The following is a 111,709-nucleotide window of genomic DNA, read 5'->3' on the forward strand; positions in this document are numbered from 1 at the left end:
TCTGGCCCCGCTGGCCCGCCTGCACGCGGTGGCCCGTCGTCACGGCGCGCTCCTGCTGGTCGACGACGCGCACGCGCTCGGCGTGACCGGTCCGGGCGGCGTGGGCGCGGTGGCCGCCGCCGGGCTGGCCGGTGAACCGGACGTCGTGATTACCGCCACCCTGTCCAAGGCGCTGGGTGGCGCGGGTGGAGTGGTCGCCGGCCCGGCCGAGTTCATCCGGCACCTGGTCGAGACCGGGCGCACGTTCATCTTCGACACGGCACTGCCACCGGCGGTCGCCGCTGGTGTGCACGCCGCGCTGCGGTTGGCGCGGCTCGGCGACGACCTGCGCGTGGAGCTGTCCGACCGGGTGGGGTTGGCGGTCGGCCGACTGCGTGCGGCCGGGCTGACCGTCTCCGCGCCGGACGCCGCGGTGATCTCGGTGACCGCCTCGGGGCCGGACGCGGCGAGCGCCTGGGCCGCCGACTGCCGGGACCGGGGCGTCGCGGTTGGCTGTTTCCGGCCGCCGTCGACCCCGGACAGCCGCTCCCGTCTGCGCCTCACGGTCAGCGCTGGAGTGCCCCGGGCGGATTTCGAGCGGGCCCTGGAGGTCATCGTGGACACAGCGCCGTGAGCGGGTGGGAGGGGCCGGTTCTGGTTACCGGGACCGACACCGAGGTCGGCAAGACCGTGGCGACCGCGGCGATCGCGGCCGCCGCGCAGGCCGCCGGGCTGCGGGTGGCCGTGGTCAAACCGGGCCAGACCGGTACGGCCGGCGGTGAGCCCGGTGATGTGGACGCGGTCAACCGGCTGGCTGCCCCGCTGACCGGGCGGACCCTGGCCAGCTACCCCGACCCGCTCGCCCCGCTGGCCGCTGCCCGGGTCGCCGACCTGCCGCCGTTGGAGTTGTACGCGGCGGTGGACGCGGTCCGTGAGGAGGCCGACAAGCACGACCTGGTGTTGATCGAGGGCGCGGGCGGGTTGCTGGTTCCGATGGGGGTGCGTCCGTCGGGTGAGCCGTGGACGATGGCCGATCTGGCGGTGTCGCTCGGCGCGCCGGCGGTGGTGGTCGCCCGGGCCGGGTTGGGCACGCTCAACCACACCGCGCTGACCCTGGAGGCGCTCGACCGGCGTGCGGTGCCGGCCGGCGTGGTGATCGGGGCCTGGCCGACCCGGCCGGAGTTGGTGCACTGGACCAACCTCACCGACCTGGTGCCGAACCTGCTCGGCGCGCTGCCCGACGGTGCGGGCGCGATGGACCCGGGCGTGTTCCGGCGCTCCGCGCCGGGTTGGCTCACTCCGGCCCTGCACGGCGTGCTCGACGACTGGCGGGTCTGGGCCGAGGAGAGCGGCTGAACACCTGACTTTCGTCGGTGTCCGCGCAGGTCGGGCATGGGTAGCCTGACGGCCGTGCGGATCCTCGACCTCTCGCCGCCAGGTTCGCCGGACCGGCGGCGTCGCCTGTTGCTGGACGCGCTGCTCTGGGCGGTGGTCGCGGCCCCGGTCGGCTACGCCGGGCTCAGTCCGCCCTACCCGCGGTACGCGTTGCCGCTGCTCGTCGGGAAGCTGCTGCTCCTGGGGGCGGCCGTGGTGGCGAGTCGACGCGGACCGTTGGTCGCCCTCGTGCTGGTGGTGCTCGGGTCGGTCGTCGATGGCAACTTCGTGTTCGCCATCCCGGTCTTCAGCTACCTCGCCGGGCGGCGCAGCGCGACAGCGGCCCCGGCGGCCGTGGTCTTCGTGCTGATCGCGGGCGGCGGCACGGCGCTCAACCTGGGTTTGCTCGGCACCGGCGCGGCCACCTGGTTCTTGCTCGCCTCGGTGCTGCTTTTCGCCGCGGTGTTCCCCTGGTTGGTGGGTCGGTACCGGCGCCAGCAGCAGGAGTTGGCCGATGCGGGTCGTCGCCACGTCGAGGCGTTGACCCGAGAGGAGCGCGGTGCCGCCGAGCGGATCCGGCTGCGGGAACGGGCCCGGATCGCCGGGGAGATGCACGACTCGCTCGGTCACGATCTCAGCCTGATCGCGTTGCGCGCCGCCGCCCTTGAGGTAGCTGCCGACCTGGACGACCGGCACCGGGCCGCGGCGGGGGAGTTGCGGGCCAGCGTCTCCGCCGCGACCGAGCGGCTGCACGAGATCATCGGGGTGCTCCGCGAGGAGGGCGGTGCGTCGGTGCGTCCGAGCGGGGAGACCGTCGCCGACCTGGTCGAAGGTGCCCGGGAGGCCGGCATGGCGGTACGGATGGACGCCGCCCCGGCGGTCGCGGACCTACCGGCGATGACCGGCCACGCGGCCCACCGGGTCGTCCGTGAGGCGCTGACAAACGCCGCGCGGTACGCACCGGGTGCCCCGGTCGACGTGCGCCTCACCCACGACGGTGACCGGGTCGAGGTGACCGTCGTCAACAGCGCCCCGCCGGCTGGGCCGCTGCCCGCTCCGACGTCGCAGGGCAGCGGGTTGCTCGCCCTCGCCGAGCGGGTCCGCCTCGCCGGTGGGACGCTCGACGCCGGCCCACGCGGTGACGGGGGGTTCGCCGTACGGGCGGCGTTGCCGGTGAGTGCGCCGCCGCTGGAGGCGATCGAGTCGGCGCCCTCTGTGATGGGCCTGGCAGCACGGTCCGGCGACGGCGAGCCCGGTCCGGTGGAGCGGCCGGCGGATGCGGAACGGCGGCTGCACGACGCCCGCCGACGCGTCCGGCGCAGTCTGCTCGTGGCGCTCCTGGCACCGGCCGGCTTCGCCCTGGTGCTCTCCCTCGTCCACTACTCGGTGGCGACCGCCGGGACGGTGCTGAATCGGGACACCTTCGACCAGATGCGCGTCGGCACCGCCCGGTCGGAGCTGAACGGCCTGCCCCGGCGGCAGTTGGAACGCCCCGCGGGGGTCGACCGGGCCGGATGCGAGTACTACACCGACGGCAACTTCCCCCTCGCGGAGCCGACCTGGCGGCTCTGTTTCACCGATGGCCGGCTGGTCAGCAAGGAGTGGATCGCCTAGTGGACACCGACACGACGGGGGCACCGCCGATCCGGGTGGTGCTGGCCGACGACGAGGCGATGATCCGCGCCGGCGTCCGGGCCATCCTCGCCAGCGACCCCGGCATCGAGGTGGTCGCCGAGGCCGGTGACGGGCACGCGGCGGTGGAGCTTGTCCGTGCCCACCGACCTCGGGTCGCGCTGCTGGACATCCGGATGCCGCGGCTGGACGGGTTGGCCGCCGCCGCCGAGATCCGCCGGGTCGTGCCGGAAACGGCGACGATCATGCTGACCACGTTCGGCGAGGACGACCACGTGGCCCGGGCGCTCGGGCACGGCGCAAACGGGTTCCTGCTCAAGGCCGGCGATCCGCGTGAGCTGATCGCCGGTGTGCACGCCGTCGCCGACGGTGGGGCGTACCTGTCGCCGAAGGTGGCCCGCCGGGTGATCGAGCTGGGTGCCGGGAGGCTGGCGCGCCGGCCCGTCGCGCGGGACCGTACGGCCGGGCTGACCGAGCGGGAACGGGAGGTGCTGGCTCTGGTCGGGGCGGGGCTGTCAAATGCCGAGATCGCCCGCCGGCTGCATCTGGTGGAGGGCACCGTGAAGAGCTACCTGACCAGCATCTTCACCCGGCTGGACGTGCGCAACCGGGTGCAGGCGGCGATCCTCGCGTACGAAGCGGGGCTGGTCGACGGCTGAGCGGGGGCCTGCGCGGCCCCCGCTCAGCCCGTCAGCCTCTACGCGTCGCGACGGCGCAGCGCGGCCCGGCCCAGCAGCAGCGCGGCACCGGCCCATCCGGCGAGCAGGAGTAGGCCGACCAGGCTCGGGTACGGCTCGGTGTCGCCGGCCAGGAAGTGCCCGCCGGCCACGCCGGGGAACACGTCGGCGATCCGGTTCAGCACGTCGATGTCCGGCTCCTGAAGGGACAGCGGCACGATCATCAGGGTGGCGAGGAGCACGGTGAGTGTGAGCACCGCACTCCGTAGGGCAGCGCCGAGGCCCAGGGCGAGCACGCCGACCAGCGCCAGGTAGGCGGCCACCGCCACGATGTCGCCGATCGTCTCGGCGGCCGGTGCGCTGCCCCACTCGCCGAGCACCGGCCGGGCGACCAGGGTGCCGACGCCGCCGAGCAGCAGACCGAGGGCGAAGGTGACCGCGCCGGCGACGGCGGCCTTGGCCAGCAGTACGCGGCCACGGGACGGGGTGCACTGGAGCGTGGTCCGGATGGTGCCACTGGTGAACTCGGCGGTGATGGCCAGCAGGCCGAGCGCCAGCATCACGTACTGGGTCAACTCGACCGAGTCGATCAGCACGCTGCCGACGGTGACGATTCCCCGGTCGTCGGTCGGGTCGTCGTTGGTGTTGCCGTTGGCGGCGTAGATGGCCAGTTGACCGGCGCTCGCGGCCATCACCAGCAGCCCGGCCAGCGCCGTCCACCAGGTGCTGCGGACCGAGGACAGCTTGGTCCACTCGGCGGCCACCGCCCCTCGGAAGGCGCCCGGAGCACCGGCGGCCGGTGCGGTGGCGGGACGACTGCCCGCGTCGGTCTGCGTGCTCATCGTTGCCCACCTTCGGTCGGGCCGCCGGCGTACTCGACGCTGTCGGCGGTCAGCTCCATGAACGCCTGCTCCAGCGACGCGGCGTGCGCGCTCAGCTCGTGCAGTCGTACCCTCAGTTCGTACGCCAGGTCCCCGACCTGGTCCGCGGTGGCGCCGGTGACGGTCAGCTCGTTCCGGTCGGCCGCCTCGACGCTCGCGCCGGCGGCGGTGAGGCTCGTGGCGAGGGCGGCCAGGCCGTCCGGGTGCGGGCTGCGGACCCGGACCGCGACCGTGCTGCCGGCGATCACCTCGCCGATCGGCGCGTCGGCGAGCAGTCGTCCTCGGCCGATCACCACGAGCTGGTCGGCGGTGAGCTGCATCTCGCTCATCAGGTGACTGGAGACGAAGACCGTCCGTCCCTCGTCGGCCAGCGAGCGCATCAGCTGCCGCACCCAGCGCACCCCGTCCGGGTCGAGGCCGTTCACCGGCTCGTCGAACATCAGCACCGGCGGGTCGCCGAGCAGCGCGCCGGCGATGCCGAGCCGCTGACCCATACCGAGGGAGAGAGTCCGGCCCGGCTTGGCGGCGGCCTTCTCGTCCAGCCCGACGATGCCCAGCACCTCGTCGACCCGGCGGATCGGGATGCCGTTGCTGTGGGCCATGGCGCGCAGGTGCGCCCGGCCGGACCGGGCCGGATGGATGGCCCGCGCGTCGAGCAACGCGCCCACCTCGTGCAGCGGTCGACGCAACTCCCGGTACGCGCGCCCGCCGATCAGCGCCTGCCCGGCGGTGGGGCGGTCCAGCCCGAGGATCATGCGCATGGTGGTGGACTTGCCGGCACCGTTGGGGCCGAGGAAGCCGGTGACCCGGCCGGGCGCGATGTCGACGGTCAACGCGTCGACCGCGACGGTCGCCCCGAACCGTTTCGTCAACCCACGTAATGTGATCATGCGACGACGCTAGGCGAGCAAGCTGCTGCTCCACTGCGCCCGAACGGCACCACCCGACCCTGACTTTCGTCATGCCGGCGACGGTATGACTACCGTACGTAGTCCTCCAGGAGTGCCGGCGTGAGCCCGGCCCGGTGGATCGCCTTCAACGCCGCGAGGAGGTCGTCCATCAGGGCCGGCCGGAAGTGCATCAGCAGCACGTCGCCGGGGCGTACCACCTTCTCCGGGGTCTGATAGCGGACCTTTCCCTCGTGGACGGTCTCGGACCAGTGGAAGACCGCCTTCGCGCCGCAGTCGTGTGCGGCCTGCAACGTGGTGCTGTCATGTTCGCCGAACGGGGGGCGGAACAGCGTGGGGCGTTTGCCGAACAACGCCTCCAGCTTGTCCGCCGCGCCGCAGATCTCCTGCTTCTGGTGGCCGTACGACCGGCCAGCCAGCGAGGTGTGCCTGATCGTGTGGTTCTCGATGACCCCGCCCGCCACCTCGATCTGCCGGAAGTAGACGTCGTGCTCCTCGGCCGCCGGTGAGTTCAGGAACATCGTGACGGGGATGTGCGCCTGCCAGATGAAGTCGGCCACCGCAGGCGGACGGGCCAGGCCACCGTCGTCGATGGTGATGAAGGCGACCTTCTGTTCGGTCGGCAGGCGGTGCCAGATCGGGGCTGGCCCGGTCGCCGGCAACTGCACCGGTTGCGGTGGTGGCGCCTCGGGAAAGGTCGGCGCCTGGGACACGTACCACTCCAGGGTCCCGGGTGCGGGCTTCGCCGTCGCGGACGGTGCGGTCGACGGCGTCGGGGACGCTGCGGTCGACGGCGTCGGGGACGGCGAGGTCGACGGCGTCGGGGGTGGGGTGGACGGGCTCGGCGGGCCCGCAGCGACCTGGCGGGCGTGGGCCGCCTGGCCTGGGTCGGCTGTGCAGCTACTCAGCGCCAGGATGGTCGGAAGCGTTACCGCCGCGACGATGCGGCGCACGGGGGCTGACAACACGCCCGGAAACATATCGGGTCAAGGTCAGGATCGCGCCCCCTCGGTGCTGCCCGCACGGGCGGCGGCGATCACGAAGGCGTCGGGCATCCGGAAGGTGAGATTGTCCGGGCACCAGGGCGGGCGGACCACTGTCACCCCGTCGAGCAGCGGCGCGGCCTCGGCGACCACCACGGCAGCCTCCATGCGGGCCAGCACGTCACCGACGCAGCGGTGCGCGCCCGCCCCGAACGCCAGGTGTCGGCGCGAGCCGCGCTGGCCCGGGCGGAACTCGTCGGGGGCCTCGACGACCGCTGGGTCCCGGCCGGCGCGGCCCAGCCAGAGCACGAGGCTGCTGCCCGCCGGCACCGCCGTCCCGCCCAGCGTGGTGTCCGTCGCGGCCACCCGCCGCCAGGTGACGATCGGTGGTTCCAGCCGCAGCCCCTCCTCCACGACGTCGGCCACCGCGACCTCGCCGGTGCGCAGGCCGGCGCGCACGGTGGGCTCGCCGGCCAACCGGTGCAGCAGCAGGGTGAGGAACTGCGAGGTGGTCTCCTGCCCGGCGACCAGCAGGAAGAACAGCGCGCCGACCACCACGTCCGGCGGGTGCCCGGCCGCGCGCAGCTCGGCGGCCAACCCGCCGCCGGTGGCGGCGAAGTCGCGCAGTACGCGGTGGAACCGGCCCACCTCCGCGGCGAGGGCCACCTGGCGGTCGTTGTCCAGCGGTGCCCAGAACAACTCCAGCGCGGCGCGGGCGAACTCCTTGACCGCGCCGACCGGGGCGTCCGGCAGCTCGACCAGCCGGGCCAGCACCAGCAGCGGCAGGTCGGCGGCGAGGTCCGCGTACAAATCGACAGGCGTGCCGGCGTCTAGGGTGGCGCGGATCTGGGCGACCCGGTCTCGGACCAGCGTGGTGAGCCAGGGCCGCTGCGCGGCGACCCGGGCGGGATGCAGGACGTCCGCGACGATCGTCCGGATCTGGGGATGGCTGGCACCTGAGTTGTTCGCCAGGGTCGGCGGCAGCCGGAACCGGTGCCCGGCGAGCATCCGCAGCGCGGTCGCCGGCATCGGTGTCACCGCGTCCAGCGCGTTGTCCGGCCGGTAGGTGACCGGGTCGGCGAGGACCTGACGGACCAGCGCGTGTCGGGTGACGAGCAGGTGGGTGCCGCCGACGTGGTCCGGCACCCGGGTCACGTCCGGCCACGCGGGGTCGGTTACCTGCGCCCAGCTGCGGAACAGCACCCGGACACGCTAGCTGGCGGCTCCCGGCAGCCCGGCCCGCAGCCGCCAGACGGTGGTGCGCTTCACCCGGACGCTCTCCAGCGCCTCCGGCACCGGCACGTCGTACGCCGCCAGCTCGTCGAAGCGGTCCCGGGGCAGGAACGCCCGGCCGGGGTCGCCAACCAGCGCCGGCGCGCCGGCCCGCGTGGCGCGGAGCAGGAACCGCAGCACCCGGCGGGCCATCGCGTCGCTGTAGAAGACGTCGCCGGCGAGCACCACCTCGGCGTCGCCGGCGTCGGAGTCGAGGATGTCGCCGAACTCGGCGTCGACACGTACCCCGTTGGCCTCGGCGTTGAGCGTGACCGCCGCCACCGCCAGCTCGTCCACCTCGACGGCTCGCACCGACGCCGCGCCGGCACGGGCGGCGGCGATCGCCACCAGGCCGGAGCCGGAGGCGAGGTCGAGCACCCGGCGGCCGGCGACCAGTTCCGGGTGGTCGGTCACGTATCGGGCGAGCGCCTGCCCACCGGCCCAGGCGAACGCCCAGAACGGCGGCGGCCGGTCGGTGGAGAACTCGCCCTCGGTCAGCTCCCACAGCCCGATCGGCTCGTCGGCCTGGTGCAGCCGCACCTCGGGGACGAAGGGGACCGGGGCCAGCCGGGCGTGCAGCCGGACGAACGTGCTGGAGAGCTCGGACACGTCGCCGATTGTCCCAGCGGCCCGACTACCGGCGTGTCGCGGGGGAGCGGTGACCGGTTCACCACCGTCGGTGAAAACCCACCCTATCCTTGCCGTTCGGTGCGAACACACCCGTCTGGTCGGGTCGGTGCCCCGCTTTTAGCGTTGCGGGGTGGGGAAGACCGGAGGCGAGGCGGCGGTGGTGACGGTGTGGCGGTATGCGCTGAGAGCAGGGGTGGTGCTGGCCTGCCTGAGCGGGGTGGGGCTGACCCTGGCCGCTCCGGCACAGGCGGCGTTCACCACCGAGCTGAGTGGGCTGCCGGCCCGGTTCACCGCCGGCGAGCAGGTGCGCACGGTGTCCGCCGTGGTCTCCCGGACCGACCGGCGTGGCGGCTGTGTGAAGGTGCGGTGGTCGATGGTGCTCAGCGTCCAGGGCGTCCGACTCGACCAGGTGAAGATGGATCGGGTGGAGGAGGACGGGGACTTTCCGCTGGATGTCCGGACCGAGGGTGACGTGGCCCGGCTGACCGACCGGCAGCTCGACCCGGGCACGCTCTGCCCGGGCCGGACGGTCACGGCACGCTACCGGGTGGCCTTCGACGAGGACGTCACCCAGGGCCGGGTCACCCTCGCCGCCGAGGCGTACGACGCCAACGCGCGCCTGCTGGCCCGGCAGACGGCCACCCGCTCGGTGGTGGGGGCGGGCGGCATCCCGACCCGTACGCCGAAGCCGACCGCCACGCCGCCGCAGCCCAGCGACCCGGCGAGTACGCCGGCCGAGGAGGAGAACACGCCCGAGGAGGAGAGCACGTCCGAGGATGAGCCGATCGGGGACCAACCCGTCGACGCCGCGCCACCGGCGCCCGGCCGCCCGGTCTCGCAGTCCGGAGGGTTCGGCGCGGTGCAGGCAGCGTTCCTGCTCGGCGGGCTGCTGCTCTCGCTCGGGGTGGGGTTGCTGCTGCGGCTGCGTCACCTGACCCGCACGAGCGACGAGGTCGAAGACCTGCCGGTCGACCGGCGCTGGGAGCGACCGGCCCCGGCCGACAGTTGGCGACCGGCCCGCCGCTGATCGAGGGCCGTGGGGGCCAGCGAGCGATCCGCCGGCCCCCACGGTGTCACTTCGAGAACGCCTGGAACTCGGCGATCCTGACCTGGCTCCGGGCCGGGCTGGCGGTCGCGCAGTCCGTCGTCGTGGCCGGGTCGTCGTCCTGCTCGCCCGCGTACTGCGGGCCGCCGGTGCACTGGCTCGCCAGCACCTCAAGCCGCAGGTGGGTGGCGAGGGTGGTGGGCACCGCGAACGTCCGGAGGTTGATGTCCCGGCTGTATGCCCGGTACGCCCCACCGGGGAACGCGTCGCCCGCGCTGGTGTAGATCCGCTGCCAGCGTGCCGGATCCGCGCAGTCGGTGGTCGTCGCGTTGCAGGCGGACACCGCGAACGAGCGCAGCGCACTGAGCGCGTTCTGACTGCCGGTGTCGGCGTCACCGGTGATCGCCGGGCGCAGCATCGCGCTGACGTTCACGCGTGTGACCACCTGTGCGGCGCCACCGGGCAACGCCACGGTGAGCTGCCGGCCGGCGACCCCGTCCAGGGACGCCCAGTTCGTCGCCTCGGTGTCGTCGACGATCCGGTCCAGGTTGACCCCGTCGCCGGTGACCGTGGCGCCGGACGCGGCGGATGCGAGGTTGCGGCTCATCCGCAGGTCCACGTATCCGGTCTGACCGGCCTTGGCGACCACGCTGAGCCGCTGGTGCCCGAAGCCGGGGGCCACGGCGAGCAGGTCGTACGTGCCGCCCACCAGCTCCACGGTGTCCGGGATCGGGGTCGCCGGGTCGGTGTCGGCCACCGGCACGGCCCGCGCCTCGTACGCCCCGACGTACACCCGGATGGGCGCGTCGGCGCTGTCCCCGCGCGGGCGCAGGGTGAGCGTCGCGTTGCCGCCGCCCGGCGCGGCGAAACTCGGCGTCGGGTCGGTGTCGCCGGCACCGTTGGTTGCGGCGTCCCGGCCCATCCCGGAGCGGGCGAACTCGGCCCAGATCAGGTCCTGGTTGGCACCGCCGAAGCGGAGCAGGTCGGCGGTGAGCATGTTGTCCCGCATGTCGAGCATGCTGACCTGGCTGGCGGCCTGGAGCAGGAACGAGTCGAAGACCAGTTGCGACCAGCGCCGGTTGCCCGGGCACTTGTCGGCGGCGACCTTGCCCTGCGCGCATTCGAGCTGCCGCTGCGGGGTGCCGAGGCCGTACCGCTTGACCAGCGCGGAACGGACCCGGAAGTTGGTGGCGCCCCAGATCTCCCCGTCGGCGTGCACGGCGGGGCCACCGGTGTTGTAGCCGATGTCGGAATAGTTGAGCGGGCTGCGGCTCAGGTCGTAGTTGCGGATGCCGCTGACCAGGTTGCCGGTGACGTAGCCCCCGGTGACGAAGGGCGTCTCGCCGGGCGCGCGCAACCCGTGCTGGAAGAGGTATTCGGCGGCGAGCAGGTCACCCCACGACTCACCCATCGACCCGCCCTGGTGGCCGCCGATCCCGCTGTCCGGGCCGGCGATCATCCGGTTGGTGATCGCGTGGGTGTATTCGTGGCCGATCACCGTCATGTCGTAGTCGCCGTCCACGCACGGCGGGTACGGCCCGCCGGCCAGCGGCTGCCACAGGTACATGTTGGTGGTCGGCGGCAGCCCGTCGCGCATGGTGCCCTGGTTGGCGTTGTTTCGGTTGCCGGTCAGCGCGCCCTGCTGGGCGCGGCCCTGCTCGGCGTCACCGCCCAGCCCGTCGGGTGTGAGGTTGACCGCCTGGAGGTTCCACGCCGACTCGGTGAAGCCCAGCTGGTACGACCAGTCGTGCAGCCGGTTGTGCATGGCGAAGAGGTTGGCGATCGACGCGTCCGCGTCGTTGCGCTGGGCGGAGGTGAACGCTGCCGGGTTGCAGCGGGCCTGGTGCCACTGGTCGGTGAAGGGGTATTCGTAGCGGCGTTCCGGGCTGGTGGTGGCCGGGACGATCGGGGTGCCCGCACCCCAGGAGAGCACCGTGTTCGCCGAGTTGCCGCGCGAGGTGAAGGTTGGCGTGCCGGTGGCCGCGTCAACATCCCACGGTTGGCCGGTGGCCGGGTCGCGGGAGGCAGCCTGGCAGCCGGGCGACGGGTCGCCGCACCAGCGCACCCTGGGGTCCTGCCCGGGGTCGAGGTCGCGGGGCGGTGTGGCCGGGAAGACCGCCCAGCTCGGGTTGTCGGAGTCGAAGTCGACGAGGTCCTCCCGGACCAGCACGTGCCCCGTGATGCCGTCCACGTAGCTGGTGAACGCGGCCGGCTGGTCGGTGTCCGCGCCGATCATGGTCACCTCGTAGGCGGCCCGAGGCCCGTCCAGCGGGGTGGGGACCGCCACGGCTCGCACGGTGTGGCTGGCCACCGCGCTGGCGCTCAGCTTCGCCTCGGCGAGCGCGGCGGCGTACGCCTGCTCGGCGGTGCGGGTGGCCGGTGCCGGGGCGCCGGTGTTCCGGGCCAGTGAGGAGCTGACCGAGAGCACCGTGCCGTTGGCGACCGCGATGGTGACGAGGCCGTCCGGTCCGGCGGGCAGATCGCCGAAGCGTTGCCGGAGGGTGACCACCGCGCCGCTGCCGATCGGCCGGACCAGCACCCGTTCCATGCTGGCCACCGCAGCGGCGTCCATCCCGAACAGGTCGCGGTTGGCGGTCAGGTAGGCGCGGGCGGCGGCCTCCGGGTCGGACGGGAGCCCGCTGGCGAGGGGGGTGCGGCCGGGGCCGAGCGCCTGCGGGGTGCCGAGCCGGTTCCACCGGACGTCGGGATCGGCGGCCCGGGCCAGGCCGCGTTGGCGGGCGTCGGGTGCCGCCGTGCCGGTGCGGTTGTCGACGTCGGCGGGTGCGTGCCCCTCGGCGAACGGTCCGGACCGGCGCTCGGTGGACGGTGCGCCACCCGCGGGGGCGGCGGTGCTCGCGCTGGTGGGGAGCAGCGCGGCGAGGGTCGCCGTCGTCGCCAGGACGGCGATGAGCCGGCGTCGACGCCGGCTCATCGGGGGTGACCACTCCGGTTGTGGCACGGGACCTCCTCGTGGGAGCGAGATGGCCGGCGATCGCCCGGCCGTCACTGCGCTGTGACGCATGTGCATCTGTGAATATCAGTGGATCGTGGTGGCGGCAAGGTCTGGGGCCCGTGTCAAAGCCATCGGTCGAGCCGAAGGCCAGCTCCCGGCCGCCACTCAACTCGACCCCGCGTGCCTGGCCAGGGGCTTTGACACAGGCCCAAAGGGCCGCCGACGCGCTGATCAATCGAGATAAGTCGACTGTGCAGAGGACGGCCTCTTGTAAAGGCTGCGACGGCTGAAGCAGTCGGCGCAGGGCGGGAGCGGGCGGAGCGCTGGTTGACCAGGGTGGCTCCGGGCACTGACCGGCCACGGGTCCTTCGGCGTCGAGCGCAGACAGGGGCACCCCGTGCGGGTCGCCACGGCGGAGATCCGGCCAGCTCCCGGTTGGGGGAGAGCTTCTGGCCGCGTACCGTCTTCGGTGGCCTGCGCTCGGCCTGGCCGGCTGGAGACCAGCCGGTCACCGCCTGCTCAGCTGGCCGGCGGTCACCGCCTGCTCAGCTGGCCGGCGGGCTGCGCCTGCTCAGCTGGCCGGCGGGCTGCGCCTGCTCAGCTGGCCGGCGGGCTGCGCCTGCTCAGCTGGCCGGCGGGCTGCGCCTGCTCAGCCGCCCGGCAGGCTGCGCCTGCTCAGCTGGCCGGCGGGCTGCGCCTGCTCAGCCGCCCGGCAGGCTGCGCCTGCTCAGTCGGTCGGCGCCCAGTCTGGGTCGCGGCCGAATGCGGCCAGCAGGCGGTCCTGCTCGTCTGCGTCGTCGGGCACCCGCACGCCGCTCTGGACGAGGTTGTTGCGCCGATAGTCGTCGATCTCGCCGGCGAACCATTCGGCGGCGGCGCGGACCACGTCCGGATCGAAACGCGGCTGCGCCCCGATCGCCACCGCCACGTCCCAGCCGTGGATGAGATGCTCGGCGAGGAGTTGCTGGAGGTATTCCGCCGCCGGTGTCTCGCCACCGGAGAGGTGCACGGCGCGGTCGATCGTGTCGGGATGAGTGGCCGCGATCTCTGCCTGCGCGGCAGCCTCCCGCGCCATCGAGATCGGGTCGGCGCCGAGCTGGTCGCCGTCGAGCCGGTCGCCGACCTCGTCGATGGTCCGGCCGGCGAGCAGCGGGACGCTCCACCGGTCCTCACTCACCACGTGGTTGACCAGCGCGCGTACGTCCCACTCCGGGCAGGGCGTCGGGTCGGACCACTGGCCAGGCTCGATCTGATCCACCCGGTCGACGAATTCGGCCAGGCTCCGGCGGTACGCCTCGATCAGATCCATGCTGTCGATTGTTCCGGTCGGCGGGGCTGGCCGAGCCGTTTTGCCCGGCCTGGTGCCCAGTTCGGCGAGTGGGTCCGGCTGCTCAGTCCAGGTCCGCCAGGTTTAGCCCGAGCTCCCGGGCGGTGACCAGCCGGACCCACTCGCCGAACTGGCGGCGGGAGATCACCCGGTCGTGCACGGCGAGCTGGACGGCGAGGCCGTCCATCACCGCGCTGATCCGCCAGGCGGCCCCGTCCGGGTCTGCGCACTGGAAGGTGCCGTCGGCCACTCCGGCGCGGATCACCGCGGCCAGATCCTGCCGCCAGCGCAGATCGAGCCGGCGGGAGACCTTTTCCAACTCTGGGGTACGCAGCGATTCGGACCAGCCGTCGATCCACATGGACCAGGAGGTTGCCCGCCCGGCCGGAGTGTAGAGCTTGAGGATCCGGCGGAGCTTGGTCAGCGGTAGGGCCGAGGAGCGCGTCACCGCGTCCAGTCGGGCCAGATCCTGCTCAACCGCGTACGCGAAAGCCTGCGCAAGCAACCGCTCCTTAGTGGCGAAATGGTAGAAGACCAACGCCTGACTCACGCCGGCGGCCTGCGCCACGTCCGCCGTCCGGGTGTTGGCCAGACCGCGCTCCACGATCACGTCACAGGCGGTGCGCAGCAGGGCATCCAGGCGGATCTCGGCCGCACGTCTCGTCACGACCGTTACCGTAGCCCATTCGGGTGAACACGAACAGTTACCGCCCCCGCCCGATCCTTGATGCGAGAGTCGGAAGCCGGACACTTCCTGGGGTAGGTGTCGGTCGTTCTTTCAGGAGCGTTCGCCGAGGTCCGCCGCGAGTGGTCGGCGCGCGGAGAGGTCCGCCGGCCGGCATCCGAGGCGGCGCTGGTGTTCCTGGCCCGACGGCGTCGGAGGGTGACGGTCGGTGACCCGTTGAGGCACCTGGCCAGCCCCCTAGGAAGCGTGCCGGCAGTGGTCTCGGGCCCGCCGGTGGCGACAGGACGCGCCGAGGCGACCCCGATTTGGCAGTCGTTCACCGGCTCGGCTAAAGTTCTCATCCGTCACCCGGGAACGTCCGGGGGCGTGCGGACGTAGCGCAGCTGGTAGCGCATCACCTTGCCAAGGTGAGGGTCGCGGGTTCGAATCCCGTCGTCCGCTCGGAGATGCCGCCACGCATGACGGGGGCAACCTCGGTGGGGTGGCCGAGAGGCGAGGCAACGGCCTGCAAAGCCGTCTACGCGGGTTCAAATCCCGTCCCCACCTCGGCAACAAGGCACGGGCGATTGGCGCAGTGGGAGCGCGCTTCCTTGACACGGAAGAGGTCACTGGTTCAAACCCAGTATCGCCCACCAGTTGGATGAGCAGGTCAAACGGCTCGTTACCGGACGCTTCCGGTAACGAGCCGTTCTGGTTGGTCGTACGGATCAAGCCGGCCAGGCTCGGTCACCTGTGCGGCGTGTCAGGACACCGCGGTCGAGCGGCTCAACTCTTCCCAGGCAGCCAGATCGGCCAGGCGCGATTCGAGTTCGGCGCGGAGCCCGTCGACCGCGTCACCACCCAGCGCGAGTCGGAGGGGCGGGTTGTCGCTCTCAACCGCGGTGACGATGGCAGCGGCGGCCTTGGCGGGGTCGCCTTCCTCGGAGCCCTGCATCGCGTTGACGTAGGTGCGGAAAGCCCCGGCGGTTCCACTGTAGGCGTCGATGACCGTCGCCTCGCTCTTGTTGCTGTTGATCTGGGTGCGGAACGCTCCCGGTTCCACCATCACGACGCGCACACCGAATGGGGCAACTTCTCCCGCCAGTGTCTGCGACAGACCTTCGAGGGCGAACTTCCCGGCGTGGTAGGCCCCGAAGGCGTGGAAGCTCGTTTGCCCACCCATCGAGCTCATCTGCACGATGGTTCCGCTACCTTGCTCGCGCATGCTAGGCAGCACAGCCTTCGTTGTCTGGGCGGCACCGAAGAACAGGACCTCCATCTGCTCACGCAGTTGCTCCGTGGTGAGTTCCTCGACGGCGCCCAACATGAGGAATCCGGCGTTGTTGACGAGGACGTCGATCCGGCCGAATAGTGCCAACGTCGCCTCTACCGCAGCCTGGACGGAGTCGGGATCGGTGACGTCCAGAGCGTAAGTGCTGACCCGCCCCTTGCCGAGTTCGGCGAGGTCTTGAAGGACTTCGGGACGGCGAGCTGTCGCCATCACCTGGTCACCCGCGGCCACTGCCGCGAGCACAATTTCACGGCCGAAACCGCTTGAGCACCCCGTGATAAGCCACACGCGGCCCTGGGTTTGACCTGACATGTCTTGCTCCTGATTGGTGTCGGTTCCCGATAACTGCTTGCGAGAACCATTCTTGTTGCGGGGCGCACGACACGGCCAACACGTGTTTCCTGGGGCAGTGACAATCTGCCCCTGTGGCGTCCCGGGGCTTCCCGAGGCCCGCGCGGTACCCGTTTCCCGGCGAGAGTGGGAGGGGCCCTGCGGCCCGAACCGGACTCGGACATGATCGACTCCATGTCGCCGATGTGGCGGCATCCCGCCTCGCGGATACCGCAATGTCGGCGACATGGAGTGGATCACGCCCGGACGTCTACCGCGCGGGGCTAGGTCGGCCAACCCGCAACCCCCAGGGCGATCTGCGCGCTAACCTCACCCTGACGCCGCCTTGTGTGAGACGGGTGAGATGGGTGAGACGCCAATTTTGTGGCAGTCGGCGGCGGGTACAGGATCAGACTGTGGCCGGCACAGGAAAAAGGTGTTGGACGCGGCAGGCCCCCTCTGCGGATGATTTGTCTCGTCAACCACTGGACGGTTCGGCTCGCCGGGCCGATCGTGAACCCTCGGATATCACCAAAGGAACAATCATGCCTTCGGAAGTTTCTCTCCAGCAGTTCGCCGACCGTTATGCCCTGCGCGATCTGGTCGATGCCTATGCCCATCGCGCAGACGTAAAGGATTTCGAGGGGCAGGCGGCGCTGTACGCAGAGAATGGTCGGGTCGCCGTCTACACCGCCGACCCCAGCGCAAATGAACCCGTCCAGGTGCTGACCGGACGGGACGAAATCGAATCCGGTATCACGGCGACGTTGAAGGATTTCGAGCAGACCTTCCACTTCAACGGCCAGAGCACGGTGCTGACGCTGAGCGGTGACCAGGCGACGGGCGAGAGCTACTGCATTGCCCACATGGTGACCAACGCAGCCGGTGACCGAACTCTGACGGCAATGACCATTCGCTACCGCGACACGTTCACCCGTGTCGACGGAAAGTGGCTGTTCGCCGAACGGCTGCTCCTGATCGGTTTCACCGAGCAGCGCCCGCTGGCGGCCTGAACCCTGCGCGAGAGCCTGGGGCGAGGCTTCACGTCAGACTGAGCCGGTAACCGATCCCGCGTACGGTCTGCACACGCAGGGTGTCATCGGCGGCGCGCAGTTTGCGGCGCAACCGCTTCACCGCCGAGTGCAGGGTCGACGTGTCGCCGAGGTACGCACAGCCCCAGACCGACTCGAAGAGCCTCTCGTACGTCCAGACTCCGACCGGTGGTGTGGCGAGCTGGGTGAGCAGGCTGCGCTCGAGTCGGGTCAGGGCCAGAGGTTGTCCCCGCCACGTCACCAGGTGATGAAGCGGATCGATCTCGAGGTCACCCAGGCTGATTCGACCGGAGGCGGGAGCGGCGGAGGGAGCGGCGGCGGCGGGAGCGGAGGCTGCGGGAGCGGAGGCCGGAGTGGCCGCAGGGCCGAGCAGTGGGGCCGGTCCGCCAGTCAGGGGCGGGCCGATCATCGCCTGCAGCTCCGCCAGGTCGGTGCAGATCACCAGGGTGCCGAGCCCGTCGAGGCGCCGGACCATCCGCTCGCGCACCGACACGTCAGCGGTTACGCAGAACACGAGGGACATGTCCTCGGCCACTGTTCTCCCTCCCCAGGCACACCACCACGGGAAAGACAACGCTGTCTGACCCTCATAGTCAAGGTTTCTTCAGACAGCCATCGCCCTGCGGACGGGCTCAGAAGGTCAGCAGCCGGAACTCACCGACGGGCCGGAAGCCGAGGCGGTGGTAGACCGACTCACCGATGGGCGACGAGGTGAGGGCGGCTGTGCCGGCGCCGCGCTCGGCGGCGAGCTTGAGCGCGGCGCTGGTCATGGCCGCCCCGATGCCCCTCCGGCGGTGCTCGGGCTGCGTACCCACGAAATAGAGCGTGACCAGGCCGTGGCTGAGCCAGGCGACGGCCGTCCCGACGATGCGGCCGTCGTCGAGGCGGCCGGCAAGCCGGATCACGGTGCCGTCGCCGGCGAACGCCTTCTCCCGTTCGATGGTCGCCGCCACGCCGTCCGCCGGGATTCCGGACACCCGGGCGTAGGCCGGAACGAACGTGTCCAGATCGGTGGTTTCGGCGACGTGCAGACCGGTCGGCGTCGGGGCGAGGGCCGCCTCCCCGATCGCCACGGTCATGATCGGCAGACGGGCGACCTCGGCGGCGCCGAGGGAGACCAGTCCGTCCGCGGTGCCGGCGTCGCTGTCCGGGCCAACCCACCAGACCCGGGGTATGCCGTGGAGGCGCTGCCGGGCTTCGGCGAGCGCGTCCTGCGGTGTGCGCCCGGCCACGCGCAGTACCCCGTTGAGGGTCGCGTGCGGCACGTCACTGCGGTAGGTCGGGAGGTCCGGGCCGCCGACAAGGCCGATGTTCCACCCGAGCAGGTACGCCCGGTGCGCGGCCAGCACCGTGTCGAGTAAGTCCATGGTCCTGGATCGTAACGCGGGGCTCTCGAACCCGATTGACCAGCGGAAAGGCGATCTGCGGTCGCCGATACCCGGCCACCTGCGGCCTGCGCTGATCGACGGTGCGCCGACGGCCTAATCGGTCGCGGAGAGCAGTGCCTCGGCGAGGTCGGTGCGGGCGCTGAGCAGCGTCCGGCCCCGCCGGTGGGTCACCACCAGACCGGCCGCGCGCAACGCGGCGAGGTGTTGCGAGACCCCGGCGGGCGACATCTCGCTACGTCGGGCCAGCTCTGTGGTGCTGACCGGTGAGGTCAGCTCGCTGAGCAGCCGGGCCCGCCCGCGACCGATCACGGCGGCCAGCGCTTCCGGGACGCCGGCCGTGCGTTCCCAGAGGGTGCCGAGCCCTCGCGCGGGATAAGCGAGCTGCGGTGCGTCGCCGCCAAGCACGCTCAGCACCGACGGCCAGACGAAGACCGACGGGACCAGCACCAGGCCCGGACCGTCCGGGACGTCCGGAGCCAGGCAGTGCCGCTGCGCGACGAGCAGGGTGTCGGCCTCCCACCGGACCTGCCGGTGCAGGTCGTTGAGGAGGACCGCCGCGCCTTCCTCGGCCAGCAGTCGGGTGCGAGAGGTGACATCCGCGTCGAGCAGCAGCCGCAGCCGTGGCCAGTCCGGGGCCAGGGCGATCCGCCAGTACGCCTCGATCTCCTCGGTCAGCCGGTGCAGCCCGGCCGCCGGGTCGGCGTAGAGGGCGGCAACCGCCGGTGTGCGCTCGCCCGGGTACAGGTCCAGATGTGCGCGGACGATGTCGACCGGGGTGGCCCGCAGGGCGGCAAGCTCGGCGGCGAGGTCCGGAGTGAGGCCGGTGGGCGGCGGAGTGAGGAAGTCGGCCAGATAGCCGGGCGGGGCCGGCACCAACTGCCAGAGCAGCCCGCCGTCCGGGCCGGCCAACCCCGCCTCGACAAGCGGTGGGCGGACCCGGCGCACCCAGGGCAGGTGGATGGCGTGGTCCCCGGGGTCACGCAGCACCCGGATGCTCGCAACGGCCTCCCACAGGCAGGAGACGGCGAACCGGATGCGGGCTACGGCACCCGCCGACATGCTGATGGCGGCCACGGCACCCCCGGTGGATTCAGCTGGGACTTAAACATTACCGCCGGGGTCGGGGCCGGCCGAGACTTGCCGGGTGAGCGAACAACACACCCGAGCTGAATTGTTCCGATCCCTGCACACTCCGGGGTCGCCGCTGGTCCTGGTCAACGCCTGGGACGCCGCGAGCGCCCGCATCGTGGCTGCTGCCGGCGGCCGCGCGGTGGCCACCACCAGCGCCGGTGTCGCCTGGAGCCTGGGTGTACCCGACGGCGACGTCCTCGGCCGTGACGCGGCCGTCGACCTGGTCGGCCGGGTCGCCGCATCGGTGTCGCTGCCGGTCACCGCGGACATCGAGTCCGGGTACGGTGCGACAGCGGCTGAGGTCGGCGCGACCATTCGCGCGGTGCTCGACGCCGGTGCCGTCGGCGTCAACATCGAGGACGCCCGACGTGACGCTGGCCCCCCGTTGCGTGACGTGGCCGACCAGTGCGCCCGGATCGGCGCCGTACGGGCCGCGGCCGACGCCGCCGGGCTGCCGCTCTTCGTCAACGCCCGGATCGACACGTTCCTCAGTGGCGCAGCGGACGTCGACGAGACCGTGGCGCGGGCAGCCGCTTATCTCGCGGCCGGCGCGGACGGCATCTTCGTGCCCGGGGTGGTCGACCCGGCAACCATTCGCGCGCTGGTGCAGGCGGTGCCGGCTCCGCTGAACGTGCTCGCCGGGCCGGGCGCGCCTGCGGTGCAGGAGTTGGCCCGACTAGGGGTGGCCCGGGTGAGCCTCGGCTCGTCGGTCGCGGAGGCCGCGTACGCGGTTGCCCGCCGGGCGGCGGATGAGGCGCTCGGCGCGGGCACGTACGGCGCGCTGACCGATGCACTCGACTACGGCACGTTCAACGCGCTGATGCGGTGAGGGCTGCGCTCCGTTAGGAAACGGTGCCTCCCGTTGCCGCGCGGCGGGTACGGGTGCGATGCGACGGGCCGGCCGCCTGTGTCGAGACGGCCGGCCTCAGCTGACGTGCTCCGCTGGCTCTGACGTGCTCCGCTGGCGATGGACGGTGGTCGGGTCACAGCGGCGGGGCGATGTCCCGCCGCTCCTCGACCTGGCGGTATTCCACTGGCTGCTCGGTGGTGGTGACCACCTCGCGGCGGCGACCCCAGATCAGCGTGGTCATGATCAGGCCGAGCACGCCAGCTCCCATCAGGATCCAGCCGACCACGTCGAGGTTGATGCCGCCGACGCTCGCGTCCAGGGCGAAGGTGAGGATCGCGCCGAGCGCGATCAGGAAGATGCTGGTGCCGATACCCACGACAGCCTCCTTAGGGGGATGCGGTGTGCTGTCGAGCCCTTCAGTACCCCGGTGCCGACCAGCGCAACCGCAGCCGCCCAGGGTGCCGCGCCAAGCGATCTTGGCATCGGGTAGAGTTCACTTGTCGCCGGCGCTAGTCGGGGACGTGCGGACGTAGCGCAGCTGGTAGCGCATCACCTTGCCAAGGTGAGGGTCGCGGGTTCGAATCCCGTCGTCCGCTCGCGATCCGCCCCTAACGGGGCCTGACTGCCGTTTCGGGTGGTCACCACGGGCGATTGGCGCAGTGGGAGCGCGCTTCCTTGACACGGAAGAGGTCACTGGTTCAAACCCAGTATCGCCCACCAGCTAGATCAGCAGGTCAACGGCTCGTTATCGGAAATCCGGTAACGAGCCGCTTTGGTTGCAACGCCGTCCCCTTGCTCGGCCCTCGGGTCCCGCGCTCTTGCGGTTTCGGTCGCCGTTTCGCGTGGGATGCCCTTCAGGCCGGGGCAGAAAGTGCAAGATCCGCAGCCGGTACGCCAGCCTGGTCGATCATGGAGTTGTGGTGCCCGTTAGGGGCACGGCAGCACAACCTGTCGAGATGACGCGGAACATCTGAGGTGGGGCGAAACCCGTTCACAAACCGATGGCGGTCCTGGTCGGACCTTGCGAGACTCTGACCTGTGCGAGAGCCGGACCGCTTCCGAGCTGCGGTGCACGCCTGGGCGGCCGGCGGTGCGGACGCCGCCACAGTGGCCCGTGAGCTGGCAGGCGACCTGAGCACCGTCGTGCTCGTCGAAGGGCTCAGCGACCAGTGCGCGGTGGAGACGCTCGCCGAGCGGCGCGACCGCGACCTGGCTGGCGAGGGCGTGTGCGTCGTGCCGATCGGCGGAGCGATGAGTGTTGCCCGCTACCTGCGGCTCTTCGGCGCGCAGGGGTTGGCGCTGACCGTACGAGGGCTCTGCGACGAGGCCGAGGAGAGCTTCTTCCGGCGAGGGCTGGAACAGGCCGGCTTCGGCACCGACCTGAGCCGTTCGGCGATGGAGGCGCTCGGATTCCACGTGTGCGTGACCGACCTGGAGGACGAGCTGATCCGTGCTCTCGGCAGCGCCGGTGTCGAGCGGGTCATCGACGCCGAGCGCGATCTGGCCAAGTTCCGGGTCTTCCAGAACCAGCCCGCGCAGCGCGGGCGGACGATCGAGCGCCAACTGCGCCGCTTCATGGGCACGATGAGCGGCCGTAAGGCGCGTTACGCTCGCGCGCTCGTCCGCGCCCTCGACCCGGGGGCCATCCCACGACCACTGGATCGGCTGCTCACCTGACGGTTCTGCCACGGGCAGATCCGCCGGACCGACCCGGCGTCGATCCTCGCCGCCGGGCACCGCCCGGCCCTGCCAGTAGCCGGCTACTCGCCGGCGCGGAGAACCTCGCTCAGCCGGTCGCGTCGCCGCAGCGCCGACTCGACGGGTACGACCGTGGCGGCCGCCGCCAGCAGCGCCACGCTCCCCAGGCCCAGCAGCCACCACGGCAGGACCACCGTCGGGTCGGCGGCTTGGCCGGTGAGCAGCCGCAGGTCGAGCGGGCCGAGCATCAGGCGTGCGAGCAGGGCCCCGAGTAGCGGGCCGCACACCGCGGCGACCACGACCGGCGGCAGCAGCTCTCCGGCGGCGACCCAGCGGGCGTCGCGTGGCCGCAGGCCGAGGGTCCGCAGCCGGGTCAGGGTCTGCCACCGCTTCGACGCGCCGGAGGCGGCGGCGAGCGTGAGGCCGAGCAGCCCCAGCGCCAGCAGCACCGCGGCGGCCGTCCACGCCAGCCGTAGTAGCCCTGCGGTCAGCGGAGCCACTCGCTGCGCCCGCAGGACGTCCGAGCGCAGCACGACGTCGGCGGTGACGCCGGTGTTCGACACGGCCCGCGCCGCGCCCGGGCCGGTCACCCAGACGGTATTCGGAACGGCGGGCAGCCCGGCGTCGGCGAGAGCCCCCCCGTCCACGATGACGACGTCGGTGGCGCCGTCGACGGGGGGAGCGGTGCCGACCGCGGCGAGACGGATCGCTGGGGCGTCGTCCCGGGGTAGCTGCATCTGCGTTCCGGCCCGCAGACCGCCGTCGCTCGATCTGACCAGCGCTGGGACATCCCCGGGGCCAGGACCGGGTGCCGTGAGCCGGGCCAGCGCCGGCGCGTCGGGCAGCGGAGTGGTGGCCAGCAGGCGCTGGAACGCGGCGGCGTCCACGATGACCAGGCGTGGGGTGAGCAGTGTCGATTCGGTGAAGACGCGTGCCGAGTCGGTTACCTGCGCGACGACGACCTGCCCTACCCCGGGTGCGGCGGCGATGCGCTCGGCCAGTGCGGGCGTGGCGGCCTCGGCGTCGGCGCCGACGTCGAGGCGGGCGTCGGCGCCGACGGCGCTCCACGCGCCGTCGGCCAGACCCCGGGTGACGGTGGTGCCGAGGATGAGCGCGAACGACGCGAGCGCCGTGGTGCTGACCAGAACCAGCAGCGGCAGCGCGCGCCCAACCGTTGTGGCCGCCTGGGCGGCACTGAACACGGCCAGCGGGCGGCGCGAGCGCAGGGCCTGTCGGAGCGCGAACCGCGCCCCGAGGGGCAGTAGCCGGAGTAGGACGAGCGCGCCGACGAGCGCGCCCAGAGTGAGGGCGCTGATCGGCAGGATCAGGTCGCCGGTCAGCTCACCCGTGTCGCCGTCGGAGGCCACGGGCAGGAGCCCGCGCTGGTGCAGCGTGACGAAGGCGGCGACCGCGGCGATCAGGACAGCGGCCTCCACGGCGGCGCGGCGCAGCTGGCCGGTGGCGCGAATCCAGCGCCGAGCGGCCGGGTGGGCGGGTTGGCGCCGGTCGCGGCTGGCGCGGGCGGCGGCGAGGGTGCCGAGCGCCGGCCCGGCGATGGCACCGGCCAGGACCACGGGAACGGCCCAGATCCAGGAGACGCCCGGAGCGACTGCGCGGGCGAGCGCGAGCCCGACGGCGGCGGCCGACAGGGACACCACGGTGGACTCGATGATCAGTTCCGCACCGAGGTCGGGTAGCGCCGCCCCACGCTGCCGGGCGGCGCTCAGCACCGGGGTACGGCGGCCGACCAACAGGTCGGCGGCGAGCAGCAGGACCAGTATCGTGGCGGTCAGCACCCCGGCAAGCAGGGCGGCGGCCTGTGCGAGAGCGGCGCTGTTCCGTGTACGGGCGTCGCGCAGGGCGGTGTCGAGCTGCGATTCCCATTTCAGGGTTTGGCCGCGGTCGCTTGATGAGCCGGAGGCTGCCTTGAGCTTGACCACCTGGCTGGCGAGCGCCGCGGTGGCGTCCCAGGTGAGCGCGTCGGGAACGGGTGCGAAGTAAACGGCGCGCCGCAGTTGGTCCTCGTCGATGGCGAGCCGGGCGTCCGGTAACGACTCGCGCGTCAGCAGGCCGCCGAACCGGGTGGTCCCCACGCCGTCGGCGCCGGGCACGGGGCGCAGTAGCGCCGGGGCGAGTCGCCAGGCCGGGTCGGCGCTGTCGGTGGGTCGGTAGATCCCGCTGATCCGGACGTCTTTGTCTTGACCCTGGCCGTCGTTGACCGGGATTCGATCGCCGGGGCCGAGGTTGAGTGCGGCGGCATCCGCCTCGGAGAGGCCGACCTGCACCGGCCAGGGCGGTCCGTCGTAGGGGATCTCGACGTACTCGTCGGAGACGGCGGGGCCGGGCGGGCTGCCGGCGATCCAGGTCACGTCCGGGCCGCCGAGGTCACCGGCCAGGTAGGTGAACTGGAAGGTACGCGGCACGCTGCCGTCGGTGATGTTGAGGATCGGGCCGTTGACAGCGGCGATGGGCGGGAGCAGCGCGGCGTCCAGGTCGGGCCCGAGCGCGTCTGTCGCCCGGGCGCGGAAGTCGTCGAGGGCCTCGGCGAGGCGGGGCATCCGGACCCGCCCGCCGGTCGGCCCGTCGTCGCGTTCCCAGTTGGCGCGTACGAGGACGTTCGAGTCGGGGCCGGCGCGGCGGACCGTGTCCTGGACGGCGTTGTCGGCGGCGGCGCGGAGCAGCGCCGGCACGGCTCCGGCGAGCAGCGCGACGGCGGCGATGACGGCGGCGGTGAGCAGCAGAGGTCCGGCGTCGGTACGGCCACGGCCGCGGATGCTGGGCCAGTGCAGCGCCGGCCACCGGCGGGTCAGCCACCGGTTCACGGCGCTACCCGCAGGTGCGCGGCGTCGGCCCGGCGGACCTGGACGGTGACCACGACGGCGACCGCCAGCATGCATCCGGCCAGCAGTACGGCGAGGAGTGCGCCCTCGGCTGGCCACGGCCAGTGTGGCTGGGTGGCCGGGACGGGCGTGGCGCCGGTGTCGGAGCGCACGAGCAGGGGAGCGACGACGCGGGTGGCGAGCGCGCCGACGGCCGCGCCCGCCGCGAGCAGGGGCAGCAGAACGCCGGCGTGCTGGCCGAGCAGCACGGCCCGGATGCTGCGCCGGGACATCCCCAGGCCGCGCAGCCGCGCCACCTCGACGGCGCGGACCTGTAGATCGCAGGTGACGTGCAGGACGACGCCGGCGAGCAGCAGCAGCGCCGCGGCCGGGACGAGGAGCCGGAGCGCGGCCGGCAGCCCGGCGCGCAGCGGGCCGCCGGTGAGACGGGCGGACTCGTCCTCGCGGGTCGCGACGGCGCCCGCGTGCAGGGCGGTGGCCCGCTCGGCGGCGCCGGCGGTCGGGTGCCCGACCCACCAGGCGTCGACCGGGAACGTCAGGTCGCCGGTGACGGCGCGTGCGCGGGACAGCGTGTCCAGGTCGGCCAGGACGGCGGCGGCGCCGGGGGCGGACGGTACGGTCGGCACGACCTCGGTGACGACGACCGGGACGGGCGTGATGCCGACCGTGACGCTGAGCTGGCTGCCGCTCCCGGCACCGACCTCGCTGGCAAAGCGGGCGGAGACGGCGACGGGCACCGGGCCGGGATCCGGGAAGGCGGTGGCGACGAGGGTCCGGGCGGCGTCCTCGGCGGCGCCGCCAAGGTCGACGGTCGCGGCCATCCGCAGCGCGGTTCCCGTCGGCGTGGCGGACAACCCGACGGTCAGGTCGCTCAACTTGCTCGGGACCGGCGGCGCGGACGTGGCGGTCCAATCCGATCCGTCAGTGGACATCTCCGCCGACCCGGTTGGCGGCACGGTGAGGGTGACGGCTACGGCGACGCGTCCGCCGACCGTGTCGGTGGTGACCGGCAGGGCGACCGCGACGAGGCGCAACCCGTCGGCCGTCGCGCAGGCGGGCAGCCGAAACTCCTGGCCGTCGAGGGGTACGGCGGGACCGCTGCAGGACGTGCGTAGGCCGCTGGCGTCCTGCAGCAGCAGCCGGGGCGTCACGGCGAGCGGGGTGTCGCCGGCGGCGGTCCCACTCAGGACGAGCGGGGCGCCAGTCGGAATGGCGAGGCCGGTGACCCGGGTGCGTGGTGCCAGCGTGGCGCCCACGTCCGCCCATTCGCGGTCGCTGTCCAGCCGCCCGCGCAGCAGCGCGTCGGCGCGGGTGGTGTCGACGGCGACCAGGCGCGGCGCATCGCCGGCGCCGCCGAGCCACTGACCGACGGCGGTACCACGGTCGAGGACCGGACTCACGTCCCCCGCGGTGGCCGCGCTGACGACCGCGCCCTCTCCGGCCACCGGCGCCGTGCTGAGGGTGAGTGCCAGGTCGGTGCCGACGGAGAGCGCGGCCTGGTCGCGCTGCGACTGGTGCCACGTGTTGTCGAAGGCGAGGCCGAAGGTTCCGGCCGCGCAGGCCAGTCCGACGAGCAGCCCGGCGGCGACCGCCTGTGGCCGGCGGGCGGCCTCCGAGACCGCCAGCGGAAGCGCCAGCCCACGGGCGCGGTACGCCAGCCGGTCGGCGCCGCGAAGGGCGGGCAGTACCACCCGGAGAGCCAGGGCGGCGCCTGCGGTGAGCAGCAGCGCCGGCGCGAGCACCCGGACCGTGTCGGCGCGTGGGCTGGCGGCGGTGGGTTGCGCGTACAGCTGCCACCATCCGGCGGCGGCGAACACCGCGAGCAGCAGGTCGGTGCCGGATCGGGCCAGCAGCTCGCGGCGGGTGCGTTGGTCGCCGGCTGCCGGGACAGGCCGGATCGCCAGGACGGTGAGGACAGCGGCGAGCAGCAGCGCGCCGCCGGCGACCGCGACGACCTGGGCACCGGCGATGGTCGGCCGGGCGGTCAGGCCGGCGCCGTCCAGCGGCGGCAGGTGGGTCAGGCCGGCGTGCAGCGCCGATGAGGCCGGTATCGCGATCGCGGCGGCGACGGTGGCGATGAGCCCGGCCTCGAGTGTCGCGGTGGCGGCGAGTTGGCGACGGCTGGTGCCCAGGGCGGAGCGCAGGGCGGTCTCGTCGGCGCGTATGCCCGCGGTCAGCCGGCCGGCGAGGACGAGTGCCGTGGCGGCCAGGACACCGCCGAGGACGGCGATGGCGAGCACGACGGCGGCGGTGACGTGCAGTTGGTCGTCGGCGGCCCGCAAGGTCAGCGGCAGCTCGGAGGAGACACGTGCGAGCGTGACGCGGTCGCCGAGGGTGCCGGCCAGCCGGCGGTCGGCGGTGCCGACGGCCCCGGCCACGGTCTCCAGGTCGTGGCGGTTGGGGTGGGACAGGTCCGGATGGGCGGTGACCTCCATCCGGTCGACGGTGGCACCGGTGGTGACCAGGTCGGCGAGGTCGACGAGGAACGGGCCGTAGGCGTTGACCGGCTGCATGAAGCGGCCGTCCCGGTAGCCGGTGGCGGAGCCGGCCGCGGCCAGCGGGTCGCGGTCCCAGCCGCGCCCCGGCAGCGGGCGTACCACACCGACGACGGTCACGTCGATGGCCGGGACGGGCGCGTGGGCCAGCTCGGCGCCGAGGCGCACCCGGCGACCGGGGGTGAGGTCGAGCAGTTGTGCGGTGGACTCCAGCAGCACCGCGTCGCCGGGCTGCTGTGGCCAGCGCCCGGTGACCAGCTCGGCGCGGGCCGGCAGGTCGTCGAGCCCCGACAGGTACGCCTGGGCTCCGACGGTGGTGCCTGTGGCGAGCGTGGGCGGCAGCGCCCGCAGCACTGTCGACGCCCGCACGGTTGTCGTCACCGGGAACGGTGCGAGCGCGGAGGCCACCACGGTGCGGGTGTCGGCGGCGACGGACGGCGTGTCCCGGCCCTCGACGGCGCCGGTGTAGACGGTCACGTCGATGGCGGCGGGGGCGGCGCGGGCGATGGCGACCTCCAGCGCACGCTCGGCGGTGCGGGTGGTCAACAGGGTGCAGGTGCCCAGTAGTGTCGCGCCGATCGTGACGACCCCGAGGAGGGCTGCCAGCAACGGCCACTGCGCGCGGGCGCGCCGGCTGACCAGCCTCATCGTCGCGTCACCTGGCGTCCGGCACGGGCGCGTACGGCTGCCCGGCCGCCTGTTCGTCGAGGTGCCCGTCGTGGATGCGGATCACCCGGTCGGCCAAGGCCATCATCACCGCGTCGTGCGTCGACACCACTACGGTGACGCCTTCGGATTCCACTATCCCGCGCAGCAGGGCCATCACCGACAGGCCTGTCTCGGCGTCCAGTTGCCCGGTGGGCTCGTCGGCGAGCAGAAGCTGGGGCGAGGCGGCCAGCGCGCGGGCGATCGCCACCCGCTGCTGCTGGCCGCCGGACAGCTCGGCCGGCCGCTGCTGGGCGTGGTCGGCCAGGCCGATCAGCTCCAACAGCAACTCGACCCGCCGCTCGCGCTCGGTGGGGGCGACGCGGGCCATCCGCAGCGGGGCGGCGACGTTTTCCGCGGCCGACAGCACCGGGATCAACCCGAAGCTCTGGAAGACGTACGACACCTTCTCGCGCCGCAGCCGGGACAGGCCATCCTCGTCGAGCGCGGTCACGTCGGTGCCGTCGACGTGCACGGTGCCGGCGTCCGGGCGGTCCAGGCCGCCGATGACGTTGAGCAGGGTGGTCTTGCCCGAGCCGGACCGGCCGACGAGCGCCACCATCGAACCGGCGGCCACGTCGAACGACACGCCGCGCAGGGCGTGGACGACGGTCGGCCCGGTGCGGAAGCGCCGGTGTACGCCGCGCACGCGCAGCAGCGGCTCGCTGCTCATTCGCCGCTTCCCGAGTCGGGGCGGATCGTGATGTGGTCGGGTTCCAGGGCCAGCCGGACCCGTCGGGTCAGCGCCAGCGCCTGGCGGAACTCGCGGGGCACCTGGACCCGCCCGGCCCGGTCCATCACGGCGTACTCCTCGGCGATCATGTGCGTGTCGCCCTCCGCGTTGGTGGTGGTACGGCGCAGCACCTCGCTGCTGGTGCGCCCATCCCGGATCGCGACGGTCCGTTCGACCTGGCCGCTGACCTCCGGATCGTGGGTCACCACGACAACTGTCACGCCGTAGCGCCGGTTGACGTCCCGCAGAACGCCGAAGACCTCCGCGGAGGTGGCGGCATCCAGCTCGCCGGTCGGCTCGTCGGCGAGTAGGACCCGCGGCTGGTTGGCCAGTGCCACCGCGATGGCGACCCGCATCTGCTGCCCTCCGGAGAGTTGCCCGGGGCGCCGATCGGCGCAGTCGGCGACACCGAGGCTGTCCAGCAGCTCGGCCGCGCGCTCCCGGCGCTCGTCCTTCGCGGTACGGGCCGTCGTCATCGGCAGATCCACCATCTCCCGTGCGGTCAGGTAGGGGATCAGGTTGCTCGCCGTCTGCTGCCGTATGAACCCGACGGTGTGCCGCCGGTAGTTCACCCGGTCCGCACGGGACATCGCCAGCAGATTCCACTCCTCGACCCGGACCCGCCCGGCGGTGGGCGCGTCGATGCCGGCCAGGATGGACAGCAGCGTCGACTTGCCCGACCCGGAGGCACCGACGACGGCGACCAGCTCACCGCTCTCCACGGCCAGGTCCAGTCCCTGCAGTGCCTGCACCTCGATCGAACCGGTCTGGTAGATCCGCACCAGGTTCTCGCAGACGATGAGCGCGTCCCGGCCGAACTCGGGCGCCCGCGCGGATGGCTGCGGCAGGGACAGCGGTGTGCTGGTCATTCCCTTCTCCGTCCAGGTTGTGTCGACGTCGAGCCAGCCTCGGGTAGCGGTCGGGCCCACCGGTCGGGCACGTGATGTCACCTGGTCGGCACGCATGGTCATCAATTGCGTCAAGCGCCTCGATTGCCCAGGCTGACGCAGATTGAAGCAGTTTCGCAATCGGCGGCTCAGTTGACCATGCCCTGGGCGACATTCCTGCATTCTGGACGGGGGACGCAGGCTCACTCTGGCCGCGACGGCGACGGGCAACAAGTGAACGGCGGCAGCTCGGAATTCTGCCACGAGCAGATCCGCTGCCGGCGAACAGAGGCGCCGTTCGCCGACACGTGCAGGCAGGGTGAAGCGCATGAGATTGCTGGTGCTGGGCGGTACGGGTTTCGTGGGTGGGGCGACGGTCACCGAGGCGGTTCGCCGTGGCTGGTCGGTGACCGTGTTCAACCGAGGGCTGCACGGCACGGTGCCTGCCGGCGTACACCGGTTGCGGGGTGACCGCACCGAGCCGGACGGTCTGGCGGCTCTGGCGGGCGGCGAGTGGGATCTGGTCGTCGACACCTGGGATGGCGCCCCGCGGGGAGTGCGGGAAGCGGCCCGCGCACTGGTCGGGTCGGTCGGGCACTACGCCTACATCTCCAGCGGCTCGGTGTACGCCCCACCGGTGCCCGCGCACGTCGGCGAGGAGGCGCCCACAGTGGATGGATCTGCCGACGCCACCGAGGGGGACTACGCGCAGTGCAAGATGGGCGGTGAGCTGGCGGCGACGGAGGTCTTCGGCGAGCGGGCGTTGCTGGTCCGCGCCGGGCTGATCCTCGGCCCGGGTGAGGACATCGGCCGGCTGCCCTGGTGGCTACAGCGGGTGGCCCGCGGTGGCGACGTGCTCGCGCCCGGCCCGGAGGACCTGCCCGTGCAGTACGTCGACGTGCGCGACCTGGCCGCGTGGACCCTCGACCGGGCTGCCGTTGGGGTCGGCGGCGCGTTCAACGTCATCAGCCGATCGGGGCACACCACGATGGGTGAGCTGCTGGCGTCGGTCGTCGCGGTGACCGGCTCCGACGCGCGGCTGCGGTGGACCGACCCGGAGCCGATCCTGGCCGCCGGCGTGGTCCCCTGGAACGATCTGCCGATCTGGATTCCGCGCGACCACGAGTTCCGGTGGTTGCAGGAGCGCGGGGTGGAGAAGGCGTACGCGGCGGGGTTGACCTGCCGACCGGTGGCCGACACCGTCGCCGACACCTGGCAGTGGCTGCGCTCGGTCGGGTCGGTGCCGCCGCGCGCCGGCCGTCCGGCCCGGGTGACGGTGGGGCTGGACGCCGAGCGGGAAGCCGCGCTGCTCGTCTGACCGGGCGCGCCGGTGGTGCCGAGGTCAGGTCGGCGCCACCGGCAGCATCGGCGGCGGCCTCCGCCAGCGCCGTGGTCAGCGTTCCCGGACCACTGCGACCGGGCAGTTGGCGTGCTGGATGAGCTGCTGGCTGACCGAGCCGAGCAACATCCCGGCCAGCCCGCCCCGCCCCCGGCTGCCGACAACCACCAGCCGTGCGTCGCGGCTCACCTCGATCAGCATCGCCGCCGGGCTTGTCGGTGTCAGGTCGACGGTCATGTCCAGCTCGGGAAACGTCCGCCGCCACGGTTGCACCGACTGTTCCACCGCCGCCCGTTCGTCGGGCACCCCGGCCGCCCCGCCGGGGCCCGGTGTCCAGGCGTGCAGGACGCGTAACGGCACCCGCCGCTGCGCCGCCCGTTCGGCCGCGAAGCCGAGCGCCACCAGCGACGGTTCCGAGCCGTCCACGCCGACCGCCACCGGGCCGGTCGACGCGTCGACCGGAGCGGTGGCGGCCCCGTCTCGGACCACCACGACCGGACAGTGCGCGTGCGCGGCGACCGACACGGCGGTCGACCCGGCCAGCAGGCCTCCGAATCCGCCGTGGCCCCGACTGCCGAGCACCAGCATCCCGGCCTCGGCCGAGCGTTCCTGCAACACCAGGGCCGGTGGACCGTCGTACACCTCGCCGGTGACCGTCAGCCCGGGGTGCGTGGCGGTGGCCTCCGCCGCGGCCTTGCGGACCAGGTCCTCGACCTGCCGGCGGGCGGTCTCGTCCGGCCAGACCCCGGGGGCCACGCCCGGGCCGACCCAACCGGCCACGGTCAGCCATTCGAAGACGTACGCCAGCCGCACCGGTTGGCCGCTGTGCCGAGCCTCCTCCAACGCCCAGTCCACGGCCAGCGAGGCGTCGGTGGAGCCGTCGTAGCCGACCAGGATCTCCGCGTCACGCACGTCGTCCTCCTCAGGGGTTGATCGGGTCGGTCTCGCGGACCCAGCGCCACTCGGCGACCTGTGGGTCGTCCTCGCCGTACTGGCGGGTGTAGTCGCGGGCCGCCTGCCGGGCGTCGACCATCCGCTGGCGCAGGTGCGCGACGCGGGCGGCCAGCCCGGGCACCCGGTCGATGACGTCGATGACCAGGTGGAAGCGGTCCAGGTCGTTGAGCATCACCATGTCGAACGGGGTGGTGGTCGTGCCCTCCTCCTTGTAGCCGCGCACGTGCAGGTTCTCGTGGTTGCTACGGCGGTAGGTGAGTCGGTGGATCAGCCACGGGTAGCCGTGGTAGGCGAAGATGATCGGCCGGTCCTCGGTGAAGATGGTGTCGAACTCGCTGTCGGTCAGCCCGTGCGGGTGCTCGGTGTCCGGCTGGAGTCGCATCAGGTCGACCACGTTGACCAGTCGCACCTTCAGCTCCGGAAGGTGCTGGCGCAGCAGTTCGGCGGCGGCCAACGTCTCCAGGGTGGGCACGTCCCCGCAGCAGGCGAGCACCACGTCCGGCTCGCTGCCGCAGTCGTTGCTGGCCCACTCCCAGATCCCCAGGCCACGGCGGGTGTGCTGGATCGCCTCGGTCATCGTCAGCCAGTTCGGCGCGGGCTGCTTACCGGCCACCACCACGTTGATGTAGTGCCGGCTGCGCAGGCAGTGGTCCATCGTGGCGAGCAGGGTGTTGGCGTCCGGCGGCAGATAGACCCGCACCACCTCGGCCTTCTTGTTGACCACGTGGTCGATGAAGCCCGGGTCCTGGTGGGAGAAGCCGTTGTGGTCCTGGCGCCAGACGTGGCTGGACAGGAGGTAGTTCAGCGAGGCGATCGGCTGCCGCCAAGGGATGTCGCGGGTCACCTTCAGCCACTTGGCGTGCTGGTTGAGCATCGAGTCGACGATGTGGATGAACGCCTCGTAGCTGGTGAACACGCCGTGTCGGCCGGTCAGCAGGTAGCCCTCCAGCCAGCCCTGGCACAGGTGCTCGGAGAGCACCTCCATGACCCGGCCGTCGGGTGAGAGGTGGTCGTCGCCGGGCACGGTGGCGGCAACCCAGGCCCGGTCGGTCGCCTCGAACGCGGCACCCAGCCGGTTGGAGGCGACCTCGTCCGGGCCGAACAGTCGAAAGGTCTCCGGGTTGGCGCTGATGACATCGCGGATCCACGGCCCGAGCACCCCGGTCGCGCCGGCCATCGGCTTGCCCGGTTCGGGGACCTCCACGCCGTAGTCGCGGAAGTCTGGCAGGGCCAGGTCGCGCAGCACCACTCCACCGTTGGTGACCGGGTTGGCGCTCATCCGTCGATCACCGCGGGGCGGCAGCGTCCGCAACTCGTCCACCGGCGCGCCGGTCACGTCGAACAGTTCCTCCGGCCGGTAGCTGCGCAGCCATCGCTCCAACTCGGCCAGGTGCGCGGGGTTGACGCGGACCCCGGACAGCGGCACCTGGTGGGCGCGGTACGTGCCCTCCACCTGGACGCCGTCGACCTCGCTCGGGCCGGTCCAGCCCTTCGGCGTCCGCAAAATGATCATCGGCCAGCGGGGACGTTCGATGACACCACCGGAGCGGGCACGCCGCTGAATCTCGGCGATCTCGTCCAGCGTGCGGTCCATCGTCGCGGCGAGGATGCGGTGCACCTGGGCGGGGTCGTCACCGGCCACCACGTACGGCTGGTAGCCCGAACCCCGCATGAGGTCGATCAGATCGGCCTCGGGGATCCGGGACAACACCGTCGGGTTGGCGATCTTGTAGCCGTTGAGGTGCAGGATGGGCAGCACCGCACCGTCGCGTGCCGGGTTGAGGAAGACGTTGGAGAGCCAGCTTCCGGCCAGCGGGCCGGTCTCCGCCTCGCCGTCGCCGATCACGCAGGCCACCACGAGATCCGGGTGGTCGAACGCGGCGCCGTAGGCGTGGCTCAACGCGTACCCCAGCTCGCCGCCCTCGTGGATCGAACCCGGCACGTCCGAGGCGACGTGGCTGGGGATGCCGCCCGGGAAGGAGAACTGGCGGAAGAGCTTGGACATGCCGACCTCGTCGCGCGCCACGTCGTGGTAGCGCTCCGACCAGGTGCCCTCCAGCCAGGTGTTGGCCACGATGGCCGGGCCACCGTGGCCGGGGCCGGTGACCAGCATGGCGTTGAGGTCACGCGCCACGATCATGCGGTTGAGGTGGGCGTAGATCAGGTTGAGCCCGGGGCTGGTGCCCCAGTGCCCGAGCAGCCGAGGCTTGATGTCGTCAGGGGTCAGTGGCTCCCGCAGCAGCGGGTTGCCCAGCAGGTAGATCTGCCCGACGGTGAGGTAGTTCGCGGCCCGCCAGTACGCGTCCAGCCGGCGAAGTTCGTCGTCGGTGAGGGCGCGGTGCACGTCGAGAGCGGTGTTCATCATGCTGCCTCTCGCGGGTTGGGGTGGGATGGCCGACGTCCAGCTTCGCCGCTGGGAACGCCCCGGGTCAGGGCCGTTGGTCCCGCACCGGCCGGGCGTCGGGCCCGGTCAGCGGCACCTCGGCCAGGCCACGGACGACGACCACCGGGGCGGGGGAGTGATAGAGCAGGGATTGGGCGACCGCGCCCAGCATGGCGCGTGCCGGTTCGTCGCCGCGGGCGGCGACCAGCGTCATCTGCGCGGTGCGCGACGTGTCGATCAGCACCTGACCGGGGTCCCCGCGAACGACACGGCTTTCGGTGGGCACCGAGCTGTTGCGGCCGGTGTGCCGGGCCAGGGCCTCGCTGAGCTGCTCGGCGACCGCGTCGGTGTCCTCGTCGTACTCCACCACGCGCAGCGCCAGCAGTCGGGCGCCCCTTCGGCCCGCGCATTCCATGGCCCACTGCAGGGCGAGGTGCGAGCTGGGCGAGCCGTCCACCCCGACCAGCACCGGGCCCTGCGGCGGCGGCTCGCGCCGGACCACCAACAGCGGGCAACCGGCCCGCGCCGCCAACTGCACGGCAGGCGTGTCGGCCGGGACGCACTGGCCGCTGCCGGCCATCCCACTGTCGCCCACGGCCAGTAGGAAGGCCCCCTCCGACCGGCGGATGAGGGTGGCCAGCATGGCGCTCTCGACGATTTCACCGCCGACGGTCAGCTCCGGCTCGACCTGGTGGGCGAGTTGGGCGGCCCGGGTGATCAGATCCTCGGCCTCGTTGCGGGGCGCGGCGACGGTGTCCGCAGCGAAGGCCGCGTGCCAGTCGAAGGTGTGTAGCAGGTGCAGGGGTCGGCCATGCGCGGCGGCTTCCTGCGCGGCCTGTTCGACGACCGGAAGGTCGAGGTCCGAGCCGAGGCCGACCAGCACCGCAGCGTCGGCGGGTACGGCCATCGATATCACCTCCCGGGCGTCGCGCCCGGCACGACCAAGCTATCCCTGACCGAGGGTAGTCCGATGGTCACGTTTGTGGGCCGGTTGTGGGTTCTCGGCGGCGCGCCATCTGGCGAGGCCGCCTGCCCTACCCGCGTACGACCAGGCGAGGGGTCCTCGCCCCACTCTGTGCCGCCGCCGGGCTGTCACGACTGGACGCCCATGGTGGGCTCGCGTCCTCGTGTCCACCGTCCTGCACTGGGGCGTCAACATCGGGATACTCGTCGGCTTCTCCAACGCCGATGAATCCATGCTGTGGATGGCCAACACCGCGATCGCGATGGGTCTCATCGGAGCGGCGTGCGTCCCGTTCCTCAGCCGGTCGAAGCAGCGGGCGTCGAGTGGTTTGTCGGCACCACGAGCGGCCGTCGGCGTCTAACGGGGCGGCGTCAGGCGCGGGCCGCGGTAGGGCAGGGTGGCGCTGTAGACCACGTTGGTGGTGGTGCTGCCGAAACCGGCGAGTTCGTTGACGATCTCTTCGAGGTGCGCCATCGACGTCGCGGCCACCTTCAGCACGTAACAGTCGTCTCCCGTGGTGCGCAGGCACTCCAGAATCTCCGACCGTCGATCCAGTAGCCGGTGCAGCGGTTCGTGCCGGCTGCCGGGATACTTCAGCCTCACCACGGCGAGCACGGCGAAGCCGGCCTTCGGGAGGTCGACGTCGGCGCGGTAGCCGCTGATCACCCCGATCGCCTCCAGCCGCCGCACCCGTTCGCTGGTGGCCGACGCGCTCAGGTTCACCCGGCGGCTGAGTTCGGTGATCGGCAGGCGGCCGTCGCCCTGCAACTCGTTCAGGATGGACCAATCGACGGCGTCAAGATTCTCGGCCATCGGGCCAATCTACCGACGGATCCACGGCAAAGGTCAACGAAGGCAGGGATCACGGTGTTCACACACCCGGTCCACGCTGGATAGCGTAATGCCCGTGCAAATTGGCGTAAACGTACCGAACTTCGGGCCGGGTACCGACCCCGAGATGCTGCGACAGTGGGCGCAGATGGTCGAGGGTCTCGGCTTCGACCTGCTGATGGTCTCCGACCACATCGCGGTCACCCCGGACGTGGCCGAGCAGTATCCGGCGCCCTTCTACGAGCCGTTCACCACGCTGTCCTGGCTGGCCGGGGTGACCCGCCGGGTCCGGCTGGGCACGACCGTGCTCATCGTCGGGTACCGGCACCCGCTGCTCACCGCCCGGATGGCGGCGAACCTCAACCGGCTCAGCGGCGGCCGGCTCGTCCTCGGCGTCGGTGTCGGTTGGGCCCGGCAGGAGTTCGAGGCGCTCGGCGTGCCGTTCCGGCGGCGCGGCGCGCTGACCGACGAGTACCTGCGCGCCATGCGCGAGGCCTGGCAGGACACCGACGACTACGACACGGGCGCGATCCCGATCTGGGTCGGCGGCAACAGTGACGCCGGCATGCGCCGGGCGGTACTGCTCGGTGATGCCTGGCACCCGCTGCGGTTCACGCCCGGATGGCTGGCCGAGGCCGCCGGACGGCTGAAGGCCATCGCAGACGAACTGGATCGCCCGGTGCCCGCGTTGATGCCGCGCATCGCACTGCGGGAAACCCCTGAACCGGTGACTGACCCGGACCGGCTGGCGGGTGTCGGCACCATCGACCAGATCATCGGCGACATCGACCGGATCCGTCTGCTCGGGGCGGAGACGGTGGTGCTCGATCCGTTCAACGGCGACCTGACCGAGATCCGCCAGCCCGAACGCGCCTGGCGGACACTTGCGGCCGTGGCCGCGTACCACAAATCCCAGGGGGACCGATGACCCCCGACGACGAGAAGTTTCTCCGCCGCGCCGTGGTGCTCGCCGGCCAGGCCGGGGCGTCCGGCGAACGGCCGTTCGCCTCGTTGCTGGTCGGCGCGGACGGCACCGTCCTGATCGAGGACCACAACACCGTGGTCTCCGACTCGGACATCACCGCCCACCCGGAGTTGAAGCTGGCCCGCTGGGCCGCTCGGGAACTCGCCCCCGACGTGGCCGCCGGCACCACCATGTTCACCAGTTGCCAGCCCTGCCCGATGTGCGCGACCGCGATCGACCGGTCCGGTCTCGGCCGGGTGGTGTACGCCCTGTCCAGCGAGCAGTTCGAGGAGGTCAAACCGGCGACCCCGCCGCTGCCCCCGGTGCGCTACGAGGGACCGGCGCTGTTCGACGAGGCGCGCCAGCCGATCGACAACCACTACTAGTTCGAGCGCTCACTGATTACTCACACGGATCTGGGGCGGCCAGCCCCACAAGGACGCCGCGTCGCGGAGGCCGGGCGACGCTGCCGTCGGTGGCGCTCTTGTGGGGTTTGCCGGCGGCACCGGCGAACGCGCCGCCGGACCGATCGTGAGCCCGTCGGTCATCGGCTCGACGAACCCTGCCGGTCGTGGGCCGCCGCTGCCGTCTCGCGTACGGCCTCGGCGATGGCCGAGAAGTCCTTCTTGAGGATCGCGCCGTGGTTGCTGGGGACCTTCGCGCTGATTTTGATGTTTGGGTTGCGCTCAGTCACCGCATCGAGGCTGGCGCGGATCCGTTCCTGCTCATCACCTTTGCTTCCGAAGGACGTCCCCGAGGCGACCACGTAGCGCACCGGGACGGCGATGTTGTCCAGCACCGGGCCCAGTTCGCGCTCGCGGGCGAGTCTGCCGATCTCGATGTTGCTGTTCGCCATCTGTTCGGCACTCATCCGTGGGGTCAGGCCCGTGGGGCGCAGCAGCGGCATGAACAGGTTCAACCGCTTGAACGTCTTTCGGATCCGCTGCTCCATGGCCTCGTCGAGCCAGTCGAACGGCTGCGCGCCGTCGACCAGGACCGCACCCAGGGCACGTTCCGGATTCCGGCTGGCCCAGTGTGCCCCGAGGAACGCTCCGTAGGACCAGCCCACCAGCAGCGCCCGGTCCACGCCCCTGGCGGCGAGAACGGCATCGACATCCCGGACGGCGGCCTCGAAGGAATAGTCCGCCGAACGCTTCGACTTCTTGCCGCGGGCCCGCTCGTCGTAGGTGATGTGCCGGTAGTCGGGGCCGAGTTCGGCGATGACCCGCCGCCAGTACCCCTGAGTGGCGAACTGGCCGTTGAGGTAGACCACCGGGATGCCGGGGCCGCCGGTGTCGGCGACGGCCAGCGCGGTGTCGTCGACCGGAATCATGCCGGTCCAGGCCGAAGTGGCCACGTTGGCGCCGGAGATCAGGGTCTTCTTGCTCATCACTTGCTCCTGGGTGTCGTGCTCGGTTGCGATGCCCAGAACGCTACGATACTTGCCAGCGCGTTGGCAATAGTTTGCCAACAGGATTTGCCAATGAGGTTCCTTAAGTCAGGGTCTGTTGCCATGGTTGAGGCAAGCCGGCTAGGCTCGGGATGTGGTGGAGCAACCAGCCTTCGGCCGCCGGCTCAGGCAACTGCGGATCGAGCGGGGCCTGACCCAGGGCGCGCTCGCCGGCGACGGCATGTCGACTGGCTACCTGTCGCGGCTGGAGTCCGGGGCCCGGCAGCCCACCGAACGCGCGCTGGCGCACCTGGCCAGCCAGCTCGGCGTCAGCACCGACGAGCTGGAGGAGTCCACCGCCTCATCACTGGCGCGCAGCCTCACCATCGCCACCGGCCTCGGCGCTGACGAGACGGGCGAGCTGCTGTCCGGTGCGCTGGCCACCGCCGAGGGCGAGGACCCCCTGCTGCGCTGGCAGGCGTTGTGGCGGGTCGCCGACTGGCGCCGGCACCGCAAGGAGTACGCCGAGCAGCGGGCCTGCCTGGACGAGCTGACCACCCTCAGCGACCAACTCGGACTGCCCGAGTTGCAGGCCAGGGCGCTGGCCGAGCTGGCCCGCTGCCTGCGGTCCACCAGCGAGGTCCCGGCCGCCGTCGACACCGCGCTGGCGGCTCACCGGCTGGCCAAGGACAACGCGCTGGCCCCCTATGTCATGGCGAACGTCCTGCTGGCCGTGGTGTCCGCGCTGGCTGAGGCCGGCCGGCTGCCCGAGGCCAGCCGGCACACCGACGAACTGCTCAGCCTCGTCGAGGGCCGATCAGACACGCTGTGGGCCGAGGCGCTCTGGACCGCGGCCAGCATCCGGCTCCGCCAGGGTGAGCCCGCCGCCGCGGCCGAGCTGCTCGGCGAGGCCGTGCGAGGGTTCGACGGACGGAACAATCCCACCTTGTGGACGCGCCTGCGGATCAGCGCGGCCAAACTCAACCTGGAAACCACCCCGCCGGACACCGAGGCCGCCCACCGCCGCGTGGAGGAAGTCCAGGCCAGCCTCCCCTTGGCCGGAACACCCGCCATCGAACAAGAGCTGCTGTCCCTGCGTGCGCACCTCGCCATGCAGACCGGACGCACCGCCGAAGCCCGCGCGATGCTCGACCAGCTCGACCACCTCGACCCGCTCCTGCCCTACCAGCACCGCATCGAACTCGACGTGCTGCGCAACCGGCTCCTGCTACAGGACGGCGCACGCGACGAAGCAATCGCCGGCCTGCGCGGCCTCGCCGAACAGGCCCAGGGCAACGGCAACATGGCGCTGGCCGCTGAGATCTGGCGGCTCCTCGCCGAATCCCTCGCCCAGGACACCCCACGGCCGCCTCGCGCTTAGACCCAGGCACCATCCGCCCAGGCGGCAACGGGACGGGAACGCGGTTGTCGGTTCTCAGCGAAGGTGATCCAGGGCGCCCGATTGCTCCGCGTCCGGGTCGTCTCAGTGCCCCGTAGCGTAGGCGTTGATGGCGTCTGCATGCCAGGTGTACTCGATCTCGGGCAACTCGAACCCTGTGGGGAAGCGCGCCAGGCGGGCCGCTGTGGCGTGCCCGCCCGCCTTGGCGTAGAAGGCTGTCGCGCGGGTGTTGTCGCGTAGCACTTCCAGATACACAGATTGGCCAGGGCGAGTGGTAGCGGCCCAGGTCAAGGCGTGCCGTAGCAAGCAGCGCCCGATACCACCGCCGGTGTGTGCCGGATCGACGTGCAGGTTGTCGAGCAGGATCCGTCCGTCGTGGCCGGGGATGAGGTAGGCGAAGCCGAGTAGGTCCATGCCGTGCTCGGCGATCAGCAGGTGGCCGCCAGCCGTGTCGCCATCGCGCTGAGCCGCAGGCGTCAACCGGCTCTTCCACATGCATGCCTGCTGGTCCCGCAGCGGGCCGTCCAAGTAGCTGGCCGGCATCAGGCCGGCATACGCTGCCTGCCAACTGTCGGTGTGCAGGCTGGCGACACGTAAGGTGTCCTGTGCGGTTCCGGTCCTGACCTCCATGATCTTGATGCTCTCATGCAGTTGCACCCAAGGCGTCCATGCCACCCATGTGAACGTCCGCACATCGGCTATGTGCACGAGGACATCGGGCCGACGTACCCGACCACGAACCCGGACAGCGAGGCGGGCGTCGAACCTCGCAGCGCCACCAGGCTCTGACGATGTGCGGATGCCTATGAGCGTGTGTTCTCGGGTGTGGACGCCGTTGGGAGTAGCAGGATACGGCCGGTGTGAGAGCGGGTCTCGATGAGTTCGTGGGCGGTCGCGGCCTGGGTGAGTGGGAGGCTGGCGTGCACGGTGGTGCGCAGTTGGCCTACCGCGAAAAGGTCGGCGATCTCGTCCATCTCGTGGCGCGCCTGGTCTGGGTTCGCATGTCGCCAGGCGGTGAGGTTGAAGCCGGTAACGGATCGCAGCGCGAAGAGCTTGACGACGGGGATTTGTTCAAGTTCTCCGGTCGCGGCGCCATAGACCACGGCGCGGCCGAACGGCGCAAGTAGGTCGAGGCTGGATTGCAGGACCGGTCCACCGACCGCGTCGAGGACGACGTCGACACCATCCGGGGCGGCTGCGCGGACCTGGTCGGGCCAGTCAGGTTGTGCGTAGTCGATGGCGACGTCGGCACCGACGGTCCGTACGAAGTCGAGCTTGCGTGATGATCGGGCAGTGCCGATGACGGTGCCGGCGCCGAGGAGCTTGGCGAGTTGAACGGCGAGGTGCCCGATGCCGCCGGCGGCGGCATGGATCAGGACGGTGTCGCCGGAGTTCAGCGGCGCGGCGCGAAGGATCCGCAGGGCGACGGGGGCGCTCATGGCAAGCATGCTGGCGTCACCGGAATCGAGGTGGTCAGGGACGGCGGCGAGCCATTGTGCTTCGGCGATGATGAAGTCCGCGTACGCGTCCTCGGCGAGCGCGGCAACCCGTCGGCCCACCAGCTGCGGGTCGACGCCGGGGCCCACCCGGGTGACCGTGCCGACGACGTCACCGGTCGGCCGGCCAGGCAGCGGGCGCTGGAAGATGCTGCCGCTGCCGGGTCCACGGCGGAACCGGGTGTCGACGAAGTTGACGCCGATCGCCTCGACTTGCAGCAGTACCTGCCCCGCCTGCGGGACCGGCTGGTCGACGTCCTCGACGGTCAGTACCTCTGGCCCGCCGTACTCGTAGTACCGGACGCGTCGCATGGCCACCCCTCACTTAAAATGGACCGACAGTCAACTTCAGTTCAGAATGCTACTGGACCGCTGGTCCAGTTGTCGAGGAGCGTCATGACCGAGCCCGAACGCCTCCGCGCCGACGCGGTCCGCAACCGCACGGCCATCCTGCGCGCCACCGAGGAACTACTGACCCGGCATCACCCGCAGCAGATCTCGATGGAACAGGTGGCCGCGGCAGCCGGCGTTGGCAAGGGCACGGTGTTCCACCGCTTCGGCAGTCGGTACGGGCTCATGCGCGCACTCATGCTGGAACGCGCGCAAGACCTGGAGATCGCGATCAACGCCGGCCCGCCGCCGCTGGGTCAGGGCGCCCCGCCGCGCGTACGACTCCTGGCCTTCCTCACTGCTGTGGTTGAGTTGGTCGCCCGCAACAAGGGCCTGCTCGCCGCCCTCGGCCCCGCGGCGCCCGTCACCGCCGCGCCGGAACAGGAACCGCGCGAGGCGCATCCGGTCTACCGGTCCTGGCACGGCCACATCAGCCAACTGGTCCACCAGCAGCGGCCGGACCTCGACGCCGACATGCTCGCCCACGTCCTCCTCGCCACCCTGCACAGCGAACCGATCCTGAACGCACTAGAGCGTGGCGACGGGAACCGCCTCGACCGGACCTTGCGCGACATGGTGACCGGCCTGATGCCTGAGTAACCCCTCGCCATCCGCTCATGCCGCGGTGGGCGCGCACCCAGCCTGCGTGGCGTTCATTACTCAGTGTTACGTCTGCGGCGGCTCAACCCGGAACCTGACCTACCCATCAGTTCTGGAGATGGTGTACCGATCTCGGGACTTCAGCCTGTACCCCGGGCAAGCGACGACCCGGACGGCGACACGCAGTCGGGCGGATCAAGTTCCGTGAGAACGGATCAGGTGCGGATCAGATCCAGTGAGAACGGGTCAACTCCGCTGAAAACCCACACCAAGCCCGTCCCGCCTTCCTCGATGCTCGTCAACTGGGGTTGACACGAGTGGCGCTGTCAACGTATGTTGACGACATGAGTCAGGCGACAGAACTCGCGGCGGCAGCCGGCAGCACCGACCCTCGGGTCGGGCTACGTGCCGTCCGCGCACTGCGCCGGCTGCTTGAGCGGCTCGAGGTGGTCCAGGTGGACAACGCCCGTCGACAGGGCTGGTCCTGGCAGGAGATCGCCGACGCGCTCGAGGTCAGCCGGCAGGCGGTGCACAAGAAGCACGCCGGGCGACCGGCCGTCAATTCATCCTGGGAGGCGTGATGTTCGAACGGTTCACCGACCGGGCGCGCGGCGTGGTGCGACGGGCGCTGGAGGAGGCTCGGGCCGAAGGCCAACGGCCGGTCGGCACCGAGCACCTGCTGCTCGCCCTGCTCGACGACGACGCCGGCCTGGCCAGCCGGGTGCTCGCCGACGCCGGGGTGCGTGCCGACGACCTGCGCGAGCGCGTCCGCCGGCATACCGCCAGCGGTGGCGCAGGCCTCGGCGACGCGGACGCGGCGGCCCTGCGGGAGATCGGCATCGACCTGGCCGCGATCGTGGCCCGCATCGAGCAGTCCTTCGGCCCGGACGCGCTGCGCGAGGCCGTGCCGGCACCGCGCAGCCGCTGGGGTCGCCGGCGGCGGCGGTACCTCGGCGGCCCGTTCTCGCCCCGCTCCAAGAAGGCGCTGGAGTTGTCCCTGCGGGAGGCGCTGCGCCTGCACCACCGCCACATCGGCACCGAGCACATCCTGCTCGGGGTGCTCCGGGAAGGCCACGGGCTGGGCGCGCTGGTGCTCACCGAATCCGGCGTCGACCTCGACGATCTGCGCCGCCGGGTGGAGCTGGCACTGCGGGCGGCGGCCTGACGGGTGCCCTCGCGTTGAAACCTGTCTGTGGGACTTTCGACGCGGGCCCCCGGCTGGGTCGCTGAAGCCGCCCCGGTGCTGCACACTGGCGCCCGTGGATGCTGGACAGGACAGGCGGCCCTCGGGGGGCGACGGCGGACTGCGCTCCGCAGTGGTGGTCAACCCGTCGAAGGTCGACGATCTCGACGAGCTGCGCCGCATCGTGAACGACGCCCTCACCGCGGCCGGCTGGCCCGAGCCGCAGTGGCACGAGACCACCGTCGAGGACCCGGGCCGCGGCCAGACCGAGCAGGCCGTCAAGGACGGCGTCGACCTGGTCTTCGCCTGCGGCGGCGACGGCACCGTGATGTCCTGCGTCAGCGCGCTGGTCGGCACCGACGTGGCCCTCGCGGTGCTGCCGCAGGGCACTGGCAACCTGCTCGCCGCCAACCTCGGGCTCTCCACCGACCTGGCCGCCGGGCTGCAGGTAGCCATCGAGCGGGGGCGACGGCTGCTCGACGTCGGCGCCGTCGAGGACCAGTACTTCACCGTGATGGCCGGCATGGGCTTCGACGCCCAGATGCTCGCCGCCACCTCCGAAACCACCAAGGCCCGCATCGGCTGGCCGGCGTACGTCATGGGCGCCGCCCGTCACCTACGGGACCGGCCGATGCGGGTGAAGATCCGCGTCGACGACCGCCCGCCGGTGCGCCGCCGGGCCCGTTCGGTCCTGATCGCCAACGTCGGCCGGCTCCAAGGCGGGGTGACCCTGCTGACCGAGGCCGAGCCGGACGACGGCTGGCTCGACGTCGCCGTGCTCACTCCGCGCAACCTGCGGCACTGGCTCGCGCTCGGTTGGGCGGTGATCCGCCGCAGCGGGAAGGTGCCGCAGATGGAGGTGTTCCGGGGCCGGCGCGTGGTGGTCACCAGCAACCGGGCCCAGCCCCGCGAGCTGGACGGCGACCTCATCGCCCCGGGCCGGCAACTGCGGGCCGACATCCGGCCCCAGTCGCTCTGGCTCTGCGTCCCGCTACCCGACGACGCCCCCGACCTGGCCGTCGATGCGCAAGGCGCCGGAGAGCGGGGCGAGCAGCTGATCGAGGAGGCGCGCCGTGAGTAGCACCCGGATCGTGCCGGAAACCCGGCTGATGGCCGACGAGGAGCTGTCCGCCGACGACGCCTGGCACACACTGCGCCGCCAGGGCGGCTGGCACCTGCTGCGGGACGCCTTCATCCGGTTCCGCTACGGCGACGGGTTCAGCCACTCCCGGGCCTTCGCGCTGCAACTCTGCCTCGCCGTGGTGCCGTTCCTGATCGCCCTCACCGGCCTGATCAGCGAGCTGGGCGTCGAGGAGGGCGGCCAGGTGGTCGCCGACACCGTCCTGGCGCTCACCCCCGGCCAGAGCGCGCAGATGGTCGCCGAGCTGCTCGGCGAGGGCGAACGCGTCGAGGACGCCGGGGAGCTGGCACTCACCCTCGGTCTGCTCACCGGCCTGTTCGCGCTGACCACCACCATGGCGCAGATCGAGCGGGGCGCCAACCGCATCTACGGTGTCGAGCGGGACCGCCCCGCGCTGCGGAAATACCTCCGCGCCGCCGTGCTGGCCGTCACCGCCGGTCTGCCCGCCCTCGCCGGCTTCCTGATCCTGGTCGGCGGCGGCGCGATGGGTGACTCGGTGCGGAAGCACTACGAGTGGGGTGCGCTCGCCAACGGCATCTGGGACGTGGTCCGCTTCCCCCTGAGCCTCGGGTTGACCGTCCTCGCCGTCGCCGTGCTGTTCCGGCAGGCGCCGCGCCGCAACCAGCCCGGCCTGTCCTGGCTTCTGTTCGGCGCGGGCATCGCCACGGCCCTGTGGTGGATGGCCAGTCTGCTGCTCGCCGCGTACGTGCGGTTCAGTGACGGCTTCGGGCAGACCTACGGCGCGCTGACCGGCATGATGGCGCTGCTGCTCTGGGCCAACCTGACCGGGATGGCGCTCTTCGGAGGGCTGGCCTTCGCCGCCCAGTTGGAAGCCCTGCGGATCGGTGCGGAAGAGCCGGCTCAACCGGATCTGTGGGAGCCCGACAGCGACCGCGCCGAACTCGTCGACACCGGGGACATGACGGCGCTCTAGGAGCACCGGCGTGTACGACGGACGCGGATCGGGTAAAAGCGCCTCGCCATAGGCGACAAGGGAGGTGCGGGGTGACCGCGGTCAAAGAGGTGGCGCGACGTCCGATCGGTCATTTCGCCGAGCGGAGCATCGCCGGTCTGGTGGCCGTCACCGGTGCCGGGGTGGCTTTCGGGCTGCTGTTGCTGCTCGTCCGGGTGCGGTGGAGCCCGTTGCAGGACGCCGACCACGCGGGCGCCGAGTGGTTCAACGGGCTCGTCGCCCCGCACCACGCGCTGGTCACCGTCCTGCAGGCGCTTACCGACCTGGGTGGCCGGCCGATCCTGATCTGGTTGGTCAGCATCGCCGTGGTCGGGCTGCTGATTCGGAAACAGCCACGGCTGGCCGTCTACCTGATCATCACCGGGGTCGGTGGTCTGATCCTCGACCCTTCGCTGAAGACGCTTGTCGGCCGGCTCCGCCCGGTCGTGGACGTGCCGATCGCCAGCGCCCCGGGCAACAGCTTTCCGAGCGGGCACGCGCTGGGCTCGTTCGTCGCGTACGGGGCCCTGCTGCTGGTCTTCCTGCCGGCCATGGCGCCCCGCTGGCGTAAGCCGGCGATCGTCGGTGCCGGCGTGCTGGTGGCGCTGATCGGTCTGACCCGGATCGCGCTGGGCGTGCACTACATCTCGGATGTGCTGGCCGGCTGGCTGCTCGGCGCAGCCTGGCTGGGCGTCACCGCGTACGCCTTCCGGCTGTGGCGCCGCGAGCGCGGGCGCGAGGTGCCGCCGCTGACCGAGGGCCTTGAGCCGGAGGCCGGGCACGACATCGCCCCCGCCCCGGCCGAAGAGCACGTGCTGGCCCACCCTCGCTCGGCGGTGGCCGAGCTGCTGGTCGGCTGGGTGCTCGTGTTCGGGGCGCTCTACGCCTTCGGCACGTACGTCAGCTACCACGCCAAGGGCACCCTCTTCGACACCCTGGACACCGACGTGCCGCGGTGGTTCGCCGAGCGGCACACCGACGTGTTGACCGACCTGAGTTGGTGGTGGAGCAAGTTCGGCGACACCCACGCGATCCTGATCATCTCGCTGGTCTTCTGTCCGCTGATGCTGGCGGTCTGGCGGCGCTGGCGGCCGGTGCTCTTCGTGGTGCTGGCGATGGTGGGTGAGCTGACCCTCTTCCTCGCCTCGGCCCGCGCCGTCGACCGGCCGCGCCCGGCGGTGGAGAACCTCGACGGGCAGATGCCCACCTCGTCGTTCCCGTCGGGGCACATCGCGGCCACGATCTGCGTCTGGTTGGCCATCACCGTCATCGTGTTCCCGCGTACCGACAGGTGGTGGCGTTGGATCTTCGTGGCGCTGGCCGTGCTCATGCCGGCCGGGGTCGCCACCTCCCGGATGTACCGGGGCATGCACCACCCGACCGACTTCATGGGCGCGATCCTGCTGTCCGCGCTCTGGATCGGGCTGCTCTACCTCGTCATCCGACCAAACGCAGACCTGAAGGACGGCAACCAGCCGGCCATCGAGTCGGAAGACGTGGACACCCTCGACGACGAGCTGGCGCGGGCCGGCCGAGCCGACTGAGCGCCGCTGTGCTGCGGGTGATGACCTGGAACATCCGCACCGGCGGTCGGGATCGCGGCGGCTCCGACCGGCTGGATCAGGTCGTCCAGGTCGTCGACGAGCAGGCGCCGGACGTGCTGGCCCTGCAGGAGCTGCGTGGCTTCGACCGTGGCGGGCTCATGGCGGCGGTGGCGGGCCGGGTGGGGATGACACCCCACCTCGCCCGGTCCTGCTTCGGGCAGCCGGTGGCGGTGCTGGTCCGGCCGCCGTACCAGGTCGTCGACGCGACGACGCTGCGCCGGCCGTTCCACCACGCCGCCGCCCGCGTCGTGGTGGCGACCTCTGCCGGCCCGTTCACCGTGCTCGGCACCCACCTCTACCCGTACTCCGGGGGACGGCGGCGGATGGAGGTCGACTGGCTGGTCAGCGCGATGCGACGTGCCCCCGGGCCGCTGACGCTGGTCACCGGTGACCTCAACTCGCTCGACCCGACCGTCGACCACACCGAGCGGCTGGCCGGGATGCCGGCGCTCTACCGGCGGCGGCACCTGCGCCGCTCCGGCGGTGCCGTGGACACTCGCGCGATCGCCCGGTTGCTCGCCGCCGGCCTGGTCGACCTCTGGCCGTCGGTCAACGCCGCAGCAGCGGATGCCGACGGACTTACCGTGCCGACCCGGTTCGGCGGGGCCGAGTTCGCCGGTATGCGGCTGGACTACCTGCTCGGCACCCACGCGGTGGCGCAGCGGTTGCGGGAATGCCGGGTGCTCCGTGGCGGAGCGGCGGACACGGCCTCGGACCACTATCCGCTGCTGGCCACGCTCGAGGTGGACGCCGGCTGAAGCTGCCCGTCGGCATGGCACTGCCGACACCCCACGATTTGGCACGGACCGGTTACCGTGCCCACCGTGACCGACCGCCTGACTGTCCGCTCGCCGCTGCCCGGGCCGTCGATCGATCAACCGGCCGCGCCGACGGTTGTCCGTCCGGTCCGTGAACCGCGGGCCCCGGACACGGCGGAGCCGGCCGCCGTCGCGCTCCCGCTCGTCGCGGCCGTCGCGCGCGCGGTGGCGCTGGTCGTGGTGCTGCCGGTACGCCTGCTCTGGGAGCTGATCGCGGCTGCCGGCCGGCTGTCGCACCGACACCTGCTCAGGCCGACTGGCCGGTTCCTGCGCCGGTGGCTGCTGGCCCCGCTGGCCTGGGCCCTGCACCGGCTCGTCTGGCTCCCACTGGTCTGGCTGGCGTGTGGCCTCGCGTGGGTGGCCCGCACCTTGATCTGGCGTCCGCTGGTCTGGCTGGGGCGTGGCCTCGCGTGGGTGGCCCGCATCCTGATCTGGCGTCCGCTGGTGTGGCTGGCGTACGCCCTCGCCTGGGCGGGCCGCACGTTGGTCTGGGCCCCGCTGGTCTGGCTGTGCGCCGCGCTGGTCGCTCTGGGGGCGGCGGTGGGGCGCTCAGTCCGGCGGCTGTTCTGGGAGCCGCTGCTTTGGTTGGCCCGCAGAGTGCTGCTTCCGCCGCTCGTCGGTCTGGGGCGCGTGCTGGTCTGGCTCGCCGAACACCTGGTCCTGCGGCCGCTGCGTTGGGTGGGCGCGGTGCTCACGCCCGCCGGACGGCTGCTGTGGCGGGGCGTAGGCATGCTCGTTGGGGCGCTGAGCGCCGCGCTCGTCGGGCTGGTCCGGGGGATCTGGTGGGTCGTCGTGGGGTCCGGCCGGCTGGTCGTCGCCGCGGTGGTCGGTGCCTGGCGGACGGCCGGATGGGCGCTGCGGCTGCTCTGCCGACTGCTGTTGCGCCCGCTCGGGCGCGGGCTGCGCTGGTTGTGGCGGCACACCGTGCTCCCGCTGCTGCGGGGTGTCCGGTGGGCCTGGTCGGTAACGGTCGTGCCGGTGGCGCACGGCCTGCGGGCGGCCTGGCGGGCCACCGTCGCGCCCGCGGCGCGCTGGACCCGCCGCTCGGTGCTCGACCCGGCCCGGTTGGCCTCCCGGGAGGTGCTCGGCGTCCTGGGCCTGCGCCGCTGACCGTGGCGGCGCTGCGGCCCGGACGCCTCAGAGCACCAGGTTGAGCAGGACGGTGAGCACCACCGAGGCCACAATCGAGAAGAGGATCATCAGGAGGCAGCCGAGGCCACCGCCGAGCGGACGGATCTCCGTGTTGCCGAAGCGCATGAGAGCTACCTGTCCGTGAATGCCGTGTGCGGGGCGGCGGGCGTCAACCTCACAACGCCCGCAACCGGGGCAGCAACTGCTCCTGCGCCCAGTCCAGGAACATCGGCTGGGTCTCCCCACCGACCTGGACGATCGCCACGTGGGTGAAGCCGGCGTCGACGAACTTGCCGAACGCCTCGACGTGCGCGTCCACGTCGGGGCCGCAGGGGATGCCCTCGGCGACGTCCTCCTCCCGGACGAACTGGGTGGCGGCGGCGAAGGATTCCGGGCCGGGCAGGTCGGCGTTGACCTTCCAACCCATCCCGAACCAGCGGAACTGGTCGTGCACAATCTTGCGGCACTCGGCCTCGTCGGGGCCGTAGCAGATGGCCACCTGCCCGTAGCGGGGCTGGCCTGCGCCCCCGGCGTCGTCGTACATCTCGATGAGGTGCCGGTCGGGCTCGGTGGAGATGATGCCGTTGCCGTACTCGGCGGCCAGCGTCGCGGACTGTCGACCGGACGCGGCGACGGCCATCGGCACGGGCTGCTCGGGGCGATCCCAGATGTAGGCGTCGGGCACGTCGAAGTGATTGCCGGAGAAGGTGAGCGTCTCCCCGTTGAGCAGCGGCCGGATGATCTGCAATGCCTCCTCGAACATCTCGTGCCGCTGCTGCACGTGCGGCCAGCCGCCGACCACGTGCTCGTTCAGGTTCTCCCCGGCGCCCAGGCCGAGGGTGAACCGACCGTCCGAGAGTGCCCCGATCGTGCTGGCCTTCTGCGCGACCACGGCCGGGTGGTAGCGGCGGATCGGGCAGGTCACGAAGGACATCAGCTGCGCGCGGGAGGTTGCGTGGGCGACCGCGCCGAGCACCGACCAGGCGTACGGGGAGTGGCCCTGCGAGTCCAGCCAGGGGTAGTAGTGATCGGAGATCACCAGTTGGTCGAAGCCAGCCGCCTCGGCCCGTACCGCATGGTCGACCAGGTGCTTGGGCCCGGCCTGCTCGCTCATCAGGGTGTAGCCGATGCTGACCATCCTGGTATCCCCTTCCACTCGTGGATCGTTCCCGGGATACCCAGGTCGGCAGTGGTCAACCCTCCCGTCCGGTTCGAAGCGCTAGTGCTTGACGGATGGCGGCGACCTGCCTACCGTCGCTCTTAACCGGTTAAGACCGGGGGTGTGGCGCACATCCTGTGGTGGGGATGATCGCCCCGTGACGGCCCGCGTCCGCGTGGGCCGTTGCGGCTGTCCGGAGCTCGGCCTGCCTGCTGAACCGGTTGCGAGGGCCAATCCATCGTCCTGCGCTGATGCGTGCGCGCCGGGAGTCGGGCGCGGCTGCCGGGCTGCAGCCGCAGGTGAGCTGCACGCGGTCACTGTGGCCCATCCCACGCCGCCGGGGGCGACGGCCGATCACCATGCACTCCTAAGGTGACGATGCAGGCGCCGCCCGGCATCCGCGCGGCGCGCAGGGGTGACGGGGGTTCTTCGTGTACGTCTATGCGGTGAGCGGCACTGTGCTGGTGCGGTCATGACTCGGCGGGTCGCGTTGGTCCTGGCGGCATCCGCGACGGCCTTCGTGCTGCTGCTGTGTCTCGGCCTGTACGTCGTGGCGAGGGTGTTCCCGAATCCATCACGGGCGGTGGCGGCGGATGTGGTGGGCAGCTGGAGTGGTGCCGACGGCGTCACGTTGACGCTCAACCCCGACCACACCTTCGAGGCACAGCAGGTGCCCGTGCAGATCCAGGCGCCCGAGCGCTACTCGACGGCGTGGACCGGCTCGGGCGAGTGGCGCCTGTCGAGCCCGGACCGCTACCGGCACCAGGACGTGCATCTGGTCCTCGACGGATATGGCATTCCGGTGTGCGTGAAGACGGCCAGAAGCGGGACCCGGCTGTATCTGAACTACCGCGACCAGACCGAGGGCTACCGGTACTGGTTGAACAAGGTCTGAGCGGACGTCCGCCCTCGGTCGTGGTCAGTGCTCCCCGGCCAGGTTCACAATGATCACCCCCGCGATGATCAGCGCGATGCCGGTGAGCTTGGCCAGCCCCACCGACTCACCCAGGAACACCGCCCCGATCGCCACGATGGCCGCGGTCCCCAGACCCGACCAGAGGGCGTACGCCACCCCCACTGGGATCTCCTTGACGGCCTGGGCCAGCAGGAGAAAGGCCAGCGTGTAGCCGCCGAGGCACGCCACCGTCGGCCAGAGGCGGCTGAACCCGGCGGTGCTCTTGATCAGGCTGGTCGCCAGCACCTCGGCGAGGATGGCGATCCCCAACAGCACGTACGCCATGTGTCCCCCTGTTAGACCGTGTCGTCACGGAGATCGACGGACTCGGCGGTCAGGCGGGCTGCCCGCATGGTCAGGTAGCGCTGTTCGGGAAGGCTGCTCGTGCGGGCGGCGGCCGTCCGGTAGTCGGCGATCGCACAGGCCCGCTCGCCAGCCATCTCGTGCAGGTGGGCGCGGGCAGCGGGCAGCCGGTGGTGCCCGGCCAGTCGGGGGTCGTCGGCCAGTGCGTCGAGGGCGGCGAGGCCGGCCGCCGGCCCGTACACCATGGCGGTTGCCACGGCCCGGTTGAGCGCCACCACCGGGCTGCCGACGAGCCGTTCGAGCACCTCGTAGAGCGCCAGGATCTGCGGCCAGTCGGTCTCGCCGGTGCTCGGCGCCTCATCGTGCAGGGCGGCGATGGCGGCCTGCACCTGGTACGGGCCGGTCGGCCCACGCGGCAGTGCACGGGTGACCAGTGCGACGCCCTCGGCGATCGCCGCCGCGTCCCAGCGGTTACGGTCCTGATCGGCCAGTGAGATCAGCTCGCCGGAGGGCCCGGTCCGTGCTGGGCCACGTGCCTCGGTGAGCAGCATCAACGCCAGCAGCCCGGCCGATTCGCTGTCGTCGGGCAGCAGCGTGTGCAGTGCGCGGGTCAGCCGGATCGCCTCGGCCGCAAGGTCGATCCGGCGCAGGTCCGGGCCGGTGGTGCTGGTGTGCCCCTCGGTGAAGACCAGGTAGAGCACCTGCCGGACGGCAGTCAACCGCTCGGCCCGCTCCGCCGGCTCGGGCATCCGGAACGGCAACCCGGATGCGCGGATGCGCTGCTTGGCCCGGCTGATCCGCTGTGCCATGGTCGCCTCCGGCACCAGGAACGCGCGGGCGATCTCGGCGGTGCTCAGCCCGCCGACGGCGCGCAGGGTCAGCGCCACCGCCGACGTCGCGGCGAGCGCCGGGTGGCAGCAGAGCATCAGCAGGACCAGCGTGTCGTCCCGCTCGGCGGTCAACTCCTCGTCCGCAGCCGGTGCGTACTGCCGGTCGTCCGGGTCCCGGCGGGCGACCAGGTCCTCCCGGCGGCGGCGGGCCTGCTCACCGCGGACCAGTTCGATCATCCGGCGGTAACCGACCTGGATCAGCCAGCCGCGCGGGTTGGCGGGCACCCCTTCGGCCGGCCACTGGGTGACGGCTGCCAGCAGCGCCTCCTGCACTGCGTCCTCGGCGGTGGCGAAGTCACCGAAACGGCGGGCGAGCACGCCGAGGACCTGCGGCGCCAACTCGCGCAGCAGGTCCTCGATGCGGGGATCGGTGGAGGTCAGCCCTCACAGCTCCTGGGGAGGGGCGGACATCACCGGGTGCACCTCGATCGGCATGTTCAGCGGCCGGCCGCCGGGGCCGGGTGCCGTGGAGATGTGCGCGGCCAGCTCCACCGCCCGCTGCGGGCTGTCGCAGTCGACGATCCAGAAGCCGGCGAGGAACTCCTTCGTCTCGGCGAACGGCCCCTCGGTGACCACCGGTGTTCCGCCCTCACCGGCGCGGACGATTCGGGCCTGCTGCGGGCCGCCGAGGCCCTGCCCGTCAACCCACTCGCCAGCGGCGGTGAGCTTGTCGTTGACCTCGCCCATAAACGCGATGTGTGCCTGGACCTCCTGCGGGGTCCAGGTGTCGATGCCCGGGAAGTCGGTCCCGGCGGCGCTGAACTGCATCAGCAGCATGTACTTCATGGTTCGCTCCTCACGCCCGTGCACCCTCGTCGGTGCTCTCACCCTGAGGTAGAAGCAGGCGGCACCCTTCTCGACACTCCGACCAAAGATTCCCCGGAATCTTTTCAACCGATGGCGTCGACCTCCAGCACCAGGCTCTGCTCCGGGTGCAGGGCGGGCAGTTGCACACCCACCCGGGCCAGCGCGGCCCCGCTGAGAGTGACACCGCCGCCCGCCAACCAGGCCGGCGCGGACCGGTCGATGGTCGCCGGGGCCGGCACGTCCGCCACCGGCCGCACCCGGTAGCGCCGGCCCGGGTCCAGGCCGGGTAGACGGACCGCGCCCGGGGCCTGCGCCACCGAGGTGGCCAGCCGTGCCACCGCGTACACCGCCCGGGTCTTGTCGCCCTCGACCACACCGTGGGCCCAGACGGCCGGGTCCGGGTGGTCGACCCGAACCACTCGGCCACCGTGCAGCAGCGGACGCAGCCGCTTGTGCAGCGCCACCCAGGCGGCCAGTTCGGTCTGCTCGGCGGCGCTGATCGACGCGATGTCCCACTCGATGCCGTGGTGGCCGAAGAGCGCGGTCGCCGCCCGGAAGCCCAGGTCGTGTACGCGGTTGGTGGTGTGCGAGCGTTCCGGGCCGACGTGCGTGCCGACCAGCTCCGGTGGCAGCAGCAGCCCGGTCCAGCGCTGGATGCTGAGCCGTTCCAGGGCGTCGTTGCAGTCGCTGGCCCAGACCCGGTCGGTCCGCGCCAGGATGGCCAGGTCCACCCGGGCACCGCCGGACGAGCAGCTCTCGATCTCCACGCCGGGATGCCGGCGGCGCAGCTCGTCGAGGAGCTGATAGACCGCGACGGTCTGCCCGTGCACCCCGGCCCGGCCGTGGTGCCCGGCCTCGGTGAGGTCCCGGTTCTGATCCCACTTGAGGTAACTGATGCCGGGATGGTCGCTCAGCAGTGTGTCGAGGCGTTCCAGCAGGTAGTCGTACGTCTCCGGGCGGCCCAGGTCGAGCACCTGTTGGTTGCGCCAGGCCGGCGGCAGCCGCCCCGGCACGGCAAGCAGCCAGTCCGGGTGCGCGCGGAACAGGTCGGAGTCGGGGTTGACCATCTCCGGCTCGACCCACAGGCCGAACTCCAGGCCCCGGCCGGTCACATGGTCGATCAGCGGTTGCAAACCGTCGGGCCAGACGCCCTCGTCGACATACCAGTCGCCGAGCCCGGCCGTGTCGTCGCGCCGACCGCGGAACCAACCGTCGTCGAGCACGAACCGCTCCACGCCGATCTGCGCGGCCCGGTCGGCGAGCGCCCGCAGCCGGTCCAGGTCGTGGTCGAAGTAGACCGCTTCCCAGACGTTGAGGGTCACCGGTCGGCGGGAGCGCGGGTGTCCGGGTCGAGCCCGCAGATGCCTGTGCAGCACGTCGCTGAGTCCGTCGAGCCCGGCGTCGGACCAGACCGCGTAGAGCAGGGGAGTGTCGTACGACTCGCCGGGGCCGAGCCGGATCTCGCCCGGGGCCAGCAACTCACCGCCGCCGAGGGTCGACTCGCCGGTCGGTCGCCGCTCGGCGAAGGTGACGTGGTCGCCGCTCCACGCGGTGTGCACCGCCCAGACCTCGCCGTGGCCGAAGCCGAACCCGGCGGTGCCCGCCACCAAAAGCAGGGTGGCGTCGTGTCCGGTACGCCCGTGCCGGCCCTCGCGGACCCAGGCGCCCTGCGGCCACGGGTGCCGCTGCGGGGACCGTTCTCGGCACCACCGCCCGGTCAGGTCGAGCAACTCGGTGGCGACCGCCGGCACCGGCAGCACCGGAGTCAGCTCCCGCAGCTCGTACGTGCTGTCGCCGTCGTTGCGTAGCCGGTGGCGAACGGTCAGCAGGCCGTGCGGGTCCAGGGTGATCTCGCTGGTCAGGGTCAGCCCGGCGGCCGGGTCCGACGCCCGCACGGTCAGCAGCGCCGCGTCGGGGCCGCCGTGCCCACCGTCGGCCGGGAGTACGCCCACCGCCTCGCCGCCCGCACCCAGGTGGCCTGGGTCGGTGCCGATGTCCCGCACGTCCAATCCGTCGAGGCGGAAGGAGGTGGACCAGTCTTTTCCGTCGCGGTGCCCGGCCAGCCCCGGCCGGCCGCTCCAGCCGGCACTGAGCTCTGGCAGCAGCGACAGGACGGTCGGCTCGTCGAAGCCGCTCGGCACCACCGGCGGCACGGTCGCGTCGGCGAGGTGGCGCAGGTCGTCGTCGTCGAGGTCACCGACGTCGCCGCCCCAGTGCACGACCCGGGGCAGCCCCGGGCCGCGCGCGTCGAGCACCAGGCTGGTCCGCGCGCGGCGCAGGTGCAGGATCGTCATCCTTTGGAGGCTCCCAGGGTCAGGCCCCGACGGGACATCTGTGCCTCCTGCGGATGAAGAGGTGCTACGCCAGGGCCGTCAGAGGTGGGGGTGGTGGGAGGTGCGTCGACGTGATCGCCCACTGGGATCCATCGAGAATCCACATTGGTCAACACGATCGGCCAGTGGGGCCTCAAGTTACCCCTCAGTCAGGCGCTGTCAAGGGGGCAGTTCACCTTCGATAACCCAGTTGTGATACACGGGTAACCCGGTAGACGTTGGAAATAAATCGATGTTGGAACCTGTTGACTTCTGTGCCCTGGGCGGTGCACCCTCAGCTCTCATGCGGCGATGGCAAGGCAACGACATCTATTTCGGCGGCGACTACAACCCCGAGCAGTGGCCCGAGGAAACCTGGTCCGAGGACGTCGAGCTGATGCGTCGGGCCGGGGTCAACCTGGTCTCGGTCGGCATCTTCTCCTGGGCCCTGCTGGAGCCCACCCCGGGCCGTTTCGAGTTCGGTTGGCTGGACCGGGTGCTGGACCTCCTGCACGACGGCGGTATCCAGGTCGACCTGGCCACCGCCACCGCCAGCCCGCCGCCGTGGCTGGCCAGGGCGCACCCGGAGACGTTGCCCCGACAGGCCGACGGCACGATCCTCTGGCCGGGTGGCCGGCAGGCGTACTGCCCCAGCTCGCCGGTGTTCCGTGAGCGGTCGCTGGAGCTGGTGCGGGCGGTCGCCGGCCGGTATGCCGAACACCCCGCCGTGGTGATGTGGCACGTCTCCAACGAGCTGGGCTGCCACAACTCGCACTGCTACTGCGACGTCAGCGCCGAGGCGTTCCGCCGGTGGCTGCGGGAACGCTACGGCGACCTGGCCCGGCTCAACGACGCCTGGGGCACCGCGTTCTGGAGTCAGCACTACGGCGACTGGGCCGAGATCAACCCGCCGCGCACGGTGACGGCCTTCGCCAACCCCACGCAGCAGCTCGACTTCCTGCGCTTCTCCTCCGACGAGCTACGCGCCCAACTGCGCGCCGAACGCGAGGTCCTGAAGACACTCGTCCGCCAGCCGATCACCACCAACTTCATGATCGGCATGGGCGTCAAGCACATGGACTACCAGTCCTGGGCAGACGACGTGGACCTGGTGTCCAACGACCACTACCTGACCGCCGCCGACTCGCAGGCGCACCTCGGTCTGTCGCTCGCCGCCGACCACACCCGGGGCGTCGCCGGCGGCGATCCGTGGCTGCTGATGGAGCACTCCTCAAGTGCGGTCCAATGGCAGCCGCGCAACGTGGCCAAGCTGCCCGGGCAGCTGCGTCGCAACAGCATGGCGCACGTCGCCCGTGGCGCCGATGGGGTGCTGTTCTTCCAGTGGCGCGCCTCCCGGGCCGGCGCCGAGAAGTTCCACTCCGCGCTGGTACCGCACGCCGGACCGGACACCAAGGTGTTCCGCGAGGTCTGCCAACTCGGCGCGGACCTCAAGGCCCTGGCCGAGGTACGTGGCGCTCGGGTGGACGCCGACGTGGCGATCCTGTTCGACTGGGAGGCGTGGTGGGGGGTCGAGTTGGATTCCCATCCCAGCGTCGACGTCCGGTACGACGACCGATTGAACGCCCTCTACCGGGCACTCTGGCGGGCCGGCGTGACCGCCGACATCGTCCACCCGTCGGCCGACCTCAGCGGTTACCGGTTGGTCCTGGTGCCGACCCTCTACCTGGTTCGGGACGCCGACGTCGAGGCCCTGCACCGCTACGTCGAGGGTGGTGGCATCGCGGCCGTCACCTACTTCAGCGGCATCGTGGACGCCAACGACCACATCCGGCTGGGTGGCTACCCCGGCGCGTTCCGGGAGCTGCTCGGCGTACGCACCGAGGAGTTCTTCCCACTGCGCGAGGGTGAGCAGGTCCGGCTGGACGACGGCAGCACCGCCGACGTGTGGACCGAGTGGCTGCACCCCGAGGGCGCCGAGGTGCTCGCGTCGTACACCGATGGGCCTTTGCCTGGTGTGCCGGCGCTGACCCGCCACCGGGTTGGCGACGGCGCTGCCTGGTACGTCGGCACCCGGTTGGACGAGCCGGCCACCGACCGGCTGGTCGCCCGGCTCGTCGCCGAGGCCGGGGTGCGCCCGGCGGCGCCGGCACCGGCCGGAGTTGAGGTGGTACGCCGACGCGACGGCGAAAGGAGTTGGTTGTTCGCGATCAACCACACCGAGGCCGAGGCGCGGCTCCCGGTGACCGGCGTCGAGCTGTTGACTGGTGCCCGGTGTACCGGTGAGCTGACACTGCCGGCGGGTGACGTGGCGGTCGTCCGGGAGGATCGGACCGACGACCCGGCTTGATCCGGACGACAGTCACCGCGCGAAGGAGGTTCCCCACATGCTCGCCCAGCAGCGGCAGACCGCCATCCTCGATCTGATCCGCCAACGTGGCGGTGTGCGGGTGAGCCATCTGGTCAGCCGATTCGGCGTGTCCGACATGACGATCCGGCGCGACCTGGAGGTGCTGGCCGAGCGCGGCCTGGTCGACAAGGTGCACGGTGGCGCGACGCTCGCCGGGCCGGGATCGGCCGAAGAACCCGGCTTCGCGGCGAAGTCGATCCGCCAGCAGGCGGAGAAGCGAGCCATCGCCGAGCGGGCGGCGAAGATGGTGGAGCCGGGGATGGCCATCGCGCTCTCCGCCGGCACCACCACCGCCGCGCTGGCCACCCTGCTCTCCGACGTCCACGGGCTGACCGTGGTGACCAACTCGATCCCGGTGGCCGACGCGCTCTACCAGAACCCGCGTGCCGACCAGACTGTCGTGTTGACCGGGGGCATTCGCACCCCGTCGGACGCGCTGACCGGGCCGGTGGCCGAGGCGGCGATCAGCGCGCTCAACGTCGACCTGCTCTTCCTCGGCGTGCACGGGCTCAGCCCACGAACAGGCTTCACCACGCCGAACCTGCTTGAGGCCGGCGTCAACAGGTGCCTGATCGGCGCCGCCCGCCGGCTCGTGGTGCTTGCCGACCACACCAAGTGGGAGACCATCGGCATCGCCACCATCGCCCCGTTGGAGGCGGCCGACGTGCTGATCACCGATCGTGGGCTGCCGACCGAGGCACGCACCACGATCGGCGAGCAGGTGGGCGAGCTGATCGTCGTGGAGCCCGACTAGGTTCACGGGCCGCGCGCGGGTTGGGGCGGTGGGCGTGGCCGGCCGGCGGCCGGCGGTGCCCGTCGGTCACCCCCCATGGCGGCGGATGCGGTAGTGAGCGGTATACCTCCGAGTCATATTCATACCTCTGAGGTATACCGCTCAGCAGCACATCGACATGGCGGGCAGCCAGGGTCGGCCTGCCGCGCACGCCGGCGGCTCCTCAGCTGCTCCGCCAGGGTCGGAGCTTCTCGGGGTTTCGCACCGCCCAGATGTGCCTGATCCGGTCGTGCGCGATCTCGAACGCGAACACGGTCGCGATGGCTCCGTCCTGCTGCGCCAACAAGCCGGGCAGGCCGTTGACCATGCACTCCAGGAACGTCGTGCGGTCGCCCGCCACACGCGCGATCTCGGCGTAGGCGCGGGCGATCTGCTCACCGCCGACGATCGGGTGCAGGTGGGTGACGGCCAGCCCGCCGCCGTCGGCGGTCGCGGTGGCGTGGGGGTCGAGCAGGCTGATCAGGGCGTCGATGTCCTTGGCCTCCCACGCCGTTTTGAACTGCCTGACGATGCTGGCCTGCCCGGCACTCGGGCCCGCCGGTGTCTGGGCAGTGCGAACGCGACGGCGGGCGGACGAGGCCAGTTGGCGGCACGCCGCCGGAGTCCGCCCGACGATCTCGGCGACCTCGCCGAAGGGGTAGCGGAAGACGTCGTGCAGGACGAACGCGACGCGTTCGGCCGGCGTCATCGAGTCGAGGACGACCAGGAAGGCCATCGTCACTGACTCGTCGAGGGTGACACGATCGGCCGGGTCGATCCCGCCGACGTCGGAGCGCCCGGTGATCCACTCCGTGGGCTCGGGTAGGGGCTCCGGGATCCAGTCGCCCACGTACGTCTCCCGCCTGGCCCGCGCCGAGCCGAGCAGGTTCAGGCAGATGCGGCTGGCGACCGTCACCAGCCAGGCGCCGGGCGACTCGATGGCCTGCTGCTCCCGTGCGGACATGGCGTACCAGCGGGCGTAGGTCTCCTGCACGGCGTCCTCGGCGTCGGCAAGGGACCCGAGGAGTCGATAGGCGAGGTTGATCAGCTGGCGCCGCTCGCTCATGATCGCGCTGAGGCCCGGATCGCTCTGCTCGTCGCCGGGCTCGACTCTGGTGGTCATGGTCTGACCGTCTCCCTCACTCGCTTCTGTGCCTCTACCCGTTACGACAAGACAGCGCACCGGAAGGTGAGGCCGACGCGCCACCTCACATTCCGACGGGCTGCGTTGTCGTACCGGTGAGGACGACAACATGGCGAAGAGGGGACTCCGATGAACGACTTCCAGGCCATCGCGGACCGTGTCGAGATCGAGGCACTGCGCGGCGAGTTCACCGACTCGGCGATGATGCGCGACCGGCCCCGCCTGGCATCGCTGTTCACACCGGACGGTGCGCTGCGCATGCCCAACATCCCCGTCGAGTTGGTCGGCCGCGAGGCGATCCGTGCCGGGGGTGAGCGGCTGCAAAGCCAGTGGGACTTCTTCGTGCAGACCACACACCCCGGCACCATCCTGCTCGACGGCGACACCGCGACTGGCCGCGCCTACATCCAAGAACTCGCGCGCACCCTCGACGGACGCCAGGGTCTTAACTACGCCGTCTACCACGACCGCTACCAGCGCACCGTGGAGGGCTGGAAGTTCGCCGAGCGGGTGTACGAGGTCAGGTACCTCGACACCTCCCCGCTGGCGGGCACGGCGCCCCACGCGCCGCAGGGCTCCGGGACCAACCCGGCAGACGCCACGGCCACCCCGGCTCCGGCCGCATCCTTCGTCGCCCCGGCGTCGGCCGAACGACTGGAGCGGGTAGCCGCCGCCCTGCGTGCCAACGGCTTCGCCGCCGAGATCCTCGACGACGCCGCGGCCGCGCGCACCCGCGTCAAGGACCTGGTCCCCGAGGGCGCGAGCGTGTTTACCGGATCCAGCGAGACCCTCCGACTGTCTGGCATCGACGAGGACATCAACGCCGGCGGCCGGTACGACGCCATCAGGCCGCGCGTCCTGGCCATCGACCGTGCCACCGGCGCCGACGAGATCCGAAGGCTGGCGGCTACCCCGGACTTCGTCGTCAACAGCGTCGCCGCAGTCACCGAGACCGGCTCGCTCGTTCTTGCCTCGGGCAGCGGCAGCCAGCTTCCTGCCAACGCGGGCGGTGCCACCCACGCGGTCTGGATCGTCGGCGCGCAGAAGGTGGTGCCTGACCTGAGCGCGGCGCTACGCCGCGTCGAGGAGCATGCCTTCCCGCTGGAGAACGCCCGTGCCCAGGCGGCGTACGGAGTGCCCAGCGCCATCAACCGGCTGCTCATCCTCAACGCGGAACCTCGCCCTGGGCGCGGCACCGTGCTGCTTCTCCGAGAGGCCATCGGATACTGACCCGCAAACGCACCGCTGGTGATAACCCCGATCCGCCGATGTGGCGGTATCCCGCTCGACGGACACCGCCACATCGGCGATATGGCGCGGGAAACCGCGCCGCCGCGCGGATCCACGCACCGGTTGGGCGCGAGGTGCGCGCGACCCGAGTCCGGCGCGCTTCACAGCCACCTCACAGGGGTGCTGGATAGGGTGCCGGTCGAGTCAACGTCCGACTCCAGCCTGGAGCGGTCGGCGTCCCACAGGAGTTCCGATGGTCTTCAAGAAGATGTTGAGCGCGTTCGGTGTGGGCGGTCCCAGTGTGGACACTGTGCTGACCAACCCCAACACCCGGCCCGGCCTGACCCTCGACGGGCAGGTCAACCTCGTCGGTGGCGACGCGGAGGCAGCCATCGAGCAGGTGGTGATCGGCCTGGTCACCCGGGTCGAGGTCGAAGGACACGACACCGAGTACGCGGGCACGATGGAGTTCCATCGGATGGCGGTCAGCGGCCCGCTCCAGCTCGCCCCGAAGCAGCAGCTCTCGATCCCGTTCCAGCTGCCGGTGCCGTGGGAAACCCCGATCACCGACGTGTACGGCCAGCGCCTGCACGGCATGACGATGGGTCTGCGTACCGAGCTGGCGGTCGCCCGCGCGGTCGACAAGAGCGACCTGGACCAGGTGGCGGTGCACCCGCTGCCGGTGCACGAGCGGATTCTGGAGGCGTTCCAGCGGCTCGGCTTCCGGTTCAAGCACGCCGACCTGGAGCGTGGTCACATCCGGGGTGTCCAGCAGACGCTGCCGTTCTACCAGGAGATCGAGTTCTTCGCCTCGCCGCAGTACGCGAGCACGATCAAGGAGGTCGAGCTGACCTTCGTGACGAGCCAGCGGGGTGTGGAGGTCATCCTGGAGTGCGACAAGCGCGGCGGTTTCCTCAGCGCCGGGCACGACGCTTTCGGCCGCTACCAGGTGTCGCACACCGACGCTGACCGGGTGGACTGGGCGCAGGTCGTCGACGGGTGGTTGCGCGAGACCACGTCCCGCTACGGCAGCCTGCGCTCGCAGTACGGTCCGAGCCACGGCCACGGGCACGGCCGCGGTCACGGGATGGGCGGCATGGTGGCGGGTGCCGCGCTCGGTGTCGCCGGCGGCATGATCGCCGGCGAGATGATCGAGGACGCGTTCGAGGGTGACTTCGGCGGCGACTTCGGCGACTTCGGCGGCGACGAGTAAGCAGCCCACACACATACACACGACAGCAGTGGCCTCCGGGAGAAGTCTCCCGGAGGCCACTGTTCACGCGCGGTGCGTTAGTGCTTTTTGCGTTCCCGGCCGGACCGACGTGCGGAGCCGGCCTTCGACAAACCACGGCTGACCAGGTAACCGCCAGTCAGGATGGTCAGGAACAGCCACGCCCGGTTCGGGTCGTTGATGTTCAGCCCATTGGTGGCGCTGCCCCGCCAGAACGCGGCGATCACCACGAGCGCGACCGCGGCCGCGTAGACCCAGAACTCCGTCGTCAGGAACGCCTGCTTGGTTTCCGTACCCGGCGACGGCATCGGGTCTCGATGTCCGTCCCGCATGGACGGCATCTGCTGCCCGTCCCGCATGGACGGCATCTGCTGCGTGTCCCGCATGTGAGCGGGATTCTGCGGGTCGTTCATGGGCCGGTTCATCGGCCGGGTGGAAGCAGCCTGCGTGCTCATCTGGTCCTCCTCAGGATGCGATGAGTCGTACCTGCATTCCCTCGCCCCGCTACCGCGTTTCGGCCACGGCACGGTTTCGCTTTCACGGCGGGGACAACCCCCGACTACCCGAGGCCCCGGAGCAGGTAACACCGATCGCCGGCCGGAAAAACCGGCCGGCGATCGGGTGCTCAGGGTGTCAGCGCAGGCCGTTGCGGATCGCGACGCTCACCAACAGGTCCGGATCGTCGGTGATCATGCCGTCGACGCCGAGGTCGATGACCCGCTGCATCACCTTCGCGTCATCGATGGTGTACGGGATCACCTTCAGGTCGTCGCGCGTCTGCAGGGTCCGGACGTCCGGTCCGTGGAAGTACGCCGGGTTTTCCCGCAGGTACCAGTCGGCCGAGGTGACAGTGCCCTGCTTCGAGTCGTGCACCTGCCAGTTGGCCGACACCGTGCCAGCACCGGCGGCCCGGGTCAGCTTGCCCAGGTCCTGGTACTTCCACCAGTCCAGCCCACCGGTCCACGGGCTCTTCACCGACGGGTTGCCGTACACGGCCTGCAGGGAGCACTCGTCGGCGAGGGTGGTGCACTCGGCCGGGCCGTACTGCCAGATGAGGGCGACCGTGCCGATCCGCCGGTCGAGCTGCTTGGCGTACGTGATGGTGCGCCAGTCGAACGACTGGATGGTGGCCCGGTTGGTGAAGCCGGCGCGCTGGATGGCGTCGACGAGCTTGCGGGTGAAGCTGCGGTACGGCTCGGTGTCGTTCACCACCGGGCTGATCTTCGTCTCGATGTTCATCCCGATGTCGCTGCGGCCACTTGCCTTCACCAGGGCGAAGACCTCGTCCAGGGTCGGGATCCGGGCACCCGGCGCAGGCACCTGCGCGGGCAACTCGGGCAGCGTCTTCGTGCCGCAGTCGACGGTCTTGAGCTGCGCCAGGGTCAGCTCGTGCACCGGCTTGCCCACATACGGGAACTTGGGGTCACCCTTGCGCACCGGGGCGGTGTCGACGCAGTGCGACCCGTTGACCGTGCGGTCGTGCAGCACCACGAGCTTGCCGTCGGCGGTCACGCCGGTGTCCAGCTCCAGCGTGGAGATGGCCCGGTTGGACAGCGCGTTCGTGAACGCCGGCAGGGTGTTCTCGGGTCGGGTGGCCCGACCGCCGCGGTGCGCCTGGATGTCGAACGGCGCCGCGTACGCGTTCGGTAGCCGGTAGCCGCGCTGCGCCAGCAGGCCACGCAGCCGATCCGGGTAGTCGGTGATCATGCCGTCCACGCCGTCGTCGATCAGCTTGGTCATGGTCGGCACGTCGTCGACCGTCCACGGGATCACCTTGATCCCGTAGCGGTGTGCCTCGGCGACCATCTCCTTTGTGACGTACGGCTTGTAGCCGGGGTCGGTGACCGTGCCGTTCTGCGGGGAGCCGTGCACCGGCGAGAAGGCGCTGGCGCCGAAGCTGCGGATCGCCTTGATCGGGTCGCCGCCGAAGTCGTCGATGTCCAGCCCGCCGAGCCACGGCGAGGCGCCCGGCTGACCGGTCTGCAGGAAGTCGTAGTTGGTGAGGGCCACCAGCGGCAGCTTCGGCTCGACCTGGCGCATGCGCATCAGCGCGCCCCAGTCGAAGCTCTGGATGGTGACCTGCTTGAGCAGACCGGCGGCACGGACCTCGGCCGCGGTGACTCGGACGAACTGCTCACGGGGCGCGGTCTCGGTCGGCGCGCCGGCCTCCACCTTGGTCTCGACGTTGAGCTTCACGTCCTTGGCCCGGTAGCGGTTGACCAGCGCGAAAACCTCGCGCAGCATCGGCATTTGGGCACCAGGGACGGCGAGCTGGCCGGGCTTGTCCGACAGCGTCTTCGAGCCGCAGTCGAGTGTGCGCACCTGAGCCAGGGTGAGCGTGTTGATGTACTTCCCGACGTACGGGAACTCCGGGTCGGCGGCGGTCACCGGGGCGGTGTCGACGCACTTGGTGCCGGTGATCTTCCGGTCGTGGGTGACGACGGCCTGGCCGTCCTCGGTGATTTGCACGTCCAGTTCGAGGGTCGTCACCCCGAGTTGGAGGGCGTTGCCGAAGGAAGCGAGGGTGTTCTCCACCCGCAGCCCGAGGCCACCCCGGTGGGCCTGCACGTCGAATGTCCGGTCCGGTCGCGGCTTCGCCTGGGCGGGCACCGCGAGCCCGGTCGTCACCGTCGCGGCCACCAGGGCCGTGATGGCGGTACGGCGTACTGTGCGCACGCTGTCATCCCTCCTGTCGGCGGGCATCTCCCACCGGTCGCGGGACAGCATGGACATCTATGGCAGCGAGCAGGCGGCCAGTGGGCGGCGTGACGGTGAACCGCCGTGGACGACCTCCCGGGTCCCGCCGGGTTTGGTCGGCCGGTGGCCGGGCACGCAGTCAGTTCCACAGCTTCTGCGAGGTGATGGACGTGCGTGAGGACGACATGCGACAGAACGCCGCCCGCCAGGCCGAGGATCGGATCGCCGGCGGCGTGTACGGCAAGGGTGCCGTCGAGGCGGTGACGGTGCCCCGCACCGATGTGGAGCGAATGATCCAGCAGGACGACCCGGACGATCCGGCGAAGGTGCGGGTCGATCCGCAGGTGCTGCGCGACGGTGGCCCCGTCGGAGGGCAGGGCGCGGTGACCACCACCGGTGGCACCGCCGGGCCGGCGAGCGTACGCCGGGTCGCCCGTCAGCCGGAGCGGCACCGAGGCAAGGTCGCCCCGACGACGACCGGCGACGCCACGACCGGTGGCCTGAGCACCCCGATGAGTGGTGGCACCAGCGACCAGTCCACGTCCGCGACCGGCCCGGGCAAGACCGTCCGGGACAGGTCCATCAGCGACTGACCGCTTTCCCCGCGTGATCATGAGGTTGACGTGGCTGTGGAAGATCACAGTCCACGTCAACCTCATGATCGACGACTGCGGGTCAGGGGGTGGGGCGCAGGATGCCTAGGCGTTGGGTTGCGCGGGTTAGCGCCACGTACAGGTCGCTGCGGCCGCGGGGGGACTCGGCCACCATCCGGTCCGGGTCGACGACCAGCACCGAGTCGAACTCCAGGCCCTTGGCCTGCGCGACGGTCAGCACCACCACCCGGCTCTCCAGTTCCGGATGCTCGCCCACGGCGGCCTCCGGCAACGCGGCGGTCAGCGCCGCGCCCAACTCGCCCACCCGGCCGGCCGGCACGAGCACACCGAGCCGACCCTCGGTCAGCTCTGCCGCCTCCCGGGCGGCCACCGCGACCAACTCCGACGCCAACTGCTCGTCGGGCACCGCACGGTCCCACGGGGGTACGCCGCTCTCCCGCACCGAGCGCGGCGGCCGCAGCGCGGGGTCGATCTCGGCCAGCACGTCGGCGGCGACCGCCATGATCTCGGCCGGCGTGCGGTAGCTGACCGTCAGCTCGGTCAGCCGCCACCGCTGCGCCACGTACGGAGCGAGCGCGTCCGCCCAGGAGGGTGTGCCACTGAGCGCGCCGGTCTGTGCGACGTCCCCGACGATGGTCATCGACCGGCTCGGGCAGCGGCGCATCAGCAACCGCCAGGCCATCGGAGACAACTCCTGCGCCTCGTCCACGATCACGTGCCCGAACGCCCAGCTCCGGTCGGCGGCGGCCCGCTGCGCGGTGGTCAGCCGGTCGGCCTCCTCCTGCCGTTCCAGCAGCCTGTCAGCGTCGATCAGGTCGGTCACGCCGAGGATCTCGCCGCCCTCGGCCTCGTCCTCGACGTCGATCGAGCGGGAACCCCGGGCGATCTCGAGAACGCCCTCGGCGTACTCCCGTTCCATCATCCGGATGCGGTCCCGCCGGGCGGCGGCGGCCCGCTCGTCCTCGCCGAGCAATTCGGCGGCCTCGTCCAGCAACGGCACGTCGGCAGGCGTCCAGCCGCCCGGCTCGCGGTGCAGCATCGCCCGCTCGCCGTCGGTGAGCATCGGCGCGGCGGTGGCGATCCGGTCCGGGTCGGCGTACAGGTCGGCGAGCAGGCGCTGCGGGGTGAGCACCGGCCACAACCGGTCCAGGGCGGCCCTGATCTCCGGCTCCTCGCGCAACTCGCGGCGGATCTCGGCTCGGTCGGCCTCGTCGAGCAGGTTGTCCCCGCCCAGCGGGTCGGCGCCGATCCGTTCGGCCACCTGGTCGGCGAGGGCGTGCACGACCTCCGTGTCGAACAACGCGCGGGCCAGGTTGTGCGGCCGGTCGACGCGGCGTACGCGGTCTCGGGCGGTTCGCACGGTCTCCGGGTCGAGGCTGAGCGCCTCCCGCTCGACCTCGATCTCCAGCGGCTCGTCCGGCACCCACTGCCGATCCCGCACGGCCCGCGCCAGGACCTCGGCCAGCACGGCCCGGCCCTTGAGCGCGGCGGTCTCGGCCGGTTCGACGCGTTGGGCGCTCACCCCGGGGAAGAGATCACCCTGGGTACGCAGCAGCACGCCGGTCTCGGCCAGCGTCGGCAGCACCTGGGAGATGTAGCGCAGGAAGGTCGCGTTCGGGCCGACCAGCAGCACGCCTCGGCTGGAGAGTTCACGACGGTGCGTGTAGAGCAGGTACGCCGCCCGGTGCAGCGCGACCGCGGTCTTGCCTGTCCCCGGGCCGCCCTGGACCACCATGACGCCGGGCAGTTCGGCGCGAATGATCTCGTCCTGTTCGGCCTGGATGGTCTCGACGATGTCGCGCATCCGCCCGGTACGGCCCGCGTTGAGCGCGGCGAGCAGCGACGCCTCACCGGTCAGCTCCTCGTGGGCGCCAGGGGAGGCGGTGTCGATGTCGAGGACCTCGTCGTTGAACCCGGTCACCTTGCGCTGCCGGGTGCGCAGGTGTCGCCGACGGCGTACGCCCTGCGGGTTGGCGGCGGTGGCGAGATAGAACGGGCGGGCGGCGGGGGCCCGCCAGTCCATCAGCAGTGGGTCGTAGTCACCACTGGTGTCGAAGATGCCGAGCCGGCCGATGTAGCGGCGGGAGTCGTCATCGCCGTCGAGGCGGCCAAAGCAGAGCCCGTTCTCCACGGCGGAGAACTGCTCGACCTGATCGGCGTACATCGCTACCGAGCTGTCGCGCTGCGAGCGGTCCTGCAGGGTGCCGCCGGTGTTGCGCAACTCGGCGGTGAGCCGTTGGGCGGCCTGCTCACGCAGCCCGTCCAGGCGGTCGTAGAGCATGGAGACGTACTCCTGCTCGCGACCGATCTCGTCGTCGAGCGGCAATTCGCCTGAACCGCCGGAGTGCCTTGACAAGCCGTCTCCCTAAAGATTAGAATCGTTTGCAGGAACGGCTTTTAGCCGTTCTTTTTTGTGTCCTCGAACTGTTGAAGATAGCGCGTTCCCTCGGTTCTCACCAAGCCGGGCGGGCCGGCGCGCCGGTGATCGCGAGGTGACGTCAGATGATCCTGCGGACCGGTCAACGGGTGGTCTTCATCGGCGACAGCATCACCGATTGTGGTCGGCGCGACGCCGCCGCGCCCTATGGCAGCGGTTACGTCAGCCTCGTGCGCGCCCTGGTCGGTGCGCGGCACCCGGAGTTGGAGCTGGAGTGGGTCAACCGGGGTGTGAGCGGCGACACCGTGCGGGACCTGGCCGTCCGCTGGGACGACGACGCCATCGCCGAGCGCCCCGACTGGCTCTCGGTGCTGATCGGCATCAACGACATCTGGCGGCGCTACGGCGACCGGCCGAATGAGGCCGTCGACATCGACGAGTACGAGCAAACCCTGCGTGACCTGCTCGGTCGGGCGGTCGCCGCCACCGGCTGCCGACTGATCCTCGGTGACCCGTTCCTCATCGAGGCCGACCGCAGCGTCCCGCAGCGCGCCGACGCCGACCGGTACGCGGCGGTGGTGGCAGGGTTGGCCGCCGAGTTCGACGCGGTGCACGTGCCCAACCAGGCGGCGTTCGACCGGGTGCTGACGGTCAGCCCGGCGACGCGCTGGGCCGACGACCGGGTGCACCCGCACCTGCCCGGCCACGCGGTGATCGCCGACGCCTACCTCAGCGCCCTCGGCGCGACCGTCACCCACTGACTCAGGACCGCCGACGCCTGCCCGGATGTGCGCGGCAGGGGCGGACACGATGACGCGCCGGGCCAACCGCAAGGTCGACCCGGCGCGAACACCTGTGGATCAGCCGCGAGCGACCTGGTAGAGCCGCTCCGGGGTGACCGCGCCGGCAAGCACCCGGCCGTCGTCGGTGAGCAGCACACTGAACAGCTTGGCGGTGAGCAGGCGACCGCTACCCCAGTCGCCCTTGACCGCCTCGAGCGCGCCGAGCAGCTTCGACGCGTCCAGGTCGGGTGCGGCGCCCGCCGATGGGACGGCTGGCTTCGCGTCGGCCGGCTTACCGCCTACCGCTCCGTCGAGGCGGGCGACGAGCACGGTGGTCCAGCCGGAGCCCACCGCGCGTACCTGCGGATCGCCCGCCGGCTCGGCGTGGCCGGGCTTGCCCGCGGCCGGCCGCTCGGCCTTCTCCTCGTTGACCGTCACGCCGGGCGGCGGGTTGAACGTGAACTGGTCGGCGTCGGGGCGGCGGTAGTCGACCTGGGTGAAGGCCATCTCGAACGCCGGCTGGTCGCTGCCCTTCGCGAGCACCTCGAAGCGCAGCGGCACGTGCTGCTTGGCGTCGATGGCGATCCGCAGTTGGTGCACCAGCGAGTCACGGTCGCGCGGCTGGAGCACCAGCTCGTACGCGTCCTGACCGGCGACGGTGGCCGAACGACCGACGCTCACTTCGGTGCTGGGGTCGATCGCGCCCAACGCCAGGTCGGCGGCCTGCTGCGGGGTGGCCGGCAGGCTCGGCATCGCCTCGGGAGCCGGCTTCGCGGCCTCGGCGTCGCCCAGTGTGCGGTGGGTGGCGGTGTTGGTGCGGCTCTGCCAGGTCCACACGTCGCGGCCGTTGCGGATCACGTCCTGCTCGCCGAGGGTGTCCAGCAAGGCGACTCGCTGCCGCTCCGGACCGGAATACCAGACCCGCAGGGTGTGCGTGCCGGTCAGCATGGTGGTCAGCTCGTTGCCGGGGATCAACCCGGCGATCGGCGGCAGGCCGAGGTCGGCGCGCTGCACGACGGTCCCGGACAGCCCCTCCAGCCGGGAGGTCTGCAAATCGACAAGGAGTTGGGCTGCGGTACGCGGCGGCAGGCTCGGCTCGGCCTCCGCAGCGAACGTGCCGATCGCCGCGCCACCGCCGATGACGGCGACGGCGGCAGTGGCCGGGACCAGCCAACGAAGGACGGGACGACTTCTCAGGACGGACATGGTGACACCTCCTGCGGCCATCCTGCCCCCTCGGCCCTGTGAAGGTGCTGAGGAAGCCAAACCGTCACGATTGACCCGGGTGGCACCCTTGGGCTGTGCGGTTGCTGGTGGTTGAAGACGAGGCCCGGTTGGCGGCTGCCCTGCAACGCGGCCTGCAGGCGGAGGGGTTCGCGGTGGATGTGGCGGGGACCGGCCCGGCCGGCCTGGACGCGGCCCGGCACGGCGAGTACGACGCGATGATCCTCGACGTGATGCTGCCCGGCCTCTCCGGCTACGAGCTGGTGCGGCGGCTGCGGGCGGAGCAGCACTGGTTGCCGGTGCTGATGCTCTCCGCCAAGGACGGCGAGTACGACCAGGCCGACGGCCTCGACTGCGGTGCGGACGACTACCTGACCAAACCCTTCTCGTACGTGGTGTTGCTGGCACGGCTGCGGGCGCTGCTGCGCCGGGGCGCGCCGGAGCGCCCGACGGTGTTGGCAGTCGGTGACCTGCGGCTGGACCCGGCCCGCCGCCGGGTGACCCGGGCGGACGCCGAGGTGGCGTTGACCGCCCGGGAGTTCGCGCTGCTCAACTACCTGATGCGCCGGCCCGGCCAGGTGATCTCCAAGACCGAGTTGCTGGACCACGTCTGGGACGCGAGCCTGGAGACCGCGCCGAACGCCGTCGAGGTGTACGTCGGCTACCTGCGCCGCAAGCTCGGCCGGGACCGATTGGAGACGGTCCGGGGCGCCGGCTACCGGCTGACGACGTGACCACCGGCAGCGCGGCGCCCGCCCGCCGGGTCCGGCCGGGCTGGATGCCGGTGCTCGGGTTGCGGGGGCGGCTCCTGGCGATCGGCGTGTTCGGCCTCACCGTCGGGTTGGCCCTGGGCGGGGTGGTGCTGCTCGGCACGCTCGGTTTCGTGCTCCAGCGAACGGTCGACACCGAGGCGTTCCGGACCGCCGACGCGGTCGCCCTGCTCGCCGCCGAGGACGCGTTGCCCGACCCACTGCCGGTGGCCGGCGGGCAGGTCCGCGTCCAGGTCATCGACACGCAGGGGCGGATCAGGGCCGCCTCGATCGACGCCGACCGCCTGGTGCCGATGGTGCGCCCGGAGCAGTTGGACCGCAGCGGTCGGCAGCGGCTGGAGGTGCCGGCGGAGCGGGTGGGGCTCGCCGGCCCGGTCCGGGTGGTCACCGTGCCCGCCGGCACCGCCGCCGACCCGCTCACCGTGCTGGTGGCCCGCTCGATGGCCGATGTCCAGCACAGCACCCATGTGGTCCGGACCATCCTGCTGGTGGCGTTTCCGCTGCTGGTGGCCCTGCTGGCCGGGGTGGCGTGGCGGGTGGTGGGCGCGACTCTGCGGCCGGTCGAGGCGTTACGGCGAGGCGCCGAGGAGATCACCGGGCGGGCCGGTACCGGCCGGCTGCCGGTGCCCGCATCGGCCGACGAGATCCACCGCCTGGCGGTCACCCTCAACGGCATGCTGGACCGACTGGAATCCGCCCGCGTCCGCCAGCGGGCGTTCGTCTCCGACGCCGCACACGAGCTGCGCAGCCCGTTGACCAACATCCGGACCGAGCTGGAGGTGGCCGAGCGCCTCGCCGACCGTACGGACTGGACGGCGGTGACCGCCAACCTGCTCGCCGACACCGACCGGCTGAGCCGGCTGGTCGACGACCTTCTGCTGCTGGCTCGCCTGGACGAGGCACCACCAGCCCGGGGCACCGGCCCGGTGGAGCTGGGCGCGTTGCTGACCGAAGCCGCCGCCCGCTACCCGTCGCCGCCGGTGCGGGTGGTGTTGCCGGCCGGCCCGCTCTGGACGACCGGCAATGCCGACGAGCTGCGTCGTGTGCTGTCCAACCTGGTCGACAACGCGGTCCGGCACGCGTACGGCAGCGTCGTGCTCGCCGCCGAGGCGGCGTCAGCGGCGCGGTCGGTCGGGCCTGACGTCCGGGCGTACCACCTGGTGACGGTGACCGACGACGGCCCGGGGATCCCGGTGGCGGACCGGGAGCGGGTGTTCGACCGGTTCACCCGGCTGGATGACGGGCGCGCCCGCGACGACGGCGGCGCCGGTCTGGGGCTGGCCATCGCCCGGGAACTGGTGCGACGCGCCGGCGGCAACATCACCCTGACCGACGCGGAGGAGCAGCACGGGCTACGGGTGTCCGTGCGGCTGCCGGCGTTGGCGACCGAAGAGGACGCCGCGCCGGGAGCAGACGCGCTGTGACGATGGCGTTGCCCCCCACCCACCTCGGTCGCACCCTTTGCTCTGCTTCAACAGAGGCAACAGTTACGCTCCGTGATTCTTGCCGAGCTCGCGCTGAACCAGGCGGTCCCTATCTTCGCTGCTCATGAGGGGTGTTGCCTGGGTGGAAGCAGAGCAAAGGCTGCACGGGGACGGTGGCCGGGTGGGCAGCGCTTGACGGTGCGTCACGGAGAGGTGTCGGGGCCCGCAGTCACGCTGAGTCAGGTCATCAGGCGTGTGGGCTGGCGGGTCAGCGGCGGCGGGTGCAGACCTGCTCCGAGCTGGCCACGGTGTCGGTGGACCAGACGACGGCGACGGTGAAGCAGTAGTCGTTGGTGCGGTTGAGCGCGTAGATGACGTAGCTGGTGGTGCCGGCTGGCAGGTTCGCGAAGACGTTGCGGTCCTGGCCGGTGCGGCCACCCGCGATGACCACCGGGCCCTCGCTGCCGGCCGGGTAGGTCCAGTTCAGCGCGATGCTGTCCCGGTTGTCGCGCAGGGTTACCGCGCCGGGCGGACTGCCAGGCGGTGCTGCGGCGCCAGCCGATGTGGGCGCGGCGCCGCCCGAGGGGGGCGCGGTGGTGGCCGGCGGACGGGCGGTGGGGGAGCCACTGGCCGGTGGTGGGGTCGGCTCGTCGTCGCCGTCGACCCGGGCCACCCCGGCGATCACCGCGGCAGCGCCGAGCAGCACAACGACCACGCCGGCCACCAGCACCGGCACCAGCCGGTTGCGCTGCGCCGCAGGCGCCCGGCGCACGGGCACCGGCAGCAGCCGGGACGGCGTGTACGGCTCAAGCGGCGCGTACGGGTCCGGCGGCGCGTACCGGTCGGACGTCGTGTACGGGTCGGACGTCGTGTACGGGCCCGGCGGCGGGTATGGACCGGATGTCGCGTACGGGTCAGGCGGCGCGGTGGGTCGGTGTAGCCGGTACACCCCAGGCTGCTCCTCCGTGCCGCCGGCCAGCCCGACCACTGACGGGGGCACCGGGGTGTCGGTGCTGTGGGGCGTGTGCTCCTCGGCCGGCTCGGATGGCCACCGGGTGCCCCTCGACCCGACTGGTTCGTCGGCTGGTGTTCGGGGGTTCGGAACCGCCCCGCCAGCCGCTGTCGGTTCGGCGTGGTGTGGCGGAGGCGCCGGCGGGTGGTAGCCGGACTCGCTCGGGCCGTCGTCGTGCGGTGGGATGCGGGCGGCGGGCACCACGGGCGTGTCTCCGGCCGTGGGTGGATCGTCGGCGCAGGCGTGGTCGGGATTGGCGGCCGCACGGGCCAGGGCGGCCACCTGCGCGGCCAGCGGATCGTCGGCGGGCAGGTGCTGGCGGCACAGCTCGCGCGCCAGCGCCAGGTTGTCATGAGCCTCGGTGAACTGCCCGCAGTCACGCTGCATCGCCCCGAGCCGCGCCAACATCTTGATGCCGCTGGGGTGCCCGTCGCCATACACCTCGCGGTGCAGCTCCCAGGCATCCTGGAGCCGGTCACGGGCCACCGTGCACTGGCCGCGGGCGTACTCGACGGTGGCCAGGTCGGCATGCGCGGCGAGCACCCGCAGCGACTCCGGGCCGTCCTGTGCGGTCAGCTCGATGATGACTTCCTGGTAGAGCCGGGCGGCCCGGGAGTGGCTGCCGACCCGGTGCAGCACCGCGGCCAGGGTTGCCGCGGCGGCCACGGTGCGTGGGTCGGAGCGACCGTGCAGTCGGGTGCAGGCCGCGTACGCGAAGGCGGCCCATCCTCGGGCCGAGTGCGGCTCGCCGAGGGCGACCAACACCCGCGCCTGGAGGCTGGCCGCCTCGGCCAGCTCTTCGGTGGCGTTGGCCGGGCGAGGGTCGGCGTCGGTGAGCGCGTCGGAGAGCAACTGCTGCGCGCCGGCCAGATCGCCGGCCGACACGAGGTGGTGCGCCTGATCAGTCAGTTCACCGAAGCCGGAAGACACGCCCCATCGTGCTCATCTGACGACGGTAAGTACAAGACCCGCGCCGGTGACGATTGGTCAGTATCCGGTCAGGTGCTCGGCCAACGTCTCGCTGATTCGGCGCAGTTGGTCGACCTGGGCCGGGCTCAACGCGTCGAACAGGTGCCGGCGTACCCCCTCGACGTGGCCTGGTGCGGCGGCCGCGAGGGTGGCGAATCCTTCGTCGGTGAGCAGCGCGACTTGCCCACGTCGGTCGGTCGGGCAATCCTCGCGACGCACCCAGCCGGCCGCCTCCAGCCGGGCCACCGCGTGTGAGAGTCGGCTGCGGGACGAGCCGGCGGCCTTGGCCAGGTCGCTCATCCGCAGGCGGCGACCGGGGGACTCGGACAGCACGACCAGGAGCTCGTAGTACGCGTGCGGCATGCCCGCGTCGCGTTGCAGCTCGCGGTCGAGCGTGTCCATCAGCGCCCGGGAGGCGGCGAGGTACGCGCGCCAGGTGCGCTGCTCGTCAGGGTCGAGCCAGCGGGTCATGACCGCCATCATACCCGCAATAGTTGAACGCTCAACTAAAGCGCGCTAGCCTCGGGTCATGGGAATCCACCGGCTCAACCACGCGGTCCTCTACGTGAGTGACCCCGCCCGCAGCGTCGCCTTCTACCGTGAGGTGCTGGGCTTCCGCCCGGTGGCGATGACCCCGGACGGCTTCCGGGGTGCCACGTTCCTCCAAGCCCCCGACTCCACCAACGACCACGATCTCGGCCTGTTCGAGATCGGCGCCGGCGCCGGGCGGTCGACCGCCGGTCGGGCCACCGTCGGCCTCTACCACCTCGCCTGGGAGGTGGACACCCTCGACGAGCTGGCCGCCACCGCCGAGCGGCTCGCCGCCGCCGGCGCGCTGGTCGGCACCTCCGACCACGGCACCACCAAGAGCCTCTACGGGCAGGACCCGGACGGGCTGGAGTTCGAGGTGGTCTGGCTGATCCCGGCCGACCTGCTCGACGACGCCGCGCTGGCCGCCCGCAAGCAGATCGGTCGGCTCGATCTGGACGCCGAGCGGCAGCGCTACGGCGGGCAGACCCGGGGCGGGGTGGGGATCTCCGTCCCGGCCTGAGCGGTCGTACGGTAGAACGGACCGATGCCGACCGACCGGACCACCGATTTCCTCCGCGAGCTGCTGGTCCGCCAGTTGACGAGCTGGCTGCCCACGGCCCTGCACCGCTCCCGGCGGGCCACCGTCGCACTTGCCGGTGCCGACGCCGACGGCGCGGTGGCCGCGCTGCGGGTGGTCGTCGCCCACGCCGACCAGTTGCGTGGCCGGCAGGTGACCCTGCTGGTGCTGGCCGACAGCGCCGCCGACCTGCCGGCCCGACTCGGCCCGATCGAGGCGGAGCTGCCCGCCGAGGTCACCGTGCACCTTCTGCCCGGTGACCCTTACCGGCTTCCGGTCGCGGTGAAGGCCGGCGGGGCGGCCGGCGCCCCGCTGTTCACGTTCGTGGACGTGCCCGGCGCGGTGACGCCGAAGCTGCTCACCGCCGCGACCAACGGCCGCACCGGAGAGTTGCTGCTGCACACCGGCGACAGCGCCCGCGCCGCGCTCGTCTCCGCCGGCTTCCCCCTGGTCGCCGAGGTGGCGCCGGTGCTGCCGGACGGCGAGGCTGCCGGTGTGATCGCGTTCGGCAGCCGCTCCGACCGGAGTCTGGAGGCGGTCCGCGACGCGCTCTGGGCGGTCGGCGCGGAGCTCGGCGTGCACTACCGCGACCCGGCCGACCCGTTGGGCGCGACGGTCGACGTGGCCGGCGATCCCGACCTCGAACCGTTGGGCCGTGAGTTGCTGGCCGAGTTGCGAGAGGGCGGGCCACGGCCGGTCACCGAGCTGCGTCGGCACACTCTCACCGCGACCGTCTACCGTGCCGCCGACGCCAACCAGGCGCTCGCCGACCTGCTCGACGCGGGTGACGTGCGGCGCGACCGCGAGGCCGGCAGGCTGGCCGGCGACGAGATCATCACGTTGGCCCGCTGAGGGCGTCACCCCACGGACGCCGAGCGGGGTGCCGGTGAATCACCGGCACCCCGCTCGACTCCCGGGATACTTACGACCGGGCCTTGTCCTGCTTCCAGGACAGCGGACCCGGCAGGTCGACCCGGTGCGCCCGCGCCTTGGAGTTCCAGGACCAGCGCCCGATCTTGATGCTCCACGAGGAGAACCCGTTCTCGGTGAAGTTCAGGATGATCGGACCGTACTTCTTGCGCTTGCGAAACATGAGGCCCATCGGAGGACTCCCCTCGTCACCCGTTCCCTGCCGTGTCGAGATCGAACATTCCCGTACCGGTCAATTCCGAAACCCCCTCGCCGTCCCGCTTGGACGGTGGCCGGGCAATTCCTATACAACAGATAGGTGTTGCGCCACGGTAAACGCTGCTAGGGGCGCTCCGTAACATCGGCAGCGATGCAAGTCTCACCTTCTGGAAGACCGTTGACCGGCCGATCCCGCCCCCGGCAGCATGAGGTCATGTCGCAGCGGGATGAGCTTCACCTCACCGCTCGTGTGCACGTCGACCTGGTCCGGCACGCGAGCGCGCTCTGTTGAGCTGACCGGTCCATCCGGCTCGGCTCCAGCCCGCACTCCCACAGCCCGCCCGCTCAACGCGGAGCAGCGTGCCTTCGCGCCCTCATCCGGGCGTCCTCGCTCCCATCGTGGACAGATCAGGAGACTCCTCATGTCCCCACCCCGTCGCGCCGTCCTGCGCGCCCTCGCCATCGTTACCGCGCTGGTTCTGCTCACCGCCGCCGCCGGTTGCGGCGGCGATGCCGCAGCCGGCGGCGGTCAGGCCACCGAACTGCGTTACCAGGGCTCGGTCGGTCAGGTCACGCTCCCCGAACTCGCCGCCGACCTCGGCTACCTCGGCGACGTCCGGCTCAACTGGATCGGCAACGTGACCGGTGGCCCGCAGGACATCCAGGCCACCGCCACCGGGCAGAGCGACTTCGGCGGCGCGTTCAACGGCGCCATCGTCAAGCTCGCCGCCGCCAACGCCCCGATCACCGCCGTGGTCAGCTACTACGGCTCCGACGCGCAGAGCTTCCAGGGCTACTACGTGCTCGACGACAGCTCGATCCGTGGTCCCCGTGACCTGATCGGCAAGAAGGTCGGCATGAACACCCTCGGCGCGCACGCCGAGGCCGTGCTCAAGACCTGGCTCGCTCGCGGCGGGCTCACCCCCGCCGAGATCAAGCAGGTCGAGTTGGTCGCCCTGCCGCCGGTCAACGCCGAGCAGTCGTTGCGGCAGAAGCAGATCGACGTCGCGGTGCTCGGTGGGGTGATCCGGGACAAGGCCATCGCCAGCGGTGGCATCCGCACCCTCTTCACCGACTACGAGTTGCTCGGCGCGTTCAGCGCAGGCGCGTACGTCTTCCGCGACGACTTCATCAAGCGCAACCCGGAGACCGTCAAGGCGTTCGTCACCGGAGTCGGCAAGGCCATCGAGTGGGCCCGCAGCCAGCCCCGGGAGACGGTGATCGCCCGGATGCGGGACGTCATCGGCAAGCGGGGCCGCAACGAGGACACAACGCTGATCACGTACTGGAAGAGCAGCGGCGTCGCCGGCCGGGGCGGCGTGATCGACGAGCAGGAATTCGGTACCTGGATCGACTGGCTTGCCGCCGAGGGTGAGCTCAAGGGCGACCAGCCCAAGCCAGCCGACATCTTCACCAACCGGTTCAACCCCTTCGTGGACGGCGGTGGCGCGTGAGCACCGACAAGATCCTCTTCGACGCGGTGAGCAAGACCTTCCCGGTCCGCGCCACCCGGCGTGGCGGCGCCGGCGCGGTCACCGCGCTGGACCAGGTGACCCTCGGGGTACGCCCCGGCGAGTTTCTGGTCGTCGTCGGCCCCAGCGGTTGTGGCAAATCCACCCTGCTCGACCTGCTCGGCGGGCTCACCCGGCCGACTGCCGGGCAGGTGCTCGTCAACGGTCGGCCCGTCACCGGCCCCGGCCTGGACCGGGGCATCGTCTTCCAGCAGTACGCGCTGCTGCCCTGGCGCACCGCCGCCGGCAACGTCTCCTTCGGGCTGGAGGCCAAGGGGGTGCCCCGGGCCGAGCGCGCCGCCCTGATCGCGCACCACCTGGACCTGGTGGGCCTGCGCGGTTTTGCCGACCGGTATCCGCACGAGCTGTCCGGCGGGATGAAACAGCGAGTAGCCATCGCGCGCAGCCTCGCGTACGACCCGGACGTGCTGCTGATGGACGAGCCGTTCGCCGCGTTGGACGCGCAGACCCGCGACTCGTTGCAGGACGAGTTGGTGAGCATCTGGGCCCGCACCGGCAAGACCATCGTGTTCATCACTCACGGCATCGACGAAGCCGTGTATCTCGGTCAGCGGGTGGCAGTGCTGACCTCTCGGCCCGGGCGACTCAAACAGGTCATCGACGTCGACCTCGGCGACCGGGACGCGGCCGAGGACGTCCGCTCCACCGACGCGTTCCGCCACCACCGGCACCAGATCTGGACCCTGCTGCGCGACGAGGTGCGCGCCGCCCAGGCGGCCGAGGGCACCGGCGTCAGCCACAAAGAGGAGGCCCACGTTGGTTGACATCGCCGAACGTCCCACCCGACTCGCAGGCCCACCCACCGTGCCCCGGGCGGCGGCCGACCGTGCCGCTCCCCGCCTCGCCGGTCGTCTGCTCGCAATTGGTGCAAAGGTGCTGCACCGCACCGTCGCGATCGCCGCGCTGGCCGCGATCTGGGAGGGCGCACCCCGCCTCGGGTTGGTGGACCGGGTCTTCCTCCCCCCGCTGTCCGAGGTGTTGGTGGCCTGGTGGGAGTTGCTGCGCACCGGGCAGCTCACCGAGCACGTCGGGGCGAGCCTCACCCGGTCGCTGGCCGGGCTCGGTCTGGCGGTGCTCACCGCCATCCCACTCGGACTCCTGATCGGCTGGTACCGGCCGCTCGCCGAGCTGCTCAGCCCTCTGCTGGAGGTGTTCCGCAACACCGCCGCGCTGGCCCTGCTGCCGGTTTTCGTGCTCATCCTCGGTCTCGGGGAGACCTCCAAGATCGCCCTGGTGCTGTACGCGTGCTCCTGGCCGATCCTGCTGAACACCATCGCCGGGGTGAAGGGCGTCGACCCGCTGCTCGTCCGATCGGCCCGCTCGATGGGTCTGAACCACCTGCGGATGTTCCAGAAGGTGATCCTGCCGGCCGCGGTGCCGACCATCTTCACCGGCGTCCGGCTGGCCGGGGCGTACTCGATTCTGGTGCTGGTCGCAGCCGAGATGGTCGGTGCGAAGGCCGGCCTCGGCTACCTCATCAACTACGCCCAGTACAACTTCGCGATCCCCGACATGTACTCCGGGATCATCACGATCTCCGCCATCGGCCTGGTCGTCAACCAACTCCTCGTCGCCATCGAACGTCGCTTCTCCACCTGGCGCGTCGACGTCACCGCCGGATAGGACAGATACCAATGACTCGTACCCTGCACCTCAACGCGTTCCTGATGGGCGTCGGCCACCACGAGGCCGCCTGGCGGCACCCGCGTACCGACCCGCGTCGAGTCACCGACGTACGGCATTTCCAGGAGCTGGCCCGGATCGCCGAGCGAGGCACGCTCGACTCGCTGTTCCTCGCCGACGGGCTCTCGGTGGGGCCGAACCCCCGACACAACATCCAGGCCGTCTTCGAACCGCTGACCCTGCTCGCCTCGCTCGCCGCGGTGACCGAGCACATCGGTCTCATCGCCACGGTCTCCACCACCTACAACGAGCCGTTCCACACCGCCCGCAAGTTCGCCTCGCTGGACCATCTCAGTGGCGGCCGGGCCGGCTGGAACATCGTCACCTCCGCGCAGGAGCGGGAGGCGGTCAACTTCAACCGGGACAGCCACCCCGCGCACGCGGACCGCTACCGGCGGGCCGCTGAGTTCGTCGACGTGGCGGTCAAGCTCTGGGACAGCTGGGAGGACGACGCGCTGGTCTTCGACAGCGCCGCCGGTGTGTTCGCCGACACCGATCGGGTGCACGAGGTGGCGCACCGTGGCCCGGAGTTCCAGGTTCGCGGCCCGCTGAACATCCCCCGTGGGCCGCAGGGCCGACCGCTGCTGGTGCAGGCCGGATCGTCGCCGGACGGGATCGCCTTCGCCGCCCGCTACGCCGAGGCGGTCTTCACCGCACAGCAGACCCTCGCCGACGGCCAGGGTTTCTACACCGAGCTGCGCCGGCAGGTCTCCGCCGCCGGCCGGGACCCCGACCTGGTGAAGATCCTGCCCGGCATCGCGCCGGTGATCGGGGGCACCGAGGCCGAGGCGCAGGCGCTCGCCGCCGAGTTGGAGGCGCTGATCGTCCCCGAGTACGCCCTCGCCCAGCTCTCCGGCATGCTCGGCATCGACCTGAGCGGCCTGCCGCTGGACGGGCCGCTGCCGGACCTGCAGGACGCCGGCACCGTGCAGGCCCACCAGAGCCGCTACCAGCTCGTCACCGAGCTGGCCCGCCGGGAACGGCTCACCATCCGGCAACTGATCGGCCGACTCGGTGGCGGCCGGGGTCACCGCGTGGTCGCCGGCACCCCGGAGCAGATCGCCGACCAGATCGAGCTGTGGTTCACCCAGGGCGCCGCCGACGGGTTCAACATCATGCCGCCGCACCTGCCCGGCGGGCTCGCCGACTTCGTCGACCACGTGGTGCCGGTGCTGCGCGCCCGCGGGCTGTTCCGCACCGAGTACACCGGCCGGACACTGCGCGAGCACTACGGCCTGCCCCGACCGGTCAGCGCGTACGCGGCGTCGACCCTGGTGTCGGCGTGACCACCGTGGAGCGCCCCCCGGTGGACGCGGCCGAGCTGCGACCGGTGAGCACGGACCTGCTCCGCACTCTGCTGCGTCGGCAGGCCACCAGCGTCACCGTGGTCACCGCGGTCGCCCGCGCCACCGACCCTGCCTGCCTGGGTGGGATCGGCGCGCCGATCCGGGCGGGGTTCACCGCCACCTCGTTCACGTCGGTGTCGCTCGACCCTCCGCTCGTCTCGTTCTGCCTCGGGGTGGCATCGTCGAGCTGGCCGGTGCTTTCCCGCGCCGAGCACGTCGCGGTGCACCTGCTGACCTCGGGGCAGCGGGAAGCCGCGGCAGTCTTCGCGACCAGCGGCATCGACCGATTCGCCACGTACCCGGACTGGACGTCCGGACCCTTCGGGGTGCCGTTGCTGACCGGAGTGCTGGCCCGGCTGCTCTGCCGGGTGGTGCACCGGGTGCCGGCCGGCGACCACACGCTGGTGATCGCCGAGCCGATGGCGCTCGGGGACGGCGGCGAGGGCGCACCTCTGGTGTACCACCGAGGGGCCTACACCACCGCCGTCCCGCCGGTGCCGGCATGAGCGAGCGCAGCGGCGGAGGGCCGACGTGACGGCACCAACCACACCGGATTTGCTCGCGTTGGACCGGGCCGCCCAGGATCAGCTGTTCCGGGCGGCCCGCACCGCCAACACGTTCACCGACGAGCCGGTCACCGACGCCCAGGTCGCGGCGATCCACGACCTGATCCGGTACGGGCCGACCGCACTCAACGGCCAGCCGCTGCGTCTCCTGCTGCTCCGCTCCGCGGCGGCCCGAGCTCGGCTGCTGCCGCACGTCTCCACCGGCAACCGGGCGAAGACCGCCAGCGCGCCGCTGGTGGCGGTGCTCGCCGCCGACGTGGACTTCCACGAGCGGCTGCCCGAGCTGTTCCCGCACCGCCCGCAGGCCCGGGACTGGCTCGCCGATCGGACGGCCCGGGCCGAGCAGGCCCGGTTCAACGCGACGTTGCAGATCGGCTACCTGCTGGTGGGCGTACGCGCGGCGGGGCTGGCCGCCGGCCCGATGGCCGGGTTCGACGCCGACGCCGTGAACCGGGAGTTCTTTCCCGACGGGCGACACGAAACGCTGTTGCTGATGAACGTGGGCCATCCCGGCCCCGACGCCTGGCACGAGCGGCTACCCCGGCTCAGCACCTCGGAGGTGGTGCGGACCCTGTAGAGCAACAACATCGGGGCGGTGCGGCTCCACCGGTCAGTGCGGCTCCACCGGTCAGCGCGGCTCCACCGGTCAGCGCGGCTCCACCGGTCAGCGCGGCTCCCACGCGTCGGGTAGCGCGGTGAGCTTGCGGACGTGGGCGGGCAGCCGACCGCTGACGATCTCAGCGAGGCTCACCTCGTCGACGACGCGCCGGACCGCCGCACGCACCGCCACCCAGAGGCCGGGCAGGTTCTCCGCCGCACCCTCGTACCGGGTCTCCTCGGGGCGCAGGCCGCGTACCCCGGCCAGTGGGCCGTCCACGGCGCGCAGCACCGCGCCGACGGTCACGTCGCGCGGCGGACGTGCCAGCGTGTATCCGCCCTCGGCGCCGCGCTGGGCGCGCACGACGCCGGCCCGGCGCAGATCCGCCAGGACCGCTTCCAGGAACTTGCGGGGCATGTCCTGCTCTGCGGCGATGGCCTGGGTGGACAACAGCGAGGGGTACGCGGCGGCCAGGCTCAGCGCCGCCCGTACCGCGTAGTCGCCGCGCGCGGAGATCTGCACCCTGTCATCATGCCCGGCCGATGCCGCGTGCTAGTCCGGTGGGCGACCCGGGCCGTCCGGAGTGACCGCCGTTGGCCGGTTCGCCGAGGGTGCCGGGGCGGAACCTGCCGACGTTGGCGTCCGTGGGCTCGGTCGGCGGTCGGGGTCGGACCACCCGGCCCGCCACCGGTTGAAGCCGTGCGGCCCGGAACGCGCCGGGGCTGACCCCGACCTCGCGGGTGAAGAAGCGGCCGAAGTTCGTGGGTTCGGAGAAGCCGAGCCGCCGACCGATCTGCGCGATCGGCTGGTCGGTCGCGGCGAGCAGTCGGCCGGCCTGCAAGGCGACCCGCGCGTCGATGATCTGCTTGGCGCTGCGACCGGTCACGGCCAGGCAGGCCCGGGTCAGGGTCCGCACCGAGCAGCGGAGCCCGACGGCATAGTCCTCCACCCGCCGGGTCTGCGGGTAGCCGTGCTCGACCTCCCGGGAGAACCGGTGGAACGTCTCATCCTCGGGCCGGGGCACCGACCGGTCGTCACCGGCCAGGGCCAGCCGCAGCAGCAACACGGCCAGTTGATGGCGCAGCAGTGCGCGGGCGATGCCGCTGTCGGGGTGCCGCTGGCAGTCCACCGCCAACTGGCTCACCTCGGTGATCACCGCGTCCTCGTCCTCGCCGGCCAGTTGCCGCCAGGTCACGGGGGCGTCCACGTCGATGTCGAAGCCACGCAGCGCCTCGGGCTTCCAGGAGACCACTGTGGCGTCGAACTGCGGGCCGGGGCAGCGCAGCACCTGGCCGGCGCGGACCCGGAGCAGCGTGCCGGGCCGGCACGGCAGCAGATGAAAGTCGAGCTCCGCGTCACCGTGGCCCCGCGTGGTCAGGATCAGCAGCTCCTGCTCGACGATCACCGGCCGCTGCCAGCCCGGGTCACGGGAAAGGTCGGCCAGCGCGAACGTGGCAATCTCGTCGGTTACGGGTGAAGCCGTTCCGATCGGCGGCGCGGGGGAGAGACCGGTGGAAACCATCGCTAGCGACGGTAGTCCGAACCGCAGGTCATCGCATCCTGATCGACGTTCGTCGCAAAATTCGCGCTTCGTGGCGTCTTGTCACGATCCCGGCGGCCGGGCTACGTTACCCGGCGGTAGCGCCGTCTGGTCTGCGGACCGCTCGGTGTCCCGCCGGCCGCCCACCCGGCCGGCGACCCCCGCCGACTAACGATGGGATGGGCATGACTCAGTTGTTCTCGGTCGAAGGTAAGACAGTCGTGGTCACCGGCGGGTCGCGGGGGATCGGGCTGATGATCGCCCAGGGCTTCGTTCGGGCCGGCGCACAGGTGATCATCTCGTCCCGCAAGGCCGACGTCTGCGAAACGGTCGCCAAGGAACTCTCCGCCGAGGGCAGTTGCGAGGCCGTCCCCGCCGACCTGAGCGAGGACGCCGGCGCCGAAGCGCTTGCCGCCGCTGTGTGCGAGCGCTTCGGTCGCCTCGACGTGCTGGTCAACAACGCCGGCGCGACCTGGGGTGCACCGCTGGAGACGTACCCGGAGGCCGCGTTCGACAAGCTCTGGGCGGTCAACGTCAAGGCCGTCTTCCGGCTCACCACCGCGCTGCTGCCGGCGCTGCGCGCCGCCGCCAGCGCCGACGACCCGGCCCGCGTGATCAACATCGGGTCCATCGACGGCATCCGGGTGCCGTTCATGGAGGTGTACGCGTACTCGGCCACCAAGGCGGCCGTGCACATGCTCACCCGCAGCCTGGCCCATCAACTGGCGGGTGAGCAGATCACCGTCAACGCGATCGCGCCCGGCCCGTTCGAGAGCAAGATGATGGCGTTCGCGCTGAGCGACCCCGAGAGCCGGGCCGCCATCGAGCAGCAGGTGCCGCTCGGCCGCATCGGCCGCCCCGACGACATGGCCGGCGCGGCCATCTATCTCTCGTCGCGCGCCGGCGCATACCTCACCGGCGCGATCATTCCCGTCGACGGCGGCATCACCACGCACGGCTGAGCACCGGCCGGCCCGGGGCGGGCGTGCCCGCGTACCCCCGGGTGTGCCGCGGCCGCGCGGACTCGGCAGATCCGCGCGGCCTCGGGTTTGGCCGGTGTTGCCCGTTCGGGCGGTGCTCAGCGACCGGCGAGCAGCCGGTTCACCGCTGTGTCGACGTCCAGGTGCTCGGCCTCGCGGCCGCGCGGGACGACGACGTACGTCCGTCGAAGGAAACGCACCAGAACGCTGCGCGGCACCTCGAAGAGGGCGTTGCCGTCCGGTGACGAGAGGGCCAGCGCGACGAAATCGCCGCGCGGTGTGGCCCAGGGCCAGACCCGCACATCACCGATGCCGGCTGGCTCGTCCAGGCCGGTGACCAGCAGTTCGCGGGCGAAGGACCAGCTCACCGCCTCGCCGCCGGCAGATTCGGCATGGAACAGGACATGGACCGCATACGGGTCAGCAGGGTCGTAACGCAGACTGGCACGCACCGGCAAGGCGGTGGCGTCAGGTGCGACGAGCCTTAGCGACGTCTCGACCTCTACGGTCGTCGGTCGGATGACACTCATGGACGTTCTCCCCCCGGCACCGCTGCGGAACGCGCGTGTCCCGCTTTTCCCATACTCAGGTGCTACTCCTGGCTACGCTCCGCCATACGCTGACTTCACCCAGTGGTGGGAAGGGGGACGGAAAGGCCGCAAGAATGTGAGGATTCATGTAGGATTTCCGGTTCTGCCCAGTGCGTGATCCCGCCCGGCATCGGGTGGTTCAGTCGTCGACTTACTCCGGTAACGTCCAGTCGGGCGTTGCAGTGACGGGCCCGGGCGACACTGGGGGGTGAAATGGTGGCGAAGGGATCCTCAGTGGATCCGCCCGCGGCGTCCGGCCGGCCGAAGGTCGCGGTCCGATCAGCCGAAAGGCGGGGGTACACAGTGCCGATGGAACAGCCCGAACGCGCCGGTCGGCCGGCGTCCGACGCCGACCGCACCGGCGGCGTCCTTGTCATCGGGGAGCCGCCGCGCCGCCCCCGCTGGCGGGAGCGGATCTCGATGACCCTCGAGCTCATCCGAGCCAACCCCACCGGCCGGATCGCGCTCAAGATCTTCATCGCGATCGCGGGGGCAGTCGTGGTGACCATCGGCATCGCCCTCATCCCGCTGCCCGGGCCGGGCTGGCTGCTGGTCATCGCCGGGCTGGGCATCTGGGCCGTCGAATACCACTGGGCCCGCCGACTGCTCGGCTTCACCCGCCGACACGTCCACGGGTGGACGCAATGGGTGACGCGGCAGTCACTGCCAGTGCGAATCGTGCTCGGCTCCGTCGGCCTGCTCTTCGTGGCCACCGTGGTCTGGCTGTCCCTCAAATACAGCCTCGGCATCGACGTGGTGGCCAAGGCGATGCAGTACCTCGCGACGCACTGACCCCGGATTTCCGGTCCGGTTCCACGATCGGGTAGAGTCAGTGTCGCTGAGGGCGATTAGCTCAGTGGGAGAGCGCTTCGTTCACACCGAAGAGGTCGCTGGTTCGATACCAGCATCGCCCACCCTTAGTTTGCGCAGGTCAAAGGCCACTTCCCGGGTTCGGGAGGTGGCCTTTCTGCTGTCGTGCAGCAGTTAAGTACAGCAACGGCGTCAGTGGCCGAGTGAATCGCCAAGGCGTTTGAGAGCGTCTCTGGTCGCCTTGTTAAATACCTGCGTGTAGATCTCCATCATCACGGAGAAGCGGGCGTGCCTCAGCACCTGCATGGCGACTCTGGGGTGGACCTTGAGGTCAGCGAGCAGCGTGGCGCAGGTGCGGCGGGCGTCGTGGACGGTGATCGGCTTGACCTTGGTTTTCTCGCACCTGACCTGCCACGACCGTTGGAAGTTACGTGGCTCGATGGGTGTGCCGCGGCGGGTGGTGAATACGAGTCCGGTCTCGTGCCATGCCTTTCCGGCGGCTGCTTCAGCCTCATCGGGCGTCGTGGCGGGCGAAGCACGCCGCGGGCATCGGCACTCCGGTATCGCCTGGCACACTCCGTACAACGTCCACCAAGGACACGCCGGCACCGTCCACGCGGTCCGCGCCAAGGTCCTGACCGTCGCCTACCAGCGCCACCCCGAACGATTCGTCCGTAAACACCCCGAACCAGAAGTCCTGCCCGCAGCGGCATGGATCAACCCACCCGTTCAGGAGCAGGACGACCAGCAGATTCACTCGAAGAATCCCTGATCAACCCGCCTCAAAAATCTTGACACCTTCCGCAGTCGGATCCCGAGATCTACCGTTCGGTGAATGTCGCCATCGACATGCTCGCCGAGATCGGGCCAGGTCTGGGACGCCCGCTGGTCGACACGGTGCAGGGTTCGAGGGACCCGATCTACGCTTCGGCCGTCAGTTCGAGGTCCGGATCTGCTCCAGGCGCGTCAGAGGTTCCCGGAGGTGCTCCATGAGCTCCCGCAGCGCGTCCTTCTCCGCCGTGGTGATCACGACGTCCTCCTCCGACAGGGCGCCGACGAGCGTCGTGATCGCCAGGTCCCAGGCCCCGGCGCCGGCGGCCTCCCGGACGATCGGCCGGTAATTCGGGCTGATCTTGGGTGCGATCTGGTCGGTGATCCGGCGGCTGAGCCGGTAGAAATCGATGACTTCCATGGGTCTCCCGTGGGTGCGGTGGCTAGGCCGGCGGGTTGGTGGTGACGCCCTCGCCGCTGAGGGGGTAGCCACCGGCGATGCTGCCGTCCTTGTCCAGGGTAACGGCGCAGGTGATGCCGTCGCGGGTGCCGGTGACGAGCCAGCCGTCGCCGTCGGGACGTGGCTGAGGGCGGCTGTCGGGGTTGGTGGCTCCATGTCGCCTGGCAGGGAAGTGTCCGCAGTTCAAGGCGATAAGGAGTCGTTGGTTGGCCCGTCCTTGCAACTGGGAGCAGAGTGGGCGCAGGTTGGCGAAGAGGTCGCCGCGACCGAAGTGCTCACCACCGCCGGACAGGCACGAGGGCTCTGACCTGCGGTGATCCGGTCAACGGGTGCGGTGTGGCCTCCCAGTGAAGGGCGAAGTGGTCAGGTGGCGCTGCTCCCAAGGAGACTGGCGCCGGCCGCTGTCTCGGGCCGCCCAACACCGTGCCTGCAGGTATTCGATAGATTGACGCAGAACGCTGCGGGCGGCCGGGTTTAAGTCCGCCGCGGGTCCGTCATCTGAGACACCGATCCCACATGCATCGTCCTGAGTAGGCCCTTCAGGCTGGAGATCTCTTCGGCACGCCGAAGGCGTCCGCGTCGGTGCCCCGCGGAGGAGGTAGGGCGGCGTCCGCACACGCCGATGTGCGGACGCCGGTGTAATGCTTTCCTCTGCCCGGCACCCGCACCCTGGCGGTCAGTCCCACCAGAACGACCACCAGGCCCGGTTCGTGAGGCTCTCGGCGTAACGGATGAGGGTGTCTGTGCTGGACTGCCACACGTTGTCGGGGCAGAACGCAAAGTGTTCCGCAGCGACGCGCAGCGCGTGGTCTGCATCGGTCGGTGGAGCGGCGACGCTGAGGTATAGCTCGGCTGGTCCGAGGCCGACGACTCTGGCACCGAAACGTTCTTCCCAGCTGCGCAGCACCGTGCTGAACTGCGCGGTGTCGTTCTCGTAGTTCAACGGCCCACCCCACCCCAGATCGGCCGGGGCATCCGCACCGCGGGAACTGGCAATCAGCCCGAGGCGCGGCGCGGTCAGCCACGAGTCGGCCATCAGATGTTCCGCGAACTCGGCAGCCCGAGTCGCGGGGTTTTCTTGCAGCGTTCCGGCAGGTGCGAGCCCAGGCCACCGATTGCCAAACGGCGCCGTGACGGCCAGCCGCTCCGGCGCGCTGAGCACGTCGTCGTCCTCATCCACGGTCGTGTAGACAGACCACCACCCAGCCAGCAGTACGCCAGCGTCATGATCACCCGGCCGGGACTTGATGAGACCCGGGTCGAGTTGACCGGTCGTCCAAGGGCTGCCCGGCTCGTACGAACTCCCTCCGAGCAGCAGTGGCCACAGACCCGTCCGGCCATGGCGCGCCTGAAGTGAGCCCCACAGACCTGCGTCCGGACGGGTGTCGCTGATCCAGAGGATCGGCTCCTCGAGAACGCCGGCCTCGGTCTCGTGCACGGCTCGCCCCGGCGGAAGGTCAAGGCTGAGGGGGCCGCTGCCCGAGTCGTCTCGAAGGTACGTCAACGAATTGCCTGTCATCGGCCGCAGGGTACAGGCCCGCCAAGACAATCAGATTCACTCGCCTCGTCCACTATCCGCAAGTAGGCACCCCTCTGTGTCAAGAGGCGGCGAGGAGTGGTGTTCTAGGCTGGGGTTCGGCGGGTCCGGGAAGTGACTTTTCCGAAGTGTCGATCATGGGGATCAGGTCGGCCGCGCTGGATTGCAGAGTCGCCCCCACGTGTCCTCCCGGGCCCGTCTCGACGTGTTTGGCGTCGTTGACCATCTGCCGGCAGACGACGTCGGACAGGCGGCGTTTGAGCGCCCGCATGGCTTCCATCGGGGTTTTGCCGGCGGCGAGTTTGCGCCGGTACTAGGCGCGGCCCTCGGTGTCGCTGCGCAGTTGGACGACAGCCATGATGTGCAGGGTGCGGTTGATGCGGCGGTTCCCGGCCCGCGACAGTCGGTGCCGGTTCTATCGCCGGACGAGACGTCGAGCGGTGCGGTGCCGTTCCAGGACGCGAAGTGTCCGCGGCTAGCGAAGCGGCTGATGTCCGCCACGTCGCCGATCAGCCGGGCCGCTCCGGACGGGCCAATTCCGTGCAGGTCCTGCAGGCTGCTACCGGTCGCCTCGACGAGCTCGCGCAGCTCCTTGTCAGCGGCTTTGGTTTTTTGTCGACCTGGACGAGTTCGGTAATCAGCTCGGAGGCGAGCCGGCGGCGAGTCCGGCCGACCAGATCACGAGGACGGACGGTATTGAGCAGCTCGCGGGCCTGGGCGGCCGACAGGTACTTCTTGGCGCCCCCGGGCAGCAGCTCGAGCAGCAGCTTGTGGATCCGGTTGAGCAAGTCGGTATGAGCGCGGCCCAGACCGTCACGACGGTCAACCAGCAAACGCAACGCCACCGTCACGTCGTCCACGGCGACGTGCCGCAAGCCCTTGCTGCGCAACGCGGCGACCGCGATGTGGTGCGCGTCGGCAGGATCGGTCTTGCGCCCTTGGCCGGTGTCGAATACTCGCGCCCGGGCAGGCAACTTCGCGGGCACGTCCATCACGATCTCGCCGTCGGCGACCAGGCGCTGGGCAAGGTGTTTGCCGATGCCGTTGCAGCCCTCGACCGCCCAGATCCGATCCTTGTGCTGCCGGCCGAGCTCGAGCATCGTCTGGTAGCCGTCGCGGTCGGTGTCGAACCGGCCTTGCGCGAGGACCTTCTCGCGGTCGTTGATGACCTCGATGGTTGCGGATCGTTTGTGGGGATCCATGCCGATGATGACCTGTCCCATGCCTGCCTCTTCCTCGATCGAACCGGGGGCGAATCCGGCGAGGAGAGCAGCGCTACTTCGAGCTGGGCAGTCGCAGTCCCCTCTTGAGCCTCTCCGCGCCACGGTGACCGGCGGGACGCATGCCAGATCTGCGCCACACCAACAAGCGGCGGACAGCCGATGTGCGGATGCCGGATACCGGCAGCTCGTCGCTATGACCGCGTTCAGGCTGCTGTTGGCTTCAGGCGAGAGACCGAGTTAGGCGGAGAACGGGCCTCGCACCGTGACACCCCCATCGACGACGACAAGGCTCTGCCCGGTCACATAGGACGAAGACGGCGAGGCCAGATAGACAGCCGCCGCCGCGGCGTCGTTGGGGACACCGAGCCGGCGCATCGGAATCTCGGGCACCTCGTCGGCGGGCCGCGCAGCATTCGGGAGCATATGGCGCGCGGATCGTCACGGCAGACGGCGTCGACACACCCTGGTACGACCGGCCCGTACCTCGCTAGTCTGCGATACAGGACTAGCGAGAACAGTGAGAATATGGAACGACCAACCGGGGCAGTGGCGGAGCTGGCCGAACAGCGCGGCTACGGTTCGCATGTTGTGACGGCGGTGCTGGCCGACATCGGCTCCGGGTGCCTGAGCGTCATCGCGCCCTTCGTCCTGGTACTCGTCGGCACCGGGCTGCTCGTCGCCGACGGCGGACCGGTGACGACTGCGGTCGGCATTGCTCTGATTGTTCTTGCACCTGTGGTCGCCTTCCTCTTCTGGCGGGCGTACGGCCGGACCTGGGCGCGAGCACCCAGGTTGTACTGCTTCGAAGCCGGCTTCATTCTTGGCGGGAACGGACAGCTGCGGCCATATGCGTGGAACGAGGTGGATGTGCGGAAGTGGTCGAAGACCCATCTTGTAGGACAGGCGCAGAGCCCTCAGACCTTCGCCTACCTCGACCTGCGCACGAAGGAGGGCGAATTGCTGGTTACTTTGGGTGAGGCGAACCATCTCCGAGAGGTGGCAGAGTTGGCGGCACGCGTTTCGTAGCCGACCTGCTTGCGACGAGGTGCGAACGCCGTCGTGGCGTCGATGTGCACGAATACCTGTCCCATGTATCGCCGACGCGCTGGTCCCTTATCGGCGGTAACCTGTCGGGCTGACGCCGGGATCGGCGCCGAAGGTTGGAGGTCGGATGGTTCACGAAGCGACGAGCCGCGCCGTGTGGGAGGCGGACCGGACGATCGCCCGGCTGTGTGCCACGAGTTATGTGCGACAGGTGTTTCCCGAAGCGGTATGCCTCTGGGGCGCGGACGGCGAGCCGACCGAACCCGACGAACTCGACGCGGTGTGGCGGATGCCGGGCGACGACGGCGAGCGGCTGCTCGTGGTAACCGCGCTGGCCGGCGGATACGAGCTGCCGCGACGGCGTCTCTCGTACGGGACCACGGTGGTCGGCGGCACCCGCGACTATCTCCGCTACAGCGTCGACCGGCTCCGCGAGCATGGGCAGAACGGCCTCGCCGGGGCGATCGAACGGGAGATGTACGCCGACCGCCTGTGGTACTTCGAACTTGCCGCCGTGGTGACCGTCGTGAACGGGGAGCACCGAGTGGAGGACGTCCGAGCCCGGCAGTACGACATCAGCGACGCCAACCTGCTGGGCGCCCTGCTGACGGCGATTCGGGCCGGCGACCGCGACGCTATCGAGAAGCTACGCCAACCGTTCGGAGAAGGCCTGCTCAAGGCTCTGGTCCACGCGTACCCCTCGCTGGACACCTGGCTGCAACGTGCTCACCTCGTGCGGGCAATCTCCGGCCACCACGGTCCAGTGGTCACACCGGTGATGGCAGCGATCCTCGACATCCCGGATGACGTGGGCGGATCGGGCGACGCCGACATGGCACGGGAGGTCCGGGCCATCGCGCTGAACGCGCTGGAGGCCGGCGGCTCCACCGAGCGGTTCATGCGCTACTACGAGGACGACGAGGCCGCGGCCGCCGCGATTGCCCGGTACCGGGCCGGGTAGCCGGAACCTCGTTCAACGGCGGTGACCTGGTGCTTTGAAGATCGACTCAGGCTGCCCGGTGGTACTCGTTGATCACTCCGCCGAGTCGTCGTCGGCGTCGTACGGGCTTGTCCATGGGGATGATGGTGCGCGAACTGGGGCGCGACGTGATCGGGAATCGGCCACAGGGTGCCGATCACGTGCGGGAAGCCGGCGGTCTGCAGCGCGGAGGCGATGTGGATCGCCTCGTCGGCAGGCTGGTGCCGCCGTACGCGGTGGTTCACGCGGAGAGGTACGCCAGGTAGGGAGTTCCGGGTCGGTACGGGTTTCCAGCGCCTGACCGAGCAGGACCCCGCGCCCTCCTTGAGAATGGTCCACGCCGTCTCGATGTCGCCGACGTGGAGTTCCGTACGCCGCGGGGGTGCCCGGAACCCAGGTGGTGATGAGCCAAGGCCGAGGGAACCGTTCGGAGGGCTCGCCGAAGCGCTGCGGGACGGGGATCGGCAGCGGAAGGCGCGGGGCAAGCGTGGGCAGCCAGGAGTGCTCCTTGCGCAGCAGCGCGTCCGCGGACCCGGTCGCCCAGGGAAGCCGGACGGCCAGGTCGTCACCGAGCCGCCACAGTTGGTTGTCCCATCCACGCGCGCCTATCCGAACCGGGCGATCGGCGAGGTCGGGACACCTTCCGCAGTCGGATCCCGAGATCTACCGTTCGGTGAATGTCGCCATCGACATGCTCGCCGAGATCGGGCCAGGTCTGGGACGCCCGCTGGTCGACACGGTGCAGGGTTCGAGGGGCCCGATCTACGCTTCGGCCGTCAGTTCGAGGTCCGGATCTGCTCCAGGTAGGTCAGAGGCTCCCGGAGGTGCTCCATGAGCTCCCGCAGCGCGTCCTTCTCCGCCGTGGTGATCACGACGTCCTCCTCCGACAGGGCGCCGACGAGCTCCGTGATCGCCAGGTCCCAGGCCCCGGCGCCGGCGGCGCTCAGGACGAACGGCCGGTGATTCGAGCCGATCCGGGGTGCGAGCTGGTCGGTGATCCGGCGGCTGCGCCGGTAGTAATCGATGACTTCCATGGGTCTCCCGTGGGTTCGGTGGCTAGGCCGGTGGGTTGGTGGTGACGCCCTGGCCGCTGACGGGGAAGCCGCCGGAGATGCTGCCGTCCTTGTCCAGGGTAACGATGCAGGTGATGCCGTCGCGGGTGCCGGTGACGCGCCAGCCGTCGCCGTGGGAACGTGGCTGAGGGCGGCTGTCGGGGTTGGTGGCGATGCTCTTGAACCAGCCCTCGACCTGCGCCTCGGTGGTGCCGGGCGGGAAGAGCGTCTTGCCGGGCTCGGTGGACGAAGGCTTGTGGTTGCCATTGCCCAGGCCGTCGCCGTCCCAGATCTTGTCCATCGCCCCGTCGCCCATCTCACCGAAGCGGCGCATGTCGTACCTGGCGTCGGCGAAGTCGGGGTCGTCCCAGGGGTTGGTCCTCTTGGGCGCCTCCGGCTCGGAGGTGCCGGAGGTCTCGACGCCCTTCGGATGGCCCTCCTCGGCGCGTTGGATGCCGTGCTGCTGGGCTGGTCCCACGCGCCTGGGCATCATTCCGGGGTTGAACTTGGGACGCTTGGAGCCATCGCCGTCACCGCCGTGCGGTGGGGTGGGGCCTGAGGGGTGCTTGTTGTGGAGGCCCGCCACGGCGAACAGGACCACCAGGACGGCGGTGGTCCGCAGAGCCGCCATGAGTTGTCGCACGAGGGCCGCCTAGACGTCGAGGAGTGCGCGAAGGGCGGAGAGGCTGGCGATCAGGCCCATCAGCCAGCCGAAGATGCGGCCGGTCCAGCGGACGACGGCGACCGCGAGCTGGGCGGCGACAAGCGGTGTGGCGACGCCGAGGGAGAAGACCACCTCGGCCAGCCACACCACGACCTTGGCGATGCAGTCGGCGATGAAGGCGCGCACGACCTCCCGCACTATCTGCACCACGGTTCCCGCGCCACGGGTCGCGGCACCCATGCCGGCGGCCGTGCCCGCGAAGATCCCGGCGACGTCGATGTTGATGGTGAGCATGTCGCGGTAGGCGTCGGCGGCGGCGCCCTGCCATCCGTCGAGGTCGCCGACCAGCCGCGCCTTGAGGTCCTCGGCGATGGAGAACAGCTCACTGGCCATGTTGTCCCAGGTCATGGCGTGCGTCTCGATGGTCTCGGGATCACCGGCGAGCCAGTCGAGTGCCTGCTTCAGTGGCTCGACCTGCTCGATGGCCCACTCGATGCCCATCGACAGGAGCGTGCTGAACGGGTCGATGGCGATGGCCGCCCCGTCGAGAGCGGCGCCCAAGCCCGCGATTGAGCCGTCGATCCAGCTGCCGGAGTCGATGGCGTCCTTGATGCCCATGTAGTCGTCGGCAAGCGGCAGGCCGGTCCAGCCGTCGCGCTGCGCGGCGCTGGTCGAAGGGATGTCGGAGGTCGTGGCGACCAGTGGGTTGCTCATGAGAGGACGCCGGGCCGGTTCAGGTCGCGGAGTGGAAGGAGTTGAAGCCGTCGGTGGTCGACTCCTCGGCCCGCTCGTAGGCGTCGGCTGTTTTCTTGATTCCCGCGGCGAGCAGCGCGATGTTCTCGGCGAGCATCCCCACGCCCTTGTCCTGGTCCCGGTGGCGTCCCTCCAGGATGGGCGGCAAGAACTGGCAGAGCTGCCCGTAGGCATCGTCCGCCTGGAAGATGGTGCCGCTCGCGGCCTTGACGGCGGCGAAGCGGTCGTGAATGGCCAACATGGCCGTGGCGTGCGCGCGCAGGGCCTCGACGTCGACCTCGAATCCCCCGTGCATCAGTAACGCCCCTCTTCGTCCTCGGTGTCGGCGGTCCGGAATCCGGCCAGCAGGGCCCGGCCGGTCGCCGAGTCGGCGCCGACCGTCTCCCGCACGACCTCGGCGGCGGCCTCGGCGAGCTTGACCCGCGCGTTGCGATAGGCGCCCATGATCGCCTGCTGCGTCTGCTCCAGACTCACGCGCTGCACCCGCGCGGAGAGCCGGACGTCGGCCATCGCCCCCGTGGAGTCGACGGTGACCTCGGCGATCCCGTGGGCGTCGCTGGCCGTGACCCGCAGCGCGCGCAAGCCGGCACTGGCGGCCTGCGTGTCGGCGGCCCGGCGCGAGGCATTGGCCTGCCATGCCTCCAGGCGTTCCCGCGCATCCTCGGCGTCCAACAGCGGATTACCCATCGCGCCTCCGTATCGGTTGCCGAGCAAGGGTTTTAGCGGCGTCAGTGTAGCCGCGGCCCGCCACACCAAGATTGCCGAGCGAATGCGGCGTGATCTGGTCAGTCTGCGGGAACACGCTGAGCGTCCCGGTCCGGTTGGTGGAGCTGCCGGCGGGACCGCACTGGCCGCTCCTGGATTGTCATCACGTGAACCCGCCGCTCCTGGACCTCGGCACCGCCCTCGCCCCGAACTCGTTGCAACCCGCTGGGGACCAGGTGTGAAGGGGCATATCTTTCGAGATGATCCGCCAGCCTGACCAGCTGGCCAATGAACGGGCCTCGACGGTTGCCCGTGGAAAGTTGGACGGTCAAACTTGATCCAGCGCCTCGTTCGAATACTCAGGAGGGCTGAGTATTCGCCATCAGGTGGCCGGCTCGACCGACCAATAGTGTTGCCCCGTGGTGACTTTCCTGCGTCGGTGGACCCTGCGGGCCGCGAGCTTCGCCCTGACCTGGCTCTACACCCTCTACCGGATCCATCCGGCGGTGTGGCGGCTCACGGCACGTCAGTACCGTCCCTACATGGGGCGCTTCGCCCGGCTGCACGCCTGGATGACCTGCCAGTTCGCCGCGATCGACGTGCCTGCGTACGGCGTCTTTCTCCGCCGCCACCAGTGGCGGTTCCGCTGGTTCGATCTGTCGTCATACCCGCCCACCGACAAGCGGTCGTACGTGCAGGCGTACCCGGAGGCGCAGCGTTGTCGGCACGGGGAGATCGAGATCGCCGGCAGCGTGGTCGACGAGTCGTCGGGCTCGTCCGGCCAGCCGTTCAACTGGATCCGCAGCCGCCGCGAGCTGCGCTCGGTGCACAAGAACCTGGCCGGCTACGCGACCATGGTGTTTCCGTCGAGGCGGCGGTTCGTCATCAACGCGTACTCGATGGGCGCCTGGGCAACCGGGACCAACACCGGCATCGCCATGTCGGCGATCGCGATGGTCAAGAACACGGGACCCGACCTGCGGAAGATCATCGACACCCTGTTGTACTTCGGCCCCGGTTTCGACTACATCGTTACTGCCTACCCGCCGTTCCTGAAGCACCTACGCGACAAGCTCGACGCCGAGGACTTCCCCTGGGCCGAGTACCGCATCAGCGGACTTGTCGGCGGTGAGGGGATGACCGAGGCACTGCGCGACTACCTACAGGAGCGCTTCGTCAAGGTGCGCTCCGGCTACGGGGCCAGCGACCTCACCATCGGTATCGCCGGGGAGAGCGACTTCAGCGTCTGGGTCCGCCGACGACTGCGTACCGACGCCGCACTGCGGACCGCACTGCTCGGCGCCGACGAGCACCGGCTGCCCATGGTCTTCCAGTACAACCCGCTGGAGACGTACCTGGAGACCACCCCGGACCACGAGGTGCTCTGCACGATCAACTCGACGGCGGTGCTCAATCCCCGGGTCCGCTACAACATCGGCGACGAGGGCCGGCTGATCTCGTACCCGGATGTCCTGGCCGCGATCGCCGACCCCGCGGCGCGGGCCGCCGCGGACCGTGCCTGGCAGGTCGACCGGATGCGCTTACCACTGCTGTTCCTGTACGGCCGCAAGGACAGCACGATCTCGTACATGGGCGCCAACATCTACCCGCAGGACGTCGAGTACGGCCTCTACGCCGGCAATCCCCAGGCGCACCTTCTGCAGAGCTTCTGCCTGGAGTTGACGGAGCAGGCCGACCTGGAGAGCCGACCGGTCGTCAACCTGCAACTCCGCGAGGGCCTGACGCTCGACCCGGTGCAGCGGCGAGCCCTCACCGACACCTGCCGCGCGGGGGTGTTGCGCCACCTCGCCGAGGTCAGCCGGGACTTCGCCGAGTCCCTCGCCGAGGACCCGTCCGCTGCGGACCTGCGGGTGGAGGTCCACGAGTACGGCACCGGCCCGTTCGCGGACGCGGCCTCCAAGATCAAGAACGTCTACCTGGTGAAGGGCGTGCCGGCATGAGGACCACCGACTTCTCGGCCGCGCCCGCAGTGGGCCAGGCCACAGCCATGTTCGTCGGCGCCACCCGTTACCGGGGGCCGCGCTCGATCCTCACGCTCACCCGGACCTGGTTCAGGATGGTCCGCCAGATGCGGCGAATGGACGGCTATCGGTGGCACACCGTCTACTACCAGTTCCCGTTCACACTCGGCACCATCGCCTTCTTCAGCGACCGTGACGCGCTCCTGACGTTCGCCCGCAGCCGCCATCACCGTGACCTCATGTGCTGGGTGACCGATCACGGCACGAAGAACGCGACAGGCGGCTACATCCGCCTCTACAACGCCGAACCCGAGGGCTATAGCAACGGCATCTGGCGCGCCGAAGGGGACGGCATGGCGCACATACCGACCTTCACCCCGCTCTCGCGTGAGACGTCCGGCCCGCCGGTGCACCGCTCATGAGACTGGATCCTGTGCAGTCGCGGGCCGACCTGCGGGCATTCGTCGACTTTCCGCTCCGGCTCCACCCGAGCGACCGGTACGTACCCCTGCTGTCATCGGTCATCGCGGCCCACCGCGGTGCCGCCGAGCTGTTTGTGGTCCGCGACCGACGTGGCGAGGTCGTGGGACGCACCAGCATCCACCGCAGTGCGCCCTTCGACGCCAAGGTCGGCCCTCGGCAGCTGTTCGGGCACACCGAGTTCGTCGATGACGACGACGTCTTCACCGCCATCATGGACGCCGTCGAGGGCCGGGCCGACGGTCGACACCTGTTCGGGCCGGTGGTCCTGCTGCCCAACCAGACCGGCGGGGTGATCACCTCCGGCTTCGCCGAGCGTGGCTTCGTGGACTCGGCGTGGAACCCCGCCTACTACCCGGACATGTACGAGCGGCACGGCTTCCACCGCCGCTTCGAGGCCGACACCTGGCTTGTCGACCTCGCCGGAACGGCCACGGGTGCGTCGCCGGCCGTCGACGCCGACTGTGGATTCGCCTTCGACGATGCCCGGATCGGCAGCGAACAGCTCGTCATCCGGCACGGCTCCCGGCGGCACCTGCGCAGCCAACTGCCGATCCTGCGCCAGATGCTCAACGCAAGCTTCGCCCAGTTGGGCTACTACACCGACATCTCCGCCGAACAGCTGGCGGAGCAGACCGACGGCCTGGCGTTCCTGCTCGACGAGGGGCTGCTCCTCTGGCTGGAGAAGGCCGGCCGACCCGTCGCGTTCGTCGTCACCGTGCCGGACATCTCCGAATACCTCATGAGCGTCGGCGGCCGGCTCGGCGTACTCAATCAGCTCCGGCTTCTCGCCACCCGCGGCCGGTACCGGCGGGACGCGGTCCTCATCATCAAGGGCACCGTTCCCGATGAGCAGGGCAACGGGTACCTGACGCTGCTGTCCCGGGAGTTGCATCGCAACCTCGCCCGCAACGGCTACCGGACGCTGCGCAGCACCTTCGTCGAGCGGACGAACGTCGCCTCGGCCGCCCAGTACCGGCGCGCGGGCGGGCGGCCCCTGCACGGGTACACCTTCTACGAGCGAGGAACATCGGTGTGAGTTGGGTCGAGCAGTTGCGGGCCACCGAGGCGATCTGCCGCCGGGCACCGAGCGCACACAACACGCAGCCGTGGCGACCGGAATACCACACCGACGAGATCACCATCGACGTCGATCCCGCCTGCCGCCTGCCCGACTCCGACCCGACCGGGCGTGACCTGACCCTCGGCATCGGCGCGTTCGTCGAGACCTGCCTCATCGTCTCCGCCGAACTCGGCCTCACCGTCACCGTGGCGCCCGGTCCACGACTGGTCCCCGCGGCACATCGGTACGCGACTCCGTTCACGATCGCCGACATCGAGGCCCGCCGGGTCGCCCGTGGTCCATATGCACCCGGGTACGTCGACGACGCCGTCCTCGCCGATCTCGAGCCGGGTATCGCACACGTCCCGACCCGGGATCTCGTATCGGACCTGGTCGTCGCCGACAGGTGGATGTTCGGCACACCTGCCGTCGCCGTCGAGTTGCGGGACTGGCTGCGCCTGAGCCCACGCCATCCTCGCTATCACCTCGACGGACTCACGGACCGGGCGCTCAGCCTGTCCCGGACCGAAGCGCGTGTCCTGTCCGCCGCGCTGCGCGCGTACCCGGTCACCCGCCGACTGGGCCTGCCGGCGCTGCTGGCCGCCAGCGGTCGCGGCCTGTTGCGCTACGACGGCAGCGTCCTGGTCCTCCTCGCCGCCGACGGCGACGACCAGATCAGCTCGGGCCGACGTCTGCTGCGTACGTGGCTGGCTCTGGCCCGGCACGGCCTGGCGGTTCATCCGCTCAGTCAGCTCATCGACTGCCCCGCGACCGCCGGTCGGCTCGCCGAGCGGGTCGCCGGCCTTCCGCTCGCGGTGTTTCGGGTCGGCCGACCCCGCATCGCCCCGGTCCGGTCAGCCCGCCGCGGCGAGCAGCCGTCAACTCAGCCGGAATAGCCTGATCTCGCCGTCGGGACCGTGCTGGCCGCCCTGACCGGGGAAGGCCGCCCGGCTCGCGGGCCCGACGAGCGGCGGTCCGGAAGACGACGGATACTCGCCTGATGACTGGTCCGGATCTCGACCCCGAACAGTATCCGCCCATCGACCCGCGTGAACCGGTGCCCGACGACGCGGGCGTCCTTCTGCCTGGCGCGCCGGACGAACTGCCCGAAGCCCCGGCCGAACCGATGCCGGGCGACGGTGGCAACGCCGGCGGCGTGCGCGAGCCGGCATAGATCCGTCCGCGATCGCGCGCGACACCAGCCCGACCGTCGATGCCGGCGCAGACAAGATCATCAAGGGGACGGCCAGCGGCAGGCCGGCAGGAAACCGCGAACGTGCTCCCCGCCGGCCTTCCCTCCGGACGCTACTCGTCGTTCACGGTGAATGCTCGAAGCCCAAGGCTTGGTGCCAGCGCTTCGACAAGCCAGGTAACACGGTGATCACCAGCGGCCAGCCCAGCGCGAGCGACCGTGCACCAGTCGTCGCGATCGAGCAGGGAGAGGTAGCCGCTCAGAACGCGCTCTCGGCCGCCCTCGGGCCAAGCTATTCGTTCCGCCGCTGGTTGATGTAAATGCTCAGCCAGTTGCGCGGCGATGACGAAACGCTCCACCGACGGCTCTAGGCGGCCGGCGTGTTCGCAGTGGGCCTCTAGAACGGCGGAGGCGGGCGGGTAGTGCTCGAGCGTGATGCCCGTGCCGCCGCTGTCAGCCATGATGGTCAGCAGCAGGCCGGTGTGATCGACCAACTCGCTGTCCGGATTCGCCGCGGTGATCGCCTCATGTAGGTGCGCCGCAGTGGCGACCTCTCCGGCGAAGTAGCGGTTGAGGTAGTCGCCATCACAGGCGCGTCGGAGCATCCACGGACGCGCTGCGGTGCTGCTGATCGTGCACAGGGACTCCACGACATAGACCCGTCCCCAGCCCGTGACCCGCTCGGCCAGCCACAGCAATGCGTCCGAGCCGCCGCACCACGAGCGCCGTTCGAGCGCGCGGGCGACCAGTGGGCCGAAGTGGCCCGACAGCAACCCGATCGTTTGGATCAACTCGATGTCGTCCTCATCCCACACGGTGGTCAGCAACGCCAGACCAACAGTCGCAGCGCACCGATCGGTCGCGTGCTGGACAAGCCATCGACCGGTCGCTCGAACACGTTCGGCGTCCACCCTGCAGGCCGCAGCCGTGATGTGTTCATTGGGATGGATCGGAACATAGAGGTCATGGAACGCCCCGGCAAGATCGCCTGGAACGGCGGACCGATCGGCGAAATGCGTGTCCAAAACGGCGGCGACATCAGCACCGCTGCGGCGCCGATCCTCCGGCTCGCGAGGACGGGGCTTTCGACCTCGGTGCTGTCCATCATCCGGATACGGCTCACCGCCACGGACAAGAGGCGCGTCGGGATCCTCGCGATGCATCCGCAACGCATGATCAAATAACGACAAGTGGGGTCCGAGCAGTCCAGGCTCGGGAGTCACGCTCACCGGCGGACGGAGGACTCGATTCTTTCGATCATGCCCGGATCATGCCAGGCGCTTCACCCGACCAGCAACCCCGCGCCGGATTGGTTGACCTCCACACCGCGCCCGAAGTTCTCACCGGCGCTGGGCGGGGCCGAGGGCTTTTTTGCAGGCCCTATGGATCCGACCGCCTCGCCGGTTCGCGCCGGCCGTCGGAACGGATCAGTGCTGGAAAGAGTTGATCGATACTTGCGACTGTGCGTCGCCGTTCAGGCGGCGACACCCGTCCTAACACCTGGAGCATCAATTCCACCAGCAATGCGTTGACCAGGGCCCTCCGCTCGGTGACCTCTTCGGCCGACCCGAAGGAGTCAGCGTTGGCATTCTCTGCAGAGGCGGGGGCGGTGTCTGCTCATGCCGATGGCGGGCACACGACTGGCCGCGCTGGCGAACGTGACGACCGATTCCCGCCAGCACATCTGGACGTTCTGAGCCAGAGTGATCGTCATGATCACGTCTTCGACAACGACCGCTCTGTCCGTGCTCAAGGGGATGTACAGGGCGGAAGCCGAGTACTTCGCCGCCGGTGGTCCAGGAACCGCGGACTTCGCGCCGCTCGCACCGTTCTTCTCTCAAGACGTCGTGCTGCACCAGGCGAATGCCTTGCCGTACGGAGGCATCTGGCGGGGCCATGAAGGCATGGAGCGGCTCTTCTTCGCAATGAGCCAGACGTGGGAGATCTTCGACATGGTGGAGCAGGGCTTCCTGAGCAGTGCCAGTCCACTCGTCGTGCTGACCCAGGTCCACGCGCGATCCCGGTCCACCGGGAACGAACTCGACTTCCCGATCTTGCAGACGATCACCGTGGAAAATGGGCAAATCACCGAGGTGCATCCGTTCTACTGGGACACCGCCGCGATTGCGAATGCCTGCTCACCGCAATGATCGAGCCAACGAACGCCGTTCGTTGGAACGTACGCTCATGGCACCCCTTTATGTCAAGGCCCCGCTGACACCAGGGGTTTAGGGTGGTTGGTGGCGGGTCCGGGAAGTGGCTTGTCCGAAGGGCCGATGTCGGGGGCGTGTATCCGCATTCCTCCGGGCCGGGTGGGTGCGAAGGCGCCGGCCCGGCACTTTGCGCGCACCGTGGCAGCGCAGCGTGCAAGCGGGACGGGGTCGGCGCGGCGAGCGGTGCCCGCGGGTGCGCGCAGCGGCGCCGGAACTCCAGCGCTGGCCCGCGGACCCCGGTCGACGCCGAGTGTGGCACCGCGACCCGGGTCCGCGGGCTGGACGTAGTGGCCGCCGAGTGCGGCCCCTGCGCGGTCAGCTGCCGGCGGGCACCTTGTCGAGGAAGCCGTACACCGCGGACAGCCGTCCGTTGTCGTCGGCCTTGACCACGTCGAAGCCGACGACAACGGGCTCAGCCGCACCGGCCGGGGCGAGGTTCCAGGTGAAGCGGGCGACGTCGTGGTGGGCGTCGACCGCACCGGCCAGGACGAAGGTCATGCCAGTGAACTGCTCCCGGGCGGCGCCGATCAACGTGTTGATCGCCTCGTGCCCGCTGACACTGGCCAGAGGGTCGGTGTAGGTCGCGTTCTCGGCCCAGACGTCGCGGATCTTTTCGGCCCGCCGCGAGGCGTCCGGCTCGTTCCAGATGTCGAGGTAGCGCTCAACGGTATTGGCGAGGTCACTCATGACTGCGACTCCATCTCTGATACGGAAACCATGCCGTCGTTCACGTGACCCGTGGAGATTCGCATTCTGGCCGGCGCACCGTCCATTACGCGCCAGGTAATACGTTGGCCCAGACCAGTCAGCGCCCTGTCACGCGGTCGTCAGCACTCAGGGGCACCATGGTGCGCGCCGAACGGTGGATCATCCTGGCAGGGTGACCATCAGCTCCTTGCCGGGCAACGCCTTCACCGAGTTCCGAGATCCTTTCAGCCGGCACCTTCGGCGTCACGGCTCCGCTCAACCGCTGGCTCCCCGCCTCGGCCAGGGACCCCAACCGCACGGGCGAACCGTCAACTTCGCGACACTCGGAGCGCGGGCGAAGAATTGCCGCTCGCTGATTGCCGTTCACCACGCCTACGATCCGCACAGGACTGAACTTCTCCCGCGAAATTGCTTAAGAATTGTGATCGTATTTCACTTACCGCACGTGGCAGGCGGCGTAATAGCTGCTGTAAAAAGCTGCGGCGTAAGGAATCCGTGGACCCATTTCGGCTTTCGAGGAAAGGTGGCGCGGCATGTCGCTCTCACGTCGTTTCCGAATGTCGACGGCCGCCGCCACGGTGGCCCTGCTGACTGCCGGTGTGCTGGTCCTGACGCCGGGCACCTCGCTGGCGGTGGGGTCCACGCTGTTCAATCAGCCCTTCCACAACAACACCGCGAACGGCGTCGGCGCGGTCATGCTGCCCGACACGTCGCTCGTACCCGGAAGTAACGTCGCGTGCCTCACCGCGGCCGGAAACTCGACCATCGGCCCGCTGTTGAGCTGTCCGACGTCCACCGATGCGCAGGGCGCCGGGAAGTTGCGGCTCACCTCGGCCACGGCCAACCAGATCGGCGGTGTGTTCAGCGCGGTCAGTGTGCCGACGTCGCAGGGCTTGGACATCACCTTCAACACTTACCAGTACGGCGGCAACGCCGACGGGCTGGCCTTCGTGCTGGCTGCAGTGGACCCCGCCAACCCCCGCTCGCCGGCGGTCATGGGGCGTGGCGGAGGGTCTCTGGGCTATTCCGCGGCCTTCAACGGCAACACCCTGGGCCTGTCCAACGGCTACATGGGTATCGGCTTCGATGTCTTCGGCAACTTCAGCAGCAGCAGCTATCAGGGCAGCGGTTGCACCAACCCGCCCTACATCTCGACGACGGGAAGGGTGCCCGGGCAGGTGGTGGTACGCGGACCAGGCCGCGACAGGGTGGGCTACTGCGCGATCAACAGCACCGCGACGACCACCGCGTCGCCGCCGTTGGCGCTGGGTGCGGCGACCCGGGCTGCCTCGCAGGTACCGGTCCAGGTCGTGATCAATCCGACGGGCGCCGCCTTCACCACCGGCTCCGGTATCAGCGTGCCGGCCGGCGAGTACCGGGTCCGGTTCACGCCGGTAGGTGGGGCGGCGGTCACCCTGTCGGGGGTCCTGCCAACCGTCGCGGCCAGTTTCTACCCGTCGCCCACGTGGGTAAATGCGAACGGGATCCCGAGGCAGCTCGCTTTTGGCTGGGTCGCCTCCACCGGTTCGGTGTTCGCCTTCCACGAGATCGACAATGCCGCGGCGACCACCTTCACCGCGGTGCCGGATCTGAACGTGACGCAGACCAGCTACACCGGACCCGCGCCGCAGCCAGGTGACCCGGTCAACTATTCGATCACCGCCGGAGTCGACCCCGGCGTGGCCGAGACCGCACCGATCTCGGTGACGCAGACGGTGCCGACCGGTGTGGTTCCACTCGGCGCCTTCGGCAGCGGCTGGGTCTGCGGCACCCCGGTCGGACAGAGCATCACCTGCCTCAACAACAACGGGCCCTTCGCCGCGGGCAGTTCCCTGCCGCCGATCTCGGTGGTGGCCATCGTCACCGGAGCCGGAGTGACGCCCGCCCTGATCCAGACCGCGACGGTCGCGACCTCGTCATCCACCGACGCCAACCCGGGGTACTCCTCGTCCACCAGCCCGGTCGCTCCACCCCCGACACCCAGCGGAATTACCGTGACGCCGGCGCTGAGCTCCGTCGCCGGGGGCATCCCGGTCACCGTCGGCGGCACCAACATCGCCGGTGCGACGGCGATCGAGATCGGCACCACCGCCGAACAGCAGGCCGGTACCCCGGTGACCCTGCTGCCCTGCCAGTCTGGGCCGGCCGCCGGCTGCTTCACCGTCAACGGTGACGGCACACTGGCCATCTCTTCCATGCCCGCGCGCGCGTCGGCCGGCACGGTCAACGTCACCGTCGTCACCCGTGGCGTCGCCGCCTCGACCAGCTACGTCTACGCCTCCGCGCCGGCAGCACCGGCGGCACCGACCGCGACGGCCGGCATCACCAGCGCCACCGTGACCTGGACCGCGCCCGCCGACAACGGCAGCCCGATCACCGGCTACGTGGTCACGCCGATCCGCAACGGGACAGCCCAGCCCACCCAGTCGTTCGACGCGAGCACGACCACCCGCACCCTGACCGGGTTGACCGCCGGCGCCTCGTACACCTTCCGCGTCGCCGCGGTGAACGCCTTCGGCACCGGCGCGAACAGCGCGCCCTCGAATGCCGTCATCCCCTACACCGTTCCCGCTGCGCCGACCATCACGGCGGTCAGCGCCGGAAGCAACGCCGCCACCCTGAGCTGGAACGCCCCCAGCAACGGCGGTTCGGCGATCAGCAGCTACGTGGTCACCCCCTACATCGGTGGGGTCCCCCAGCCGGCGCAGACCTTCCCCAGCGGGTCGACCACCCGCACCATCACCGGACTGACCGCCGGAACGACATACACATTCCGGGTCGCCGCAACCAACGCCGCCGGCACGGGTCCCGCCTCCGCCGCATCCGCGCCGATCACCATCAACGCCTCGCCCAGCCTGAACTTCCCACCGCCGCCGCCCGGTGAGGTCGGCGCCGCCTACAGCGACCAGCTCACCGTCACCGGTGGCACCGCACCGTTCGCCTGGTCGATCAGCGCCGGCTCGCTACCGCCCGGGGTGACGCTGAACCCCTCCACCGGACTGCTGTCGGGCACTCCCACCACCGCCGGCAGCTACTCGTTCACCGTCCAGGTCACCGACGCCAGCGACCTCACAGCGAGCCGGGCCGCCACGATCGTGATCGCGCCACCGCCCACCCTGACGTTCCCGCCGCCGCCGGCTGGTGAAATCAACGTGGTCTACAGCGAACAGCTCACTGTCACCGGCGGCACCGGACCCTTCACCTGGTCGATCAGCGCAGGGGCGCTGCCGCCCGGCCTGTCCCTCAACACCAGCACCGGTCTGCTCTCCGGCATCCCCAGCGCCGCCGGCACCTTCTCGTTCACCGTCCGGATCGTCGATTCGTTCGGGCAGAGCGACACCCGACCGGCGACCCTGGTCATCCGTCAGACGGCCACTCTGGCGCTGACCTCCTCGACGACCACCGCCACCTTCGGCACCCCGGTCACCTTCACCGCCACCGCAGGGCCGGCACCGGCCACCGGAACGGTGACCTTCACCGCCGTCTCCAGCACCGGGAACACCGTCACGCTGGGCACCGTGCCACTCTCGGGCAACGTCGCCGTACTCACCGTCGCCCTGCCGGCCTTCAACACGAACACGGTCACCGCCCGCTACGGCGGTGACGCCACCCATGGCACCGCCACGTCGAACGCCGTCGCCGTGCAGGTCTCCGCGACCCTCGGGGAACTGATCATCGACCAGTTCCGGTTCTCTGGTCCCGGCGGGGCCACTGACCAGTACGTCCAGCTCTACAACACCGGAGCCGCGATACCGCTGGCCGGCTTCACCATCGCGTCCGCCACCGGTGCGTCGCTGACCCTGCCGCAGGACGCTCCCACCCTGCCCACGGGACGGTCCTACCTGGTCGCCGCCACCGGGTACTCGCTCAGCACCGTGGCCAGCCCGGACCTGAACACCGGCAGCCTCGGCGGCGGTGGCCTGAAGATCAGCGCACCGGACGCGGCCGCCACGGTCACCGACGCCGTCGGCTCCACCGGCGCCGGCTTCTACTCCGGTACCCCACTACCGACCCTGACCGGCGTCCCCACCAACCAGTACGCCTGGCAGAGACTCACCACCGCCGGCCGACCCGCCAACACCCAGAACAACAATGCCGACTTCAAGCTGATCTCCAACACGGCAACGCCGGTTGGCGGGGTTCCGTCCGCCCTCGGCGCTCCGTCACCGCAGAACACCGGATCGCCCTACCAACAGAACGCGGTGCTCCAGTCGACGCTGCTCGCCCCCACCGTGGCGGCCACCGCCACCCCGAACCAGACCTACGTACCGGGCACCGGCGGCAACCCCGGCACCTTGACGGTGCGCCGCACCATCACCAACCGCTCGGCCACCGCCACCATCACCACGACCCAACTGAGAATCACCAGCCTGAGCGAGGCCAACGGCGCACCCCGACCGGGCGTGCCCGTCCAACCCGCCAACCCCGCGCACCTCAGGATCGTCGCCCCGGCGACCCCCACCAGCAGCGTCACCATCCCCGGCGGCGCAACCGTCACCGTGCAGAACCTGTCCGTCGACCCTTCGGCCAGCGCGCTCGGCGGCGGCCTCGGCAGCACCCTCACCGTCCCGCTGCCCGGTGGCACCCTGGCCCCAGGCGAGTCCGTGCACGTCGCGCTGACCTTCGCCGTCGACCAGGGTGGACCGTTCTGGTTCGGCTACAACGTCGATGCGCTCAGCACCGAGCCGGGCCTCGCCAGACGAACCATGGCGACCGTGCCCGGCCATAAGACCCGCATCGCACCGCCGACCCAACGGGCCGGCGCCGCCGGCCGGATCTGAATCCAGCCAGGCGTCTCCACCAGCGAGAAATGCACCCTCATTGCCAATACCCAGAGAGAAATGCAAGGATATGCCCGTCTCTGCCATGATTGTAGGTGGTGAGCACGAGCGCGAACTTCCTCGTGCTCACCACCGCATCGACCGCAGAGATGGAACAGGGAAGCGCCAGTGAATATGCCTCGCACGATGGAAGACAACCCGCGGGCAGGGTTTCCGGTGGACCGAACGGATCATCGCTACAGCCGACCGCTCATCAAACGGCTCGGCACCCTCGCCGAACTCACCAGGGGCGGCACAGTGGGACCGGACGACGGACTGGGCGGCGCCGGCGGCGACGGATCCCTGTGAGCGGTGGCCGCAGTGCCCCGACCCGACTGTTGGCTACGCTGCTTGGCCGGATAGCCGCAGGAGAACCCGCGCGTGTAAACCCTGACAGCCGGCCCTGGTCTGACTAGAGAAGAGGCGAAATCTCTTCTCGTGCAAAGCAGGTTTCAGTACGGCTTTGGCACTCATTTTGTGAGTCGTGCTCGCTGAGGGTTCGGCTTGGGTGCCAGGCTGGAGATCATCGTGGCGTTGCTTCCGCATCTGGTTGGCCTGCGGTTGGAAGCGGTGGTGGTCGCGGCGTCGGGGTCAGGATCGACGCGGCGACGAAGACGGTGCGGGCTGCGTGCGGGGCCCGCGGCCTCTGGTCGACGACTCTGCATGGTTGCTATGTGCGGCGTTTGGCCGACGTCAGATTGGGTGGCCATGAGGTGCTGGTCGCGTTGACGGTCCGCCGGTTCACCTGCGTCAACGTTCGGGTGTCGGCGGCGGACGTTCGTCGAGCAGGTGCCCGGGTTGACCCGCCGGTATGCCCGTCAGACGGTCCTGGCGGCGGGTGATCTGGAAGCGGTCGCGGTTGCGTTGGGCGGTCGACCGGGTAGCCGGTTGGCGCATCGGTTGGCGGTGTCGGTGTCGCGGATGACGTGGCTCGGACGATCCGGCGGATGCCTGACCCGTCACCGGTGACGCCGACGGCGTTGGGTGTGGACGACTTCGCCCGCCGTCGTGGTCACCGCTACGCCACCGTGCTGCTCGACATGCATACCCGCCGGCCGATCGACGTCCTGCCCGACCGCACCGCCGACACCCTCGCCGTGTCGGCGGGCGTCGGTGATAGCGACGTGAAGCCTGCGGACCTACCGATCGAAGCGGAACTCGTCGCCGAGATCGAGGGCTGGGCCGCGGAGCACCTGGCTGTGCTCGCAGAATGGCCGCACGTGGGCGAATTCGAGTCTGAGTGTCAGGCCGAGGTGTTCGTCCGGCAGGGTGAGCAACTTGTCGCTCGGCTACAAGCCGAACTCGGCGTCGAATATCAGGTCGAGTACATGCCCGAGCCCATCCACCCACCCGGCGTAAGGCTGTCCAGCCGCCACAGGCAGAGTTTGCCACGCTAAGCGAGGCAGGGCTCCGGCCACGATGAACCGCCAGCCACCGTCTCGGCCGACACCAACTGGGCTCGGCGGGCGGTCCGGTGCGACGTCAGGACCGGGGAGCAGTTTGGGAGCAACAGGGTGCCCTGAACGGCGTTGAACTGCGCCCAACGGCGTGTGAACGGCACTCAACTGCACCCACCCCGACCTGCGCCTCCACGTTCTCCCAGGTCAGATCGGGTGCGGCGTCCTATTTCACAGCGCAGTGCTCCGCGGATCTGCGGATCACTCGATGGCGCTCTATGTTGCCTGGCGGGGGAGTGTGCGCAGGTCAAGGCGGTAAGGAGCCGCTGGTTGGCCTGGCCTTGCAGCTGGGAGCAGATTGGGTGCAGGTTGGCGAAGTGGTCACCGCGCCCGAAGTGCTCACCGACGCCGGACAGAGACGAGGGCTTTGACCTGCGGTGTTGCGGTCGATCGGCGCGTCGTGACCTCCCAGTGGATACCGAAGAGGTCAAGCCTCCAGCCTCCCGACTGGCTGGTGCCGGCTGTTGAACTGGGGCCTGCCGGTGCCAATCACGAGGCCAGCCCACATCGATGTACGGCTCTGGCTGTCGTCGCGGTGGCGTCGGTGCGGATCCCGCGAGCTGAGACCCAGATCCCACTGGCGAACCTCTGAGCAGGGCTTCCTGAACGGTGACCTCTTCGGCGGGCCCGAAGAGGTAGGACCGGGGCCCGCCTGGTTGAGGCGGGCGGTGCCAGGTCGGGTCGTTCCTCCGCTTCGACGCGTGACGTTGTGGCTGGTGCCGGACATAAGCACGTAGGGGGTGTGATGGACGCTGCGAAGGAGCAGTTCACCGAGTTGTACGAGTGTCATCACGGTGACGTGTGGCGGTACGTCGCTCGGCGGGTGGGTGCGTCTGACGTCGGTGATGTTGTCGCCGATGTCTTCCTCGTCGCGTGGCGGCGTCTGGACGATGTGCCGGTCGGATCGGCGTTGCCGTGGTTGTACGGGGTGGCGCGTCTGGTGTTGGCCAACGAGGCCAGAGGCCGTCGGCGGTGGCAGGAGCTGACGGTGCGGGTGGCGGCGGAGCCTGATCAGGCGGTGCAGGTGGATCACGCGGACGGTGTTGTCAGCCAGCGTGACGTCGCGGTGGCGTTCGACCGGTTGTCCGCCGGTGACCAGGAGATTCTGCGGCTGGTGGCCTGGGAGCGGTTGGCGCCGACCGAGGCGGCGGCCGTACTGGGTCAGTCGCGGGCGACGTTCGCGATGCGGCTGATGCGGGCCCGTCGTCGGTTACGAAGGCAGCTCACCGTTGCCGGGGACGGGGCGGGGCGGGCGTCGAGCGTAGCGCCGTCGATGTCGAATTGGGGTGGATGACATGAATGCCGTGGATGAGGTGCGTCAGGTGTTGGGCGGCTTGGACCCGGCCCTGACCGCCCCGCCGTGCGATGACAGCCGTCGCGGGCAGGATCTGGCTCGTATCCTCGCCGAAGACCGCAGAGCAGGCACCGTCAGGCGAACAGTGCCGCGACGTCGGCTCGTGCTGGCCGCGGCCGGTGCGGTGGTCGTGGCGGTGGCCGGTGGTGGGGTGGCGGTTGAGCTGTACCGCCAGCCGGAGCCGGCCTATGCGGCGACCCCGGTGATGCTGACCTATGGGCCGCCGGCGACTGCGGAACCGGCTGGTACCCGGCTTCGGCGGCTGGCCGCCGTGGCGGCGCAGCAGCCGATGCCGCCGCGGGCTGCCGGGACGGTGGAGCACCTGGAGTCCACGAACTGGTTTCTGAACTCCTCCATCTCCGGCGGCAGGACCGTATCCGCTGTGGTGCCACAGCAGTGGCGGTCCTGGCGGACCGACGACAACGCGGGCCGCATGGTCCAAAAGGATCTGCCGCCGATCTTCCGTTCAGACGCTGACCGTAGGCAGTGGAAGAAGTGGGGCGGTCGGGCCGAGTCGTCCGAGGAGGTGCACGACTACGCCGCCGGGGAGTTCTACAGCGGCTTCCGCGGTGCGGTCCCGACGGACGCCGCCGCACTGCGCGGTTGGCTGAGGGCAGGTGGGTCCGCGCCTCAGGCTCCGGTGCAGTACTTGGAGGACGCCGCTCAACTCGCCGGGGTACGGCTGTTGAACCCGGCCCAGCGCGCAGCGGTGCTCACACTTCTGGCTGACCTCCCGGGCATCACGGTCACCGGCACCGTCACCGACCGCGCCGGACGCACCGGGGAAGCCTTCTCCATCACCACCGACGCTCACGGCCTGCCCGCCCAATACACCGTGATCGTCGATCCACGTTCCGGTGCGCTGTTGGGATACGAGGAGGTGCTGACCACCGCGGCGGGGAAGCTGAACGTAACGATCCCCGCGGTGATCACCTACCGCTCGTACCTAATAGCTGAGTACGCCGCCGCGCCACGCTGACACCAGTCGTCGGCGCGCGTGAAGATCCGTGTAGGTCAGTGGTAGAGCACCCCGCTAGGGACCGGGATAGTTCGGCCTTGTCGGCTGG

Annotated in this window: 107 protein-coding genes, 6 tRNA genes and 4 pseudogenes (1 of these 117 running past the window's edge); 61 read left to right on the forward strand and 56 right to left on the reverse strand. The window is 70.8% G+C overall.

Going from position 1 to position 111,709, the window contains the following annotated elements; translation table 11 throughout:
• The 4 genes in view from ACLQ28_RS12755 to ACLQ28_RS12770 are tightly spaced (at most 54 nt apart) and all read left to right on the forward strand, a layout consistent with a single transcriptional unit that may run on beyond the window.
• Positions 1–613 carry the 3' portion of an 8-amino-7-oxononanoate synthase gene (locus tag ACLQ28_RS12755; RefSeq protein ID WP_425686440.1) on the forward strand. 524 nt of this gene lie to the left of the window's left edge, so the window shows 613 of its 1,137 coding nt (coding positions 525–1,137); its start codon lies beyond the left edge, outside the window; it ends in the stop codon at positions 611–613.
• Complete coding sequence (gene bioD, locus ACLQ28_RS12760; RefSeq protein WP_393133841.1) at positions 610–1,335, forward strand: dethiobiotin synthase; 726 nt, start codon at positions 610–612, stop codon at positions 1,333–1,335. Before ACLQ28_RS12755 ends, bioD begins: the two co-directional genes overlap by 4 nt.
• A 54-nt stretch (positions 1,336–1,389) precedes the next feature.
• Positions 1,390–2,967: a sensor histidine kinase gene (locus tag ACLQ28_RS12765; protein ID WP_425686441.1), complete on the forward strand. Its 1,578-nt coding sequence runs from the start codon at positions 1,390–1,392 to the stop codon at positions 2,965–2,967.
• The gene (locus ACLQ28_RS12770; RefSeq protein WP_425686442.1) at positions 2,967–3,644 is read left to right on the forward strand and encodes a response regulator; all 678 of its coding nucleotides are present in this window, start codon (positions 2,967–2,969) and stop codon (positions 3,642–3,644) included. Before ACLQ28_RS12765 ends, ACLQ28_RS12770 begins: the two co-directional genes overlap by 1 nt.
• A gap of 38 nt (positions 3,645–3,682) precedes the next feature.
• On the opposite strand, the gene ACLQ28_RS12775 is transcribed toward ACLQ28_RS12770, so the two are convergent.
• The 5 genes from ACLQ28_RS12775 to ACLQ28_RS12795 form a co-directional block, all read right to left on the reverse strand.
• Positions 3,683–4,504, reverse strand: coding sequence for an ABC transporter permease subunit (locus ACLQ28_RS12775; protein ID WP_425686443.1), 822 nt, complete (start codon positions 4,502–4,504; stop codon positions 3,683–3,685).
• A complete protein-coding gene (locus tag ACLQ28_RS12780; RefSeq protein ID WP_425686444.1) occupies positions 4,501–5,433 on the reverse strand; it encodes an ABC transporter ATP-binding protein in 933 nt (310 codons plus the stop codon). The genes ACLQ28_RS12775 and ACLQ28_RS12780 overlap by 4 nt, the downstream gene beginning before the upstream one ends.
• Positions 5,434–5,522: 89 nt before the next feature.
• On the reverse strand, positions 5,523–6,419 hold the full coding sequence (locus ACLQ28_RS12785; RefSeq protein WP_425686445.1) for a polysaccharide deacetylase family protein: 897 nt from the start codon (positions 6,417–6,419) through the stop codon (positions 5,523–5,525).
• 24 nt (positions 6,420–6,443) lie between these two features.
• On the reverse strand, positions 6,444–7,637 hold the full coding sequence (locus ACLQ28_RS12790) for a cytochrome P450 (protein WP_425686446.1): 1,194 nt from the start codon (positions 7,635–7,637) through the stop codon (positions 6,444–6,446).
• Positions 7,638–7,646: 9 nt separating this feature from the next.
• Complete coding sequence (locus ACLQ28_RS12795; RefSeq protein WP_425686447.1) at positions 7,647–8,315, reverse strand: class I SAM-dependent methyltransferase; 669 nt, start codon at positions 8,313–8,315, stop codon at positions 7,647–7,649.
• Positions 8,316–8,466: 151 nt separating this feature from the next.
• Here ACLQ28_RS12795 and ACLQ28_RS12800 point away from each other — a divergent pair, with 151 nt between their 5' ends.
• Positions 8,467–9,363 carry a hypothetical protein gene (locus tag ACLQ28_RS12800; protein WP_425686448.1) on the forward strand — a complete coding sequence of 299 codons (897 nt, stop codon included), beginning with the start codon at positions 8,467–8,469 and terminating at the stop codon, positions 9,361–9,363.
• Positions 9,364–9,409: 46 nt separating this feature from the next.
• Here ACLQ28_RS12800 and ACLQ28_RS12805 read toward each other — a convergent pair whose 3' ends face one another.
• The 3 genes from ACLQ28_RS12805 to ACLQ28_RS12815 all read right to left on the reverse strand — a co-directional run bounded on the left by ACLQ28_RS12805 (position 9,410) and on the right by ACLQ28_RS12815 (position 14,328).
• Positions 9,410–12,340 (reverse strand): M36 family metallopeptidase, encoded by a 2,931-nt coding sequence (locus ACLQ28_RS12805; RefSeq protein ID WP_425686449.1) that lies wholly within the window; start codon positions 12,338–12,340, stop codon positions 9,410–9,412.
• 721 nt (positions 12,341–13,061) lie between these two features.
• Positions 13,062–13,643, reverse strand: a complete 582-nt coding sequence (locus ACLQ28_RS12810) for a TIGR03086 family metal-binding protein (RefSeq protein WP_425686450.1) — start codon at positions 13,641–13,643, stop codon at positions 13,062–13,064.
• Positions 13,644–13,725: 82 nt separating this feature from the next.
• Positions 13,726–14,328 (reverse strand): TetR/AcrR family transcriptional regulator, encoded by a 603-nt coding sequence (locus tag ACLQ28_RS12815; protein ID WP_425686451.1) that lies wholly within the window; start codon positions 14,326–14,328, stop codon positions 13,726–13,728.
• A gap of 386 nt (positions 14,329–14,714) precedes the next feature.
• On the opposite strand from ACLQ28_RS12815, the gene ACLQ28_RS12820 reads away from it, so the two are divergent.
• The 3 genes from ACLQ28_RS12820 (at position 14,715) to ACLQ28_RS12830 (ending at position 14,981) form a co-directional block, all read left to right on the forward strand.
• Positions 14,715–14,787 (forward strand) — tRNA-Gly (locus ACLQ28_RS12820).
• Between the two features lie 34 nt (positions 14,788–14,821).
• Positions 14,822–14,892 (forward strand) — tRNA-Cys (locus tag ACLQ28_RS12825).
• 14 nt (positions 14,893–14,906) lie between these two features.
• Positions 14,907–14,981: transfer RNA gene (locus tag ACLQ28_RS12830), tRNA-Val, on the forward strand.
• 107 nt (positions 14,982–15,088) lie between these two features.
• Here the strand turns inward: ACLQ28_RS12830 and ACLQ28_RS12835 are convergent.
• Complete coding sequence (locus ACLQ28_RS12835) at positions 15,089–15,928, reverse strand: oxidoreductase (RefSeq protein WP_425686452.1); 840 nt, start codon at positions 15,926–15,928, stop codon at positions 15,089–15,091.
• A 563-nt stretch (positions 15,929–16,491) separates the two neighbouring features.
• Between ACLQ28_RS12835 and ACLQ28_RS12840 the strand changes: the two genes are divergently transcribed.
• Positions 16,492–16,959 (forward strand): nuclear transport factor 2 family protein, encoded by a 468-nt coding sequence (locus tag ACLQ28_RS12840; RefSeq protein WP_425686453.1) that lies wholly within the window; start codon positions 16,492–16,494, stop codon positions 16,957–16,959.
• Positions 16,960–16,987: 28 nt separating this feature from the next.
• Here the strand turns inward: ACLQ28_RS12840 and ACLQ28_RS12845 are convergent, their stop codons facing one another.
• From ACLQ28_RS12845 to ACLQ28_RS12855, 3 genes are all read right to left on the reverse strand, one after another.
• Positions 16,988–17,491, reverse strand: a complete 504-nt coding sequence (locus tag ACLQ28_RS12845) for a winged helix-turn-helix domain-containing protein (protein WP_425686563.1) — start codon at positions 17,489–17,491, stop codon at positions 16,988–16,990.
• A gap of 139 nt (positions 17,492–17,630) precedes the next feature.
• Complete coding sequence (locus ACLQ28_RS12850; RefSeq protein WP_425686454.1) at positions 17,631–18,365, reverse strand: GNAT family N-acetyltransferase; 735 nt, start codon at positions 18,363–18,365, stop codon at positions 17,631–17,633.
• Between the two features lie 114 nt (positions 18,366–18,479).
• Complete coding sequence (locus ACLQ28_RS12855; RefSeq protein ID WP_425686455.1) at positions 18,480–19,460, reverse strand: ArsR/SmtB family transcription factor; 981 nt, start codon at positions 19,458–19,460, stop codon at positions 18,480–18,482.
• A 70-nt stretch (positions 19,461–19,530) separates the two neighbouring features.
• Between ACLQ28_RS12855 and ACLQ28_RS12860 the strand changes: the two genes are divergently transcribed.
• The gene (locus tag ACLQ28_RS12860) at positions 19,531–20,346 is read left to right on the forward strand and encodes an isocitrate lyase/PEP mutase family protein (RefSeq protein ID WP_425686456.1); all 816 of its coding nucleotides are present in this window, start codon (positions 19,531–19,533) and stop codon (positions 20,344–20,346) included.
• A gap of 154 nt (positions 20,347–20,500) precedes the next feature.
• Here ACLQ28_RS12860 and ACLQ28_RS12865 read toward each other — a convergent pair whose 3' ends face one another.
• Positions 20,501–20,743: a DUF6458 family protein gene (locus ACLQ28_RS12865; protein ID WP_030488593.1), complete on the reverse strand. Its 243-nt coding sequence runs from the start codon at positions 20,741–20,743 to the stop codon at positions 20,501–20,503.
• 147 nt (positions 20,744–20,890) lie between these two features.
• Here ACLQ28_RS12865 and ACLQ28_RS12870 point away from each other — a divergent pair.
• The 3 genes from ACLQ28_RS12870 to ACLQ28_RS12880 all read left to right on the forward strand — a co-directional run bounded on the left by ACLQ28_RS12870 (position 20,891) and on the right by ACLQ28_RS12880 (position 22,044).
• Positions 20,891–20,963: transfer RNA gene (locus tag ACLQ28_RS12870), tRNA-Gly, on the forward strand.
• A gap of 49 nt (positions 20,964–21,012) precedes the next feature.
• Positions 21,013–21,087: transfer RNA gene (locus ACLQ28_RS12875), tRNA-Val, on the forward strand.
• A gap of 318 nt (positions 21,088–21,405) precedes the next feature.
• Complete coding sequence (locus ACLQ28_RS12880; RefSeq protein WP_425686457.1) at positions 21,406–22,044, forward strand: TOPRIM nucleotidyl transferase/hydrolase domain-containing protein; 639 nt, start codon at positions 21,406–21,408, stop codon at positions 22,042–22,044.
• Positions 22,045–22,127: 83 nt separating this feature from the next.
• Here the strand turns inward: ACLQ28_RS12880 and ACLQ28_RS12885 are convergent, their stop codons facing one another.
• The 4 genes from ACLQ28_RS12885 to ACLQ28_RS12900 are packed head-to-tail and all read right to left on the reverse strand — an operon-like array spanning position 22,128 to position 29,707.
• Positions 22,128–24,887: an FtsX-like permease family protein gene (locus tag ACLQ28_RS12885; protein WP_425686458.1), complete on the reverse strand. Its 2,760-nt coding sequence runs from the start codon at positions 24,885–24,887 to the stop codon at positions 22,128–22,130.
• Positions 24,884–28,048, reverse strand: a complete 3,165-nt coding sequence (locus ACLQ28_RS12890; RefSeq protein ID WP_425686459.1) for an FtsX-like permease family protein — start codon at positions 28,046–28,048, stop codon at positions 24,884–24,886. Before ACLQ28_RS12890 ends, ACLQ28_RS12885 begins: the two co-directional genes overlap by 4 nt.
• Positions 28,049–28,055: 7 nt before the next feature.
• Positions 28,056–28,778, reverse strand: coding sequence for an ABC transporter ATP-binding protein (locus ACLQ28_RS12895; protein WP_425686460.1), 723 nt, complete (start codon positions 28,776–28,778; stop codon positions 28,056–28,058).
• Positions 28,775–29,707 carry an ABC transporter ATP-binding protein gene (locus tag ACLQ28_RS12900; RefSeq protein WP_425686461.1) on the reverse strand — a complete coding sequence of 311 codons (933 nt, stop codon included), beginning with the start codon at positions 29,705–29,707 and terminating at the stop codon, positions 28,775–28,777. The genes ACLQ28_RS12895 and ACLQ28_RS12900 overlap by 4 nt, the downstream gene beginning before the upstream one ends.
• A gap of 346 nt (positions 29,708–30,053) precedes the next feature.
• On the opposite strand from ACLQ28_RS12900, the gene ACLQ28_RS12905 reads away from it, so the two are divergent.
• Complete coding sequence (locus ACLQ28_RS12905) at positions 30,054–31,043, forward strand: NAD-dependent epimerase/dehydratase family protein (protein WP_425686462.1); 990 nt, start codon at positions 30,054–30,056, stop codon at positions 31,041–31,043.
• 75 nt (positions 31,044–31,118) lie between these two features.
• Here the strand turns inward: ACLQ28_RS12905 and ACLQ28_RS12910 are convergent, their stop codons facing one another.
• The 3 genes from ACLQ28_RS12910 to ACLQ28_RS12920 all read right to left on the reverse strand — a co-directional run bounded on the left by ACLQ28_RS12910 (position 31,119) and on the right by ACLQ28_RS12920 (position 35,308).
• Complete coding sequence (locus ACLQ28_RS12910) at positions 31,119–31,976, reverse strand: universal stress protein (protein WP_425686463.1); 858 nt, start codon at positions 31,974–31,976, stop codon at positions 31,119–31,121.
• Positions 31,977–31,986: 10 nt separating this feature from the next.
• Entirely contained in the window at positions 31,987–34,380 is a 2,394-nt protein-coding gene (locus ACLQ28_RS12915; protein WP_425686564.1) for a phosphoketolase family protein, read from the reverse strand.
• Between the two features lie 67 nt (positions 34,381–34,447).
• Positions 34,448–35,308 (reverse strand): universal stress protein, encoded by an 861-nt coding sequence (locus ACLQ28_RS12920; protein WP_425686464.1) that lies wholly within the window; start codon positions 35,306–35,308, stop codon positions 34,448–34,450.
• 220 nt (positions 35,309–35,528) lie between these two features.
• Between ACLQ28_RS12920 and ACLQ28_RS12925 the strand changes: the two genes are divergently transcribed.
• Positions 35,529–35,726, forward strand: a complete 198-nt coding sequence (locus ACLQ28_RS12925; protein ID WP_425686465.1) for a hypothetical protein — start codon at positions 35,529–35,531, stop codon at positions 35,724–35,726.
• Here ACLQ28_RS12925 and ACLQ28_RS12930 read toward each other — a convergent pair.
• Complete coding sequence (locus ACLQ28_RS12930; protein ID WP_425686466.1) at positions 35,723–36,178, reverse strand: Lrp/AsnC family transcriptional regulator; 456 nt, start codon at positions 36,176–36,178, stop codon at positions 35,723–35,725. The two genes, ACLQ28_RS12925 and ACLQ28_RS12930, sit on opposite strands and share 4 nt — an antisense overlap.
• Before the next feature lie 94 nt (positions 36,179–36,272).
• On the opposite strand from ACLQ28_RS12930, the gene ACLQ28_RS12935 reads away from it, so the two are divergent.
• Together ACLQ28_RS12935 and ACLQ28_RS12940 are read left to right on the forward strand one after the other, a co-directional pair.
• The gene (locus ACLQ28_RS12935) at positions 36,273–37,124 is read left to right on the forward strand and encodes an LLM class flavin-dependent oxidoreductase (protein ID WP_425686467.1); all 852 of its coding nucleotides are present in this window, start codon (positions 36,273–36,275) and stop codon (positions 37,122–37,124) included.
• Complete coding sequence (locus ACLQ28_RS12940) at positions 37,121–37,546, forward strand: nucleoside deaminase (protein ID WP_425686468.1); 426 nt, start codon at positions 37,121–37,123, stop codon at positions 37,544–37,546. Before ACLQ28_RS12935 ends, ACLQ28_RS12940 begins: the two co-directional genes overlap by 4 nt.
• Before the next feature lie 158 nt (positions 37,547–37,704).
• Here the strand turns inward: ACLQ28_RS12940 and ACLQ28_RS12945 are convergent, their stop codons facing one another.
• Entirely contained in the window at positions 37,705–38,550 is an 846-nt protein-coding gene (locus ACLQ28_RS12945) for an alpha/beta fold hydrolase (RefSeq protein ID WP_110566221.1), read from the reverse strand.
• Positions 38,551–38,704: 154 nt separating this feature from the next.
• Between ACLQ28_RS12945 and ACLQ28_RS12950 the strand changes: the two genes are divergently transcribed.
• Positions 38,705–39,931, forward strand: coding sequence for a helix-turn-helix domain-containing protein (locus ACLQ28_RS12950; protein ID WP_425686469.1), 1,227 nt, complete (start codon positions 38,705–38,707; stop codon positions 39,929–39,931).
• Between the two features lie 102 nt (positions 39,932–40,033).
• Here the strand turns inward: ACLQ28_RS12950 and ACLQ28_RS12955 are convergent, their stop codons facing one another.
• Positions 40,034–40,606: a GNAT family N-acetyltransferase gene (locus tag ACLQ28_RS12955; protein ID WP_425686470.1), complete on the reverse strand. Its 573-nt coding sequence runs from the start codon at positions 40,604–40,606 to the stop codon at positions 40,034–40,036.
• A gap of 146 nt (positions 40,607–40,752) precedes the next feature.
• Positions 40,753–41,757, reverse strand: coding sequence for a quinone oxidoreductase family protein (locus ACLQ28_RS12960; protein WP_425686471.1), 1,005 nt, complete (start codon positions 41,755–41,757; stop codon positions 40,753–40,755).
• An 84-nt stretch (positions 41,758–41,841) separates the two neighbouring features.
• Here ACLQ28_RS12960 and ACLQ28_RS12965 point away from each other — a divergent pair, with 84 nt between their 5' ends.
• The 8 genes from ACLQ28_RS12965 (at position 41,842) to ACLQ28_RS13000 (ending at position 49,243) form a co-directional block, all read left to right on the forward strand.
• Entirely contained in the window at positions 41,842–42,435 is a 594-nt protein-coding gene (locus tag ACLQ28_RS12965; RefSeq protein ID WP_425686472.1) for a TetR/AcrR family transcriptional regulator, read from the forward strand.
• 344 nt (positions 42,436–42,779) lie between these two features.
• Positions 42,780–43,016 carry an HTH domain-containing protein gene (locus ACLQ28_RS12970; protein ID WP_007457155.1) on the forward strand — a complete coding sequence of 79 codons (237 nt, stop codon included), beginning with the start codon at positions 42,780–42,782 and terminating at the stop codon, positions 43,014–43,016.
• Complete coding sequence (locus ACLQ28_RS12975; RefSeq protein WP_425686565.1) at positions 43,016–43,600, forward strand: Clp protease N-terminal domain-containing protein; 585 nt, start codon at positions 43,016–43,018, stop codon at positions 43,598–43,600. The genes ACLQ28_RS12970 and ACLQ28_RS12975 overlap by 1 nt, the downstream gene beginning before the upstream one ends.
• Positions 43,601–43,694: 94 nt before the next feature.
• A complete protein-coding gene (locus tag ACLQ28_RS12980; protein WP_425686473.1) occupies positions 43,695–44,699 on the forward strand; it encodes a diacylglycerol/lipid kinase family protein in 1,005 nt (334 codons plus the stop codon).
• A complete protein-coding gene (locus tag ACLQ28_RS12985) occupies positions 44,692–45,693 on the forward strand; it encodes a YihY/virulence factor BrkB family protein (RefSeq protein WP_425686474.1) in 1,002 nt (333 codons plus the stop codon). The genes ACLQ28_RS12980 and ACLQ28_RS12985 overlap by 8 nt, the downstream gene beginning before the upstream one ends.
• Positions 45,694–45,764: 71 nt before the next feature.
• A complete protein-coding gene (locus ACLQ28_RS12990; RefSeq protein WP_425686475.1) occupies positions 45,765–47,255 on the forward strand; it encodes a phosphatase PAP2 family protein in 1,491 nt (496 codons plus the stop codon).
• Between the two features lie 8 nt (positions 47,256–47,263).
• Entirely contained in the window at positions 47,264–48,073 is an 810-nt protein-coding gene (locus ACLQ28_RS12995) for an endonuclease/exonuclease/phosphatase family protein (protein ID WP_425686476.1), read from the forward strand.
• A gap of 66 nt (positions 48,074–48,139) precedes the next feature.
• Positions 48,140–49,243, forward strand: a complete 1,104-nt coding sequence (locus ACLQ28_RS13000) for a hypothetical protein (RefSeq protein WP_425686477.1) — start codon at positions 48,140–48,142, stop codon at positions 49,241–49,243.
• A gap of 196 nt (positions 49,244–49,439) precedes the next feature.
• Here ACLQ28_RS13000 and ACLQ28_RS13005 read toward each other — a convergent pair whose 3' ends face one another.
• Positions 49,440–50,402: a TIGR03557 family F420-dependent LLM class oxidoreductase gene (locus ACLQ28_RS13005; RefSeq protein WP_425686478.1), complete on the reverse strand. Its 963-nt coding sequence runs from the start codon at positions 50,400–50,402 to the stop codon at positions 49,440–49,442.
• Between the two features lie 493 nt (positions 50,403–50,895).
• On the opposite strand from ACLQ28_RS13005, the gene ACLQ28_RS13010 reads away from it, so the two are divergent.
• Positions 50,896–51,318 carry a hypothetical protein gene (locus ACLQ28_RS13010; protein WP_425686479.1) on the forward strand — a complete coding sequence of 141 codons (423 nt, stop codon included), beginning with the start codon at positions 50,896–50,898 and terminating at the stop codon, positions 51,316–51,318.
• A 24-nt stretch (positions 51,319–51,342) separates the two neighbouring features.
• Here the strand turns inward: ACLQ28_RS13010 and ACLQ28_RS13015 are convergent, their stop codons facing one another.
• The 4 genes from ACLQ28_RS13015 to ACLQ28_RS13030 all read right to left on the reverse strand — a co-directional run bounded on the left by ACLQ28_RS13015 (position 51,343) and on the right by ACLQ28_RS13030 (position 55,672).
• Complete coding sequence (locus ACLQ28_RS13015) at positions 51,343–51,663, reverse strand: DMT family transporter (RefSeq protein ID WP_425686480.1); 321 nt, start codon at positions 51,661–51,663, stop codon at positions 51,343–51,345.
• 11 nt (positions 51,664–51,674) lie between these two features.
• The gene (locus tag ACLQ28_RS13020) at positions 51,675–52,931 is read right to left on the reverse strand and encodes an RNA polymerase sigma factor (protein ID WP_425686566.1); all 1,257 of its coding nucleotides are present in this window, start codon (positions 52,929–52,931) and stop codon (positions 51,675–51,677) included.
• Positions 52,932–52,955: 24 nt separating this feature from the next.
• Positions 52,956–53,357: a YciI family protein gene (locus ACLQ28_RS13025; protein ID WP_425686481.1), complete on the reverse strand. Its 402-nt coding sequence runs from the start codon at positions 53,355–53,357 to the stop codon at positions 52,956–52,958.
• Positions 53,358–53,461: 104 nt separating this feature from the next.
• The gene (locus tag ACLQ28_RS13030; RefSeq protein ID WP_425686482.1) at positions 53,462–55,672 is read right to left on the reverse strand and encodes an alpha-galactosidase; all 2,211 of its coding nucleotides are present in this window, start codon (positions 55,670–55,672) and stop codon (positions 53,462–53,464) included.
• 322 nt (positions 55,673–55,994) lie between these two features.
• Between ACLQ28_RS13030 and ACLQ28_RS13035 the strand changes: the two genes are divergently transcribed.
• Both ACLQ28_RS13035 and ACLQ28_RS13040 read left to right on the forward strand, forming a co-directional pair.
• Positions 55,995–57,998 carry a beta-galactosidase gene (locus tag ACLQ28_RS13035; RefSeq protein ID WP_425686483.1) on the forward strand — a complete coding sequence of 668 codons (2,004 nt, stop codon included), beginning with the start codon at positions 55,995–55,997 and terminating at the stop codon, positions 57,996–57,998.
• Between the two features lie 37 nt (positions 57,999–58,035).
• Positions 58,036–58,812, forward strand: a complete 777-nt coding sequence (locus ACLQ28_RS13040) for a DeoR/GlpR family DNA-binding transcription regulator (RefSeq protein WP_425686484.1) — start codon at positions 58,036–58,038, stop codon at positions 58,810–58,812.
• 202 nt (positions 58,813–59,014) lie between these two features.
• Here the strand turns inward: ACLQ28_RS13040 and sigJ are convergent, their stop codons facing one another.
• On the reverse strand, positions 59,015–59,953 hold the full coding sequence (gene sigJ, locus ACLQ28_RS13045) for an RNA polymerase sigma factor SigJ (protein WP_425686485.1): 939 nt from the start codon (positions 59,951–59,953) through the stop codon (positions 59,015–59,017).
• A gap of 150 nt (positions 59,954–60,103) precedes the next feature.
• On the opposite strand from sigJ, the gene ACLQ28_RS13050 reads away from it, so the two are divergent.
• Both ACLQ28_RS13050 and ACLQ28_RS13055 read left to right on the forward strand, forming a co-directional pair.
• Positions 60,104–61,204 carry an LUD domain-containing protein gene (locus ACLQ28_RS13050; RefSeq protein WP_425686486.1) on the forward strand — a complete coding sequence of 367 codons (1,101 nt, stop codon included), beginning with the start codon at positions 60,104–60,106 and terminating at the stop codon, positions 61,202–61,204.
• A 253-nt stretch (positions 61,205–61,457) separates the two neighbouring features.
• Positions 61,458–62,417: a sporulation protein gene (locus tag ACLQ28_RS13055; protein WP_425686487.1), complete on the forward strand. Its 960-nt coding sequence runs from the start codon at positions 61,458–61,460 to the stop codon at positions 62,415–62,417.
• Between the two features lie 77 nt (positions 62,418–62,494).
• On the opposite strand, the gene ACLQ28_RS13060 is transcribed toward ACLQ28_RS13055, so the two are convergent.
• Both ACLQ28_RS13060 and ACLQ28_RS13065 read right to left on the reverse strand, forming a co-directional pair.
• Complete coding sequence (locus ACLQ28_RS13060; RefSeq protein ID WP_425686567.1) at positions 62,495–62,821, reverse strand: hypothetical protein; 327 nt, start codon at positions 62,819–62,821, stop codon at positions 62,495–62,497.
• Positions 62,822–63,068: 247 nt separating this feature from the next.
• The gene (locus tag ACLQ28_RS13065; RefSeq protein WP_425686488.1) at positions 63,069–65,111 is read right to left on the reverse strand and encodes a glycerophosphodiester phosphodiesterase family protein; all 2,043 of its coding nucleotides are present in this window, start codon (positions 65,109–65,111) and stop codon (positions 63,069–63,071) included.
• 191 nt (positions 65,112–65,302) lie between these two features.
• On the opposite strand from ACLQ28_RS13065, the gene ACLQ28_RS13070 reads away from it, so the two are divergent.
• Positions 65,303–65,725 carry a hypothetical protein gene (locus tag ACLQ28_RS13070; RefSeq protein ID WP_425686489.1) on the forward strand — a complete coding sequence of 141 codons (423 nt, stop codon included), beginning with the start codon at positions 65,303–65,305 and terminating at the stop codon, positions 65,723–65,725.
• An 82-nt stretch (positions 65,726–65,807) separates the two neighbouring features.
• On the opposite strand, the gene ACLQ28_RS13075 is transcribed toward ACLQ28_RS13070, so the two are convergent.
• Positions 65,808–68,102, reverse strand: coding sequence for a HelD family protein (locus ACLQ28_RS13075; protein WP_425686490.1), 2,295 nt, complete (start codon positions 68,100–68,102; stop codon positions 65,808–65,810).
• 146 nt (positions 68,103–68,248) lie between these two features.
• On the opposite strand from ACLQ28_RS13075, the gene ACLQ28_RS13080 reads away from it, so the two are divergent.
• Positions 68,249–68,884, forward strand: coding sequence for an SGNH/GDSL hydrolase family protein (locus ACLQ28_RS13080; protein WP_425686491.1), 636 nt, complete (start codon positions 68,249–68,251; stop codon positions 68,882–68,884).
• Positions 68,885–68,983: 99 nt separating this feature from the next.
• Here the strand turns inward: ACLQ28_RS13080 and ACLQ28_RS13085 are convergent, their stop codons facing one another.
• Positions 68,984–70,111, reverse strand: coding sequence for a LolA family protein (locus tag ACLQ28_RS13085; protein ID WP_425686492.1), 1,128 nt, complete (start codon positions 70,109–70,111; stop codon positions 68,984–68,986).
• Between the two features lie 95 nt (positions 70,112–70,206).
• On the opposite strand from ACLQ28_RS13085, the gene ACLQ28_RS13090 reads away from it, so the two are divergent.
• On the forward strand, positions 70,207–70,863 hold the full coding sequence (locus ACLQ28_RS13090) for a response regulator transcription factor (RefSeq protein WP_425686493.1): 657 nt from the start codon (positions 70,207–70,209) through the stop codon (positions 70,861–70,863).
• Between the two features lie 74 nt (positions 70,864–70,937).
• Positions 70,938–72,323, forward strand: coding sequence for a sensor histidine kinase (locus ACLQ28_RS13095; protein WP_425686568.1), 1,386 nt, complete (start codon positions 70,938–70,940; stop codon positions 72,321–72,323).
• A gap of 268 nt (positions 72,324–72,591) precedes the next feature.
• Here the strand turns inward: ACLQ28_RS13095 and ACLQ28_RS13100 are convergent, their stop codons facing one another.
• Entirely contained in the window at positions 72,592–74,265 is a 1,674-nt protein-coding gene (locus ACLQ28_RS13100) for a tetratricopeptide repeat protein (protein ID WP_425686494.1), read from the reverse strand.
• A gap of 57 nt (positions 74,266–74,322) precedes the next feature.
• On the reverse strand, positions 74,323–74,784 hold the full coding sequence (locus tag ACLQ28_RS13105) for a MarR family winged helix-turn-helix transcriptional regulator (protein ID WP_425686569.1): 462 nt from the start codon (positions 74,782–74,784) through the stop codon (positions 74,323–74,325).
• 49 nt (positions 74,785–74,833) lie between these two features.
• On the opposite strand from ACLQ28_RS13105, the gene ACLQ28_RS13110 reads away from it, so the two are divergent.
• Positions 74,834–75,355 carry a VOC family protein gene (locus ACLQ28_RS13110; protein WP_425686495.1) on the forward strand — a complete coding sequence of 174 codons (522 nt, stop codon included), beginning with the start codon at positions 74,834–74,836 and terminating at the stop codon, positions 75,353–75,355.
• A gap of 24 nt (positions 75,356–75,379) precedes the next feature.
• Positions 75,380–76,264, forward strand: a complete 885-nt coding sequence (locus ACLQ28_RS13115) for a hypothetical protein (RefSeq protein ID WP_425686496.1) — start codon at positions 75,380–75,382, stop codon at positions 76,262–76,264.
• Between the two features lie 70 nt (positions 76,265–76,334).
• Here ACLQ28_RS13115 and ACLQ28_RS13120 read toward each other — a convergent pair whose 3' ends face one another.
• Positions 76,335–76,514, reverse strand: coding sequence for a DUF4236 domain-containing protein (locus ACLQ28_RS13120; RefSeq protein WP_088990736.1), 180 nt, complete (start codon positions 76,512–76,514; stop codon positions 76,335–76,337).
• A 240-nt stretch (positions 76,515–76,754) separates the two neighbouring features.
• On the opposite strand from ACLQ28_RS13120, the gene ACLQ28_RS13125 reads away from it, so the two are divergent.
• From ACLQ28_RS13125 to ACLQ28_RS13155, 7 genes are all read left to right on the forward strand, one after another.
• Positions 76,755–76,832, forward strand: a complete 78-nt coding sequence (locus tag ACLQ28_RS13125) for a putative leader peptide (protein WP_350938629.1) — start codon at positions 76,755–76,757, stop codon at positions 76,830–76,832.
• 130 nt (positions 76,833–76,962) lie between these two features.
• Positions 76,963–77,994, forward strand: a complete 1,032-nt coding sequence (locus ACLQ28_RS13130) for an ABC transporter substrate-binding protein (protein ID WP_425686497.1) — start codon at positions 76,963–76,965, stop codon at positions 77,992–77,994.
• Positions 77,991–78,836 carry an ABC transporter ATP-binding protein gene (locus ACLQ28_RS13135; protein WP_425686498.1) on the forward strand — a complete coding sequence of 282 codons (846 nt, stop codon included), beginning with the start codon at positions 77,991–77,993 and terminating at the stop codon, positions 78,834–78,836. The genes ACLQ28_RS13130 and ACLQ28_RS13135 overlap by 4 nt, the downstream gene beginning before the upstream one ends.
• Positions 78,829–79,695 carry an ABC transporter permease gene (locus ACLQ28_RS13140; protein ID WP_425686499.1) on the forward strand — a complete coding sequence of 289 codons (867 nt, stop codon included), beginning with the start codon at positions 78,829–78,831 and terminating at the stop codon, positions 79,693–79,695. The genes ACLQ28_RS13135 and ACLQ28_RS13140 overlap by 8 nt, the downstream gene beginning before the upstream one ends.
• An 11-nt stretch (positions 79,696–79,706) precedes the next feature.
• Positions 79,707–81,041: an LLM class flavin-dependent oxidoreductase gene (locus tag ACLQ28_RS13145; protein ID WP_425686500.1), complete on the forward strand. Its 1,335-nt coding sequence runs from the start codon at positions 79,707–79,709 to the stop codon at positions 81,039–81,041.
• Entirely contained in the window at positions 81,038–81,607 is a 570-nt protein-coding gene (locus ACLQ28_RS13150; RefSeq protein ID WP_425686501.1) for a flavin reductase family protein, read from the forward strand. The genes ACLQ28_RS13145 and ACLQ28_RS13150 overlap by 4 nt, the downstream gene beginning before the upstream one ends.
• 25 nt (positions 81,608–81,632) lie before the next feature.
• Complete coding sequence (locus tag ACLQ28_RS13155; RefSeq protein ID WP_425686502.1) at positions 81,633–82,244, forward strand: malonic semialdehyde reductase; 612 nt, start codon at positions 81,633–81,635, stop codon at positions 82,242–82,244.
• 87 nt (positions 82,245–82,331) lie between these two features.
• Here the strand turns inward: ACLQ28_RS13155 and ACLQ28_RS13160 are convergent, their stop codons facing one another.
• Both ACLQ28_RS13160 and ACLQ28_RS13165 read right to left on the reverse strand, forming a co-directional pair.
• Complete coding sequence (locus ACLQ28_RS13160; RefSeq protein ID WP_425686503.1) at positions 82,332–82,787, reverse strand: RrF2 family transcriptional regulator; 456 nt, start codon at positions 82,785–82,787, stop codon at positions 82,332–82,334.
• A gap of 7 nt (positions 82,788–82,794) precedes the next feature.
• Positions 82,795–83,787, reverse strand: coding sequence for a helix-turn-helix transcriptional regulator (locus ACLQ28_RS13165; RefSeq protein ID WP_425686504.1), 993 nt, complete (start codon positions 83,785–83,787; stop codon positions 82,795–82,797).
• A gap of 203 nt (positions 83,788–83,990) precedes the next feature.
• On the opposite strand from ACLQ28_RS13165, the gene ACLQ28_RS13170 reads away from it, so the two are divergent.
• Positions 83,991–84,767: a glucose 1-dehydrogenase gene (locus tag ACLQ28_RS13170; protein ID WP_425686505.1), complete on the forward strand. Its 777-nt coding sequence runs from the start codon at positions 83,991–83,993 to the stop codon at positions 84,765–84,767.
• Between the two features lie 116 nt (positions 84,768–84,883).
• On the opposite strand, the gene ACLQ28_RS13175 is transcribed toward ACLQ28_RS13170, so the two are convergent.
• Positions 84,884–85,315, reverse strand: a complete 432-nt coding sequence (locus ACLQ28_RS13175) for an SsgA family sporulation/cell division regulator (RefSeq protein ID WP_007457244.1) — start codon at positions 85,313–85,315, stop codon at positions 84,884–84,886.
• Between the two features lie 294 nt (positions 85,316–85,609).
• Here ACLQ28_RS13175 and ACLQ28_RS13180 point away from each other — a divergent pair, with 294 nt between their 5' ends.
• Entirely contained in the window at positions 85,610–86,167 is a 558-nt protein-coding gene (locus tag ACLQ28_RS13180; RefSeq protein WP_425686506.1) for a TIGR02611 family protein, read from the forward strand.
• Positions 86,168–86,217: 50 nt separating this feature from the next.
• Positions 86,218–86,289, forward strand: a tRNA-Val gene (locus tag ACLQ28_RS13185).
• Positions 86,290–86,377: 88 nt separating this feature from the next.
• Here the strand turns inward: ACLQ28_RS13185 and ACLQ28_RS13190 are convergent.
• Positions 86,378–86,701 (reverse strand): annotated as a pseudogene (locus tag ACLQ28_RS13190) (tyrosine-type recombinase/integrase); the annotation flags it as partial.
• 315 nt (positions 86,702–87,016) lie between these two features.
• Here ACLQ28_RS13190 and ACLQ28_RS13195 point away from each other — a divergent pair.
• Positions 87,017–87,094, forward strand: a pseudogene (locus ACLQ28_RS13195) (type II toxin-antitoxin system RelE/ParE family toxin); the annotation flags it as partial.
• Positions 87,095–87,119: 25 nt separating this feature from the next.
• On the opposite strand, the gene ACLQ28_RS13200 reads toward ACLQ28_RS13195, so the two are convergent.
• From ACLQ28_RS13200 to ACLQ28_RS13225, 6 genes and pseudogenes are all read right to left on the reverse strand, one after another.
• Positions 87,120–87,377: a hypothetical protein gene (locus ACLQ28_RS13200; RefSeq protein WP_425686507.1), complete on the reverse strand. Its 258-nt coding sequence runs from the start codon at positions 87,375–87,377 to the stop codon at positions 87,120–87,122.
• A 22-nt stretch (positions 87,378–87,399) separates the two neighbouring features.
• Entirely contained in the window at positions 87,400–87,603 is a 204-nt protein-coding gene (locus ACLQ28_RS13205; RefSeq protein ID WP_425686508.1) for a hypothetical protein, read from the reverse strand.
• Between the two features lie 489 nt (positions 87,604–88,092).
• Complete coding sequence (locus tag ACLQ28_RS13210) at positions 88,093–88,935, reverse strand: DUF4253 domain-containing protein (protein ID WP_425686509.1); 843 nt, start codon at positions 88,933–88,935, stop codon at positions 88,093–88,095.
• A 162-nt stretch (positions 88,936–89,097) separates the two neighbouring features.
• Entirely contained in the window at positions 89,098–89,454 is a 357-nt protein-coding gene (locus tag ACLQ28_RS13215; RefSeq protein ID WP_425686510.1) for a transposase, read from the reverse strand.
• Positions 89,455–89,462: 8 nt separating this feature from the next.
• Positions 89,463–90,176 (reverse strand): IS110 family transposase, encoded by a 714-nt coding sequence (locus tag ACLQ28_RS13220; protein ID WP_425686511.1) that lies wholly within the window; start codon positions 90,174–90,176, stop codon positions 89,463–89,465.
• A gap of 237 nt (positions 90,177–90,413) precedes the next feature.
• Positions 90,414–90,590 (reverse strand): annotated as a pseudogene (locus tag ACLQ28_RS13225) (SDR family oxidoreductase); the annotation flags it as partial.
• Between the two features lie 111 nt (positions 90,591–90,701).
• Between ACLQ28_RS13225 and ACLQ28_RS13230 the strand changes: the two are divergent.
• Together ACLQ28_RS13230 and ACLQ28_RS13235 are read left to right on the forward strand one after the other, a co-directional pair.
• The gene (locus tag ACLQ28_RS13230) at positions 90,702–91,202 is read left to right on the forward strand and encodes a hypothetical protein (RefSeq protein ID WP_425686512.1); all 501 of its coding nucleotides are present in this window, start codon (positions 90,702–90,704) and stop codon (positions 91,200–91,202) included.
• A 145-nt stretch (positions 91,203–91,347) separates the two neighbouring features.
• On the forward strand, positions 91,348–92,181 hold the full coding sequence (locus ACLQ28_RS13235) for a hypothetical protein (RefSeq protein ID WP_425686513.1): 834 nt from the start codon (positions 91,348–91,350) through the stop codon (positions 92,179–92,181).
• Here the strand turns inward: ACLQ28_RS13235 and ACLQ28_RS13240 are convergent.
• The 7 genes and pseudogenes from ACLQ28_RS13240 to ACLQ28_RS13270 form a co-directional block, all read right to left on the reverse strand.
• Entirely contained in the window at positions 92,127–92,444 is a 318-nt protein-coding gene (locus ACLQ28_RS13240; RefSeq protein WP_425686514.1) for a CHAT domain-containing protein, read from the reverse strand. The genes ACLQ28_RS13235 and ACLQ28_RS13240 overlap by 55 nt on opposite strands.
• Positions 92,395–92,835: pseudogene (locus ACLQ28_RS13245) on the reverse strand (phosphotransferase); the annotation flags it as partial. The gene ACLQ28_RS13240 and the pseudogene ACLQ28_RS13245, both read right to left, overlap by 50 nt.
• Positions 92,836–92,975: 140 nt before the next feature.
• A complete protein-coding gene (locus ACLQ28_RS13250) occupies positions 92,976–93,233 on the reverse strand; it encodes a hypothetical protein (RefSeq protein WP_425686515.1) in 258 nt (85 codons plus the stop codon).
• A 22-nt stretch (positions 93,234–93,255) separates the two neighbouring features.
• Entirely contained in the window at positions 93,256–93,894 is a 639-nt protein-coding gene (locus ACLQ28_RS13255; RefSeq protein WP_425686516.1) for an EndoU domain-containing protein, read from the reverse strand.
• A 9-nt stretch (positions 93,895–93,903) separates the two neighbouring features.
• Positions 93,904–94,629: a WXG100 family type VII secretion target gene (locus ACLQ28_RS13260; RefSeq protein ID WP_425686517.1), complete on the reverse strand. Its 726-nt coding sequence runs from the start codon at positions 94,627–94,629 to the stop codon at positions 93,904–93,906.
• Positions 94,630–94,648: 19 nt separating this feature from the next.
• Entirely contained in the window at positions 94,649–94,963 is a 315-nt protein-coding gene (locus tag ACLQ28_RS13265; protein ID WP_425686518.1) for a hypothetical protein, read from the reverse strand.
• Positions 94,963–95,355, reverse strand: coding sequence for a YbaB/EbfC family nucleoid-associated protein (locus ACLQ28_RS13270; protein WP_425686519.1), 393 nt, complete (start codon positions 95,353–95,355; stop codon positions 94,963–94,965). The genes ACLQ28_RS13265 and ACLQ28_RS13270 overlap by 1 nt, the downstream gene beginning before the upstream one ends.
• Before the next feature lie 437 nt (positions 95,356–95,792).
• Between ACLQ28_RS13270 and ACLQ28_RS13275 the strand changes: the two genes are divergently transcribed.
• The 5 genes from ACLQ28_RS13275 to ACLQ28_RS13295 all read left to right on the forward strand — a co-directional run bounded on the left by ACLQ28_RS13275 (position 95,793) and on the right by ACLQ28_RS13295 (position 100,072).
• Complete coding sequence (locus tag ACLQ28_RS13275) at positions 95,793–97,334, forward strand: phenylacetate--CoA ligase family protein (protein WP_425686520.1); 1,542 nt, start codon at positions 95,793–95,795, stop codon at positions 97,332–97,334.
• A complete protein-coding gene (locus tag ACLQ28_RS13280) occupies positions 97,331–97,777 on the forward strand; it encodes a DUF4188 domain-containing protein (protein WP_425686521.1) in 447 nt (148 codons plus the stop codon). The genes ACLQ28_RS13275 and ACLQ28_RS13280 overlap by 4 nt, the downstream gene beginning before the upstream one ends.
• On the forward strand, positions 97,774–98,874 hold the full coding sequence (locus tag ACLQ28_RS13285) for a hypothetical protein (RefSeq protein ID WP_425686522.1): 1,101 nt from the start codon (positions 97,774–97,776) through the stop codon (positions 98,872–98,874). The genes ACLQ28_RS13280 and ACLQ28_RS13285 overlap by 4 nt, the downstream gene beginning before the upstream one ends.
• Positions 98,871–99,794: a hypothetical protein gene (locus ACLQ28_RS13290; protein ID WP_425686523.1), complete on the forward strand. Its 924-nt coding sequence runs from the start codon at positions 98,871–98,873 to the stop codon at positions 99,792–99,794. The genes ACLQ28_RS13285 and ACLQ28_RS13290 overlap by 4 nt, the downstream gene beginning before the upstream one ends.
• A 104-nt stretch (positions 99,795–99,898) precedes the next feature.
• Complete coding sequence (locus tag ACLQ28_RS13295; protein WP_425686524.1) at positions 99,899–100,072, forward strand: hypothetical protein; 174 nt, start codon at positions 99,899–99,901, stop codon at positions 100,070–100,072.
• A gap of 131 nt (positions 100,073–100,203) precedes the next feature.
• Here ACLQ28_RS13295 and ACLQ28_RS13300 read toward each other — a convergent pair whose 3' ends face one another.
• Entirely contained in the window at positions 100,204–100,917 is a 714-nt protein-coding gene (locus tag ACLQ28_RS13300) for a hypothetical protein (protein ID WP_425686525.1), read from the reverse strand.
• A 36-nt stretch (positions 100,918–100,953) separates the two neighbouring features.
• Here ACLQ28_RS13300 and ACLQ28_RS13305 point away from each other — a divergent pair, with 36 nt between their 5' ends.
• Positions 100,954–101,274, forward strand: coding sequence for a hypothetical protein (locus tag ACLQ28_RS13305; protein ID WP_425686526.1), 321 nt, complete (start codon positions 100,954–100,956; stop codon positions 101,272–101,274).
• 528 nt (positions 101,275–101,802) lie between these two features.
• Positions 101,803–102,240: a nuclear transport factor 2 family protein gene (locus ACLQ28_RS13310; RefSeq protein ID WP_425686527.1), complete on the forward strand. Its 438-nt coding sequence runs from the start codon at positions 101,803–101,805 to the stop codon at positions 102,238–102,240.
• Between the two features lie 378 nt (positions 102,241–102,618).
• Here the strand turns inward: ACLQ28_RS13310 and ACLQ28_RS13315 are convergent, their stop codons facing one another.
• Positions 102,619–102,990, reverse strand: coding sequence for a nuclear transport factor 2 family protein (locus ACLQ28_RS13315; RefSeq protein ID WP_425686528.1), 372 nt, complete (start codon positions 102,988–102,990; stop codon positions 102,619–102,621).
• Positions 102,991–103,544: 554 nt separating this feature from the next.
• Here ACLQ28_RS13315 and ACLQ28_RS13320 point away from each other — a divergent pair.
• The 4 genes from ACLQ28_RS13320 to ACLQ28_RS13335 all read left to right on the forward strand — a co-directional run bounded on the left by ACLQ28_RS13320 (position 103,545) and on the right by ACLQ28_RS13335 (position 111,621).
• Positions 103,545–107,792 (forward strand): beta strand repeat-containing protein, encoded by a 4,248-nt coding sequence (locus tag ACLQ28_RS13320; RefSeq protein ID WP_425686529.1) that lies wholly within the window; start codon positions 103,545–103,547, stop codon positions 107,790–107,792.
• A gap of 1,025 nt (positions 107,793–108,817) precedes the next feature.
• Positions 108,818–109,228, forward strand: a complete 411-nt coding sequence (locus ACLQ28_RS13325; protein WP_425686530.1) for a hypothetical protein — start codon at positions 108,818–108,820, stop codon at positions 109,226–109,228.
• Between the two features lie 805 nt (positions 109,229–110,033).
• Positions 110,034–110,582 carry an RNA polymerase sigma factor gene (locus tag ACLQ28_RS13330; protein ID WP_425686531.1) on the forward strand — a complete coding sequence of 183 codons (549 nt, stop codon included), beginning with the start codon at positions 110,034–110,036 and terminating at the stop codon, positions 110,580–110,582.
• A 1-nt stretch (position 110,583) separates the two neighbouring features.
• Complete coding sequence (locus ACLQ28_RS13335) at positions 110,584–111,621, forward strand: CU044_5270 family protein (protein ID WP_425686532.1); 1,038 nt, start codon at positions 110,584–110,586, stop codon at positions 111,619–111,621.
• The last annotated feature ends 88 nt before the right edge of the window (positions 111,622–111,709 follow it).

The organism is Micromonospora sp. DT201 (assembly GCF_049841575.1).
Lineage (GTDB): Bacteria > Actinomycetota > Actinomycetes > Mycobacteriales > Micromonosporaceae > Micromonospora.

What these genes read in the sequence shown, in the direction of transcription:
- ACLQ28_RS13200 (WP_425686507.1), bottom strand. Translation starts at nt 87,377, where the DNA reads ATGGAAGTCATCGATTTCTACCGGCTCAGCCGCCGGATCACCGACCAG.
- ACLQ28_RS12835 (WP_425686452.1), bottom strand. Translation starts at nt 15,928, where the DNA reads ATGTCAGGTCAAACCCAGGGCCGCGTGTGGCTTATCACGGGGTGCTCA.
- ACLQ28_RS12920 (WP_425686464.1), bottom strand. Translation starts at nt 35,308, where the DNA reads ATGGCCGTACCCGCCGACGCTGCGGTGCTGGTCGGCCTCGGCTCGGAC.
- ACLQ28_RS12895 (WP_425686460.1), bottom strand. Translation starts at nt 28,778, where the DNA reads ATGAGCAGCGAGCCGCTGCTGCGCGTGCGCGGCGTACACCGGCGCTTC.
- ACLQ28_RS13265 (WP_425686518.1), bottom strand. Translation starts at nt 94,963, where the DNA reads ATGCACGGGGGATTCGAGGTCGACGTCGAGGCCCTGCGCGCGCACGCC.
- ACLQ28_RS13175 (WP_007457244.1), bottom strand. Translation starts at nt 85,315, where the DNA reads ATGAGTGTCATCCGACCGACGACCGTAGAGGTCGAGACGTCGCTAAGG.
- ACLQ28_RS12775 (WP_425686443.1), bottom strand. Translation starts at nt 4,504, where the DNA reads ATGAGCACGCAGACCGACGCGGGCAGTCGTCCCGCCACCGCACCGGCC.
- ACLQ28_RS13170 (WP_425686505.1), top strand. Translation starts at nt 83,991, where the DNA reads ATGACTCAGTTGTTCTCGGTCGAAGGTAAGACAGTCGTGGTCACCGGC.
- ACLQ28_RS13330 (WP_425686531.1), top strand. Translation starts at nt 110,034, where the DNA reads ATGGACGCTGCGAAGGAGCAGTTCACCGAGTTGTACGAGTGTCATCAC.
- ACLQ28_RS13235 (WP_425686513.1), top strand. Translation starts at nt 91,348, where the DNA reads ATGGTTCACGAAGCGACGAGCCGCGCCGTGTGGGAGGCGGACCGGACG.
- ACLQ28_RS12890 (WP_425686459.1), bottom strand. Translation starts at nt 28,048, where the DNA reads ATGAGGCTGGTCAGCCGGCGCGCCCGCGCGCAGTGGCCGTTGCTGGCA.
- ACLQ28_RS13005 (WP_425686478.1), bottom strand. Translation starts at nt 50,402, where the DNA reads ATGGTCAGCATCGGCTACACCCTGATGAGCGAGCAGGCCGGGCCCAAG.
- ACLQ28_RS12850 (WP_425686454.1), bottom strand. Translation starts at nt 18,365, where the DNA reads ATGGACTTACTCGACACGGTGCTGGCCGCGCACCGGGCGTACCTGCTC.
- ACLQ28_RS12840 (WP_425686453.1), top strand. Translation starts at nt 16,492, where the DNA reads ATGCCTTCGGAAGTTTCTCTCCAGCAGTTCGCCGACCGTTATGCCCTG.
- ACLQ28_RS12940 (WP_425686468.1), top strand. Translation starts at nt 37,121, where the DNA reads ATGACCCCCGACGACGAGAAGTTTCTCCGCCGCGCCGTGGTGCTCGCC.
- ACLQ28_RS13230 (WP_425686512.1), top strand. Translation starts at nt 90,702, where the DNA reads ATGGAACGACCAACCGGGGCAGTGGCGGAGCTGGCCGAACAGCGCGGC.
- ACLQ28_RS13130 (WP_425686497.1), top strand. Translation starts at nt 76,963, where the DNA reads ATGTCCCCACCCCGTCGCGCCGTCCTGCGCGCCCTCGCCATCGTTACC.
- ACLQ28_RS13035 (WP_425686483.1), top strand. Translation starts at nt 55,995, where the DNA reads ATGCGGCGATGGCAAGGCAACGACATCTATTTCGGCGGCGACTACAAC.
- ACLQ28_RS13335 (WP_425686532.1), top strand. Translation starts at nt 110,584, where the DNA reads ATGAATGCCGTGGATGAGGTGCGTCAGGTGTTGGGCGGCTTGGACCCG.
- ACLQ28_RS13260 (WP_425686517.1), bottom strand. Translation starts at nt 94,629, where the DNA reads ATGAGCAACCCACTGGTCGCCACGACCTCCGACATCCCTTCGACCAGC.
- ACLQ28_RS13060 (WP_425686567.1), bottom strand. Translation starts at nt 62,821, where the DNA reads ATGCGGGACACGCAGCAGATGCCGTCCATGCGGGACGGGCAGCAGATG.
- ACLQ28_RS13040 (WP_425686484.1), top strand. Translation starts at nt 58,036, where the DNA reads ATGCTCGCCCAGCAGCGGCAGACCGCCATCCTCGATCTGATCCGCCAA.
- ACLQ28_RS13320 (WP_425686529.1), top strand. Translation starts at nt 103,545, where the DNA reads ATGTCGCTCTCACGTCGTTTCCGAATGTCGACGGCCGCCGCCACGGTG.
- ACLQ28_RS13030 (WP_425686482.1), bottom strand. Translation starts at nt 55,672, where the DNA reads ATGACGATCCTGCACCTGCGCCGCGCGCGGACCAGCCTGGTGCTCGAC.
- ACLQ28_RS12970 (WP_007457155.1), top strand. Translation starts at nt 42,780, where the DNA reads ATGAGTCAGGCGACAGAACTCGCGGCGGCAGCCGGCAGCACCGACCCT.
- ACLQ28_RS13025 (WP_425686481.1), bottom strand. Translation starts at nt 53,357, where the DNA reads ATGAAGTACATGCTGCTGATGCAGTTCAGCGCCGCCGGGACCGACTTC.
- ACLQ28_RS13280 (WP_425686521.1), top strand. Translation starts at nt 97,331, where the DNA reads ATGAGGACCACCGACTTCTCGGCCGCGCCCGCAGTGGGCCAGGCCACA.
- ACLQ28_RS13125 (WP_350938629.1), top strand. Translation starts at nt 76,755, where the DNA reads ATGTCGCAGCGGGATGAGCTTCACCTCACCGCTCGTGTGCACGTCGAC.
- ACLQ28_RS13295 (WP_425686524.1), top strand. Translation starts at nt 99,899, where the DNA reads ATGACTGGTCCGGATCTCGACCCCGAACAGTATCCGCCCATCGACCCG.
- ACLQ28_RS13085 (WP_425686492.1), bottom strand. Translation starts at nt 70,111, where the DNA reads ATGTCCGTCCTGAGAAGTCGTCCCGTCCTTCGTTGGCTGGTCCCGGCC.
- ACLQ28_RS13080 (WP_425686491.1), top strand. Translation starts at nt 68,249, where the DNA reads ATGATCCTGCGGACCGGTCAACGGGTGGTCTTCATCGGCGACAGCATC.
- ACLQ28_RS12930 (WP_425686466.1), bottom strand. Translation starts at nt 36,178, where the DNA reads ATGGCCGAGAATCTTGACGCCGTCGATTGGTCCATCCTGAACGAGTTG.
- ACLQ28_RS12965 (WP_425686472.1), top strand. Translation starts at nt 41,842, where the DNA reads ATGACCGAGCCCGAACGCCTCCGCGCCGACGCGGTCCGCAACCGCACG.
- ACLQ28_RS13315 (WP_425686528.1), bottom strand. Translation starts at nt 102,990, where the DNA reads ATGAGTGACCTCGCCAATACCGTTGAGCGCTACCTCGACATCTGGAAC.
- ACLQ28_RS13120 (WP_088990736.1), bottom strand. Translation starts at nt 76,514, where the DNA reads ATGGGCCTCATGTTTCGCAAGCGCAAGAAGTACGGTCCGATCATCCTG.
- ACLQ28_RS12960 (WP_425686471.1), bottom strand. Translation starts at nt 41,757, where the DNA reads ATGCGACGCGTCCGGTACTACGAGTACGGCGGGCCAGAGGTACTGACC.
- ACLQ28_RS13285 (WP_425686522.1), top strand. Translation starts at nt 97,774, where the DNA reads ATGAGACTGGATCCTGTGCAGTCGCGGGCCGACCTGCGGGCATTCGTC.
- ACLQ28_RS13220 (WP_425686511.1), bottom strand. Translation starts at nt 90,176, where the DNA reads ATGGGACAGGTCATCATCGGCATGGATCCCCACAAACGATCCGCAACC.
- ACLQ28_RS12945 (WP_110566221.1), bottom strand. Translation starts at nt 38,550, where the DNA reads ATGAGCAAGAAGACCCTGATCTCCGGCGCCAACGTGGCCACTTCGGCC.
- ACLQ28_RS13270 (WP_425686519.1), bottom strand. Translation starts at nt 95,355, where the DNA reads ATGGGTAATCCGCTGTTGGACGCCGAGGATGCGCGGGAACGCCTGGAG.
- ACLQ28_RS13050 (WP_425686486.1), top strand. Translation starts at nt 60,104, where the DNA reads ATGAACGACTTCCAGGCCATCGCGGACCGTGTCGAGATCGAGGCACTG.
- ACLQ28_RS13010 (WP_425686479.1), top strand. Translation starts at nt 50,896, where the DNA reads ATGACTCGGCGGGTCGCGTTGGTCCTGGCGGCATCCGCGACGGCCTTC.
- ACLQ28_RS13110 (WP_425686495.1), top strand. Translation starts at nt 74,834, where the DNA reads ATGGGAATCCACCGGCTCAACCACGCGGTCCTCTACGTGAGTGACCCC.
- ACLQ28_RS13145 (WP_425686500.1), top strand. Translation starts at nt 79,707, where the DNA reads ATGACTCGTACCCTGCACCTCAACGCGTTCCTGATGGGCGTCGGCCAC.
- sigJ (WP_425686485.1), bottom strand. Translation starts at nt 59,953, where the DNA reads ATGACCACCAGAGTCGAGCCCGGCGACGAGCAGAGCGATCCGGGCCTC.
- ACLQ28_RS12905 (WP_425686462.1), top strand. Translation starts at nt 30,054, where the DNA reads ATGAGATTGCTGGTGCTGGGCGGTACGGGTTTCGTGGGTGGGGCGACG.
- ACLQ28_RS13015 (WP_425686480.1), bottom strand. Translation starts at nt 51,663, where the DNA reads ATGGCGTACGTGCTGTTGGGGATCGCCATCCTCGCCGAGGTGCTGGCG.
- ACLQ28_RS12915 (WP_425686564.1), bottom strand. Translation starts at nt 34,380, where the DNA reads ATGAACACCGCTCTCGACGTGCACCGCGCCCTCACCGACGACGAACTT.
- ACLQ28_RS13115 (WP_425686496.1), top strand. Translation starts at nt 75,380, where the DNA reads ATGCCGACCGACCGGACCACCGATTTCCTCCGCGAGCTGCTGGTCCGC.
- ACLQ28_RS12900 (WP_425686461.1), bottom strand. Translation starts at nt 29,707, where the DNA reads ATGACCAGCACACCGCTGTCCCTGCCGCAGCCATCCGCGCGGGCGCCC.
- ACLQ28_RS12810 (WP_425686450.1), bottom strand. Translation starts at nt 13,643, where the DNA reads ATGGATCTGATCGAGGCGTACCGCCGGAGCCTGGCCGAATTCGTCGAC.
- ACLQ28_RS13105 (WP_425686569.1), bottom strand. Translation starts at nt 74,784, where the DNA reads ATGGCGGTCATGACCCGCTGGCTCGACCCTGACGAGCAGCGCACCTGG.
- ACLQ28_RS13210 (WP_425686509.1), bottom strand. Translation starts at nt 88,935, where the DNA reads ATGACAGGCAATTCGTTGACGTACCTTCGAGACGACTCGGGCAGCGGC.
- ACLQ28_RS13165 (WP_425686504.1), bottom strand. Translation starts at nt 83,787, where the DNA reads ATGGTTTCCACCGGTCTCTCCCCCGCGCCGCCGATCGGAACGGCTTCA.
- ACLQ28_RS13250 (WP_425686515.1), bottom strand. Translation starts at nt 93,233, where the DNA reads ATGGAAGTCATCGATTACTACCGGCGCAGCCGCCGGATCACCGACCAG.
- ACLQ28_RS12975 (WP_425686565.1), top strand. Translation starts at nt 43,016, where the DNA reads ATGTTCGAACGGTTCACCGACCGGGCGCGCGGCGTGGTGCGACGGGCG.
- ACLQ28_RS12780 (WP_425686444.1), bottom strand. Translation starts at nt 5,433, where the DNA reads ATGATCACATTACGTGGGTTGACGAAACGGTTCGGGGCGACCGTCGCG.
- ACLQ28_RS13055 (WP_425686487.1), top strand. Translation starts at nt 61,458, where the DNA reads ATGGTCTTCAAGAAGATGTTGAGCGCGTTCGGTGTGGGCGGTCCCAGT.
- ACLQ28_RS13310 (WP_425686527.1), top strand. Translation starts at nt 101,803, where the DNA reads ATGATCACGTCTTCGACAACGACCGCTCTGTCCGTGCTCAAGGGGATG.